Genomic DNA, 115343 nt, shown 5'->3' with positions numbered 1-115343 from the left:
AGGGAACTGACAAATCTCTACAGGCCTTTTCTGGAGGAAATGGATTTAACCTATCCACAATACCTGGTGATGTTAATCTTATGGGTGGAAAAACAGCAAACAGTTAATCAGCTAGGTGAAAAACTTTATCTGGACAGCGGTACGCTTACCCCATTACTTAAAAGAATGGAGCTAAAAGGAATGCTGATGAGAAAAAGAAGCCAGACTGATGAGCGCATGGTGATCATCTCACTGACGGATGCAGGCGAAAAAATGAAAGAAAAGGCCAGCTGCATTCCGGGTAAATTGGTGGAGACATTAGGCCTTTCAATAGATGAGCTTATTCAGTTAAAGAAAATCGTAAATAAAGCGATGAAAAGATAGGCCCATGGGATAGCAGGCAAAGCATTTATTTACCTTCATAATCATTAAATAATAGAAATGACATTAACAGATCAGCAACAGATTAACAGCATATTTCAAAACCAGAAGAGTTTTTTTGCCACCCGCAAAACACAATCTGTAAGCTTCAGGATAGAACAGCTTAAACAGTTCAGGGCAGTTTTTGTAAAACATACCGATGCCATTTGTGATGCCTTGATGGAAGACCTGGGCAAAAACAGGAAGGAAGCAGAATATGCAGAGGTGCAGCTGGTATTGGATGAACTGGATTATTGTATTGCAAATATTGAAGAATGGGCACAGCCGGTTGAAGTACCTTCAAAGCCCCGTCCCGGCGGTGAAAATGTAGTCAGTAAACTTACCCGCCAGCCATTTGGCGTAACGTATATTATTGGCCCCTTCAATTATCCGGTGCAATTAACGTTTAGTCCACTAATTGGTGCATTGATGACCGGTAATACGGTTATCCTTAAGCCCTCAGAAAATACACCGACCGTATCAAAAGTCATAGCCACGATGATTGCAGAAGCTTTTCAGCCGGAATATGTAGCGGTGGTACAGGGTGGAATCGAAGAAAATACACTGCTTTTAACTTTCCCTTTTGATTACATTTTCTTTACCGGAAGTGCAAATGTGGGTAAAATCATTATGGCTGCAGCGGCAAAACAACTGATTCCGTTAACCCTTGAACTGGGCGGGAAATCGCCTTGCATTGTTCACCGGGATGCAGACCTTGATCTGGCCGCTAAACGGATTTCCACAGGAAAGTGGGCCAATTGCGGACAAACCTGCGTTGCGCCAGATTATGTTTATGTACATGAAGAGGTGAAAGGAGCATTGATCTCCAAAATCAAATCTTATCTGAAAGAAACTTATCAGGACCAAAGCTTAGGAAAAATCGGAAAAATTGTTTCCCGGAAACAGGTGGAAAATCTGGCCGGTTATATCGCCGCCGCTCCCGAAAAATTGGTTTATGGTGGTGATTATGCGCTGGAAAGCCGATATTTTGAAGCCACCCTGATGGATGATGTCAATTGGGAAGATGCGGTGATGCAACAGGAAATATTTGGTCCGATTCTGCCTTTTCTCAGCTATTCCAACATTGATGAGGCATTAAATCAAATTAATGGCAGGCCCAAGCCACTTGCCCTATATGTTTTTTCAGAAGATCAGGCCTTTGCAGACGATGTCCTGAACCGTACCTCCAGCGGAGATGCAGAAATCAACAGTACACTCATTCATGTAGGTTCGCACTTTCTTCCATTTGGTGGCGTAGGTGCATCTGGCTTCGGCAAATATCATGGCAAATTCAGCTTTGAAACCTTCAGCCACTTAAGGGCTGTTTTACAGATAAAAAAATAAATTCACAACAATTTTATATTCAAAATGAAAGTTTTATATACAGCAGAAGCAACTGCAACAGGTGGCCGCAATGGACACATTAAAAGCGATAATGGTATTTTAGACGTTGAGGTGCGCATGCCAAAAGCACTGGGCGGTGCAGACGATAATTATACCAATCCTGAACAATTATTTGCCGGAGGTTATGCGGCGTGTTTTGATAGTGCATTGAATTTAATCATCAAACAAGGTAAAGTAGCTACTGGGGAAACCAGCGTGAAGGCAGAAGTAAGCATTGGCCAGATCGAAAACGGTGGTTTTGGCCTGGCAGTTAAGCTAGCCGTAAACATCCCGCAGGTGAGTATGGAAGAAGCGCAGGCTTTAGCAGATAAAGCACATCAGATCTGTCCGTATTCTAATGCTACACGCGGAAACATTGAAGTAAGCATTTCAGTTACCAATCATTAATCAGAATCATTATTAAATTAAAACCAATAAAAATGGGATTATTAGAATCATTACAGTGGAGATATGCCGCTAAAAAATACGACCCTTCGAAAAAAGTAAGCGAAGAAAATATAGATAAGATTGTGGAAGCCGCCAGATTGGCACCAACTTCCTCAGGACTGCAACAGTTCAGGGTTTTGGTGGTATCCAACCAGGAACTGAAAGAAAAACTAAGCCATAATGCTTTAAACCCTGAAGTGATGGTGGATTGTTCTCATGTTTTAGTATTTGCCGCATGGGATAATTATACCGAAGAACGTATTGATGCCATCTATGATCGCACCACAGATGAAAGGGGATTGCCGCGCGGAAGGTTTTCCAGTTATACAGACAAGATCAAAGGCATTTATTTAAATGATGAAGCAGCTGAAAAAAACTTCATCCATACGGCACATCAATCCTATATTGGTTTTGCCATGTCAATTGCGATGGCTGCTGAATTGCGGGTAGACAGTACACCTGCTGAAGGTTTCGACAGTGCATTGGTAGATGAAGTATTAGGCTTAAACGAAAAAGGATTGCGCAGTGTCACACTGTTGTACCTAGGTTATCGTGACCAGGAAGGCGATTGGTTAGCCGGAATGAAGAAAGTACGAAATCCGAAATCAGAATTTGTCATCGAGTACCGTTAATTATTTTTATTGGAGGGAATTTTTATTTTTCCCTCCAATTGGTATTTAAACTGCACATTCGTTAATAAACCGGTCTGATCCGGTTCAGATTTAACCTGTAAAAGGAAAGCTTTGAACATGCTGCCACGGTCCGCCCAGGTACTTCCAGAGGTCGAGACCGGTTGCCACCGCAGTAAAAGGGACAAAGTGATGCTGAATATCAGAAAGTAAGGCCCTGGCCGTTGCAGGTTGAACCTTATTCTGAATGGTCACGTGTGGCCTGAATTTTTGCCTGTCCTGCGGAATCAAATCAGCCTTAAACAGATCAGCAAGATACTGATGCAGCCGCATAATTTCATCGCTGTTAATTTCATAGGCAACGCCGTTGCCCAAATGCATTGGCTTAGTGATCTCCAGCTCAAAAGCTGAACCTTTCAATTCAGTAATTTTTCCAATGGTATTATGTTCATCAGGCAATTGATGAAAAAGTGTAAGGTGTGCATCCAGGTAATTAATCGCCGGTGGAAAATGCTTTTTGCGTTCTCGGTTAAAAAATGCCTGACTTTCAGCATCTAATTGCAGGGTTAAAGTGCATACACCTGCCATTATTTGTTTTCTCCCTGATCAGGAAGAAGATCCGGATGGCGGTATTCCATTTCATCAGCCAGCAAACCAAGCAGCGTTTCATCAAAACCTGAATCATTTTTACAGATATGAAGTACATGACAGCTATCGGGCTCGAATGAAGCGACCATTTTGCCTTCATAAAACACGGTGTACTTACAGGTTTCCCCATCGCGGAAAGGATACTGAGCCACTTCAAATTCATAGGTGTGCTGGTCGGCTTCGTGTTTTATCTTGTATTTTTCCATAATTTCAGGATGCCATAAAAAGCCCTGCATGTGGGGCAGGACTAAATATTTACGCTCTTGATGTTTTTAAAAAGGAGATTTCGGATAATGCTTTCTGGATGCCGTCTCGTTGCCTGGTTAATAAACCAATATGATCGGCATGTGTTTCCGGATGCCCGATCAAAGCATCATATTTTTCAATGGCTGCTTTTTCACCGGTTTCAACTGCGCCTAAAACAGCCACATCTTCTTTGCTGCTCAAGGCTTCCTTAATGTCGATCCAGGTTCTGTGGATCGCACCTAAAATACCACCCTCATCATTATCTGAAGATCCGCCGTGTGCGGCCAGGTGCGCCTTAAGTTCCAGTTCGTAAGCCTTACGTTCGGCAGCAAACTGAAGAAAGATGGCTTTTAAATCTGCACTTTCCGTTGTTTCAGCAGCAGATTCGTATCCTTCTTTTCCATCATTTATAATCGATACCAGGCTTTTAAGGTCACTGATGATTTCTTGATTATTTTCCATTTTTTATAATTTAGTTATAGGAGAAACTGATCTCCTCCTTAATAGTTTGCAAATTTTATAAATAGCTGCATGATAAAATATGAGGAGGGATATTTAAATTGGATGCAATTTTTGCTTTCTGATCAGATCTGTTATAAAGAGCCGGCAAAAAACATGTACCTTTCCTGTTGCGTTAAGCTTGTTTTTCATGTTCTTCAATATATTTGGCAATGGCTTGCCTGCCGCTCGTACCGGCTGCCTTAGCATATTCCTTATACTTTTCAGCGCTGATGCCGGCTTGCTGTGCCGCATATGAAATATCATTCGGATCGTTAAGATCTACTTTAGCATCATCACGACCATCGTCTTTTCTAATCTTATCCATATCAGATAAACAACATTCTGGACCATAAGGTTTAGCATTATCGCCATTGGGCAGCTATTTTCTGGCTATGTAACCGAAAAGAATCGCGCCGAATGCAAAAAATCCATTTTATCCTGAACAAATGTTAAATTTTTACTGTTGAAATAATAAGTAAGCCGCCGGAGTGCAGCATACTTTCCGGATGGATAGGCCTGGCCAGGTATCGATCCGGATGTTTAAACGGTCACAAAAATTTAACAAAATATGCTTAATCAAGATCAAAAACCATTAATAAACCCCTTAAATAGATACCCTCAACCACCCTTTGAAAAACAGCCGCAGGAAGTTCCCGGTCTGGCTTCTAAAATGAATCCTGTTCCGGATCATGGTGAAGAAAGTTATAAAGGTTCAGGAAGGCTCGCCGGCCGCAAGGCGCTGATCACCGGTGGTGATTCTGGCATAGGCCGGGCAGCAGCCATTGCCTATGCCAGAGAAGGAGCAGATGTAGTAATTAATTATCTACCCCAGGAGCAATCTGATGCAGATGAAGTACTGACATGGATAGCAAAAGCTGGCAGAAAGGGTTTTGGGATTCCTGGCGACATCACCAGTGAAGCCTTTTGTCAATCACTGGTGGCAGAAGCCGCGGAAAAATTAGGCGGAATAGATATTTTGGTGAACAATGCCGGGCACCAGCAAGCTGTAGATTCACTCCTGGATATCAGTACCGAACATTTTGATACCACCATGAAAACAAACGTGTACGCCCCGTTCTGGATTACTAAAGCGGCATTGCCGCTGCTGGCAGAAGGTGCAGTGATTATTGCCACCAGTTCGGTACAGGCCTATGATCCTTCAGAAAATTTATTCGATTATGCCCAAACCAAGGCCGCGAATGTAGCCTTTGTTAAGTCACTGGCCAAACAACTGGGGCCAAAAGGTATTCGTGTGAATGGTGTCGCACCCGGCCCCGTGTGGACGCCCTTACAAACCAGTGGCGGGCAGCCGCAGGATGCCATCGTCAATTTCGGTGAGGTGACGCCATTGGGCCGACCGGGTCAACCGGCAGAGCTGGCCGCTATCTATGTGCAACTTGCAGACAGCGATGCCAGTTATGCCACCGGACAAATTTATGGTGCAGCAGGCGGAAACGGACATCCGTAGTTGAAATTTAGTTATCTGGAAATAGGCCGTCTTATCAGTTATCATGTGATGGCCTATTTTTTTGCCCGTCACTTTTCGTGTTCAGGCAACCACCGGGCAAAAGCACTTGTCGCCCTTCGGTGCCGTTTTGACTGTGGTTGCAAATAAGTTTGCAAAACGATATGTTTTATGAATAAAACACGAGACTTAGCTAATTATTATATATCGCAGCGTATGATTTTGTTAGACTATTATTCATCACATCTGCGCCATGCTTTGTGAACAATTGCATCCAATTCCTCATTTGATATTTCTTTATTGCAACTAATGCTCTTCCAGTCTAATGAATGAAAGCCACTTTGTCGATTACTTTCTCCTCCATTTAAAGTTGGTACTAAAATTATTTTCTCATTAGTCTCCCATATCTCCGCGAGAAAAAGCATTTTCACATAGCTCATGATATGTTTGAAAGCCATGAGCAGCTAAGAATTTTTGCAAGTGTTTGCCTGCCAGTCTGTGTTTATGCTTTTTAAATAAGAAGTTATAGCGCGTTAAGTCGAGATGCAACTACCATGCCGCGACAATACATTAGTGGTGTGCTTATGGTAAAGCTGGGTTTGATAAAGTTATCACCTACAATCTTATTTCTAAGACCTAATATTGTTGGCTAAAGTTACAACACAAAACATTGACTTTTCGATTGAACCAATTATTACTATTATTTTTTTTATTATTCTGCCGCGCTGGCAGGAGGTTCTTCAGACCTAATAGTCATTTTTCTTCCCCATGTGATACTTGAAAATATCCCGTCACGATATACCCAGGCATGTAACAATGCTGCCGAAAAGTGTCCTACTACCATAAAGAAAAGTGCCCAGGCCATCACCCTGTGAGCGTCATGTAACAATGCATATAAAAGTGGGCTCTGCGGTAGGATTGGAGAAAGATTTACACCTGGAAACAATTTTACCGGAAAACCTCCGGCAGACAATTGTGCCCATCCGGTGAGGGGCAAAGCCAGCATCATACCGTAAAATAGCCAGTGCAAGGTTCCTGCTGCTTTCGATTGAAATTTGGACATGCTAACAGGCATTTTTGGTACAGGAAAACTTAACCTGTTTATAAAACGGATAATGACCAATAGCAGGATAGCTATACCTAAAGGCACATGGAGGTCAAGTAACCAGGGCCTCCAGGTTAGGGAGGTCATCATACCTAAGCCGACAAATATCATAGCCAGTATCATTGCTGCCATAAGCCAGTGCAATATTCGCGCGGTAATATTGAATTGCGTTGGAGGAGCCGATGGTCTATTTTTCTTTCCAGACATGGTTACTTGTTTTTAGGATTATCATTTTGATGTTTGACTACTGCATCCGTAGCCTTACCATAGCCGATCTCCCGTACACGATCGCTATGCGAATGAGCATAAATGCCTGCCCGGGCTCGCAGAACCGGGTCATCAGATAGGGTAATTCCTTTTGGTACACGGGTAGGATCGAAGTTAACATCCCGGCAACCACCATCCGCCTGGTCAAAAACATGGGATACTTCCAATGTGCCGGCCACTATCTGTCTGCGGCTTTCCGGCCATACCTGTGAAGGGTCATTTACCGCATCACCTGGTTCCGCTAATGTAATAACCAAATCCCAGTATAAAGGACCTTTTTGAATACGCTTTTTCAAATCTTCAAACAGGAAATCGTGGCTGGCTTGTTTACGTTGGCTTACGCTCCACGAAGTGAATGCCGCATGTGGCCGCATAGACCAGCGTATTGCCTGCTTTTTGCCATTTTTATCAATTAAAATGAACGAATTAATAACGTTGTACTGTGCTCCGGCGAAACTGCGGGTCCAGGGTGCAGTCGCATCCCATTTTACATATTTCTTTGCTTCCGGATATTCTTTCAAAAAAGCGGTCACTCGTGCCGGATCCGGAGATCCCGTAGACGGGTTGGGCTTATATGCCTCCATTTGTTTGAGAAAACCTTCTGCATCACGGGTAGCAAAAAAAGGTTCATTGTTCAATTTCATCCGCCATTGTTCTCCGTCATCAGCAGTAAGCATCAAGGCCATACTGGCCGTTCGGGTGGAATTATCAGGGGCATAGGGATCGGGACTACCTAATGAGAAACGGCCTATAACCGGAACTTTTTGCTGGGCAAACACGCTCGCAATAGAATATGGTACAGCTTCACCAGAGGCACGGAAAGTGCCCTCGAAACAAATACCTTTACCATGGGCACGACGGTAGCCTGCAGGATATGTCTTAGGCGTGTCCTTTAAAAATGTTCTGGTAGTAATACGTCCGCCAATCAGGCCTGCTGACCAGGCAAACGCCAAAACTAATGTTCCTGCAATCAGCAGAATACCACACAATATCAACGGAACACGCTTTGTTCTGAGATAGGTAACTAAAGCCTCTTTTTTCATAATAGCCCAATATGATTAGGTGCCGGTGTGCAAACTACAATAGTTTGTCTTGATGTGTATTTTTCCATTTCTATTTAATTACCGCACAAATGTAGCGTAAGGGAGAAAGAAAAAAATTACACTTTCCAGCTAAAAAAAAGGACTTTACTGCTTTAAGAATTCTTTTGGGGTCAGGCCTGTATGTTTTTTTGTAAAACGGGTAAGGTAAGCGGGTTCAGTAAACCCCAGATCATATGCTATTTCTTTCACGGTCTTTTTACCGAGATGCAATTCCTTGCGGATCTCCATAACAATGCGATCCTGAATTAGATACTTTAGATTTTTATTGGTGATGCTATCGCAGATCTGATTGAGCTTTTTTGCTGAAATATTTAACTGTTTGATATAAAAGGCCGTTCCTTTTTCTTTAATAAAATGCAGTTCTATCAAACTCATCAGTTTTCCGAAAACGGGATAATCTACATAATCTCTGGGCCCCGGGCTTCCTTCAAAAATAGATGACACCTGAAATAAAAGCGAAAAAACATAGCTTTCCATCATTAAAGCCCTGTTATCGGCACCGTACTCCGTCAGAAGTAAATCAACGATTTTCCCCATTGTTATGGCACTTTTACTGTCAAAGGATACCAGCTTGTTTATAAAATACCCATTCAGATAATCGGAACCGATTTTCTGGTTGATCCAAAAGAATACATCATTATTAATTAAGAATAAATAGCCTTCTTTATCAGTCAGGTCTATTTTAATATTCTGGTATGGGTAAATGACCACGGCCTGATGGCCATGCATTTCAAAGTCAGTAAAATCAATACTAAAAGTAATGGTTCCGTTAATCTCCGTACTCCATAGCACTTGATGGAAATTAAACCGCTGATAATAATCGAAAGTACCAGCACGTAATTCCTCCAACCTAAATACCTCTATAAATGGGGATTGTGTTACAGGCTTATTTAGGTAATTTTTCAAAAACGCGATAGATTAATGGAGATAAATATAGGTTAAAATTTTCTTTGTATAAAAAACCCTCTTTATTGACTAAGTATTACTTTGTTGATGTGCAGAACTGAATTGTTGTGACTAAGACAAATTAAAAACTTTTTCTAAATGTTCGGGATACCTTTCTAAGGTGCCTGAGATGCCGCCATCTTTGTAAATATCAAAACAGTTGTAATCCGGCACAATTTCCACCCCGCAAAAACGATAAGTCGTTGTAATATTTATTAAGGCATCAGTTGTACTTCTACCTTCATACAAAAGCTGATCGCTATTGTCAAAACTTTCCTTTGGCGCATTCCACGTACTACTAACCATAAATTTCTTTCCCATCATTTTTCCACCTGTTCCATATTGTCTGGTCGGATCCTGACGTGTTCTGCCATCGTTTTCAAAGAATGTCGATTTAATGAATCCGCCGTCAAAAACTTCATCCACGTATTTTTTATATATCCAAGGCGTACTAAACCAATTAATTGGGGTCTGTAAAACGATGATATCTGCTGCCAGATGTTTTTCTACCTCTATATCCACATGATATCCATCCTCAACTTTAGTTTCTAAAACTTCGAAACCCTTTGACAGGAAAAAGTCTTTTGCTTTTTGATGAAATGCCTGATTTAATAATCCCTCCGACCGATTAGGGTAGGTTAGATGTGCATTGATCAAGAGCACTTTTTTTGTTGTATTCATTTTAATTTTATTAAGTATTATCAGTTATTATGATTTTGTGTTTAGTTTACCATTTATCAGCAGCAATGATCTATAACTAATTTCAGTATCATAGCTATGGGAATCACTCACCAATTACATGGGGAACAGCCTTCAATTGATAAAGCAAAAATATGTATATTCGCTTGTATAAAGTTAGTTGTAACCTAAAGGTTAGTACTATCATAAAGGTTAGTTGCATAAAATAGATGGAAAGTGAAAACGATAAAAACGAATTCAAAAGTTTAATCTGTATTCAAAGTTTAAAGGCTATTGAGGATGCTCTGCATGTGCTGGGAGGTAAGTGGAAATTACGTATTGTAGTAGGAATCGCTAGTGGATATAATCGCTTTAATGAATTACAGCGGGCTGTGGAAGGTATTTCTGCCAGGGTGTTGTCAAATGAGTTGAAGGATTTGGAAACAAATGGGGTTATAGTTCGTAAAGTTGAAGCGGGAGCCACACCTGTTATTGTTAGTTATGAGCCAACTGAATATGCGAAGACAGTTATTCCCATTGTAAATACCCTGGCTGATTGGGGGAAAAATCACAGAAATAAACTACAGAATGAATGTCCTTTGTAAAGGAATCAAAATGAAAGAACTTGTATCAAGCTTTATTCCTCGCGGCTATCATATAAAGCACTTTTTTCAATATTGCATTTAGCTTATTTAGAACTGTCTTATGCGGCTAGAATTCTCCCAATTCCCAGCTACACTGTCGATCCAATAACTTCAAGAACTTTTCCTAGCTCTTTTGCATAAGCCAACTGAAGCCGATGAAGCTTCCCGGGGATAAGTTTTATAAGAGTGAATTGCTTTCGGAGTATAAGGAAAGCAGGAGAAGGGGCAGAGTGTGATATGGATTGTTCCACAGCTTTCCGGCAAGGTGCTTATTGCCGGCCTTTGGCTTCGGAGGTTGGTTGCGGTTGAATAAATGTCGTGTAAATGGTATTTCCGGTGCCAACCATAACCATTCATTTCTTTTGCTAAAAAGATAATTTTGCCATGCCACATCTGAGGGCAACATTGTTGCGTCTATTTCGTTTGTATCCATGATGTTAAAGGATGTCACTTGCATGCATCAATAGAATCTCAGTCTTCTAAAAATATATGGAAAAACACGGGAACAGTAAACATATTGACGGTAAAAGCCTTAAACCAAATCTTTCCAGGATCGTTTTGGTTATGGCGGTTGCCTTATTAATTATGGCCATGATCATTTGCTTTAGTTCCGGTTTTCGGACAGCAGTGCCGGAAATTATTGTAGCCTTTTTATTACTTGCAATTGGCTTTAGGAATTTTACCTTATTAAAGGGCTTTAGTTTTACATTGCTGATCTGTGCAGCAGTGACGACATCTTTAAGTTATCCTGACTATTTTATCTCATATCACGAGTTTAAATTTGCATTGCTCATTACTCCCTTGATCCAAATCATTATGTTTGGTATGGGGACATCTATGCATGTTAAAGATTTTGTAAACGTATTAAAAATGCCTAAAGGAGTATTCATCGGTGTTTTCAGTCATTTTTTAATCATGCCCTTACTGGGGTTGACTTTGGCCAGTATAAGCGGGTTTAAACCTGAGATTGCTGCCGGGATTATTTTAATTGGGTGTTCACCTAACGGAATGGCCTCAAATGTGATATCATACCTGGCAAAGGCCAATCTTGCCTTGTCGGTTACGATCACAGCCGTTTCAACATTACTGGCACCATTGATAACGCCATTACTGATGAAACTGCTTGCGGGAGCATTTATTGACATCAATGTTGAAAATATGATGTTCGATATTGCCAAGATGGTGATTGTACCGATTGTTTTAGGTTTAATATTTAATCGATTATTGCGGCATAAGCATCAGTGGGTTGAAAAAATTATGCCTTTAATATCTATGTCTGGGATTGCGTTTATCATCATGATTATCACAGCTGCAGGGCATAACAGTTTATTGGATATAGGGTTCAAATTAATATTACTGGTACTGATTCATAATCTGACCGGATATGTTTTAGGTTATTGGTCAGGGAGGTTATTTAAAATGGAGGAACGTGACTGCAGAACTATGGCTATTGAGGTGGGCATGCAGAACGGCGGGTTAGCATCGGCCATAGCCAAAGAGATGGGCAAAATGGCCACTGTTGGACTTGCTCCTGCGGTATTTGGTCCTTTAATGAATATCACAGGTTCCTTGCTTTCTTCTTATTGGCACAGGAAACCAACTAAAAACGAGGTTGCTTACAGGGCACCTTCACGGTAGTTTTTTAATTTCTTTGACTGGAAACCAGACAATACTTATTTACCTATAATTTTCTTAATTGCTCTGCCGTTTTTCCTGAATTTCCAGTTGCCTCACCGAGACTTATGGCTTGCCCGTAGCTATTTAATGCCAATTCGTATTACCTATTTGTATGATAGGCTTTCCCAAGACTACCGAATAGATTGGCATTATTGGCGAACTCTTTATTGCCAATACGGAGTTTGTCATTTTCAATGGTTTGACTATATTTTTAATCACAAATTCAGCAAACGGTATTCCGCTTGCCTTTTCAATTATTCTTGCTTTTCTGTTCACATATCTTCCGGGAAAGAATTTGTTGTCGTATGATCTCCCGTACTTTGGGAGCCGTAGACACTTTATTAAAAAGGATTTGATAGATGCTGAATTTAGAAGAGTTGTTGCCAACTGATGCTTCTTTTCTGACCTATCCCTTTCGTATCTATCTATGGTTGCAGTTATCGAGGTCATTCGTGCTGGTTTGCAAACAATTTTTTGATTTTTAATTGTTCCTCAAAACATTTTTTCATCTTTGAATATGCTTCCGATTATTTTTTATAAACAGCCAACTAAAATATGACCAGTGAGCAAAAGGCATGGGATGAATTTCGGTACGGTGATGAGCGTGCGTTGAAATTTATATTTGATGCTTATTACGAATTGCTCTTTAATTATGGTCATAAATTTACACCAGATGATCATCTTATAGAGGACATTATACAGGATCTGTTTGTTAAGCTTTGGATTGACAGAGAAAAAATCAATGCTACAAATTCTGTAAAAAATTATATTTATAAGGCTTTCAGAAGGCGTTTAATCCGAAAATTGGATTATTTGCCAAAGATTATGGCTTTTCCTGCGACAGAAGAAAAAATAGCCTTTAATATTGAACTGGGCCATGATCATCGCATGATCAGTGCAGAGCGAACCAGGAAGATTCAGGAAAATCTTGCGATTGCACTTGATAAAATGACGCCTCGCCAGCGGGAGGTTATTCACCTTCGTTATTTTGAGGAAATGGACTTTAATGAAATTGCGGATGTGATGCAACTTTCTACAAAAGCAACCTACAAACTACTTTACAGGGCGATTGATTCGCTAAAGCAACACCTGCCAAGGTTTGATTACTTACTGATACTTTACCTGCTGAATCTCTCCAGAAAGTAACTGCACTTACCAGCTCTTTTACTCCACTCAAAAAATTAATGAGTTGCTTGGGGTAAAATGTGAATTCTATGTGTATATAACATTAATAAATCATGAATAACTTGAAAGCAACTGATTACAGCAGCTATAGTGCGCTGGATTTCTTTGACGATGAAAACTTCATACAATACGTTTTGCATCCTGACCAAGCCAGTAAAATGCTTTGGCAAAAGGTATTATCGGCACATCCCGACAGGGAAAAAGAAATGGCAGAAGCGGAAAGTTGGATACTGATGTTACATCGTCAGCAAATATACACTGCTCAAAATAGTGCTGAATCCATCTGGGGACAAATCAGCGAAAGGATTGCAAGACACGATCATTTGGAACGTTCTTATGTGATGCCGCTTAAACGTGCAGGTAAATGGATGTCTGCCATCGCTGCAGGCTTAGCCGTTTATTTTACTATCGCTGAACTGATGCAGCAAGGAAAACAGGTGGTCCGATCGGATTACGGAGAATTGCGCAGTGCGACACTTCCCGATTCATCTGATGTGATGTTAAACGGTAATAGCCGGATTCACTATGTACGCAACTGGCGTTCTGATAAACCTAGGGAAATATGGCTGGAGGGTGAAGCTGCATTTGCAGTGAAGCACGTGGCGCTAAAAAACAGATTTCAGCAAGCCGACTCATTTAAGGTTCACGTAAACGGTTTAGAGCTGACTGTATTGGGTACTAAGTTTAACATTAAAGATAGACGAGGTCGTACGGAGATCGCTTTGCTGACTGGAGGCCTGAGAATTGAAAAGAAGGGACCATTTGCTTTCTCCAGGATCATGAAGCCGGGCGATGTATTGGTATACGATGGCAAACAGATTCTTAAAGAAACACAAAAAGTTGCGGCTGCAAGTGAGTCCTGGACGAAAAAAGAGCTCAATGTGGAAGGCTATACGATAAACGACATTGCCGAAATACTCGAAGATACCTATGGTTACGAGGTGACCATACATGCTGATGATCTCAAGGGTAAACGACTTTCGGGCGCAGTCCCTTCAGGTAGTGCAGAAGACATCCTTTTTGTAATTAAAAAAGTATTTGATGTAAAAGTTATCATCAATAAAAATCAACTCCTGATTACGCATGAGTAGACATAGACCTTACCGTATGAAATAGATTAACCTCAACAAACTAAACCAAACCAAACTAAATGAAAACAAAACTACTATTTATCCTGGGCTTTCTGCTCATTGTAACCTCCATGCGTTCTGCATTGGCGCAGGAGCAAATGACCCTGCAGAAAGCACTTTCTGAAGTTCAGAAAACTTATGGCACTAAATTTTCTTACCAGGCAGGCCTGGTGGATAACAAGATGGTAAGCTTAAAACTTCCCCTGGCAAAATCGAAAACTGTGGATAGCGTACTGAAGGCGATACTTTACCCCAATAAATTGCTTTTCCTGTATGTTCAGGAGAATTATTATACCATTGTTAGGGATTTACGGGAAGACGAAAAGCAGTTAGAAGCTGCCAGGCAAAAGATACCAGCGCCTAATTACAGAATTATAACTGGAAAAGTTACAGATCAAAATGGAAAGCCACTGATTGGGGCAACGGTGTTTCCGGAAGGAATGTCAGTAAGGGTGGGGGTAATTAGCAGCAGTGATGGAAGTTATACCTTGCGTTTACTTGAAAAAGCTGACGCCATTGTATTTACCTATGTGGGCATGCAACCTCAAAAAATGACGTTGGGGAAAGGTAATGTAGTGAACGCCGTACTTTACAGTGAAAATAATACACTGGATGAAGTGGAAGTAGTGTCTACCGGGTATACCAAATTACCTAAGGACCGTGCGACTGGTGCTTTTGAGGTGATTAAAGCTAAAGATATAAAAAAGGTGCCTTCCGTGAATATCCTTGAAAAACTGGAGGGAATGGCACCAGGCGTTCAGGTTGATCTTAGAACCAATAGCATTAGTATTCGTGGCAATAACAGCTTCGGCAATTTATCTCCAAAGAGTCCTTTAATTGTAATTGATGGATTCCCTCTAATGGAAAATGAGGACAGCCGTGGTGAGTTATCGAAGGTCTCTTCAGGAAATGGTACCAGTGCAGGGGCAGTACTGAACAGGTTCAACCCTGATGATATCGAAAGCATTACGATCCTTAAGGATGCTGCAGCCTCATCAATATGGGGTGCCAAGGCGGCTAACGGGGTAATTGTGATTGAAACTAAAAAAGGGAGAAATACACCCCCTTCAATTAATTTTAGTACCAACCTTAGTGTTTCGTCACCCGCTGATCTGAACAATATAAAGACAATGAACAGCGCGCAGTATATCGATCTGGAACGTGAACTAAAAGGGCTGGGATTTATCCTGGATCCGGCCGATAAGCCAAGCTGGATGAGTTTTAATAACAACGCACCACAAAGCGAGGCCTTAGAGTGGATGTTTAAGGTGGACCGGGGAACGGCAACGGTGGGAGAACGTGATGCTGCGCTGGCTGCGCTCGGACAGATTGATAATAAAAGCCAGATCAGGGATTTCCTGCTGCAAAGGGCGGTTTCCCAGCAATACAACCTGTCTTTATCAGGTGGAGCCAATAAAAGCAGTTATTATGTATCGACCAACTACACTAAAGATGTGCCTGTATTTAGAGGAAATCAAGCAGAGAGTTTCTTTGTGAATTCCAATCTGAGCAATAAATTGTTTAATGACAGGGTGAACCTTACTTTCGGGTTGAATTATAACTACTCCAGCACACTAAACAATCCAGCTGCGCAGAACGCAATGGGGAATGGAATGAAAGGATTAAAGCCATACCAGTTACTTCGCGACGCCAATGGAAATAACATTGCAAGATCCATCAAATATAGGGATGAAGTCATGCAGGACTTTTTAAATAAAGGTTATCTACCATGGACATATTCTGCTTTGGACGAGTTGGATAAAACGCATTACAATACGCAATCCAACCGCTTGAGGTTCAATATGGGTGTCGACACAAGAATTGTTAATGGAGTCAACTTTGCCGTATCCGGAATGTTGCAGCGTAATATCGAAGATACGGAAAATCTGGACCGGGCAGATAGTTATGACGTTCGTGATCTGTTAAATTTTGCAACAACCATCAATGATGAAGGAAAGCTTGTATACGGTATTCCTTATGGTGGAAAACTGGGTCTTATCAATTATAATTCCTGGGAATATACATTGAGGTCTCAGCTAAATGTAGACCGGAACATTGGAGACTTTTTGAACATTGCTTTCCTGGGCGGGGCAGAGATCCGGCAGAACAGCTATCAGTCTTCTGAGCAGTACCGTTACGGATTTAATGAGGATATTTATCAGGATAAGGCTTTTAACCCAACTGTGCCCTACAACACAGTTGAAGGTTACACGAACACAATTAATGCTGATAATCCGTTGAAAAAAGGTATTAAGAGGGCATTATCCTATTATTCGAACGTTGGACTGTCTTTTCTGAAAGGGAAATATGTAGCATCGGGAAGTGTTCGCTTTGATGATTTTACGATTACGGGAGCTGCACGTAATCAGCGGGCAAAGCCACTTTGGTCTACCGGTATAAAATGGAATGCCAAAATGGAGAATTTCGTTCAGGACATTGGTTGGCTGAATGCTTTGGATTTCAGGTTAACTTATGGTGTGGGCGGAACTTTACCTACCGGATCAGGTAACGTTGTGGTGATTAATACCAGCACCGACAACCAAACAAATGAGACGATTGCACAGATTTCAAGTCCTGCAAATAACCAGATCTCCTGGGAGAAAGTGAAGTCCCTGAACTTTGGGGTGGATTTTGCCCTGCTACAAAACCGCCTGTCCTTTAGCATCGACGCTTATAATAAAAACACATCAGACATTTTATATACCTTTCCTTACAACTCAACCTATGGCTGGACTTCTTTGCAATTCAACAGTGCAAGTATGAAAAGTCATGGTTTTGAATTAGGCATGCAGGTGAATGTAGTTAGCCAAAGGGATTATTCATGGAATTCGGTTTTTAATTTCTCTTATAATACAAATGAAGTTACGGACAACAGGCTAAAAAAGGCTGTAACCAGTAACCTGGTTGGTTCTTCTACGCCTACGGTTGGTTTACCTATGGATTATATGTATGCTTACAGATGGGCTGGACTGGATGACAAAGGTCAGTCACAGATCTATAATAAAAATGGAGACATCATCGGCACTGACATCGGAAACAATAAATTAACTGCGGATGACCTGGTATACATGGGCAGGACTACACCTCCTTATTTTGGCGGTTTTAATAACGACTTTAGGTATAAGCAGTTTACGTTGGGTGTCAGAATTGCTTATTCGATGGGCAACGTGGTTAGAAAACCGTCTGTAGAAGGCTATCCGGATTATTCACCTTACCAGGGATCCATAGGCATGCAGTCTGATCTGGCTTTACGCTGGCGTCAGCCTGGTGATGAAAAGCTTACCAATGTTCCGGGCTTGAAAGACATTTCATCCAATAGTATAGACAGGTATAAAAACTCAGATATTTTGACCATGAGTGGAAGCTATATTCGGCTTCAACAGGTCTCATTAGGTTATTCTTTCAGGAATGAACTGTTGAAAAAGACACCTTTTAAGTCGGCTTCAATCAATGCAAGTGTCAGAAACTTGGGGTTGATCTGGCGCAAGAACAAATACGGAGTTGATCCAAGTTATTTGGCCAGCAGCAATTACAATAACCTGGCTCCTGCGAAAGCATTTTTTATCAGTGTAAACACATCGTTTTAACAAACGTATCAAAATATTTAAAATGAAAGCATTAACTTATCAAATCTGGGTTGCATTGTTTATCCTAACAGTCAGCTCATCTTGCAGAAAGTATGTTGAGGTAGAACAATTCGGTCAGCGTACCTTAAAATACACAGATGATTTTCAATTCGTCATGAATGACAGGTCCACTATGGAGAAGTCTTATATTCTTCCATTTGTGAGCAACGATGACATGGCGACTACTGATGAAAACCATCAAAACTCTTTAAACGCTGAATTTAAGGCCGCCTATGTATGGGGATCAAATTACTATGGTGATACCCAGACAGACATTGGCTGGGGCAATTTATATAAAACCATATACACTTGTAATGAAGTTATTTACAGTGTAATGTCTAGTCTTAAAGGGACTGAAACGCAAAAGAAACAAATCTATGCAGATGCTTTAGTTCAAAGGGCGTTTGCGTATCTGATGCTGGCGAATCAATACGGCGAGGTTTATGATCCGTCGAAAGCTCAAACCCAGGTCGGGATTCCTTTATTGAAAACCCCGGATCTGTTCCTAAAGTTAGACCGGAGCAACCTGGATATTGTCTATAAGCAGATCTTATCAGACCTTCAGGAGGCCATCCCGTCATTGCCCGCTACTGCAACGAATAATGGCCACGCCGCGAAAGTTTCTGCATATGCCTTATTGTCAAGAACGTATTTGTATATGAGAAACTTCACGCTTGCAGGAGAATATGCTGATAAAGCCCTGGCGATAAACAGCTCACTCAAGACGCTGGAAAATTATATTGGTAACACAGTAAGCTTTCCAAGAAGATTGGATGATCCGGAAATTCTTTTATCGAAGATTTCTGCCGGTACGTTTATGTCTGAGCTGAACCCGGAACTCCTCAGCTTGTTTCCTTCAGGAGATGCAAGGTTGGAACTGTTTACCGGTACCAGTAATGATGTGCCGGGCATTGCATACATCCGTCCGCAATTTAACGAGTTTTCTTGCCAGACCGGTCTGTCTGTACCAGAAATGATGCTGATCAATGCAGAAGTATATGCCCGGGCGGGTAATACCTCCAAAACGCTGGAGTGGTTAAACAAACTTAGAAAAACGAGGATAAAAGCCGCAGATTACCAGGATCTGGTGATCTCAAATCCTGCTGATCTTCTTCCGGCTGTCATCAACGAACGCCGGAGGGAATTTATGGGAATGGGGTTGCGTTGGTTCGATCAGCGCAGGTTAAACCTCGACCCTGAGTTCGCAAAGCCTTATGTGCGTACCTTCCAGGGGCAGCAATATACTTTAAGTCCGGGTAGCAACAGATTTATATACCCGATTGCCCCTGCTGTGCTTAATCTCAATCCTGAAATACAACAAAGTCCCAGATAAATGAAAAAAACACTTTTTACTGCTTTATTAGCCCTGTTTGCCATATTTACTTATGCACAACAGGGTAATGGTTTAACATTAAGCCCTGCTGCACCTACTGCAGGTAAACCCCTATCTATAAATTATAGTGCCAAAGGAACCGACCTTGAATTTAGTGATGAAGTATCGGCCGTAGCACTTCTTTTTCAAAATGCTTCGCAATGGAAAGCGCAGCCGCTGACGCTTAAAAAAGTAAACGGGTCCTGGACAGGCAGTTTGCTATTGCCTGCAGACGTTTCCTTTTTCGCCTTAAGATTTTTTCAGGGAAGCGCAGACCATCCGGATGCGAAAGATAATAATAACGGAAAGGGGTTCTTTAGCCGGGTTCTGAGTCCTAAAAAGAAAGTTGTGCCAGGTAACTACCTTGGAGAGGCACTGCTCTATATGGCCGAACAGGAATTAAGCCCGTTTGCTAGTCCTCAAAATGATGCTGCAACCGTCGAGGCTTTATTGAAAAAGGAATCACAAATTCCGGGCGCAAAGCTTAAGGAGGATCAGTTGTCCAACATTCAGCGCTATTATCAGTTTATAGCAAAGGACGAATTGCGGTCTGAACAACTGAAATCGGAAATCCTAAGCCGTTTCCCGAAAGGTAAAATGGCAAGGTTTATTCGCTATCAGCAGGCTTTACAGGAACCCGATAAAGCAAAAATGACAGGGGCTTTGGAGCAATTTCTGGCAGAATTTCCTATCGTGGAATGGCGCAAAAATCCGGACGGGCAAGCTTACATTTATTATGAGGTATACCGTGGATTAGCAACTGCTTATTTTAGGCAGAAAGCATACGATAAATTTCTTGCCTTGTTTAATGATTTCGATTTTAAAACTGCAAATGAGGTTTACCGCTTCAATGTAACCAAGATGGAAATGATAGGTTCTGAGGCTGAGAAGAAAGCTGTTTTGCCTTTGAGCCGGAAGATTATGCCTGTGCTGTTTAAATTAAAAAATGATGGTTCTTATGCAGAAGATTTTAGCGGCAATGACTCCCTGATAAATAACAATGTAGCGCAGCAATTGAGCGAACGTATATTCAGCCATGTGTCCTTGTGTAAAGCTGCTGGTGCTTACGATGAAGGGTTGGAATATATTGGATATCTTTCAGATCAGAAACGTTATGCCAGTGCAGAACTAAACGAGATCCATTTGTATCTTCTTGACCAATTAAAACAGACAGGTAAAATTAAACCCTTACTGGAGGCCAGTGTGAAAAACATGGCTGTAACCCCGCTGATGTTTGATCGCCTCAAAGCAATCTATTTGGCAGAGCACAACGGGAACACTCAAGATTATGATAAATACCTTGCTTCATTAAATTCTTCAGACGCCGTGGATGCAATGCGCGTTCACGTAATGGAAAATATGGTAAAGCATCCGCTGATTCCTTTTTCCCTGGAGAATGCTGAAGGCAAAATGGTCAACTCCAGCGATTGGAAAGACAAGATCGTGGTAATCGATTTTTGGGCTACCTGGTGTCGTCCGTGTATTATGGCTTTTCCGGGAATGCAGTTGCTGATCGATAAATATGCGAAGGACCCGTCGGTTGCCGTATACATGATTGGCACCATGCAATTTGGTGACTACAAAAAGAAATCAGTTGACTTTGTTAAAAGCCAGGGTTTCCGGTTTAACTTATTACACGATGCCATTGGTGAAAATGGTGAGCAAAATAAGGTATTTAGAAGTCTGATTCCTTTGTTCCAGTCATCCGGGATTCCCCGTAAGATCATTGTGAAAAATGGTGAAGTAAGGTATAGCTCCGAAGGCTATTCGGGTAGCCCTAGTCAGCTCATGGATGAGTTATCAATGGCTATTGAAATCATAAGAAAAGAAAAATAAGCAAATGAACAAGATACATAAAATAGCACTGGCAGTAGTAGTCGCTTCGATAAGCCTGTTACAGGCGCAGGCGCAGATGAATCCAAAAGTAAAGCTTCAGGAAGCCTTAAAGCTTATTCAGGATAACTATGTGGATCCTGTTCAGGATGAGAAAATTGTAGACGTAGCAATCAAGGCCATGATCAGCGACCTTGATCCGCATTCGAGTTACATGAGTAGGGAAGAAGCAGAGGAGATGAATCAATCTATGTCGGGTAGCTTCGCTGGAATAGGGATTACTTTTGCGATGGTTAGCGACAGTACTTTTATCACTGCTGTAAACCCGGATGGGCCTGCATTTAAAGCAGGATTGCGTCAGGGTGATCAAATCATCAGTGTGGATGGTCAGCCGATCTTAGGTAAAGGTTTAAAAAATCAGCAAGTGATGCTGTTGCTCCGCGGTGAAAAAGGTAAGCAGGTGAGCCTGGGAATGATGCGTGGCAATGCTACAAAACCAATGCTGATTAAAGTCACGCGTGAGCAAATTGCAGACTTGTCTATTCGTGCCAGTTACATGGTAAGCAAGGAAATTGGTTACATTTCGCTTGCGATATTTAGTGAATCTACACGCAGGGAGATGGATGCTGCCCTTAAAGCTTTAAAAGCAAAAGGCATGAAAAAACTGGTTTTAGACCTCCAGGGTAATGGTGGAGGATATGTAGAAGCGGCAATTGGTTTAGCAGATGAATTTTTGCCGAAAGAAAGTACTGTATTTTATACCATTGGTCATGACGGCGGTAAGGATTATTTTGGCACAGGTGGCTTTGGGCAGTTTATGACCGGAGACCTGGTTGTGTTGATTGACGAATCAACGGCTTCCTCAAGTGAGATTGTAACCGGCGCATTGCAGGATTGGGATCGTGCAGTAGTTATCGGGCGCCGTAGTTTTGGTAAAGGGCTTATGCAAAAGCCATTGGTTATGACAGATGGTTCGGTGCTACGCCTAACTGGTGCCCGATACTATACACCTTCCGGAAGATCCATCCAGAAACCTTACACCAAAGGAAAAGCCGACTATTTTGAAGACTTTAACCGTAGACTGGCTTCAGGCGAGCTAAAAGAACCCGGTCATTTCAATTTTCCGGATTCATTGAAGTTTAATACCTTAAACAACAAGAGAACTGTATATGGTGGCGGGGGAATCATGCCAGACCGTTTTGTGCCGATTGATACAAATTTATACAGCAACTGGATGACCTTAATCATGAACAGTGGAATGACAACTAAGGTAGGCTTTGATTTTGTACAGCAAAACAGGACTGCCTTATTACAAAAGTATCCCGATTTTCAAGCGTTTATTAAGAATTTTAAAGTAGATGATGCAATACTTGACAAGTTTATGGAGCAAGCGAAGGAACATATTAAAAATATGCCGGGGAAATCTGATACTGCAGCCCGGGAGAGCCTTGCGGTAGAACTTAAGTCGGAAATTGCCGCCCTGCTGTATGAAGGGTCTGACTATCAGTTGCGCGTACGTAACGAAGCGAATGAAAGCCTAAATGCGGCAGTCGAAGTTTTAAAAGACCAGTCCTTATATAATCGCCTGCTAGGTAGCCATGGGAAATCTAAAAAAGAGAATAAGAAATAGTAGTACATCATTAACAAATGAAAAAATGAGAAAGATAATTTTATGTTTATTGACAGGAATGGTGCCTTTTTACCTTAAGGCGCAAACGGGATACACCATTAAGGGGCAAATAGGAAAACTAAATGCTCCGGCGAAAGCTTTTTTAATGATTAAGTATGCTGATCGTATATCAACAGATTCAACAGAAATAGTTAACGGAAAATTCGAATTTAACGGAAAAATGGAATCTCCAACGGAAGCACGTGTAAGGGTGAAACACGATGCTACACCGGATAATCCTGCAAAAAGGTCTGGTTATGACATAAAGCCTTTATTGTTGTTTAATGAATCTATTATACTTACAGCTAAAGATTCTATTTCTAAGGCTGTAATTACAGGATCGGCAATCAATGCAGAAAATGATAAGGTAACGGCTTATTTGAAACCGATATACGATAAATACAAATCGTTAGACGCAGAATATAATGCACAACCAGAAGCAAAAAAGCAGGATAAGGCATATATTCAGACCTTAGAGACACGTGCAAAAGCTGTAGAAAAGGAAATTTTTGAAGCGAAGATGTCTTATATTAGCAAGAACCCGGATAAATATATGGCCGTAATGGCACTTAATTCATTGCTTGGGCCGGATTTTGATGCTTTGGCCATGGAGAAAACGTTTTTAAGTCTTAACGAGGATTTAAGATTATCCTATCTCGGAAAAGAAGTGGCAGCAAAAATTGCAACTGTAAAGAAAACGCAGGAAGGTGTTGAGGCTACAGATTTCTCTCAACCTGACGTAGATGGAAAGATGGTAAAGCTATCTGACTACCGCGGGAAATATGTGCTTGTGGATTTTTGGGCCTCATGGTGTGCACCTTGCAGACGGGAAAATCCAAACCTGGTGAAGAACTATGAGCAATACAAATCAAAAGGTTTTGAAATTTTAGGCGTTTCAATGGATAAAGCAGCAGATAAAGCCAAATGGCTAAAGGCTATTGAAGATGATAAATTGATTTGGAAACAAGTTGGTGATTTAAAAGGCTGGGAAAATGAGGCCGGAGTACTCTATGAAGTTAAAGCCATCCCTACGAATTTTCTTGTTAACCCGGAGGGAAAGATCGTTGGAAAAGACCTGCGCGGGGAAGATCTTTCAAAGAAACTGGCTGAAATCTTTAAAAATTAATGGCAGTAGAAATTAAAGATAACAAACCGACTTCAACACCTCCAGTTAAATGGAACTTAAAATTATGAGGGTTTTTCACCCAATTGGACAGGGTGCGTTTTATTCCGAAATGCATTCCTGTCCGACTGGCTGTAAGCTACCCTGTTTTTCAGACCTCTCAAAAGTATAATTTTGTCCTCAAATTTCCTGCAATAATTGATTAGAGATTTGAAGCATATTAATCTACTTCTTCCCATTCAATTTTTTTGTTTTCTATACTCAATGGGATTAATCTTTTGCTTTTTATTTTCAAATAGTTCAGGATGATATGATCGATGTCAGTTACTGCACAGCAGGTACCTGCTGATCTCTTACGATCTTGCGAATTCCAAAAAACGAGATCAGTCCTATTGTTACGCCTACGATGATTGCTGCTTTAAATGCCATAGCTAATAAACATGATTAAAGACCAATTGTTTGTTAAATTGATAATCAGTAAGAAAAACGGGGGCATTGGGTTTCAGTTTATAGCTGCTTTCTTTTTTAGCCTATTTTTTTTTACCTTGGAATAAAAAAGAACAGTATGTCAGATCATCAACTTTCCAATAGCAGTCCAATACAGCATTTCGTTATGTTTTGGCTGAAGCCACAATTAACAAAAGCTGAAATAGAAAATTTCAAAAATTTCTTTGAGCACCTGCGTGCAAGTAAATATGTAAAAACGCTAAGTTATGGCCTGGCGGCAAATACCCCAATACGGCCTGTTACCGATAACTCCTTTACCTATTCGCTAACGGTCACTTTTAACAATATGGAGGATCATAATGCTTACCAGGAAGATCCGGTACACCTGGCCGCTATAGAAAAGTTTTCTGCAAACTGGTATAGGGTAGTGGTTCATGATACCGTGATTTCTTAGATCATTTTCTACGTCTTACAACCTGAATTCGATTCATATCTTGAGCATTTACTCCGACAAAAAAAAATGTATGAGGAGCATTGATTCACGCATGAGCAAGCTAAGTTCAATTATGAATCGAATTTTTTGTTTAATGTTTTAGTTCAGATAAAAGGCATGGATTTCATTTATTTGGCAAAATTAACTATCCAAATTATATTCTTATACAGTATATAAGTTTAAATTAATCAACCAGTTAAGTGTCATATCCTAATATCTTAAAACAGATAAAAATTCAGATTTATATTATTTTATATCGCAAAAGCCAAATTAAATTCTGAAACCAAAAATAAACTACTATAATTGAGCAAGTTAATATGGTGATTTGATTAGAATTGATATCTGTTATAAGCTGAAGTAAAATCACTTCTCATGAGCTTAAACCGGTTGATCACGGTAGTGATAAATTCTTCATCTAAAATCTCAAATACATCGTTTACGCCGCCACCGCTCAGGTCAACTTCTGCCAGTTTATAACTTTGCTCAAAGGTACCTTGTTCAAATTTTACAATATATTTCTGGTTCATTGAAAAGATGGTGATCTTACATTCAGGATGTGGTAATTCTGCAATAACTCTCATTGGATTTAATTGGTTTAATGATTTAAATGATGGAATGGCTGATATTCATATACTGATTTTCCGTTAAAAACACCTTCCATCTTCAGGATTTCGAAACGTGCAAACAAGTCTTCAGCATACCAATTTCTTTCTCTGGTAAGTTTGATGATATCAGCATGGTCAAATGATTTATAGGCATAATCTTTCATGCTTTCTGCATTTTCCCAAATAGAAAAGGTGGCCTGATCCAGGAAAGGATTTTCTCCCACACCGGCTGATAGAATAAAACCTTCTGATCTCCTCATTTGATCAGCAGCTCTTTTAATGTTTTGCCTAAACTCTTTTAATTTACTAAAACGAATCTTTGCCCTTGTAATGACGGCAATTCTACCCTGATCAATTTTATGATTCATACTAGACTTAAAAGGTTCTTTACCTGACCATAAACCATGGCTACTTAAAGGCTTTAATAAAATGGTAAATTCTTCATATCCAAAAAACCTAAACCATTTTATCGGAAAAGAACCGGCATAAAATTGATCGCAATGTTCTTCATCATCCCAGGTGGTGATGATGGCCCAGTGCCTGTAATCCGTAGCAAGATCTACCTGCGCGTTTTTGCCACTCCCCATTAACTTCCAGAACCTGCAATTTCGATTGAGCCAAAGCGGCAGCCGGAGTATAGCCATACCGAGAAATGCAAATGGAATACTAAATCCGCGGTATTTGGTAATGGTTAAAGCTGCAATCATGTGATCAGGTGTTTAAGGCATCAAAACTAATTAATTTAACAGGATCATCACCTTCAATTTAATGTCATTATCAAATTATTAAATTAAAATGAATTAAATCCTGTTTAACTTTGGTACATGGCAGAAGATTTAACGATAGACAGGGCAATTCCAAAAGAAAAGCAATACCAATCACTTATTCCTCAAATAGAAGGTTTATTGTTTGGAGAAACAGATTTTGTAGCCAATATGGCTAATGTTTCTGCAGCACTGAAAGAACAGTTTAACTGGTTTTGGGTGGGTTTTTACCTGGTGAAAGATGAAGAACTTGTATTGGGGCCATTTCAGGGACCGGTGGCCTGTACCAGAATTAAAAAAGGAAAAGGGGTTTGCGGATCAGCATGGTTGCAACAAAAAACTTTAATCGTACCAGATGTAGATGAATTTCCGGGGCATATTGCCTGTGCTTCCGCATCTAAATCAGAAATCGTATTGCCATTAATTAAAGATAACCAGGTTATTGGCGTACTGGATGTAGACAGCGAGTTTCCTGATTATTTCGATAGTATAGACCAGGCTTATTTAGAGCAGGTTATTTATGTTTTGCTAAACAGATAATTTAGATTGATATTGAAATTAACGCCAGAATATTATCAGAATGAGGACGTAATTGCTTTGGCAAAAGACTTGCTGGGTAAAGTTTTATATACCCATATTGATGATCAGATCAGTGCTGGCATTATTGTAGAAACAGAAGCGTACTATGGCATCAAAGACAAGGCGTCACATGCCTATGGCGGCAGAAGAACTAACCGTACAGAAACGATGTATAGCCAGGGTGGTGTGGCCTATGTGTATCTTTGTTATGGCATGCACCATCTTTTTAATGTCGTAAGTTCGGTGAAAGATGATCCGCATGCGGTGTTGATCCGGGCTGTTGAACCCTTGATAGGGAAAGAACTTATGGAAGAAAGAAGGGGGATGCCAGTCTCCAGGCCTGCTGTTTCATCAGGACCGGGTTCTGCTGCGAAAGCATTAGGCATCGATCGTACTTTTAACCAGAAAGACCTGTCAGGCAATGAAATATGGATCGAAGATCACCAGGTCCGCTATATGGATGAAGAGATTATTGCCTGCCCACGTGTAGGTATTGCCTATGCACAGGAACATGCCTTACTACCCTGGCGTTTTTTTGTTAAGGGTAATCCCTATGTCAGTAAGCCAAATAAGGTGTAGTTAGTCAAACATTTTAAGGGCTATCCTGTTTTTCAATAAATACCAAAGCAATGAAAAACGAGAAAAACATATCGATTTTAAAAGAAATGGCAGAAAGTGTACGTACCTGTATGTTCACTACTTTTTCTGCAAGTGACGAATTGGGCAGCAGACCAATGGGTACGGCCAAGATTGAAGAAGATGGCAGCATTTGGTTTTTCACCAATGAGTATTCGTTAAAGTCAAAAGAGATTTCGAAGGAAAATAATGTGTTACTGGCTTACAGTGACCCTTCAAAAAATACTTATTTAACGGTAAAAGGAAAAGCAGAGCTGGTGGATGACCAGGTAAGGAAAGAAGCTTACTTTTCGCCTTTTGTGAAGGCCTGGTTTCCGGATGGCGTAGAAGACCCCAGGTTAATTTTAATTAAGGTGACACCGGAGGAGGCTGAATACTGGGATGCCTCATCTTCAAAAATTGTAGTCCTGTTTAGCCTGCTCAAGGCAGTTGTTACCGGCGATACGCCGGATATGGGAAAACATGATACGATGAAATTCTAAATCATAAATAAAAAACTATTTTTAAAAAGCAGGATTGGAAACAATACCTGCTTTTTTTGTAATATTGGCTAATGAATTTTGAAAACAATTTAGCGTTTGCTCAAGCGCAGGACCAGGCTGATGTATTAAAAGGTTTCAGGCAGCAGTTCTTATTTCCTAAACATCATGATCAAGAATTTATATACCTGTGTGGAAACTCGTTAGGACTGCAACCTAAAGCAGCATTTCAGGTATTGAACAGGCAGTTATCCAACTGGGCAAATCTGGCAGTAGAGGGTTGGTTTGAAGGGGATCAGCCCTGGATGTATTACCATAAAGAATTAAAAAATCTGATGGCTCCTTTGGTTGGTGCTTTACCAGCTGAGGTTTGCCCAATGAATACGCTAACCGTAAATCTGCACTTGTTGATGGTGAGCTTTTATCAACCCAAGGGCAGACGTGTTAAGATTATTATGGAGGGTGGCGCTTTCCCTTCTGATCAGTATGCCTTGGAAAGCCAGGTCAGGTTTCATGGCCAAAATCCGGATGATGCCATCATAGAGGTTTTTCCAAGGGCAGGTGAAGATACACTCCGTACAGAAGACATCATAGCTAAGATCAATGAAAATGCTGAAGAAACGGCATTGGTATTGTTTGGTGGCATTAATTATTATACTGGTCAATGGTATGATATGGAGAAAATTACGAAGGCAGGCCATGCCGTCGGTGCAGTGGTAGGCTGGGACCTGGCACATGCCGCGGGAAATGTTCCTGTAAAACTTCATGACTGGGGCGTTGATTTTGCCTGTTGGTGTTCTTATAAATATCAAAATTCTGGTCCTGGAGGGATTGCCGGTATATTTGTTCATGAAAAGCATTTCCAAAACCAGGAACTCAATCGCTTTGCCGGCTGGTGGGGCTACCAGGAAGATAAACGTTTTAAAATGGAAAAGGGATTTATGCCTGAAGCTGGTGCTGATGGGTGGCAGGTGAGCTGTACACAGGTAATGCCTATGGCCTTGTACCACGCATCGCTGCAAATATTTGAGCAAGCTGGTTTTTTAACTCCGTTAAGAAATAAAAGTATTCATTTAACGGGTTATCTGGAATATATTGTAAATGAGGTTAATAAAAATATTGGGAGGAAGCAATTTAAGATCATTACGCCAGCGAATCCACTGGAAAGAGGTGCGCAACTTTCTATTATTGCCGCTGAAAAAGGAAAGCCCATATTTGACGGACTGGTTGCCGAACACATACTTGGCGACTGGCGTGAGCCGGATGTGATCAGGCTTAGCCCGGTGCCTTTATACAATTCCTTTGAAGACATCTATCGTGCTGGTGAGGCCTTGCTGAAGGTGTGCAAAACTGTATTATAGTTCGTTTATTATGATCAATTACAATCCAAAAGACTGGTTTACCTTTATATTTCATTTCCATAAAGGCGATACACTCATTAAGCTTTGGCCGCTGATGATTTGTGTTTCAGTGGTTTCTGCAGGTATTGCATTCCTGGAACTGAACGTTTTTAAACTGTCAAAAAGCGACTACGTGAGCAATATTGGTATGATGCATAGCCTGCTGGGCTTTGTGATTTCTATGTTGCTGGTATTTCGCACCAATACCGCTTATGATCGCTGGTGGGATGGCAGAAAACTACTTGGCACACTAACTAATGTGAGCCGGAATTTTGCCATGAAAATTAAGGCATTGAAATTACCGGATGAACATTTACGTTTCTTTGAATACGGCATCCCAAAATATGCCTTCGCCATGAAAGAACACCTCCGCGAGAAGAAGTATTTTGGAAAAAACAGTTTTCTGATAGAAGTAAAAGACGGACAGCATATTCCCAATCAAATTGCCAGCAGTTTAATCACCCGCCTTTATGATTTAGTGCGTGAAGGGCTGATCTCTCAAGAACAATTGATTGTTTTAACTCAGGATGTAAATCAGTTTACTGATATCTGCGGAGGCTGTGAAAGGATCAAAAATACACCAATTCCTTTCTCGTACAGTGCCTTCATCAAAAAATTTATCTTTATTTATGTGCTGACTATTCCCATTGGCTGGGTGTTTAGTTTGGGTTATTATCTGGTACTTATTGTTCCCTTTATCCTCTATGTATTAGCGAGTTTAGAACTCATAGCTGAAGAGATAGAAGATCCGTTTGGTTTAGATGCCAATGATTTACCCGTTGATACCATCTGCAATAACATTGAAAAACATGTAGAGGAGATTTTAAGCTGATGATCAAAATAGCTTATCATCATCTATACACACATCCCTTACCCGAAGGACACCGTTTTCCGATGTTGAAATATGAATTAATTCCGGAACAACTGTTGCATGAGGGAATTATTACCCCGGCGAATCTTTTTGAACCAGAACCTGTAAGTGAAGAGATTGTGTTATGGACCCATCATCCTGACTACTGGATGCAGCTCCGAGACCTGACGCTACCTGCAAAAGAACAGAGAAGAATAGGTTTTCCGCTAAATGCGCAATTATTGGCACGAGAACTGAGGATTACCCAAGGCACCATTGATGGTGCCAAATATGCCATGCAAAATGGAATTGCTTTTAACGTAGCAGGTGGCACTCATCATTCTGGTAGTAATTGGGGTGAAGGATTTTGCTTATTAAATGATCAGGCAATAGCAGCTAATTACCTATTGAATAATAATTTAAGTAAAAGTATCTTAATTATCGATTTAGATGTACACCAGGGAAATGGCACCGCAGAAATTTTTAACAAAGAGAGCAGGGTGTTTACTTTCTCGATGCATGGTGATAAAAATTTCCCCTTCAGGAAAGAACAGTCTGATCTGGATGTTCCGCTTGATGATGGTGTGGAAGATGATACCTATTTAAAATTATTACACCATCACCTCCAAATGGCTTTTGATCAGGCTAAGCCGGATTTTGTTTTTTATCTGTCAGGAGTAGATGTATTATCAACCGATAAGCTGGGCAAAATTTCACTGAGCAAGGCGGCTTGTAAAGAACGTGACCGGATGGTCATTCAGGCTTGTAAAACTAAGGGATTGCCTTTGCAAATCAGCATGGGCGGGGGATATTCTACCGCTATCCGGGATATTGTTGATGCACATTGCAATACATACAAAGTTGCTTTCGATCTTTACCATTAAGGAAAGCCCTAAAAATTTGTCATGTTTGGAAGATAATCTTCTTCAGGGCTGTATTATCCGCGCCAGATCATTTATCTTCGCGGCCATATGCTGGAGATTATTTACGAAGACGATCATTTAATTGCCATTAACAAGCCGCACGGTTTGCTAGTTCACCAATCATCAATTGCCAGAGATGCTACTGAATTTGCTTTACAAATGCTTCGCGACCAGGTAGGCAGGCATGTGAGTCCGGTGCATCGTTTAGACCGAAAAACCAGCGGAATCTTATTGTTTGCTTTTGATAAAGATACTGAAATTGCTATGCATCAACAGTTTATGAATACGCAAACGATTAAAAAATATCTGGCTATTCTACGGGGTTTTGCACCAGGAAGCATGGATATTGACTATCCACTTGCGAAGGAAAACGGAACGATGCAGGATGCTTTTACTTCTTTTAAAACCTTGCAGCATGCGGAAGTAAATGTTCCTTTCGGAAAACATGCCACTTCCAGGTATTCCCTGGTGGAAGCAACACCTAAAACCGGTAGAATGCATCAGTTAAGAAGGCATTTCAGTCACATATTGCACCCCATTATCGGCGACCGTACCCATGGGTGTAACAAACAAAATAAATTTTTCCTGGAGCGGTGGAATATGTCTACCATGCTTCTTCATGCATCAGAATTAACATTTACGCATCCCGTTACTTCCGAATCCATTCACTTAAAAGCAGCACTGCACGACGAATTTAAAAGGGTAATGGACTTTATGAATATTCACCTTTAACACAATTTTTGCCTGAAAAATCTGTTTATTAAAAGATCTATGCTTACATATTTACGTTTTATCCTTCCAATACTGGCGCTTTTTGCTGCTAGTTGTTCTTCTGTCTACATGCCGAATGTGCCCAATACCCCGATGTTAAGTAAACAGGGTGAATTTAGTGGCGGCGGACATATCTCCTTAAAAGGAAATGCCAGCATCAACGGGGCCTATGCAGTATCCAATCATATTGGGGTACTTTTTAGCGGTTCTGCCATGAACAACGATCGCCGGAGTAAAGATTTTGGCCATAAGCTTATTGAAATTGGCGGTGGTTATTATGATACTTTTGGGCCAGACAACAACAGGATCATTGAAATTTATGGTGGCGTAGGAAAGGGCTGGAGTGATATCACCTACAGGGATTATAAAAACGATGTACTGATTAGCAGTGAACTGCAGGAGGTTGATTACAGAAAATCCTTTTTGCAGGTCAATTATAGTTCAAAAAAGAAAAATAATCTCCGCTTATTCGGTACAGATTTCCCCATTAACTATGGAACAGCATTGCGCATAAGCCATGTGAGAATGGATCGTTTTTTTCTGAATGGTGTGGTGCAGCCTAAGGAAGATAACATTTTCTTTGAACCGATTTTCTTTACCAGGATGGCACTGAGTAAGGTGGTTCAGCTTCAATATACCACCAGCAGTAATATCGGCTTGAAAAGCCGTAAATACATGTCGGCCGGTAATTCTATCTTCACTATTGGTGTCGTGGTGAATGTAGGTGGAAAATAATACTAAACATCTTGCAGATCAGCTGCCTAACCTGAACTGGCAGCTGATCTAAATATGATCCTTATGATGAGAAAGGTTCTGGTTTCATGCTCAGGGATTTGGTTTTATTCTGAAATCTTAAGAACAATAGGATAGAAGCTGTTAATAAACCTAACGTTAATCCGTACCAGATGCCATTTACGCCTAAGCCAAAATAGAAGCCTAAGAGGTAACCCACAGGTATTCCCACTACCCAATAGGCCAGAAAAGTAATGAAGGTTGGCATATTGACGTCTCCAATTCCCCGCAGTACACCTAAGCCTACTACCTGCGTACCATCAAACAGCTGAAAAAAGCCTGCAATGATCAGTAATTGCGAGGCAATAGCCACTACTTTTAAATCACTGGTATAAATAAAAGGCATCAGGTTGTTGGCCAGCATAAAGATAATGGCAGTGCATGACATGAAAAGTAGGATTACATGATAACTGGCTATGGCTGATTTACGTAAATCAGCAAAGTTGTTTTTACCAAAGTTGTTTCCGGTTTTAATGGTGGCTGCAGAAGCTATCCCGCTGGCCATCATATAAGTCATTGCGGCCAAACCAATGGCAATCTGGTGTGCAGCCTGTTCTACGGCACCGATGGTACCAATCAGAATAGCTGCACCACTGAATGCACTGATTTCGAAAGAATATTGCATCGCCACCGGCGCACCGATTTTTATGATTTTTCCGGCTCTGATTTTATCAATGAAAGTGGCTTTGAAGCTAGCCAGGTATTTTTTAAAATGCTTTGACCTTAAAACATAAATAGCCATAACTGTAGCCATTAAACTTCTGTCAATTAAAGTACTTAAGCCAACGCCACTTACACCCATTGGTTTAATGCCGAACATGCCTTTTACAAAAATAATTCCGAGGGTAATATTTAACAGGTTTCCCCAAATGGAGACAAACATGGCCTGCTTGGTAAATCCCAAACCTTCTGCAAATTGTTTAAAGGTCTGAAAGACCAGCAAAGGTACAATAGATGCTGAAAGTAAGCCTAAATAAGGTTTAGCATAGGCCACAACGGCAGGCGTTTGGTCTAAGTGGTCAATGACCAATAACACACCAAAATGGACCAAAGCATACAGGAAAATACCTATAATAATATTAATAATTAAACTGTTGGATAATAGCTTCCCACATTCTTCATGATTTTGCCGGCCGTTTTCCTGCGCAATTAAAGGCGTTAAACCATAGGAAATCCCTAACCCAATTACCATGATCAATATAAAAATACTATTCACCAATGAAACGGATGCCAGCTGAGTGGTATCTGTAAAATGACCAACAATTACACTATCAGCCATATGAACCAAAGTATGTCCGACTTGTGAACCCACAATTGGCAGGGCTAAAAGCAGATTTTCTTTATAATATGGCTTGTATTTGGCGTAGATTTTAGAAAACATCGTTCGCAAAGGTCGGGTTTTTAAATCTCAATCAAAGCAGGTAAAATAAATTTTAATTCAGGTGAGTCGTCAAAAGCAATAGCAATTCATCGTAAACCATCATGGCGAACCGAAGTTTAGGGCTGAGCGATGGTGTGAAGCAATCTTTATCATGAAAACAGATTGCTTAGTTGGCTGAAAAAGCCACCTCAGCAATGACGGAGATAGATTAACTGTTCAAAACTACACTGATTTCACCGCCGTAAAATACTCTTCTTTTTCAGTCGTATGGATCTTAATCACGTTCGTAATAATCAGGTCGACAAGTATTTTTTGTGCCTTCCGGTAAGAACAACGCAATAATTTACTCAGTTCTTTGAGGGTAATTCTTTCTTTGCTGTCTAAGTATTCCAGCAGTTTTTTTTCATTATCTGAATAGGAGATCAGCACCCCCTTGTCTTTATGGCTATTCTTTAAAACCTCCACAATGATCTTGCTGGCGAGTACACTTTTATCATCAATGCGGATGTAGGCCCACCACTTTTTCTGGTCATCAAGAGCATAATGAGGTTTGGTATCGCTTTCGGGGATGTTTACCACCAGAACCAGCTTATCATCCACATAGATTTCTTCAAAGGAGGGCTCTATTGCCGGTTTACATAACTGGTGTGCAGCAGTTAAGATCATATATTTTTCCTCTTCTTCTGACTTTACTCCTTTAATGCGACCATCATCGGCTACACCAATAAGAAGTTGCCCCCCTCTGTTGTTTGCAAATGCAACCAGGCTTTTTGCAATTTTTTCTGTATTGGTAATGGTTTTTTTAAAGTCGAGCTGAACGCCCTCACCCTGAAAAATCAAACTTTTAATGCTCGGCATATCATCAATTAATAAGCAACGGTAGGCCATTCGCCCTGATGCAGGTTTCGGATATAAACTTCATTCATTACGGTGGCACATAACTCACCTTTTTTATTGGTAATTTCCATCGGGTAAGCTTTTATAAACTTACCTGCTGTTCTTAAAGCCTGCTCTGCTTCGGCAAGCATATCATCGGTAATTTCAATGGTGAAATATAATTGAGATCGGCCAGGTTTCAGGTAATGGATGGAGGCGCTTTTTAACCATACCCTGACTTTAAATCCTTTGCGTTGCATCAGCTGATCAAATAACAAGGCGTAAAAAGGATCTGTAGCAGCGTAAATGGTTCCGCCAAAAATAGAGCCATTATAGTTTTTATTCAGAAAACTCTTATTAATTTTTACCGTACAGCTTCTAAAGTCATCTCCGAATTTCTGAACCCAAATGCGTTGAAAGAACAATGGTGGATAAAGGCGCATTACCCATTTAAGGGTGTTTGGAGAAATTATCATATATCACTAATATCAGAAAGTTTTATCACCTTTTAAAGTTTTCAGGTGATGTTTTAGTCATATTTTATTTGCTTGATTAAACAGCTGTAATTATTTATTTTAACAGGGATTCATCAGACAGGAGGAATTTTAATATCAGTAAAATAATTATTGCCTTAGAGGTAATTTTTTAAGGTAACAATCTTGTTTTAGATACCGTTTTACGATAAAAATAAGTGTATTAGTGTATGTTTTACACTCAAAAAATCGAGATTTTAATTGATTTAAAATATTGATATACAGTTTTTTGAAAAAAAATATAACTATTTTGAGCCAAAAAATAAAACCAAATGGTAACATCATTGTTAGAGATTACAGATAACAATAAGAAACTATGAAAAAAATAATCTTAAGTCTTGCTTTTGCTGGTACGATCATGATTGCCACTTCAGCATGCAATTCGTCTAAAAACATGGCTGGTTCTTCAGACAGTACAAAGATGGATTCAACTACAACGACTCCAATGGATACAACAAAAACAACTACACCTCCGGATACTTCTAAAACAACACCACCGGATACAACAACAAAAACACCTCCAATGTAGGAGAGATAAAAGCCATCCCAAATCGGATGGCTTTTATTTTTAATTTCTGTTTTTTTTATTTGGCCTAATTTGTACTTTCAGCAATTAAACCAAATAGCTAAATGGATTCCCAAACCAAATCAAACAACCGAAATGTTATCTTCCTGGTTATAGTAGCCGCCCTGGGTTATTTTGTTGATATCTATGATCTCGTTTTATTTTCAGTAGTCAGGCTAAAAAGCTTTTCAGATATTGGTGTTTCACCAGAACACATGCGAACTGATGGCGAGTATGTCATCAATATGCAGATGTTTGGTTTGCTTCTCGGTGGATTATTATGGGGCATTATCGGAGATAAATTTGGCCGGATTAAAGTGTTATTTGGTTCCATCTTGATGTATTCTCTGGCCAACATTGCGAATGGTTTTGCCACAGATGTGGACACCTACGCCATGATCAGATTTGTTGCAGGTATTGGCCTGGCAGGTGAACTGGGTGCCGGGATTACTTTGGTTACTGAAACCATGGATAAGGAAAAGCGTGGATATGGCACCATGGTGGTTGCCGGAATTGGCTTATTAGGGGCTGCCGCTGCCGCTACTATCGGTAAGCACTTTACCTGGCAAACTTCTTATTTCGTGGGTGGTGGTATGGGTTTATTACTGCTGCTTCTTCGTGTCGGAACATTTGAATCAGGAATGTTCAAACATGCAGAGCAATCTGCACATGTTTCAAAGGGAAATTTCTTCATGTTGTTTTCAGACCGGAAAAGGTTTCTGAAATACCTGGCCTGTATCTGCCTGGGTTTACCGCTTTGGTTTATTGTGGGGATCCTTGTGACACAATCACCAGAAATTGGTAAGGCATTGGGGGCTAAAGAAGTGCTGAATGCAGGTACGGGCATTATGTATACTTATTTTGGGATTGCCATAGGGGATGTGGTGTGTGGTTTCCTGGCTCAGATGCTCAGATCACGCAAAAAAACAGTGCTTATTTTTCAAAGCTTATCTGTGGTTGCTGTTCTAATTTACCTCACCAGCAATAATCTAACAGAAAGCAGCTTCATTCTCATTTGTCTGGTTATGGGCTTTGCGGTGGGTTACTGGGCCACTTTCGTCACCATTGCTGCTGAGCAGTTTGGTACCAATATCCGTTCTACCGTAACCACTACCGCACCCAATTTTGTACGTGGTGCTTTAATACCCATTACCTTGATTTTTGAATTTTTTGTTCATCAATACAGTATCGTGACGGCAGGATTTATCGTCATGGGAATGGTTACTATTGTTGCGATGATTTCTGTCGCATCTCTGAAAGAAAGCTTTGATAAAGATTTGAATTACCTGGAAGAATAACTGTGTCAATAAAATGTACTATCTGCAGATAAATCAATATCACTGACTGAATAGCCTTAAGTTTGTAGTAAAGGTAAATACGATCATGATATTTAAAGAAGAGGTAGCATCGCGTTATAGGCAGATTCAGGATGAAATTTGCAAAGGATTAGAGATGGCAGATGGCAAAGGAAAATTTGAAGAGGAATTATGGGAGCGAAATGGTGGGGGAGGTGGCCGTACCCGGATCATGCAAAATGGCTCTATCATTGAAAAAGGTGGCGTAAACTTTTCGGCTGTTCACGGCAAATTACCTGAACCGATAAAAAAGGCTTTTAAAGTAACGGAAGATGATTTTTTTGCCACAGGAGTTTCCATTGTGATTCATCCCAATCATCCGCTGGTTCCCATTATCCACATGAATATCCGTTATTTTGAACTCAATGAAGAAACCCGCTGGTTTGGTGGCGGAATAGATTTGACACCTCATTATGTGTTCGAAAATGATGCACGGTTTTTCCATCATAAATTGAAAAATGCCTGTGATGAATTTAATCCTGAGTTTTATCCAAAATTTAAAGAACAGGCCGACAATTATTTTTTTATCAAACACCGGGAAGAAACACGCGGTATTGGTGGCATTTTTTACGATAGACTAAAGCCCGAAAATACAAACTTATCCTGGAATGGAATTTTAGATTTCTCTGCTAATATTGGTGAAACTTTTCTACCTATCTATACCGAGTTGCTGGAACGGAACCGTGATAAGGAATTTACGGATATTCAAAAGGAATGGCAGTATCAACGAAGAAGCCGGTATGTGGAATTTAACCTGGTGTATGATTCAGGAACTAAATTTGGTTTAGAAACCAATGGCAGAATTGAATCGATTTTAATGAGTTTACCACCACAGGCCAATTGGGGATATAATATTCAGCCAGAAGCTGGCTCTGAAGAGTATCAAACTTTACAGTTGCTCAAAAAAGGCATCAACTGGATTTAAAACAGGGTAAGGGGCTGGTGTTGAATATGATAGCCAGCCTTTAATTTACCTGTCCTGAAATCGTTTACAATATCATGAATCAACCGGGTTGGTTCTGGTATTCTGTAATTTCCAATACATTTTTTAATTACGGCCAAAGCCTGTTCATTGGTAATTAAATGCCCTGCAGAGATATAAACCGGTTTGTTATTGTCTTTGGTTCTTAAAGCATAGCCCAATAATTCACCATGACTTTTAATTTCTGCCGTACTGAACTTAGATCTTTCCGGTAAATGGTTGTCGCCATATAAAATACTCTTGGCACAGCCAATGGTGGGTTGACTGGTCATCACGCCAAAATGCGAGGCAACACCCATTCGCCTGGGATGCAGAATGCCATTACCATCCAGCACCACAACATCAGGTTTTACCGGAATCAAATCCCATACTTTTAAGAGCGCAGGTACTTCTTTAAAACCCAAATATCCAGGTTGATAAGGAAAGGTAGTTTCATAGGTTTCGAGTGCGTATGATTGAATCACCATTCCCGGGAAACTTAAAATGACTATTCCGGCATACATGGTTGAACTGCCTTTATCAAAAGAAATATCAGCACCGGCAATGGTATGAATGGCTTGAAGAGGTTTAAAAATAAGTTGCCTGGATAAGGCGATCTGTAAAGCATCAGCTTCAGGAAAGGTGAAATGATCATACATGTTAGCACAACAAAAAATGAAGTATTTGGTTGTACAAATCTGCTAACATTGCGTACGGAAAGTGTCGGAATGTTTATCACTGAGCAGCTTTAAATATTAAGACTGCTCAGTGATAAACTAAATCACGGAATTTTATTCTACCCAGGCAATTGGAACATAAACGGTTACATAACCATCGGCGCCAATCATTTCCGGAGATAAGGTTACAGTGACAGATCCATAACCCGTCCAGTTTCCTTGGCCACGTTCAGCTGAGAACTCATAGGTTCCCTCAGGTAAACCAGTCATTATTCCCGGCAATTGATAAGGTAAAAATGTTCCGAATGAAGAAGGTCCATTTTCACCATAATACTCATCACCACTTTCCTGGTTATAAGCAGTAAATCCTGGCGATTCTGTGGATACTGAAGTGGTTAAGCTGCCATCAAGATTTCTGTAGCCTAAACGGATGTTGTAAGTGGTTACTTTAGCTTTAGTAGTGCTAACTGGTTTTGGTACTTCTGGTGTAGCGTAAGTGGTTAAGGAAACCATACATAATACCAGCATGCAGATTGAAATGATCTTTTTCATAATAAATGGTTTTAGTTTATCATAAAGATCATAAAAAAAATCTTTTTATCTATTAATCCAGGATTATTAAAGTATTAATAAAAGACCTTGAAGTATGTTTAGTTTAAAGAAGTGATGATGTTCGAACAGACAAAGTGTATTGTTTAAAACAAATTGTGACAATTGTCTAAAACAAATTGTGGCGGCCAAAAAGTTATTTTTTTAATTAGCATTATTTGTAAGGCTATAGTTCACGATCAAATGAACTACAGTTGTCTAAAACAAAATGTGACAAATATCTAAAAAAAAGCTGCGTGTCTAAGTGCAATTAAGCACATAAAGAAGTTATTTTATGACTAAATTTTATTATCAAGCCATAAAAAAGTGTCTAAAAAAAAAATGTGATAAATTGATAATAAACAATGTTAATAAAGCAAATAATGAAAAATTATATGCCAATATTTTTGTTTGGCAATAGTTCATAATAAGGAAATAACATTTATGAATGTTTCTTTTTTTAGCAATAAATAACTATTTATCAATCAAGAGCATTATATTTTTTTGTAAAAATTATTAGGATCACAATAAATAATGTTTTATTCCAAGAAGCTAGGCATGCGCTCAAGCAACCTGAATGGTCTGATCAAAATGACCTTTGGGAAAGGCGTGTTCGGGGTGGTCATGGACAGGATGATGATGGGGGTGGAAGTATTGCTGGTGAAATCCTAGATGCATTGAAGGATGTGGCCTATAAACCGGGCTTTTCCAAGCTGAGTTATTTTTCAACCTATTTCAAAAGCGCAAGGGGCATGAGCCCTGGAAAATTTCAGGAGAATAATCGGAAGGCCCATGAGGGTAAATCTGGTGCTGCTACTCATTAATGAGTAATTTATGGCTGTCAGCGTGTAATTGTGAATATTGGTTGTCTTTTTTGATACTTTAGAATGTGCTAAGACCTAGAGTATCTATTATATAGATTTCATGGTATACGGGAAACCGTAAGAACGGCCGTTTGGATACCGATATATTCACAAACTATTTAATTAACGAACTCAACAATGGTCCTTTCCAAGACAACTCCCTGTGTATTATTCATCCTATCAAGATTGAAACTATGCAGTCCATTACCTGTGGATCAATTTAGGGGCGAACAACAGGGATATTGCATTCCAAAGATACTGGAAGGATAGGTCACAAAAGAAAAATAACAACAGCTTAAATTTAACATAACCATTATGTGGTCAGATAATGAAACTTCAGAGGATTTATTAGGGTTCAAGGTGCATGCAGATCTTTTGATCGATGTAATTAAGGATGATAGCGTACTTCCGGTGACAATAGGTGTTTTTGGTGATTGGGGTAGCGGGAAGTCCAGCATACTCAAAATTATTTCCGAGTCCCTTTCCGGGAAGGACGAAGATGACCTTTTGGATGAAACCCTAGTGCTGTACTTTAATGGCTGGATATTCGAAGGTTATGATGATGCAAAGGCTGCATTATTGCAGACCATCATTGAACGTTTTGAAAAACACAAGACCCTGGGTAACAAAATTAAGGATAAGGCCAGAGGTCTTTTGCGCTCAGTAGACTGGATGAGGGTGGCAAGCCTGGGCTTCAAGAACGTCATCGTACCGGGAGCAGCGGCCCTTCTCTCCGGCGGTACATCGCTGATTCCACACCTGGTTTCAAAACTTGCTGGTATAAATGGAACCGAACTGGCTGCAAAGCTATCAGGTGATGGTGCTGAAGATTTTATTAAAGGAATTATTAAGGAATCACCGGAAGAGGAAAGTAAACTGGTGAGGGAATTCAGGGATGAATTCGAGGATATGATTGATAAATCCGGTATCAAAAAACTGGTTGTTATCATTGATGATCTGGACCGATGCAGTCCCGAAAGGATCATAGAGAACCTGGAGGCGATCAAGCTTTTCCTTAACGTCAAGAATACGGCCTTTGTGATAGGAGCTGACCCAAGGATTGTAAGGCATGCGATAGAACACCGTTACAAAACAAATGCGATTGAAAATGCAGGCGACAAGGCCACCCAGAATAAGCGGATCGTAAATGACTATCTGGAGAAGCTGATCCAGATCCCTTACAACCTGCCAAGGCTTTCAGATAGTGAAGTCGAGACTTACATGACATTGCTTTTTTGCAAACTGTACCTGGATGTTAGCTTTGAAAATGTGCATACCAGTTTTGCTAAGCACAGGGAACAGAACCGCTACAGTGTATTTGGGTTTGCAGATATCGAGGCCATGGTTACCGATGAAGAAAAGGAGAAATTGCAGGGAAACCTATCGTTGATTGCTTCCCTCGCACCCATTATAACTGAAGGTCTTAATGGCAATCCAAGGCAGATTAAGAGGTTTCTCAATACCTATACGCTACGGAACCGGTTGGTGAAGATTGCCAAACTTGGTGATTTTAAACAGGATGTATTGGCTAAACTGATGGTTCTCGAGTATGCTGCACCTCCACTCTTTAGGCAACTTTACGAGTGGCAGGCAGGGAAGAACGGGGAACCTTCTGAGATCGTGGATTTAGAAGAACTTGCGGATGAAAAGGATCTGGAGACGATCAAGACCCGTTTTAAAGATTGGAGCGAAGAAAGTATCATTAGATGGCTCGCTGTGAGCCCAAGACTAACGGGGGTGGATCTTCGGGACTACTACTGGATTTCACGGGATAAGCTGGAATCATCGCTTAGTGGGGCGTCCTTAGTTCCCGTTCACCTCAGAAACCTCGTCAAATCGCTTTTGGAATATCCTGCTGGTAGTGTGGTGGAGAAATTGGTTAAAGATGAGGTCAAAGACCGCCTGAATGGGGCAGAAACCGAAATTGTATTGCAATTATTGGAAAAAGCGCTGATCAAACATCCTGAAAACAGCAAGATCCATAAGGTTTTTATTGAAATGATGGCAGTCTCGGTACCGCAGGCGGATCAGGTCTATAAAGCTATCCTGCCCAGGATTGACCAAAACGTAATTCCTTTTAGTTTGAGAAGTGAATTTCAAATAGCAGAGCGAAAGAATCCTGAAATAAAAAATGTAATAAAGGCCTTTAAAAAAGGTACAAGCATATACAATGCATTAAACCAAAAATAGCTATATGGGAACCACACAAAGAATTATTCCGGGCGTTCCGCATCAACCGAACTGGGGTGCGTTAAATAATGCAATTACCAGGGTGGCAAATGCAGTGGAGGAAGATCAGCGAGAAGATGAAGATGCCGATAATGTACAGGACGACGGGGAAGCCCAACGGCGTTTGATCGATAGAAGGGATAATAACCTGCGAGGGGCATTGAAGAACCTGGTCAAGACCGGAGGAGGTTCCGCGGATATCAGTAAGGGTAGGTCTACTTCCATTGGAAAAGCGGGCTTAAGGACGGCGGGAAAATTTCTTTCTGTTTTTACTGATGTAGCGGAGCGGGGCCTTGAGCAGGTACTAACAGAGCTGGAAATCGAGATCGCTGGAATGAGCGTGGAGTCTGTGATAGATTTCCTACTGATTTACTGCTCATCGGGTGATGCGGGGATGGATGAAACCGCTGCCAACAAGGCTTTTGCTGAGGTAACGGAGCATATCATCGCTCAGACTGGAAATGACCTTAAGGCCTTCGAAGATTATATCAAGCAGGCAGCGGCCGGAGAAGGGTTGACAGATCTGCTTTGTGTTTTCTGGGGCTATTATATTTATGAACATCTAGCCCAGCGTTTTCAGGAGAAAATTACCCAACTGAAAGGTGAGCAGGTAAGTTTTGAAACCTTTCAGGTGATTAAAGACGATATCCTGGGGCAGGTGAAGTTACTTGGACAAGATAAAAAATTGAGTGCTGTTGACTGGCGTGGCGAGGAAGGGAAAACATTTATTGAGCAGACATTTGAATCAATTCTAAAAATAATTGCACATGAAAATTAATATACTTGTAGGAGCGGCAGCTTATGATGCCGGCCAGTTGAAAATAAATTTAGACGGTGGCGATTATGGCAGTTCAACTGTAAAATGCAATTTCTCGGATCTGCTGCCTTTTGCAGGCAAGGCCTCCAAACAGGCCGTTGATTTCTTTATGATTTCTGCGGCAGTTTATGGTATTGACCGCTTTGTGCTGCGCAGGGCCAACTCTGTGGATGGTTGGTCTCGCGAACTAAACGTGGTTTTTCCTGTCCGGGATCCGGCGTTATGGAAACCATTCAAAGTGGAGTTATCTTCACTGCTGTCATTTTTAACCGGAGACTATTGGGAAGTCGATTTTCAACAAGGTGAGATTACCCTGCCTGCCGCTGATCTCGAGGATAGGTTTAATGATGGGCTGGGGCAGGTTAATCTGTTTTCGGGAGGACTTGATTCTCTTATCGGTGCGATAAAATATTTGGAGGAAAATGCTGGACATAAACTCGTAGTCGTGTCCCACTATGATCCCCAAATGAAGGGGCCAAAGGGGGATCAGAAGGAGCTGCTTGATGATTTGAACAGCAAATATGCAGGAAGGCTTTTATCGGTGCCATCTGTCAAGGTGGAGCTTGAAAAACAGAACAAAAAACGGGAAACTACGTTCAGGTCCCGGTCTATCCTGTTTATTGGCTTGGGCGGTATGGTTTCAGATGCATTGGGCAAGAGCCTGATAGTTCCGGAAAATGGGAGCGTTTCTTTGAACTATCCTTTGAGCCCTTCAAGGCGAAGTGCCTGTAGCACCCGCACGACGCACCCAAAGGTGATCGACGGTGTGAATGTACTCTTTCAGGGGTTAGGGATTCAGACCCAGCTTAGTAATCCTTTTGAGTTCAGCACGAAAGGAGAAATGGTTAGCTCGCTTGCTCCGTATAACCCGGAAATCAATACGCTTTTAAAGTCAAATTCTTGCGGAAAACGCCGGCACGATATGAGGAAGTGGAACCCTGATGCCAAACATTGTGGCGCATGCATGCCCTGTATCTACAGAAGGGCTGCCCTGATACAGATAAGTGCCGATAAGGATGCAGACTATGGAGACCGGATCAGTGACCTTAACTTCTACGTAAAGAAAGGTCAGGATATTGCAGCCTGCCTTGCCTTTCTCAAACATGACTTAAGCCCGAAAGAAATTAAACAGGAGCTGATCATCAACGGAGTATCTGACATTTTGAAACTTGGGCCCTATGTAGCGTTGGTCGAGCGCACAAGATCTGAATTAAAAGCTTTATTTTCGCAGATCGGAAGTCCCGATGCGAAAACCAGAGCTGGAATTTAATGATTGATACACACTGCCATATTGATATGTATGCCGATCCAAATGCGGTACTGAAACGATGTGAGGGTGAAGGTATCACGGTGATTGCGATGAGCAGTTTGCCCAGTCACTTTGAACTGGGGTATCCTCACGTGCAGCCTTTTAAAAAGATCCGGCTATCGCTCGGAATGCATCCCCTCTATGCTGAACATCATAATAGGGAGATGGATCTTTTCTTTCGTAACCTTGACCGTACCTCCTACATCGGGGAAATCGGGCTTGATTTCTCACGGCAGGGCTATGCCTCGAAAGACTTGCAACTGGAGAGCTTTGAGCAGATATTGATGGCGGTATCTGGAAAAAAGAAAATCCTGAGTATACATTCGCGTAGGGCAGAAAAGGAGGTACTTGACAGGCTAAAAGCTAACAATATCGAGTCTGCAATATTTCATTGGTATTCAGGACCTACATCGCTGATAGAACAGATTGTAAATGCCGGATATTTTTTTTCGGTTAATGTGGCGATGACGAATTCAGAAAGCGGACGTAAAATCATATCAAAAATTCCGCGGTCTGCTTTACTTACAGAATCTGATGGACCCTTTATTCCTGTCAATGGGAATGAAGGAGGGCCGTGGGATATTGAGATTGTAGAGCAGTTCTTGTCCGGAATATGGGGTATGCCGGTAGAAGAGATATCTAGAAGCATTAAGGGGAATTTTCGTAGACTATTGTCTATTCTTGGCTAAATGAACAATAGCACAACAATGAGTATGTAACTGGTGAATATTATAGCCAAGACAATCTAAGTTTAAAAAACATCACTAAAAACTGATTATATAAAGGTCAATTGTCACTTCAAAAAATAAATTAATGATTATACGCTCACCATCAACAAGATATACTGATGATGCAATAGGCTTGGTTTTTGCTTACGTTCACCAGTACAGGAACATCCGGCAACAGTCGTTCAACCTAAGCTCGGTAGTAAATATCGATTTCACTGCGAAGATTGAATCAGATAAGATAACTGACCGGCCACTTCTTTCCATTTCGCCCATCACAGACAGGATCGAAGATTTGTTTCACCGAAACATCATTGACGTAAAAGCTATCCTTGGGGAAAATGGTGCAGGAAAGAGTACATTGCTGAATTACCTGGCCTTCTATGCTAGTGGGCATCCCAATTTTATGGAATACGGGCAGAACAACTGCTGGGACATTCTTATTTTTTTACGCAAACGGGTTGGACATGAGTCGGAGTTTATCGTGTATGCCAGTGAGCAGTGGAGATTAGTGGAAGAGGATATTGAGAACAGTTTCGATGGTTCAAGGGTATCCCTGCATGAAATCAAGGAATTTTCATGGGATGAAATTCACCTGCCTTTGGATGTGGTCTATTATTCGAATGTCTTTGACAATGAACACGAGGAAAGCTATTCCATCAGTAACATCAGCACAAATTATCTGATCAGGAAAGACCTGCAGACCATTGTGAATGATCCCCATGGCACCCACGGCCGGGATTTTATGATGCACAGGCTTTCAGAGGTTGGTGCACATTCCATCATGGAGGATTCACGACGGATTTCCTTCTTTCTCTCTTATAAGGATCTATTACCATTTACACGAAGGGATCACCGGATTATGGTATATTTCAGTGATGCGCCAAGAAGGGGGCTGATCAGGATAGATGACAATCCTACATCGGTCAAGGGCATTGTTTCTGCCGCTCAGATTTTTAAAGTACTGAGGCGATGGTTGGAATTACTTGATAGTCAGGAAATAAAGGCAGAAAAAGATCCTCGCAGAATTTTTTACAGGCATTACTTCAACTATTTAATCTACACGCACATCTTACAGACCTCCGACATCATGCAGCGCACTTACATCGGGTTGGATGATTATAAGGAGCAGGTTTTTAACACGTTGTTGGATTTAATGAAATCAGCTGATCTGCGTGCGGGATTAGACGGCCTGATTGATTATGCTTCAGGTCTTGAATTGGCTGTGAATAAAAAGGCTGGAGGTGGGCTCGGTGACTCTGCACTTTCATATCACTTGAAGGCATTCAAAGTATTGGATGGGCTGATGGAACCTGTTTATCGGGAGGGGTTTTTCGGTACGGGGTTTTACGCGCTTGCCGATCAGCATTTGAAGGATATACATGATCAATACTGCAATACGGTGTGGATGGATGAGTACATGAACTTTACCTTCCAGGACCTGAGTTCGGGGGAACTGGGCATGCTCACCCTGTTTTCACGTTTTTATGCGCTCGTCGATTCCAATTCACGGGGGATCAGCAAAGCGGAACAGAACAAATTACTTGTGCTTATCGACGAGGGTGATCTGTATTTTCATCCGAAATGGCAGGTGCAGTTTCTTGATTTTATTGACCGATTTTTGCCTACGATCTTACCTGGAAAGCTGATCCAGCTGATCATCACCAGTCATTCCCCTTTTATCGCTAGCGACATGCCTTCCAATCACCTTTTATCCATCAGAAAGGGGCGGCGGGATGAACGGTCACCGGTTACTGGTGCTGAAGCCGAGCACAAGACTTTTGTGATACCCACCTTGAATAAGAGTTTCGGCGCCAACATACATGAACTGCTTTCGGATAATTTTTTTCTGGAGGGTGCACATATCGGCCTGCTGGCAAAAAAGGTCATCTACAAATTGCTCGATCAGTTGGAAGGGGAAAAGGTGAATGATCCGATCTCAGAGCAGCAGATCCCCGTTGTGATCGACCAGATCGGAGAAGGATGGATCAGGAGCAGACTACAGGAAAAATATGAGATTTATTTGAACAATAACCATACGGAAATATGATCGACTTATCCTTTTTACCATTAAAAGAGCTGGCAAAAGAGCATTATAATGGTTTGAATGTAAAGGTTTACGATAGATTCAAGCAGGTGGTATCTTATTTTGAAGGGGCACGGGCGCTGGCTTTAAGGAGTCCATATCTGGAAGCTGCTTTTGATGTGCTGCTTACCGGGTTTTCAGAGAAAGTCGCCAAAGCGCTGAAATTTAATAATGTAAGTTATGCGGACATGGCTATGCATACTGATATCCAATACATATTGGATGTATTGGATAAACTTTTCAAGATAACCTTGAGTGGCGATCTGAAGAGTGTTAAGAGACTCATTACACTTGTTTACCCACGATTTAAGCTATATATCGATTTGGGTAACAAGAAGAAACTAGCTTACCTAAAATCTTTTCAACCATTTATTGCCGGACTAAAATATGTCTGGGATTATGATAAGTTTATAGGCAAAAGCGGAGCAGAAGACAGGTGGGATGGCTATCAGCTGGCCAGGAAACTGGGCGTGAGCTGTTGCCCTTATTGTAACAGGATGTACACTATTACTGTCTTTCAGCCGCCTATACCCACAGTGCTCCGCAAAGATGATCCTATAGACACAAGAAAGGTAATCCGGCCTGAATTCGATCATTTTTACTCCAAAGCAAGATATCCCTTTCTCGCGCTCAGTTTTTTTAATCTTGTTCCCAGTTGTACTGTCTGCAATTCAACACTTAAAGTGGAGCAGGAAATGGACATAGATGAACATTGCCATCCCTATGTGGAAGGATACGAGGATGTTTTTGAATTTACGACGGGAGTAAGTGTCAGGGACTTTCTTTCAAAGGGTGTCACGGATGTTCCGGTATCTTTCACCCTTAAAAAAGGAGTGGAAAAAGGCCTGGGCGAGCGTGCAACCGCAACGCAGAAGCTCTTCAGGATAGCAGATATTTATCCCGGGCATGCTGATATTGCGGCAGAAATGTTGATGAAATCGACCGGTCATTCCAAATCGATGATCAAGGCTTACTGGCAGGGAAAAAGTGAGCACGGCCATTATCTTTACCCGACCAAGGATGATCTTTACCGGCATTTTGTCGGTAATTTCATGGTGAAAAAGGATTTCCACAAAAGACCGATGGCCAAATTCCACGCTGATCTTTTAAAGGAAACTGAACTGCTGAAATTTATTCAGGATCTGCCAGCCCGCCCCGGCAAGTAATAGCGAAAAATAGTGTTGCGATATCAAAGCATCTTTTTAAAAAAGAATTATGAAATTAAGCATACTTACCCAAGAGGCGATAAGCGGGGCAGCAAAAGCAATTGACCGGGATGGAATCCCAAAGGACAGTGTCTGGAGCCAATATTACGTAGTGGTGGATGGTAAAGAGTACCCCTTCAAGCACCTGGTTTACGAAGCTTTTAAAGTATTGGGCGTAACGGACGTAAAGTTTGAATCGAATGACGGTTACCGGAATTATATGGTAGGGACAATGGGCTACCAAATGGAATATTACCTGGGCGGTTATAATTTCTTTACCAGAGATGAACTGGATTATTATGCATCGATCGCCAGAAAACCATACCGGAAGGATAATCCAGCCCATCAGGTATATCCCCAGCGGTTGAATGCGCTGATTGCAAAGGTCAACTATTGGGGGAGGCAGGTTACTTCAGTGGCGTATACATTCAGGGCCGATAGACACTGGCTGACCGGTAACACGGCCAATATCAAACCCTATTTCTGGCCAAGGATGTACAAGGGCAGGGATGAGGATATTTTCTTCAACGTGGAGGTCAATGGCGACAAACGCACGCTTTCCTATAAAATGGATGAATACCGAAATAATGTAGAGGCAGTATCGCTTGAAGAGGTCAGACTGGAAGCTAATAAACTGTTGGAAGAGAGTGGCACCAGGTTGTACTTGTTTGAGTTTAAAGATGGGATGCCTGATCGCTTGATTAGGGAAGACATAAAGTTTTTTTTTCCTAGCAATATGCTGACTGAGGTACTGAGGGTAATCAAAGACACTGAGACTGGCCATTTAAGGGAAAAGGAATTAAAAGAAATTAAGTTTTTTGCCTATCTCATGAGTCAATAGACGCTGTATAAAAACAAATCCGTTACCGAAGCTAGACTGCAAATCATAGGTGCAATAAACTTAAATATTGATTATTTCAATAATGCTGAATGAATATTGTTATTTTCAATAAAAGTATCTAAAACTTCCTTTATGACTTTCAAGCGTGATTTTGGCAATGACATAGCTTTTTGGATAGTAATAATAAGTAATAATATTAGTCTCATAATTTATATTATGTTAAGTTAGTATTTAAAGGCTTCCCCCTTGTTGCGGTTTGAGTCCTATTATAATTCCTGAAGTTTGCGGTTTAGTTCCTGTACTTTGTCCGTATCTTTTTTCCGGGAATAGATATCTGCCAATAGCTGAACCGTTTTTTTATCGTTGGGATTAATTTCATTTGCCCGCTGCAAAGCAAACTGTGCACGGTTAATTAATGAATTATATTTAGCTGCCTTTTCAGGGTCGCTTTTTTTCAAAGTTTCATTTGCCGTATTGATATATGCCAGGCTCAACTGATACAAAGCATCAAAGTAATTTTGATCTGTAGCCAGCGCTTTGTCATAAGCCAGGATTGCAGTCGAATTATTTCCACCGGCCTGTTGTAGATATCCATATAAGAAATAAAGCAGTTTGTTCGCCTTTTCAACTTTAAGGTTGCCTTCAATCAAACTGGTTGCTTTGGCGTAATTTTCTGTATCTAAAAGCAAATTGATATACTCATTGGTCAGATTATGATGAAACGGATTTTTCAATAACCCCTCTTCAAGGGTTTTAATGGCTGTTTCATTGTCGTATTTTGATGCATATAACTGAGCCAGCTTTTGAAACATTGATGCATTGCGAATGCCGTTATCTTTAGCCCTTTTAAAATAATTAATGGCCTCATCATAATTTTGAATATTCAGTGCACAAATGGCTGTATTTAAGGCCAAGGTAGTATCCGCAGGAAAACTGTCGCTAACCTCTTTTAAATCATCATAAGCTTCCTTAAAATCATTATTAAAATAAGAAGCATTGCCCAGCTCCTGTTTTTTGATCAGGATATTGTGGTTGGAAGCCTTAATCAGACCAGAATTATCTTCATATTTATCTAAACCTCTGGCCTGTTTAATGGCAGCATTTGCGGCTTCGTAAAATTTATCTGAATTGGCAGCATCGGTATCAATAATTGCGGCATAAGATGTCAGGTATGATTTCAGTGACCAGGTTTCTGCCCAGTTTTTTGTTTTATTATCCTTTTCTGCAGATTCAATAGCTTTTAAGCCTTCCGCAACAATGGAAAGTTGTTTCTTCTCATCATCCTTATTGGCTATGGAAGCCTGAAGTTTCCCAACCGAATTTCGGGCAATGAGAATCTGACTTTTCTGGGCAAAAGAATGTAGTGAGGCGGAAACTAGAATTGCTGTGAATAGCTTAAAACCATTATGCATAGTAAATCAAATATTGATAGGTATAAAAAATGCTAGTTCGGTAAAATTAAGCAAAAAAAAAGAGTCCTGACTTAAATCAGGACTCTTTTTTAAATTTTAGCTTTCAACTATTGCTTTGGCAAGGCATCTAATTTTGCCTTTACATCATTATAGTTTTTAGTATCGTTTCTAAACGCATAAATGGTTTTTAACGTTTCTAAAGCACCAGCATTTTTCGGATCGATTTCCAATGCTTTTTTATAAAATGGCAATGATTTATCCAGTAAGCCATTCATTTTGGTGGTGATTTCATTAAATTCTTTCACCTTCTTCTGGTCAATTTTATTCCGGTCTGCCTGAAGTTTCAATGCTTGAGAGAAATAAATATTTCCCAATAACACCTGATAGCTGGCATTATTTGGTTCTTTTGTGGCTAAAGTATTTAACATCTGCTCAGATTTCGCTACATCTCCCCTGTCGATATAAATCTGTGTTTCGGTTTTGATCAAATCAGCATTATCAGGATATTTGGCTACTGCTTCAGCAATTAAAGCCAGCGCAGCGGTAGTATCCTTTTGTTTTCTTAACGTGACATCAACCAATTCATTGTACAAATCTTTAGATTGTGGAGAGTTTAAAGAGATCACCTTTTTAAACTGTTGAATCATGCCTGGATAATCTTCCACATTTCTTGCAGCAATTCCCGCATTCAGGTACATAGAAGTATCTGCAGGATTGATTACAGTAGCCTGAACAAATTTAGCATAAGCCGTTTTATAATCTTTTTTATTATATGCCAATACACCGGCATTTCTTACCGCATTGGACACATTGGTTTCTGCCAGTGTAATGTTTTCTTTTTCTGAGCCTTTGGTATCCAGCTTTTTAGCTTCTACCAATGCATCCTGAGCGATTTTTAAATTCGCGTCTGCATTAGCTGCATTCACGGTATCTAAAATGGCAGCTGAAGAAGCAAATAATGCACGATATGTCCAGGCTTCAGGCATTACTTTAGACTTTTCATCTGCAATGGCTTTATCTGTATGGGCTAGACCGGTTTTAATTGATTCTAGTTTTTTATCTAAAGGTGTTGCACCTTGTGTTGTTAACTGAAAAATTCCCCATGCTTTTTTAGCTTCATTAACCTCACTTTTCTGAGCAAATGCAGCGCTTACCGCTCCTGCTAAAATTATACCTAGAAATACTCTTTTCATAATTTTTATTCTAATTTTTATTTTAGTTAAACTTATTCTTCTGTTGTTTCATCGGCATCATCTTCGTCCTCTTCCGTTTCTTCAGCTTCAGCAGCAGGGTCAGCTTCCAGTTCTTCACCATCAACAACCAGTACGCTGTCTAAATCAACTGTTTCTTCCTCATCCTCTTCATGATCGATCTTTGTTACTGATGCAATCTCATCATCACCCTTCAGCGAGATTAAACGTACCCCTTGCGTGGCACGTCCCATTACCCTTAATGCTGAAACAGGGATTCTGATTACAATACCTGAACGATTAATGATCATCAGATCTTCGCTATCTGTAACGTCTTTAATGGATACTAATTGCCCGGTTTTTTCGGTAACATTGATTGTTTTTACACCTTTACCACCACGATTGGTTACGCGGTAATCTTCAATGTCCGTCCGTTTTCCATATCCCTTTTCTGATACTACTAACACCGTAACTTCCGGATTGTTTACAGCAATCATGCCAACAACCTCATCTTTATCATGCGCAAGCCTTACACCACGCACACCAGTTGCTGTTCTGCCCATCGGACGAACTGTACTTTCATTAAAACGAATGGCTCTGCCAGAGCGTAAAGCCATGACAATTTCACTCTGTCCGTTAGTTAAACAAGCTTCTAATAATACATCTCCGTCATTAATATTGATGGCATTAATACCATTTACACGCGGACGTGAATAAGCTTCAAGAGAAGTTTTTTTAATGGTACCTTTTTTAGTACACATAATAATGAAATTGTTCTCCAGGTATTCCTGATCCTTCAGATTTTTCACCTTAATGTAAGCCTTGATTTTCTCGTCTTTCGGAATGTTGATGATATTCTGTATCGCCCTTCCCTTACTGGTTCTGGAACCTTCCGGAATTTCGTAAACCCTCAGCCAGAAACATCTACCTGCTTCGGTAAAGAACAACATGTAATTGTGGTTGGTGGCCACCAGCATATGTTCAATAAAATCTTCATTTCTGGATGTGCTTCCTTTCGATCCTTTTCCACCTCTACCCTGTGCCCTGAATTCAGTTGCAGGCGTACGTTTTACATAACCTTCATGAGATATGGTAATAACTACCTCTTCATCATCAATGAAATCCTCCATGCTCATATCTTCGGCAGAGTGAACAATCGTTGTTCTACGCTCATCGCCAAATTTCTGTTGAATTTCTGCCAGCTCATCTTTGATAATCTGCATCCGTAAACCTTCATCAGCCAGAATAGATTTCAAGTATTCGATGGTTTTCATCAATTCTGCATATTCTTCCTTGATTTTATCACGCTCTAGTCCTGTTAAACGACGAAGCGTCATATCCAGAATGGCACGTGCCTGAAGATCACTTAAACCAAATTTCTCCATCAAGCCCAAACGAGCCTCTTCCGGAGTTTCTGATGCACGGATTAATTTAATTACTTCATCTAAATGATCTAAAGCAATTAAATAACCTTCTAAAATATGTGCCCGTTTTTCTGCCTCAGATAATTCATATTTGGTACGGCGAATAATCACATCGTGTCTGTGATCCACAAAATGTACGATTAAATCTTTCAGATTTAACATTTGCGGACGCCCTTTCACCAATGCAATGTTGTTTACACTGAAAGAAGTTTGTAGTGCAGTATACTTATATAAGTTATTTAAAACGATTGAAGCATTGGCATCACGTTTAATTTCGTAAACGATCCGGATACCATCTTTATTGGATTCATCTTTAATGTTCGAAATACCTTCCAGTTTTTTCTCGCCAACCAATTCAGCCGTACGCTCAATCATCTGTGCTTTGTTTACCTGGTAAGGAATCTCAGTTACGATGATCACCTCACGGTCTTTAATGCTTTCAATTTCGGCTTTTGCACGCATCACGATACGTCCACGACCTGTTTCGAAAGCTTCCTTTACCCCGGTATAGCCGTAAATGATCCCGCCTGTAGGAAAATCAGGAGCTTTAACAAACTTCATCAACTCCTCAATCGTGATATCATGATTGTCAATATAGCCTACAACGCCATCTATTACTTCAGTTAAGTTATGCGGTGCCATGTTCGTGGCCATACCTACTGCAATACCTGAAGATCCGTTTACCAGTAAATTAGGGATTTTTGCGGGTAATACTGTTGGCTCCTGTAAGGTATCATCAAAGTTCAGCTGGAAATCTACTGTATCTTTATTGATGTCAGCCAGCATTTCCTCTGCAATTTTAGAGAAACGGGCCTCTGTATAACGCATTGCGGCTGGTGAGTCACCATCAATGTGACCAAAGTTTCCCTGTCCGTCAACCATCGGGTAACGCAAACTCCAGTCCTGAGCCATACGAACCATGGTGAAATATACGGATGCATCACCATGTGGGTGATACTTACCTAACACTTCACCAACAATACGGGCAGATTTTTTATGTGGTTTATTACTGGTAACGCCCAGATCAAGCATGCCATATAAAACACGGCGGTGTACCGGTTTCAATCCATCACGTACATCAGGCAAAGCCCTTGATACGATTACCGACATTGAATAGTCAATGTAGGCCGATTTCATCTGCTCCTCTATATTAATCTGGATGATTTTGTCGTTTTGTTGATTTTCTAAATCTTCTGCCATAAATTATTATTCTCGTTATCAAAAACGATGTTTCAAAAAGCTATTGTTATAACCTTGCGAATTTAGCAAAAATATGCCGAAATAAGGCATTGTGGAAAAGTTTTGGCTGTAGCTAAAGGTTTTTAGATGAAAGTTTTTTTTGGTGTTCTTACAGTCGTATTTAAATAAGTTTTTTTTTTATACAAGCCATTTAATTTATTTTTCCTCATTAAAATGATAACACTTAAAAGATTAACTTCAAAATTCTATTTTTGTATATAACGCAAACTTATGGCTAAGCAGAAACAATCGGCGATGATCTTCATCATGATTACGCTTTTGATTGATTGTACAGGATTCGGAATTATTATTCCGGTGCTGCCAAATTTAATAAAGGAATTTACCGGCGGAAGTACAAGTGTTGCTGCAGATTATGGCGGCTATTTAATGGTGGCTTTTGCACTGCCTCAATTCATCTTTTCTCCCATATTGGGCGGCTTGAGTGATCAGTATGGCAGGCGGCCTGTATTGCTTTTTTCTTTGTTTGGTTTAGGAATCGATTATTTATTCCTCTCTTTCGCCCCATCTATTTTTTGGTTTTTTATTGGACGAATTATAGCCGGAATTACCGGAGCGAGTTTTACAACCGGAATGGCCTACATTGCCGATATCTCTACGCCTGAAAAAAAGGCACAGAATTTTGGTTTAGTTGGTGCGGCATTTGGCCTGGGTTTTATTTTGGGATCAGTAGGCGGCGGTTTGCTTAGTCAGTTTGGTTTACGCGTGCCTTTCATGGTTGCAGCAGGCTTGTCATTGATCAACTGGTTATATGGTTATTTCATCTTGCCTGAATCTTTATCAAAAGACAAAAGAAGAAAATTTTCTTGGAAACGTGCCAATCCTATAGGCTCATTTATCAATGCATCAAAATATCCTGCCATTTTAGGCCTGCTTGCTACGCTGTTACTTCTTTATATCGCCAGTCATTCCGTACAATCAAACTGGTCATATTATGTGATTGAAAAATTTCAATGGACACCAACCATGATTGGTTATTCGCTGGCAGTGGTTGGAATAATGGTTGCGCTGGTTCAGGGTGGATTGATCCGGATTATCATTCCAAAAATCGGGAACAGAAAAGCCATCTATTTTGGGTTGATGCTTTATGTAGTGGGGTTCGTATGTTTTGCTTTTGCCAAAAATGGAACCATGATGATGTTATTTATTATTCCATATTGCCTCGCCGGAATCGGCGGACCAGCGATGCAAAGTATTATTTCTAACCAGGTGCCTGAAAATGCGCAGGGCGAAATTCAGGGAATCACCACCAGTTTGCAAAGCCTGGCAGCGATTATCGGTCCTTGGCTGGCCAGCCATATCTTTGTCTATTTTATTCAGGACGGGACTCCCCTCTATTTTCCAGGAGCACCTTTTATCTTAAGTGCATTTTTAACTATGATCGGACTCTTCATTGCGATTCGTGCCTTGCGGAAATATCATTAATAAATTATTCCGGTAGTTCATTCAGGGGCCGTCATGGCAAAGAGAAACAACGAATTAATTTTCTCTTAAGTAAGATCAGACACAAAATTGCCTCAATCGATTTTATCGGTTAAGGCAATTTCAGCAAATGGATTTATTAAAAATTTATACTTCGTTCATCAGGCAAATTAACCTTGCGGGATGAAACTTTCTGCTTTCTCCAGTACCGAGGCTAAGCCTGCAGGGTTTTTACCACCGGCAGTAGCATAAAACGGCTGACCACCGCCCCCTCCCTGAATTTCCTTTCCTAATTCACGAACGATATTGGATGCATTCATGCCTTGTTTTACCAGTCCATCAGATAACATCACCGTAATACCTGGCTTACCGTCAATTTCGGTCGTAAATACCAAATAAAGATTATCAACCATATCCTTTAGTGAGAAGGCGAGATTTTTAACCGCATCAGCACTCTGTAAATCCAGGTGCCGGGCAATCAGGTTTACCCCGTTTATGCCCCTCACATGATGCACAATTTCGTTCTTTAAATTGCCAACGCGCTCTAAAGTGGTTTTTTCTATTTCCTTTTTTAGCTTAGCATTTTCATCCAGCAAAGCCTGAACAGCGGCAGATAAATCCTTTGAACCATTTAATAAGGCCTTTAAATGGCCAAGTTCTTTACGCTGATCTAAAAAATATTGTTCGGCTTTGTCGGCAGTAATGGCCTCAATCCGGCGTACACCTGCTGCAACTGCACTTTCAGAAACAATTTTAAATGAACCGATTTGCCCGGTTGCTTTTACGTGGGTACCACCACAAAGTTCTTTGGAGAAATGGTCATCAAACGTAATCATCCGAACAAAATCACCATATTTTTCACCAAATAATGCTGTAACGCCACTTTCAATGGCATCTTGGTAAGGTACGTTTCTTTGTTCTTTTAGTTTGATGTTGGCCCGGATCTTCTGGTTCACAATGACTTCAATCTGCGCCAGTTCTTCATCGGTTACTTTAGCAAAATGAGAAAAATCGAAACGTAAGTAATCGGCATTCACCAATGAACCTTTCTGGTTCACATGCTGACCTAAAACCTGCTTTAAAGCCGCATGCAACAAATGGGTTGCGGAGTGATTATCTTCAGTGAGCACACGTTTATCTTCATCTACCACTGCCCAGAATTTCCCTTCCAGGTTATCGGGCAGGATATCTGCAAAATGTACCGTTAACCCATTTTCTTTTTTAGTATTTGTAATGTCTACCCAAAATTGGCGGCTGTGATCCTCTAAGCGGCCTGTATCGCCTACCTGACCGCCACTTTCAGCATAAAAAGGTGTCTGGCGCAGTACAATCTGGTATTGCTCCTTCCCTTTTGCTTTAACCTTGCGGTATTTTAAAATTTCCGTTTCAATTTCCAGATCATCATAACCCACAAATTCACTTTGATCATCGGTATTCACAATTATCCAGTCACCAGTATCAATGGCTGTGGCTGCACGAGAACGATTTTTTTGTTCACCAAGGTACTTATTAAAGCCTTCCATATCGACACTCCAATTTATTTCTCTAGCCATCAACTCTGTTAAATCTATTGGAAACCCGTAAGTATCATTAAGTTCAAATGCAAATAATCCAGAAATAACCTTCGATTCATGATTTTTTACTTTTGTTTCATCTACAGGATATTTTTCAGTGTTTGGACCAAGAAAACTTACGATACCCATTTTTTGTATGGGATTAATATATTCAATAAATCTTTTTATACCTGCTGATAAGGTTCTCAAAAAGGAAACTTCTTCTTCCAAAACCACTTTTTGCACAAAATCCTGTTGTGCAACCAATTCATCAAAAACACCTTTAAACTGTTCAGCCAGCAGAGGTACCAGTTGATTCAAAAATGGTTCTTTGAAATTTAAAAAGGTGTAGGCATAACGAACTGCACGACGTAAAATCCTGCGGATCACATAACCCGCTTTGTTATTGGATGGCAACTGACCATCGGCAATCACAAATGAGATCGCACGAATATGATCGGCCATTACACGCATGGCGATATCCGTTTTTTCATCAGCACCGTATGGAATACCTGATTTCTCCGCAATAAACTGAATCATTGGCTGGAAAACATCCGTATCGTAATTGGAAGTTTTTTGTTGTAAAACGCGTACCAAACGTTCGAAACCCATTCCGGTATCAACATGTTTTGCGGGTAAGCTTTGCAACGAACCGTCTTTCAGGCGGTTAAACTGCATGAATACATTGTTCCAGATTTCTATGACCTGCGGATGATCGGCATTGACCAAAGTAGCGCCACTAACCAATGCTTTTTCTTCATCCGTACGGCAGTCTACATGAATTTCAGAACATGGTCCGCAGGGACCTGTTTCACCCATTTCCCAGAAATTGTCTTTCTTATTCCCGGGTAAAATATGGCTTTCATCCACGTATTGTTTCCAAAGGTCGTAAGCTTCCTGATCTTTTGCTAAACCCTCCTTTTCATCACCTTCAAAATAGGTCACATATAATTGTGCTTTAGGTATTTTATAAACTTCAGTTAATAATTCCCAGCTCCAGGCAATGGCTTCCTTTTTAAAATAATCGCCAAAACTCCAGTTGCCCAGCATTTCGAACATAGTGTGGTGATAGGTATCAATCCCTACTTCTTCCAGATCATTATGTTTTCCTGATACCCTTAAACAACGTTGTGTATCTGTAACTCTTGCATATTTAATGGCAGCCTCACCCAAAAACAAATCCTTAAACTGGTTCATCCCGGCGTTGGTAAACATTAAGGTAGGATCGTTTTTAACCACTATGGGTGCCGACGGAACAATATGATGTTGTTTCTGTTCGAAAAAATGAAGGAAGGCTTGTCTTATTTCTTTAGCTGTCATTATTTTAAATGTTGGAGGAACAAAATTAAAATTTTATTGCGTTAATCAGGAAAAATCGAGCTACATTTGAAAGCTTTAATTAATCGATGTAAACCCTTAACAATCAAGCACAAGTTATGCCGTACAAAGAAAGAGACATTAATAAAATGTATTATACGATGGGCGAAGTGACTGAAATGTTTAATGTTAACGCCTCTCAAATCCGCTTTTACGAGAAGGAATTTGATATCCTTCAGCCCAAGAAAAATAAGAAAGGCAACCGGCTTTTTACGCCGGAAGACATTGAAAACCTTAAAATCATCTTCAATTTAGTGGATGAAAAAGGCTTTACCTTAAAGGGCGCTAAGGAACATTTAAAGCACAATAAATCAGATGTGAAGGAAAATCAAAAGATTATTGATTCTTTAGAAAAACTAAAGGGCTTCCTGGTGAATTTGGCAAAAGAACTTTAGCCATACGTTAAGATTTTAATTTTCTCCTGTTTAAGTTTTTGGGTAGTATTTTGATAAAAGCCGTTTTATATCGTGCAAGCAGATCCCAAACCCAGCGATTACTGTCTACACTCCGTTCCCCGCAGTCTACTACCTCGGCACGTTCCAATAACTTATTGACCAGATTTTGAATGTATTTAATTTTCACAACACGATTAAATCTTAAACCGATATAATCACAATACACGTGAACCAGAATCTCTACAATCAGAGAATCGTTGCTGATCTTTAATGCTGCCCCGTAATGAGTCAGGTAATCTGCTTTAATGGTTTTTACTAAAATCTCAAATCGTGTACCAGTATCATTTTCCAGGAATGCCCAAAGTGCAGCATCACTAAATACCCTGACTAACCTTGGTTCAAAATGGACCTGAATTTCATGATTAAATAGGTTATACTGTTTTTCCATTCATATGCTAAGATTAATAAGGCTCACAATTGTTACTAAAAATATATGGGCCTAACACGCAAAGCAGCAAAATGTTTAGTGCACAAGACTTTACAGTGTGAGTAAAAAATTAAGCTGCTGATGACTTATTTTAGCGATATTTGGGGTTTGAAAAATAAGCCCCATTCATGAAGATTGTAATTGCAGAAAAGCCCTCTGTTGGTCGTGAACTTGCTAAAGTTTTCGGGGCCACTACCAGAAAAGATGGATACATTGAAGGTAAAGGATATTCTTTTACCTGGGCTTTTGGGCATTTATTACAACTGGCCCCACCGCAGGATTATGGCTTTATTGGCTGGAGAAGGCAGCATTTGCCTATGTTACCGGCAAAATTTAAACTGGCTATTCGCAAAATCAAAACCAAAGATGGTTTTGTAGAAGATCCGGCGGTAAGAAAACAGCTGGATACCATTAAAAAACTTTTTGATGAGGCCACTGAGATCATTGTGGCAACGGATGCCGGACGCGAAGGCGAATTGATTTTCCGTTACATTTACTATTACCTGAAATGTAAAAAGCCCTTTAAAAGGCTTTGGATTTCCTCACAAACTGATGAAGCCATTAAAGATGGATTCAGGAATTTAAAGCCCGGAACGGATTATGACACATTGTTTAATTCTGCACACTGTCGTTCCGAATCAGATTGGCTGGTGGGCATGAACGCCACACAGGCGCTCAGTATTTCGGCCGGGAACAGAACGGTTTTATCTTTAGGAAGGGTACAAACACCCACTCTGGCCATGATTTGTGCCCGCTTTCTGGAAATTAAAAACTTTATACCGCAAACCTACTATCAAATCAGTATTCTGCTTGTGAAGGATGAACAGGTTTTTAAAGCGGTTTCAACCACCAATTATAAAGAGAAAGAAGAAGCTGAAAAATTATTTTCGCTTGTGGAAGATGTTCCCTCAGGCTTTCCTGCTGGTGGGAAAATTACGGCTGTGGAGGCTAAACCCAGAAAAGAACCGCCCCCGTTGCTGCACGACCTCAGCAGTTTACAACAGGAAGCCAATAAAAAGAAAGGTTATACTGCCGATCAGACACTGGGCATATTACAAAATTTATATGAAAGCAAACTGGTTTCTTATCCGCGTACTGGTTCCAGATATATTGGAGATGACGTATTTGCAGGCGTACCAGATTTGATTGATAAATTCACCAATCATCCGGATTTTGGCAAACAGGCGCAGTTTTTACAAACCATTAAACTCAATAAACGAAGTGTAAATGCAAAGAAAGTGACTGATCACCATGCGGTTTTACCTACTGGTGTAGAAGCTTATGGATTAAGTAGCGACAGGCAGGCCGTTTATGATATGGTGGTAGGCAGAATGATTGAGGCCTTTCACCAGGAGTGTCTGAAAGAAATTACTAAAATTACCATTCAGTCTGGATTAACTTTTCTGGCCAACGGAACAGTTATACGTTCAGCAGGATGGCGTGCTGTTTTTAATGAAGCAGACGATGATAAAAAGGATGAGGATAATGCGGCCCTGCCGAAGGTAGCTGTAGGTGAAGAATTGCCCATCACTGAAAAATCTTTACTGGAAAAACAGACTAAACCAAAGTCTATGTACAATGAGGCATCTCTGCTTAAAGCGCTGGAGACCTGTGGTAAAGAAATTGAGGATGAAGAGCTGCGTTATGCGATGAAAGATAGTGGGTTAGGTACGCCGGCAACACGGGCATCCATTATTGAAACGCTCATTACCCGAACCTATATTACACGTGAAAAAAGAAACCTGGTCCCTACTACCAAAGGATTAGCCGTTTACGAGGTAGTAAAAGACAAGCAGATTGCACAGGCAGAACTTACCGGTCAGTGGGAAAAAAGACTGGAGGAAATCAGGTCCGGCTCATCTGTCAAAGATTTTAAAACTGAAATTACGGAATATACCAAAATGATTACCAATGAACTGCTGATTGCCGGTGCTTCCATTTCAGGAAAACTGGAAGATCAAAAGTTAGAAGTTGTTGGTTAACACTTCATTCAGTGATGTCGCTATATTGTTGTCTTTTTGGATATAACCGATAGCACCGGCATTGCGATAAGCCTGTTCGAGTGTGCTTTTATCATTGCCTGAAAACATGCAGACTTTAATATTCTGCTGTATGGACAGAATTTCTCTTACAGTATCCGGATTACTATCTCCTTTGGGCATGTTGATATCTAATAGAACAAAATCGAAATCCTTTTTGGCAAGGAGGTTAAAAGTTTCTGATAAATCAGGCGTTTCAGAAATTTCGAATCCAGAAAGAAACTTCTTTAAAAAACCTTTGATAACCATTCGCATTAATTCGCTGTCATCCACAATTAAAATTTTCAGGCCTTGATTCATTGAAACAGATTATTTAGATGCTGTGATATTTAAATCCCCGAACGCGGATTCAAATGGATTACAATCAACTTTACTTTGCCTCAATGTATAAAATCCTAATGAATTGAAATCCAGCTTAATCAGCTCAAAAATAATAATTTACGACTATAAAAATGACATTATGCATAAATCTTCTTATAGGTCCATAAGTTCCCATGCACTGGAATAAGCATTGCGTTTTTCGGTATAATTTATAAAATCTGCATAAAATTTAGCCTTAGATAGTGTAGAGCTGTCGCCAATCACGATTAATTTCTTTTTGGCCCTCGTCATGGCTACATTCATTCTTCTGGTATCAGCTAAAAAGCCGATACTTCCTGCTGTATTGCTCCTGGTTAAACTAATATATACCACATCACGCTCCTGCCCCTGAAAACTATCAATGGTGTTCACCGCAATCTTATGCTGGTATTTCAAAAATAATGTTTCTGTTGATAGTAATTCTTTCAAAACCTGGATCTGCTGTTTATATGGAGAAATGACCGCAATGCTTGGAAAATCTGCGATAGTGTAATCAGTTTCCAATCGGCTGAGCAGATGAATCAGTTGTCTGACCAAAAATGCAGCCTCATCCGGATTGATGGTGCTGGTGCCTTCCAGCTTTTCGTCATAGCTGCAACCCGCAGTATCAATAAATTTTATCGGCTCGTCACCATCAAAAAGCAATTGGCCAGAAACGGACGAATGTGCAGTTAAACGGTCCTCGTAAAATACTTTTGATGAATAACCCATAATGCTGTTATTCATTCGGTATTGTTCATTTAAAAGCACAACAGATTCAGGGTGAAGACTTACCAGCTTCTCCAGCAAAGTATTACTTAATCCTTTTCTTGCTGCCGCTGTAGATTTTATGGTTGGCGGTAATTGAAAATGATCTCCTGCTAAAATTAATTTTTTGGCTTTTAAAATCGGAATCCAGCAGGCAGGTTCTAGTGCTTGTCCTGCTTCGTCAATCACCACAGTACCATACTTAAGGTGTCGAACTGTATGGTGATGGGCACCTACTAATGTAGCTGTAATGACTTGTGCTTTATTAAACAGCTGATCCATCATGTAGGCTTCGGTCTTTTCTACCTCTCTGCCAATTTTATGCGCTTCATCAAAAAGTGCCTTTCGTTGGTCACGCTCAGCCTTTCCAAAACTGCGCTTGTACTTATGTGCCATGTTCTTATATTCATTAGCCTGTTTTTTCAGCGCTTTGATCATTTTCATTTCCGGATGATCCGCCATTTGATGATCTAAAGTTGCTGATAGCAGTTTTTCTGAAACCCGTGCCGGATTTCCTATGCGGATTACATGTAAACCCTCTAGTACTAATTTTTCCGTCAGTAAATCTACTGCCGTATTACTAGGGGCCACGACCAGAATTTTTTGATTATGGTGTTTGAAGAGTGACTTTATCGCCTGAACTATGGTAGTGGTTTTGCCTGTTCCTGGCGGACCATGAACAATAGCAAGGTGATCTGCAGCTATAATCTGATGTACAGCACGTTGCTGCGAGGCGTTAAGCAAGTTCGGAATGGTGAATTTTACTTCCTGTTCAAATGAAGGTTTTTCACCAAGCGTGATGATTTTAATGAGCTTATTTTCAGCAGTTTCATCTGTAAGGTTTGTAGCCTGCTTCAATGCATATTGCATTTCATCATAGCTATTATTATCAAAAAGTAAGTCAACACCCAGTTTACCATCCCTCGTCCAGTCTGGCAGTTCATCTATCCGAAAACTAACTTTCATCCTGTTCCCGCTTTGATGGGTGACGATGCCTTCCACCTGGTCTGCTTTCGGATCATGATTGGAAAATATAACCACGGCAGCACCAAACCGGAACTGATGAGACAGCTCCTGATGCGTGGTACGTTCCAGTTCTACTGATAAATAATCACCTTTTCCAATTTCTGTATTCCTGATGGCTATGGGGTACCAGGTTAATCCGAGGGCTCTCCGGTCTGCAGCTGAGGTATTTTGAGTAAGTTTTAAATACGATTGTAAATCTTCTTCACGCTCCATATGAAGCAAATCCTGAAGGTTTTTGAAATATTCTTTTGACAAGGGAATGTGCTTAGGTATAATAGATTTATTAATGCGGAAATTAAAGTACCAGCTCCTGATGTAACCTGATCATGGTTTCTTCCGCATCCATACAAAAGCCAGGATGAACTTTTGAACATTGAACCACTGTACTTCTGGTGGCTGTTAACCAGCGAAACCTGGAAGCCTGATCATATTCACCGATTGGACCTGATCCTTTTGCGCCCACGCTGATTCTTTCGAAAGCTGTTAAGTTCGCAGATAATTCTTCAAAGTCAATTTTTGTGCAAAATGTCCTGACCTTAAGTTCGTCCAGAAAAAAGATGCTTTTTAAAAACTTTTTCTTTGCGCAGAACAAAATGATGCCCACATTCAAAAATTCTTCGCGTTCTACCCTTGGCATCACACGGATCACAGCATACTCAAATAAGAATCTCTCTGGCATGCTGTGCTTCTTTTAAAAAGATTTGCGAATTATTCAGACGGGTTTGCAGAAAATAAGCATAGGCTTTTCTATGGGCCTCTTTAGTCGGGAAATTGCTTTCCCCCTCCAGCCACTCATCAGGAATTAAATCTATGATGGCGGCAATTTTTTCTGCGTTAAGAATAGCGTGAAATTCCTGGTCAACCAGTTCCAGTTCGGATGCCCCTGGAAGCAACACGTGATCCTTTATTAAGAAAAACGGCCGAATGGCCTGCTCCTCCCAGTTTTGCCAGGAATGGTGAAAATATAGAGATGCACCATGATCAATTAACCAGAGTTCTTTGTGCCACATCAACATATTGGTATTGCGGCAAGTACGGTCCATGTTCGTAAGAAAACAATCCAGCCACACAATTTGCGAAGCCAGCTTAGCATCAACAACAGTTACCGTTGGATCAAAAGTAATGGCACCTGAAAGGTAATGTAAGGCCAGATTTAAACCTACACTGGCCTTCAGTAAATCCTGAATTTCTTCATCTGGTTCTGTGCGGCCAAAGGCCTCATCCAGCTGAGCAAAAACCAGTTCTGGTATCCGAAAGCCAAGTATTCTGGCTATTTCACCACCAATCAGTTCTGCAATCAGCGCACGTGGCCCTTGTCCGGCACCACGAAATTTCAATACATATAAAAAACCGTCATCTGCCTCAGCAATGGCCGGCATAGAGCCACCTTCGCGCAGAGGCGTAACGTATCTGGTTACATTAACCGTTCGGAGTTGAAAATCGTTCATAAGTGTAAGCAGAATCGGCATCTATCAATATGCCTGATTTCTAAACTTAGCACAAATCTAAAAGATTTAATCTATAAATCGGTTTAATTTCATACACCCGCATCCAGTTAATCGTGTCCCAGATAAGCAATTCCTGCAGGTGTTATGGTCGCTGCCCATTGTGCGGCATCCCTGTTAATGGTAATTAATCCCATACTTTCTAGTTCCTGATAATCGTCCTCCCGGCCACCCAAAACTGAAGAACTCACCTGTTGATTGATTACTTCCAGCAGGTCTAATATTTCTGATCTTTCCATTATATTTTAATATTGATTAGCTGATTAACAATGGAGGGATAAAAATGTTTAATACACGCATTAAACATTTAATCCATTTTCAGGTTATTATTATTGAAATCGTTTACAGCGAAACTATTTACCCCTTATGGAATCACCTATTTATTACCTTTTCGTACTGGCTTTACCTGTTGCCTGTATTGCCTGGACCGTTACCAAAGAAGAAATATTCCGGGAGGCCAGAGAATTTTGCGTTGACCGTTCTAAAAACTGTAATCGCCTGGTGAAAAGAAAGTTTTTCTATGTATTTACCTGCGAATATTGTTTTAGTCATTACGTTACCCTGATCATCCTCTTTATCACCAAGTATACCTTAATTTATCCAGACTGGCGTGGTTATATCGTTTCTTTTTTCGCTATTGTATGGATCGCTAATGTGTATATGAGTTTATATAACATCATCAGGATAGACCTGAAGAAAGAAAAGATAAGGGCAGCTAAAGAGGAATCTGAGCTTCACGCGAACGATTAATTAAAAGGTTAATAATGCCATCGTCCGTAATCAAATATTTTAGCTACCAGCCAGCATTAAAATTACTCACCATCACATTTATAACAGGATTGGTTTATCAGTACCTGGATGTTCCGGAAAGAACTTTTAAATTATTTAAGGCAGCCACATCTAAGGGGCGATATTTCAACTATCACATTAAGAAAAGATTTAAGTTTGAAAAAGTTGAGAATTGATCTCATTTCTCCAATCTCATTTAGCTTTAGAGATTATTTAATCATAGACCATTTATACCTATAATGAAAAAATTGGTAGGATTTATTTTGAGTAAGATAAAAAAAATGAAGCTTAAGCTAAAAAAATATGAATATTATTTATTTAATAACTCACTAATTAATAAATGGTTACATCATATTAACTTGATCTTAATATTTTTTTATATAATCTTAAAGTAAAAGAAATATTAAATCATTTGGAATTATACAGATTCTGAACGTATATTTGCTGCCGAGAGCGTTAATTTAGATACGGGTATATGGCTTAGGCTGTATGCCCGTTTTTATTTATATTCTATTGCTACATGCTCAATGACCTTATCCAGGCATATTTTTAACCAGGGTGTATAAGCGTCTGGATGATGAACCAATTCTTCTTTGAGCAGTTCTAAATTAATATACCTGAAGTTTTCCACCTCATCCTGATTTATAACCGGAAGCAGGTCAGATTGTCCAAAAAAAACATGATCCAGCTCATACTCTGTTAAGCCACTTTCAAATTCGGCACGGTAAATAAAATTAAACCCATAATTTAAACTGGCTTTCATGCCCATTTCTTCCATAAGTCGGCGGTTGGCAGCATCAAGATTATCTTCACCCGGCCGTGGATGACTGCAGCAGGTATTGGTCCATAAACCTCCGGAATGGTACTTCTCTATGGCACGTTGCTGTAAAAGCAATTCTCCTTTTGTATTAAATATAAATACAGAAAAAGCACGATGAAGTACTCCTTTCTGATGGGCTTCCAGTTTTTCCATTTCACCTAACGGAAAATCATTTACATCGATAAGAATAACCTGTTCTTTCATGAATTTTAAATCACATTTAATTTATGTCTGATCATGGAATCAAACATTAAACCGATTTTAAGATGGTTCGAAATTCTGATCCGTTCCATCATGATTTTCTCTGCACTTAAAGCTTTAATTTTAGAAAATAGCTTTTTGTAGTAGACGTAGGAAAGATAAACGCCATTTCTGGAATTTGCAGGCAGCATCTTAATTCCAATCAGCGCATTGGCAAATTCTGCTTCTATTTCTTTTTCAATGGCCCTTTTATCAATATCACAGAACTTGTTGAGGTTTACATCCGGGAAATAGCATCTGTTTAAACTTTGATAATCAGCTTTCACATCCCGCAGGAAATTAACTTTCTGAAATGCAGAGCCTAATTTCATTGCATAAGGTTTTAGCTGCTGATATTCTATTTCATCACCACCTGTAAAAACCTTTAAGCACATCAGGCCTACCACTTCAGCAGAGCCTAAAATGTATGTTCCATATAACTCTGGTGTATAGGTTTTTTCCAGAAGATCCATTTCCATGCTGTTTAAAAAGAGTGAAATCAGTTTATGATCAATCTGATACTGATTCACCACTTTCTGAAAGGCATTTAAAATGGGATTTAAACTGATTCCCAGCTCGATAGCTTCAAAAGTGTCCTGTTTAAATTTATCCAACAAATATTTTTTATCAAAATCATGAAAGCTGTCTACTATTTCATCGGCCAGGCGCACAAAACCATAAATGGAGTAAATGGGCTGACGTAATTCCTTACCCAGGAAATAAATGCCTAATGAAAAACTGGTACTGTAACGTTGAGTAGTGAGTTTACTAAAGTCGTCAGATAGCCGGTCAAATATTTCTTTCATGTAATGATGCTGCGCTTTGGATGTGTTATTAAAATACACCAAGAGGTTTAACACAATTGATGCGGCTGATGTTTTTTTATACTGAGATAATGCGATTATTCCTGATCAGAAAATAAGTAGAATTAACTACTCACCTTTTGCAATAAAAGTATACTTCATTTTTGCTTAAATATATTTAATAAAACTTAAACATGAAATAAAATCAGGTTCTAAAGAGGTGCTGAATTGTTTAAATATTGTGACAATAGGATAAAGTAACTCTATATCAGCTGAAAAGCTAAAATAATCTTACCAGAATAAACAGATATAAAATTTAACCTACAAAATAAATCCCTATCTATCAAAACTTACAGGAATGTTTATCTGTTTTTATCATTAAATGATTAGAACCAGAATGATCTGATGTAAGAAATAATGACAGGTGATATCATAACTGTTTATAAGATCGTTTCCGTAAGCAATACGCCACGTTCACCGTTTCCGGTTTCAATTGAATGTACATTTTTATAACATTGTCCAAAGAAGTCGAAGCCATGTTCCAGCATTCGGATAGATACACTGTTAATGGTATGATGGGTATTGGTTTGCATGCAGAGTAAGCTTCCGTTTGCAAGTAAGAGGAAATCACAGTCATATCCGCGCTCCTGAAGTTCGATTACCTTATTGGTAATGGAAATATTTAAAAGATTAATTTTGTTTTTCATGGGATTAGGTAATTGATTAAAGCCTGTTGATTATATAGGTTATTTTAAAGGTAAAATATTGTATTTCAATCTTTTAAAGATAGTTATTTTATTTATTTTCGTATAGGATTATTTAATCTGCTTATCATTCCGAATGTTGTGTGTTATTCATCCACCCAATATGGAATAGTCCTGGCTGTTATTTTCTTTTCCTGCCAAAACATTCTTAGCGAAAAATTGTATTAGCATAGTCCAGTTACTTATTAATCCGATTACCCATTTTGAAAAGAATTTTAGTTGTAGATGATGATCCTGATATTTTGGAAGTCTTTCAACTTGCATTAGAGGCAGAACAATATGATGTTTACCCTTTATTATCACCCAGGTATATATTTAAAACGATTAAAGAATACCAGCCCGATCTGATTATATTAGATATCATGTTAAACGGAATGGATGGCCGTGCGGTATTTAAAGAGCTCCGCTTAAATATGGAAACTGAAAACATACCAGTCATATTAGCATCAGCACGATATGATGAAAATTATATCACTTCGCAACAGTATCACCCGGATGATTATCTGGAAAAACCGTTTAACATGACAGACATGTTGCAAAAAGTAAATAAACTAACAAATAACTAATATATGAAAATCAGATTTTTAACACCGATCATAATGCTGTGTGCCGCATTATCTATGAATGCGAGTGCACAAACGGGCAGACCAGACAAGCTTTACAGCATGAGTGGTATTGGCTTTGCCTTTCCAATGGGACAGACCTCAGATTATTTTAAGCCTAAATTTTCCACCTCACTGGGGATCAATCTGGGTTTGGGTGATAGCGGGCTCTTTCTTTACCCTAAAGTGAGTTTGCATGCTTTTACCTTTAATCAGATTACACCAGACCCCGGATATACCTATACCATCCAGAAAGGCCGGTCGACTACTTATTTGTTAAACATAGCCCTAGGTTATCGTAAAATTGTAGATAAGTGGGCTTTTTATGGTTTTGCAGGTGCCGGCGGAGGTTTTATTCTTACCCCACAGGCTGCGGTGAATGCGGGAACATTGCAGGTAGAAATGAATAACAGATCAAATAGTTTAGGGATTGCCGAAGGTGGTGCAGGAATTGAATATAATATTGGCGGGGCAAATTTATTTGTTGAGGCAGGTTATATGTATGGATTCAAAAAGATTCAGGACAGAACTTTCAATACTGTTCCCATTTCCATTGGTATTAAGCCCAATCTGAGTAAATTATTAAATAAACTTTAACAGTCAGAAAATAAAATACGGGCGGCTATACAGTGTGTAGCCGCTTTTTTTATGCGCAATAAAAAGCCTAAACATTGGAATACTAATTATTTTAGTATAAATTTGTATTTCAATCAAGCCTAAATGTTATACGCAGTTGTAGATATTGAAACCACTGGTGGCCATGCGTCAGCAAATGGGATTACAGAAGTTGCCATTAATATTCATGATGGCAATCAGGTGGTGGAATCATTCAGCACACTGATTAATCCTGGCATTCCTATCCCCGATTATATTACAGCATTAACGGGAATAGATGCTGAAATGCTGGCTGATGCACCTGCTTTTGAAGATGTTGCCTTGCAAATTTATCAGTTGTTGCAGGATAAGGTTTTTGTTGCCCATAATGTGAATTTCGATTACTCTTTTCTTAAACATCATTTAGATAAAGCAGGTTTTGATTTGCAGTGCCGAAAATTATGTACGGTAAGGTTAAGCCGGAAACTAATACCCGGAAAACCATCTTATAGCTTAGGTAAACTGTGCAGCAGCCTGAATATTCCCATTCAAAACCGCCACCGTGCTGCGGGTGATGCCGATGCCACGAGCATTCTTTTTAACCTGCTTCTGGATCACGATCAGGAAGGCGTGATTGGTGAGATGCTTAAAAAAACATCTAAGGAACAGATTTTACCACCAAACCTTAATAAAGCCTCTTTTTTACGTTTGCCCAATCAGCCAGGTGTGTATTATTTTAAGGATGCTAAAGGAAAAATTGTATATGTAGGAAAAGCCAAAGACCTTAAAAAACGGGTGGCCAGTCATTTTTCAGGAAATAAGGCCAATAAGCAAAGGCAGGATTTTCTGAAGAATATTCACCACATTGATTATGTACGTTGTGGTACCGAATTAATGGCTTTAATCCTGGAGGCTAACGAAATCAAACGGCTCTGGCCAGAAAATAACAGGGCCATGAAACGTTATGAGCATAAATTTGATTTATGTGTTTTCGAAGATCAGAATGGTTACCTGCGCCTGGGAATTGACAAACATCAGCCAAACCGCAAAGCCATACAGAGTTTTAACAGTTTATTGGATGGCTATAATTTTTTGAACCTGATGATCGAAAAATATCAGCTTTGCGACCGGCTTTGTTACCTGCAGAAAACAGCTAGCAGGTGTAAGGCTCATGAAAATGGTCAGTGTTTTGGTGCTTGTAGCAGCATAGAAACTGTATCTGTTTATAATAAGAAGTTAAATACTGCACTGGAAGAAATTCAACAGCTGCAGCCCAGTTTTGTTTTGGTAGATGAAGGCAGAGAAGAAGATGAAATGAGTTGTTTACTCATTGAAAAAGGAAAATTTTATGGCATGGGCTATTTCAGAAATAAAAATTTCCTTTCAGATGGTATCGATCCGCTTAAAAATGACCTGGCTGTTTACCAGTCAAATAGTTACATTTTAAACCTGATCCTGAATCATGCCGAACAATTTCCGCAAAAGTTATATCAATTATAATTTAGATTTGCCTTTTAAGTTTTGTATAATGTAAAAAGTTGATTTAAACAGATTAAAAGCAGATCATTCTGCTATACATGAATTTTATATACCATGAAAATATCAAAATTGATGTAAGTTTGCCTAATCAAATCCGAATACCATTCTATTGATCGATTAAATTAAACCTAATAATATGACACCAGATTCCTTCAGAGATCTTGCGCTATCATTTGAAAATGTTGCTGAAGCACCTAACGCAAATAAAAACTCATTCAAAGTAGACGATAAAATTTTTATCACCATTGATAATTTAAACTTAAAGGCAGTATTCAGGTTAACGCCTAAAGACCAGAATAAATTTTCTGATTTAGATCCTTCAGCCATTTATCCGGCCCAGGCTGGATGGGGTAAACAAGGTTGGACCATTTTTGAAATTAAATTTATTGAACCGGAAACGTTAAAAGATGCTTTAACCAAATCATATTGCACGGTAGCTCCGGAAGAATTGAGCAAAAAATATAAAAAGAAAGCGACCAAGAAATAAATATAATAAAGCTGTATCATAATCTTTAATTTAGATTAAGATTTATCATGTTGATCTTGTCGAAACATCGTTAATGGTAATTTTTCACAAATCCTTCCATAAGCTCATGATGATATTTTAAATTTATGATACAGCTTCCTCCATCTCAGTTAGATTATTTATTAAAGCCTAAATACCATGATCAGATCAATCTGGATTAATTTGCCCGTTAAAGATGTGCATAAATCAAAAGCTTTTTTCACGCATATTGGCTTTACACCCAATTCCAGTTATGGTGTCCGCGATGATTCCGCTTCTTTCCTGGTAGGTGATGGTCAACTGGTAGTTATGCTTTTTGAAAGGTCTTCTTATGAGGGTTTTGCAGGGGTGGATCTTCCAGCCCACCTGAATGGTGCAGAAGTTTTATTTTCAATCGATGCCGAAAGTCCTGAAGAAGTAGATGAACTCGCCAGAAAGGTAATTGAAGCCGGAGGTTCCGTTTATGGCGAACCCGCTTATAAAGATGGCTGGATGTACGGCTGCGGGTTTATTGATTTAGATGGCCAGCGCTGGAGTGTGCTCTATATGGATACCAGTAATATGCCTTTGGGTTAAGTGTAAGCAATTGAATGTCTGGATTATTTTGCAAATTGATCTTTAAGCATCCGGGCAACTACCTGGTCTGTTTTAAAAGTAATGTCATCTATTATCAGATCTGCAATGTTTACCCAGCGAAAAGCCTGTAGAATTTCACCTTCCGAATCAAAATCAAAAACTTTAGTTTTAAAAGCCAGCTGCAATGGTGCTTTTTCCTGAACAAGGTAATAAATGCTGATTAGCTGACTATCATTAAAAGAAGATTTTTCATAAAAGTCGGTGGTGTAAAAATGACGGATAATATCAATTTCTGCCTGACATTCTTCCATAAATTCCCGTTTAAGTCCGTCTAATAAACCCTCACCCAATTCCAGTCCACCGCCCGGGAATTTGCTGAAACGAACACCATACTCCTCTTCATCACTCACGAGGACTTCGTTTTGCGGATTGATCAGTAAACCATATACCCTGACGTTAAAGTAACTCATTTTCGAAGTGTTTTTTATTTTTAATTACAATTTCAGGTGTCCATACAATTTCGTGCTTAAAAGCCTCTGCCCTCACCTTACACTCGCTCATATGGCAATAGTGGCAACATTCGGGTAAACAAGGGTCTGCATGAATAAATAATTCAGCCTTTCTGAATCCGTTTTTATTGATTAGTTCATCTATTTGTGAGATCTCACGATGAACCTGGTTTAAGTCGAAATAGTAAGGCAAAGTAACGTGGCAATCGATATGAAACTCAGGACCATATTGCTGGGTGCGGAGGTTATGGACGTCAATCCACGGATTGTGCCTGTTTTTCTGCAAAACATCAACAACCTCTTCCACCAAAGTAAAATCACTTTCATCCATCAGTCCACCAACTGAGCCGCGGGTAAGCTGATAGCCCGAATAGATAATATAAAAGCCAACCATTACCGAAAGCAAGCTATCCAGCCAGATAATATGGGTCAGCTGAATCAAAATCAGGCCGGCTACAATGGCCGCACTGGTATAGGTATCGGTTAATAAATGTTTACCATCCGCTTTAAGCGTTACAGAGTGCTCTTTTTCACCAATACTGATCAGTTTTAAGCCTACAATCATATTAATTAAACCCGTAATACCGATGATAAGCGTACCCTCTAGGAGTTTGCCAACTGCGTGGGGATAAATCAGGTTATAAGAAGATTTAAAGATAATGATTACTCCTGCAATCAGGATTAAGATTCCTTCTACAAAGGCTGAAAAGAACTCTACCTTACCGTGACCATATGGATGATTTTCATCCCGGGGCTGGGTGCTCAAATAAATACTATAAAATGCAAAGCTACCTGCTATTACATTCACAATACTCTCGGCTGCATCTGTTAAAATAGCGTTAGAGCCTGTAATGAAATAGGCTACAAATTTAGCCAACATTAATAATACACTCATTGCAAGTGAAATGGCTATTGCTTTTTTCTTAATGGTCACAATTTTTTTTGACAAAAATACGTTTATCACTTAAATTAAATGATAAAAAGATGTGATTTTTAGTGCAGAATAATATTTGGTTTATATATTTGCCTGTAAAGTAATTAACCATGAGCACCTTATCCAGAAGAATCAACAATCTGTCAGAATCTGCAACCCTTAAAATGACGAAACTTGGTCGCGAATTAGCATCCAAAGGCATTAACATCATTAGTTTAAGTGTTGGTGAACCCGATTTTAATACGCCAGATCATGTAAAGAATGCCGCTAAACAAGCATTAGACGAAAACTACACCCGCTACTCCCCTGTTCCAGGTTACCCTGACCTGCGCCAGGCAATTGTTAAGAAGCTGAAGACAGAAAATAATCTGGATTATGATATCTCACAGATTGTAGTTTCGACGGGTGCAAAACAGTCCCTTTCAAACGTGATCCTCACATTGATTGATCCTGAAGATGAAGTGATTATCCCTACCCCTTACTGGGTTTCTTATTCAGAAATGGTAACACTTGCTGAAGGAAAATCGGTTTTTATTGATACAGATATTGAAAGTAATTTTAAAATAACCCCTGAACAATTAGAAGCAGCCATTACGCCCAAATCTAAATTGTTTATGTTTTCATCACCCTGCAATCCAACCGGTTCAGTATACAGTAAAGATGAACTGGCCGCATTGGTGAAGGTTTTTGAGCAGCATCCTGAAATCTATATTTTATCAGATGAGATTTATGAACACATTAATTTTGTAGATAAACATGAGTCAATTGCCCAGTTTGAAAGCATTAAAGACCGCGTGATTGTGGTAAATGGTTTCTCTAAGGCTTTTGCCATGACGGGCTGGAGATTGGGTTATATTGCTGCAAATAAAGAAATTGCAGCAGCCAATGATAAATTACAGGGACAAACTACCTCGGGTACTTGTTCCATTGCGCAACGTGCAGGCATCGTAGCTTATGATCAGGGTTTGGAAAGTGTAATGCAAATGAAAGAAGCTTTCCTGCGCAGAAGAGAATTGGTATACAACCTGTTAAAAGAGATTCCCGGCGTAAAAACCAATCTTCCTGATGGCGCATTTTACTTTTTTCCGGAAATCAGTGCTTTTTTTGGAAAGAAAGATGCTGATGGAAATGTAATTAAGGATTCTTCAGACCTGGCCTTATATTTACTAAACGTTGGTCATGTGGCAACAGTGGGCGGCGATTCATTTGGCAATAATAATTATATCCGCTTATCATATGCCGCATCTGATGAAAGCCTCGTTGAAGCTTTAAGAAGAATTAAAGAAGCATTGGGTAAATTGGCCTAAGCCATCTTAGTTGATTGCAAATTATATCAAAACCCTGATTAATTCATTTTAGTCAGGGTTTTTGTTTTATATCGAAAAAGCATCATTAATAATAAACAGCAAAAAATCATGAGGTACAGCATAGCTTTTTGAAAATGGAAGCCGGTATTTCATCGAATCTTGCAGTCCTTCTTTCCGTTACAAGTCCGCACCTGATGAAAGATCAGGCTTGCGGGCTTTCCACTTCAATAAGGTTTATGAACGAAGATAAGTGCGGTATAAAAACAGTAAACTAACTTCTGATCGCTTCAACCGGGTCCAGCCTGGATGCTGAATAAGCCGGCCAGAATCCGGATATGGTACCAATGATGATGGAGATTCCGATACCCAGAATAATATTGTTTAATCCTAAAATGATATTAAAGCCTGTAGCCAAACCAATTAATAAGGCCAGCAGATATACCAGTATCAAGCCTAATAAACCTCCGAGAATACAAAGTGATATCGACTCAAAAATAAATTGCAGTAAGATAAAATAATTCTTAGCGCCTAAAGACTTCTGGATGCCGATGATATTTGTTCTTTCTTTTACCGATACAAACATGATGTTCGCGATACTAAATCCGCCAACGAGAATAGAAAAACCACCAATGATCCATCCTGCCCAGTTCACCATGGTAAACATGGAATCTAATTGATTGGAAATAATAGTCGTCTTATTTAGCGCAAAATCATCTTGCTGGCCAGGTCTGATCCGGTGGATTGACCGCATTAAGCCCTGAAGCTCGCTTTCAATTTCTTCAAGCGATACCTGGTCATTTCCACGAACGGTAATCTGCGGACTATAACGTTCATTCTGAATGTCTAAGATCCCCTTGGCAAAGTTTACCGGAACATTCACATTTTTATCCAGGGTCGTTCCAAACATATCTTCCCCCTCTTTTTTAAATACCCCGATAACGGTTAGCCGACGGCCTAAAATCTGCACTTGTTTCCCAATCGGATCTTCTGATCCAAATAAGCCTTCGGCAATATCCGCGCCCATTAATAAAACCGGGGAACCATTATTGCTCTCACTTTCGGTAAAATAGCGACCAGCCTGCAGTTCAAAATTCCAGGTCTTGTCAAAATCGTGAGAAGCGGCTGATACCGTAATGCCTTCCACAGAGCTGCTCCTGTATTTGATGGTTCTATCGCTTGTTGATATTTCAAAGGTAATTCCCTGGGCGTTTTCCATGCGTGTTCTTAACATTTCAAAATCACGTAATGAAGGCTGAGGGCGATTCATATACTTCCACCATGGGTAATTGTCGCCAAAACTCCATGGCCATTTTTGTATGAAGATGGTATTGGAGCCTAGTTTATCTACGCTTGACTGAAGTTTGCCGCGAAAAGTATCTACTGCAGAAAAAACAGTGATGATGGTAAAAATACCAATGGTTATCGCTAACAGGGATAACATGGTACGCAACTTGTTCTGGCGCAATGCATCAAATGCAAAACGGAAACTTTCACCTATTAGCCTAAAAATAATCATAATTGTTAATTAGATGCTATAGACTATAAAAGGTTACAGCAGAATATCAAATCTAATGAATTTTGTTTAAAAGGATTTCCAAATCAGTGCTGAAAGTAAATAATAGCTGCTCAAAACATAATATACTTAATTGCGTTTGATAAAATACGGAAAAGAAAAATTAAATTCGTATTTTTGCACCTCAAAAAATTCATCAAGAATGAAATTATCACAATTCAAATTCAACTTACCAGAATCATTAGTGGCCAACAATCCGGCTGAACAACGCGATGAAGCCCGCTTAATGGTCTTACATAAAGACAGTGGTAAAATTGAACATAAAATTTTCAAAGACGTACTCGGTTATTTCGATGACAAAGACGTTATGATATTAAATAACACCAAAGTTTTCCCTGCCCGTTTATACGGAAACAAAGAGAAAACCGGTGCTACAATCGAGGTTTTTTTACTACGTGAATTGAACAAAGAATTACGTTTGTGGGATGTATTGGTTGATCCTGCACGTAAAATCCGTGTAGGTAATAAACTTTATTTTGGCGATGACGACTTATTAGTAGCTGAAGTAGTAGACAATACTACATCACGCGGACGTACCATTCGTTTCTTGTTTGAAGGAACAGATGAAGAATTCAGAAGAAACGTAGAAATTTTAGGTGAAACCCCACTACCTAAATACATTAAACGTAAAGCAACTGCTGAAGACAAAGAACGTTATCAAACCATCTTCGCGAAACATGAAGGTGCTGTAGCAGCGCCAACCGCTGGTTTACACTTTAGCCGCGAGTTGATGAAACGCCTTGAACTTAAGGGTGTTGAGTTTGCAGAAGTTACTTTGCATGTTGGCCTTGGTACATTCAGAACGGTTGAGGTGGAAGATTTAACGAAGCACAAAATGGATTCTGAACAGTTTATCATTGAGCCAAAAGATGCAAACATCGTAAATAAAGCCCTGGAAGAAAAAAGGAAAATCTGTGCGGTGGGGACCACTTCCATGCGTGCCATTGAATCAGCTGTTTCAGCTAACCGGACTTTAAAATCAGCTAATGACTGGACCAGTAAGTTTATTTTTCCGCCTTATGATTTCAGCATTGCCAATTCAATGATTACCAATTTCCACACCCCGGAATCTACTTTGTTAATGATGGTTAGTGCATTTGGTGGTTATGAAAATGTAATGAATGCCTATGAGGTGGCCGTAAAAGAAAAATATAAATTTTACAGCTACGGCGATGCCATGCTAATTATCTAGATTTGAGTAATGAGATATGAGATTTGAGTTAATCAGGTCTCCTATCTCATATCTATAATCTCATATCTTAAAAGATGAAATACTACGCTATTATTGTAGCAGGCGGTTCTGGCAATCGGATGCAGACGGAAACCCCGAAACAATTTTTACTGCTAAAGAACCTCCCGGTTCTGATGCATACCATTAAAGCTTTTGCACAGAGCGATACACAACCTAAAATATTACTGGTTTTAAACAAAGAACAACAGGCATACTGGAGGAGGCTTTGTGAAGAATTCAACTTTCGTATTCCACACGAGATCATCGATGGCGGCACTGAACGTTTCTATTCTGTTAAAAATGCAGTTGATTACATTAAGGAGGAAAGCTTTGTTGCCATTCACGACGCTGTACGTCCTTTAGTTACAAAAACATTAATAGATCACTGTTTTAGACAAGCTGAAGAAAATGGAAATGCTATCGCATCCGTGAAATCAAGCGACAGTGTGAGGATGCTCAGGAACAATCAATCATCTGCTTTAAATCGAGATGAAATCTATCTGGTACAAACACCACAAACCTTTAGTTTAAGAACACTGAAGACTGCTTATGAGCAGGAATTTTCTACGCGTTTTACTGATGATGCCAGTGTGGTCGAATCGCTTCATGAAGAAATTCATATTGTAGAGGGCGAACGAAACAATATTAAAATCACCTACCCTATTGATCTGGAATTAGCGGAACTGTTACTGAAAAAATAAAGTTACAAGAAAGGCATTCCATAAAAATGAAATGCCTTTCTTTAATTTATCCTATCTAACTGATTAGAAAAAGGTAAATATTTCTTCATGTATCTTAGGTTGCTCTGCCGATAACTTTTAGCAAGATTGCAATTACTGCGATGACTAATAAAACGTGGATGATGTTACCTACATCTCCGAAGCCGTGGAATAAAAATCCGATGACCCATAATATAACCAAAACGACTGCGACTAAATACAATAAATTTCCCATAGTGTTAATTTTTTAAGTAAATGTTGATGTATTAACACGGTGGCTATAATTTTGTTTAAAAAATGTAAATAATTTTTAAAATCACAACCCTAATACTTGCTTTTCAATAGTATAAGCATTCTTAATCTTTTGAATAAGGAGACTAAAATCTGGTCAGATTTGATAGGAAGACATAGGTCGTAAAAAACTAACCTACAAAAAAAGCCGCTTCGTATGAGGAAGCGGCTTATATTCTTTTAATCCTAGTATTCGTCTTCGTTAAAGAAGAAGTCTTCTTTAGTCGGATAATCCGGCCAGATCTCTTCTATCGTTTCATAAGGCTCACCATCATCTTCCAGTGCCTGTAAATTCTCAATCACTTCTACAGGGGCACCAGAACGGATACCATAATCAATTAATTCATCTTTAGTTGCAGGCCATGGTGCGTCTTCCAAGTGCGATGCTAATTCTAATGTCCAATACATATCTTCAATTCAATTAAATTCTTATTCTTTATAATGCGCAAAGTATATTAAAATTTTTGAGCAAAACAAACTTATTTTTCCACTTTTAAACACGGGGAATCCAAATATTTTCTTCCGCTGCAAAATCCATATTCAGTTTTCGTGCCAAAACAAACAAATAGTCACTTAAACGGTTTAAATATACGGTAACACGCTCTTCTACAAAGCTGTCTGCTGCCAGTGCTACTGTTAACCTTTCTGCTCTCCGGCATACACACCTAGCAATATGGCAGTAAGAAACGACAGTATTTCCACCTGGCAGCACAAAATGTTTCAGGGAGGGTAAGATTTCGTTCATCGCATCCATCTCATTTTCCAACAATACAATGTCGGCGTCATGCAAATCAGGAATTTTCATTTTTGATTTTTCAGGATCTGCAGCCAGTGAGGATCCAATGGTAAACAAGCGATCCTGGATTTCTTTTAACAAAAATTTATGTTGCGGATCAATATCCTGGCACATGATTAATCCCACGTAAGAATTCAATTCATCCACGGTGCCATAACTTTCAATGCGCAAATGGAACTTTGGCACCCGGGTACCACCTATTAATGAGGTTTGCCCCTTGTCGCCGGTTTTAGTGTAGATTTTCATACCACTGCTCCCCTTTGAGGGGAAATTATTTTGTGAGTCCTAAGTCCTCTTCAGGGGATTTAGGGGTTTAATTAATTTTTTCCCAGTCGCTGCCGCTGTCTTTTAGGGCTTGTAAACGAGGTGAAACATTTTTAACGTCAGTATTCAGGTAATCATTTTCAATTAAACCATCACGCATACGCACTATTCTATGCGCATGTTGCGCAATATCTTCTTCGTGGGTAACTAAAATAATAGTATTTCCTTTACTGTGAATTTCCTCCAGCAGGCCCATAATTTCAATAGAGGTTTTGGTATCCAGGTTACCAGTAGGCTCATCCGCAAGAATAATGGATGGATCATTAATCAGTGCCCTGGCTACGGCTACACGCTGGCGCTGACCGCCTGATAACTCATTGGGTTTATGGTCCATCCGGTTGCCCAGGTTTACATTTTCAAGCGCTTTGGCTGCCCTTTTTTGGCGGTCTTTCTTGCTGGTGCCGGCATAAATGAGTGGCAGGGCCACATTGTCTAACGCAGTAGAACGGGGAAGTAAATTAAAGGTTTGAAACACAAACCCTATTTCTTTATTTCTGACTTCTGCCAATGCATCATCAGTCATCTGACTTACATTGGTTCCATTCAAAATATAAGTGCCGCTTGAAGGTGTATCCAGACAGCCCAGAATATTCATTAAGGTAGATTTACCGGAACCGGATGGACCCATTAAAGCTACGAATTCCCCTTTATTGATATCCAGAGAAACCGATTTCAGGGCATGGATAACTTCAGATCCGATGACATACTTACGCCCGATTTCTTTAATGGTAATGAGTGGTTTCTCCATGTTTTTTCTTTTTTAGACAGGATTTAGGGCTAAGATGTTACAGGATGCATTAAAAAATACGAAGCACCTGCAAGAAACGAACTTCCATAAATGACTTTAAACCTTATTTTTCTATAATTTTCGGAACCATAAAAAACTGATCAGTATGCTTGGCCGCATTCTTTAATCCGTCAGCAGTAGAAACTTCCTGTTTAACAGTATCTTCCCGCCAAACATTGGTAGATTCATTCAGGTATACCAATGGTTTTACGTTAGTGGTATCCAGCTCATTTAATTTTTCCATGAAAGATAAAATCTTATTCATTTCCGGAATAAGGGTATCCACTGATTTTTCATCAATATGGATCCTGGCCAGATCTGCAATCTTGTGTATGGTTTGGGCGTCTAAATTCATTTTACTAATTTACTATCTATTAAATGAAAAACCTGCTCTTTTAAAACATCAGCATCATCTATCACAAGAGCAGCGGTGTTAATGGGTTTATGGACGTAAATATCGCAAATTCCGGGCTTACTTCCATACTGCGAACCATCATCCCAGTTAATTTTCCATACATTGGTAATGCTCACCGGAACCAATGGGATATTTTGGTCAATGGCCAGACGAAAGGGACCGTTTTTAAATTCGCCCAGTTTAGGCGGATAATGCACATCTATTTTGCCTTCCGGGAAGATCACCAGGCTCATTCCTTTTTCTAAATTTTCACCAGCCTTTTTAAATGCCCGGAAAGCTGAAATTTTACTGTCGCGGTTCACGGAGATATCAATTGTTTTAAAAAAGATGCCCAGTACCGGGTTTTTGAGCAATTCATCTTTTCCCATAAAATGATATTTCCCCTGCCCCATGATACAGAAAATCATGATATCAAGGTTGGAACTGTGGTTGGCGCAGTAAATATAGGTTTGGTTTTTATCAAGCTTTTCTTCGTAGGTAAAAGAAAAAAATATGCCTGACAGGCAACTGGATAAAAAACTATTGATCTTCCGGCAAAAATTAAGTATTCCATAATACTTTTCATTTCTGGAAGTCAGGTAATAAAGTGGATAAAACAAGGCAAAGAAAAACACAATCCAGAAAAGATACCATATTCTGTGAAATTGCCTTAAAAGTTTAATCATAAGCATCAAAAATATAAAATAGCCAGATAATTACTATTGCAGAAGCTAATTTTTAATCATGCCGGTAAGATTTAATGGCATATAGCGCATTTGAAATAATTAAACCCTGTGGATATAAAATTGACCCGATGTTGTACATTGCTTGGTTTTTATTTTTAATTTCGTGCCATTATGAAAGAAACCGTGGTGAGTGGCATCAGGCCAACAGGAAAGCTACATTTAGGAAATTATTTTGGTGCGGTAACCAATTTTGTAAAAATGCAGTATGATTATAACTGCTATTTTTTTATTGCCGATCTTCACTCTTTAACCACGCATCCCACTCCTGGCGATTTACATGGTTATGTACGCCACGTTTTGGTAGAATACCTGGCCTGTGGCATTAATCCGGAGGAAACAACCATTTATGTGCAAAGTGATGTACCTGAAGTTTCAGAACTTTATTTATACCTGAATATGAATGCCTACCTGGGCGAACTGGAACGCAGTGCATCTTTCAAAGAAAAAATCAGATCGAACCCGGATAATGTAAATGCTGGTTTATTAACCTATCCCACCTTAATGGCAGCTGATATTTTAATTCACCGCGCAACCAAGGTTCCGGTAGGTAAAGATCAGGAACAGCATCTGGAAATGACCCGTAACTTCGGCAACCGTTTCAACAGAATGTACCAGTCGGATTTTTTTCCTGAATCTTTTGCCTTCAACTATGCCGAAAACCTGGTCAAAGTACCAGGCCTGGAAGGAAAAGGGAAAATGAGTAAATCAGATGGTGATGGAAATTGCATTTATCTGTCAGACAGTCCGGAGGTTATCCGTAAAAAAGTTGCCAGAGCGGTGAGCGATAGTGGGCCGACAGAGGAAAACCAGGAAAAGCCGGAAGCCATTCAGAATTTATTTGATTTAATGAAGATTGTTTCTACAGCTGATACACTGGAGCATTTTGATGGTTTATATAATAAAATGCAGATCCGTTATGGCGACATGAAAAAGCAATTGGCCGAAGATATGATTGTTTTTAATTCACCCATCAGAGAACGCATTGAGGCACTATCCAAAGATGATCTTTACCTTAGGCAGGTAGCCAAACATGGTGCGTTAAAAGCACGTGAAAGCGCACAGCATACCATCAGGGAAGTTCGTAAATTAATTGGTTTTAAAAGTTTTTAACTGGCGTTAGGTGCCATGCGGTTAGCGTACATAACGCTCGTCACATCGCGTTCACCGCAAAACATAATAAAAAATGCACATTGCAATTGTAGGAAATATCGGTGCCGGAAAAACAACTCTCACAGGTTTACTGGCCAAAAATTATGGATGGGAGGCGCTGTATGAAGCCGTAGATAACAATCCTTATCTGGAAGATTTTTACAGCGACATGAAGCGCTGGAGTTTTAACCTTCAGATTTATTTTCTGAACAGTCGTTTTCAGCAGATTACCGATATCGAGGTAAATAAGCGCAATGTAATCCAGGACAGGACCATTTATGAGGATGCGCATATTTTTGCAGAAAACCTGCATGATATGGCATTAATGACCACCCGCGACCACGATAATTACAGGGCCATTTTTGATAACATCACTTCCTTTATTAAACCACCTGATTTATTGGTTTATTTAAGGGCTTCCGTTCCTACTTTGGTTAATAACATCCAACGCCGCGGCCGTGAATATGAAGCAGGCATCCGGATTGATTACCTATCCAAGCTGAATGAAAAATATGAAGCCTGGATTAAAGGTTACAACTTAGGTAAACTTTTAATTTTAGACAAAGACAAATTAGATTTCACCAATAATCCTGAAGATCTGGGTACGGTAATCCAGTCGATAGAAGCAGAAATAAACGGCCTGTTTTAACCCGCCCCCTGAACGGAGGCTAAAGGCAAGAGGGAAAAGCAAAGTTGTATAAGAATGTTTTAATGTGCTGAGATTTTAATTAAATCCTGGTGTGAAGGCAAAGATTCTTTAACACTGTTTCAATTTTTTAAAAACGATATATGAACAATGGAAAGGAAAAGTCTCCTTTAGTGGATTTGAGGGTAATAGGCATCATTCCTGCACGTTATGCTTCTACCCGGTTCCCGGGGAAGCCATTGGTTGATATTGCAGGTAAAACAATGATTCAGCGGGTGTATGAACAGGCTTTAAAAGCAAAAAGCTTATCGAAGGTGGTTATCGCTACTGATGATGAGCGGATTGCGGATGAAGTAAAAAAGTTTGGCGGTGAATTTGTTTTTACATCGCCACAACACCAGAGCGGAACAGATCGCTGTGCAGAAGTGAGTGAGCAATACCCCCATTTTGATATCGTGATTAACATTCAGGGTGATGAACCTTTCATCGAGCCTGATCAAATCGATTTATTGGCGAGTTGTTTTCAGGAGGAAAAAGTTCAATTGGCTACCCTGATCAAATCCATTCAAAGCCAGGAAAGTATTTATAACCCGAACAGCCCCAAAGTGGTGATTGATGTAAAAGGCAGGGCCATGTATTTTAGCCGCAGTCCGATTCCTTTTATCAGAAACGGCGAACCCGGTGTTTGGGCAGAAAAGCATCAGTTTTATAAGCACATTGGCATTTATGGTTACCGGAAAGAAGCTTTATCGGCCATTACCAAATTACCACCATCATCTCTGGAAATTGCAGAAAGCCTGGAGCAATTGCGCTGGATTGAAAATGGTTTTTATATTCAGACAAAAGTAACTGATTTTGAAACTGTTGCGATAGATACACCAGACGACTTATTGAAATTAAATCATCTGCTTGAAGCCTTAAAGTTAAAATAATTAATCCACTGGTTTATTAGTGGTTTCATGATTTAAAAGGACAATCTTATTCCGATTATTTTAACACCAGTTCCATCTGAATATTACACCGGGCATAAGGTGTGGGTTTGCCAGCTACTTTTTTGAAACCGAGTTTATGGTAAAGATTTATTGCTGGTTTCAAAACCGTATTGCTTTCCAGGTAAATTTTTGATGCATGCAAAGATTTTGCCCGTTCTATGATGGCAGTAGCCAGAAGGAACCCGATGTTTTTGCCTTGAACTGCGGGTGCAACCGCTATTTTAGCCAGTTCGAAATCATATTCCCCGTCGCTCATTTTAATTAAAGCGCAAACACCTGAGGGCACACCGTTGTAAACGGCCACCAAAATACAACCACCCTTATCTAAAATATAACTTTGTGGATGATCAAGCACTTTGTAGTCAGAATCTTCCATTGTAAAATGAGTCGAAATCCATTCCTCATTTAATGATTTGAATGCTTCCTGATGGGCTGGTTTATAATCTACAATTTCAACCTGTAAATTATTGTATTTTTTGTGTGCTGTCATAACTTGTTTGAATCTGATTTCGATGTAACTTCCCATATGGACCAATGTTCATTGGGAAAAGACCGCATAAATGTAATGTGCTAATGTTTAATTTCATAAACCATGCAAATATTTGTATCATTCAACGGCAATATTAAATCATATCAATTTAAATAAATAAAATAAGTAGCTAATCAGGATTTAAGTATTTAACAGAAGCTTAAAATTTGTATTTTCGGAAATGAGAAAATTATTGCTCCTGATAATCATAAGTACCTTGTTTTTGGCTTGCCAACCGGGCAACAAAGCTAAAGACGATGCTGTTAATTTTAAGAATGTGAATCAGCAAATGACCAAATCATTCTCTGATTTAAATGCACAAGATACCTTCAAAATTGAATTAAACGGAAGAAAGCCTGAAAACATGGTTTTGGTGTTTAACATTAAGAAAGCAGGTGGGAAGGAAATTTATCATGTTCAATTGAAGGGAAGTGATCTAATTGGAGATACTGATCCCAATCTGGATCTTTCTAAAGAAAAAGATCAGATGACTTTTTTAAAAACGATTGCTGATAACTTTTTTGCGGAGGACAATTTTCTGGAACCTGCCGTATTACCTGAAGATAAGGCAGATAACTATGTGCCAGATAAGGTTTTATATGAGGAACTCAAAAAATCCCGGTTAAATGGTTTCAAGTATCGCTTAGGCAAAGAAAACAACGTGTATATTGCCTGGAGCGAAAAGGAGCAGAAAGTGAAGATCTATTATAAATGTTGTTAATCGACTTTCTTAAAACCCACTTATATTAAAGTGATCAGACATCTTACCAACGGTATTTCTATTGTATTTATTTCATGGATTGTGGGAATGATAATCAATGCCTTTCTGATCAAAACAACACGCTATCAAGAAAAATTAACAAATTTAAATTTTATTAAGAGCAAAAAAATCAACAAACTCATCGGAATTGGTTTGATTAAATGGACTGTAAAAAATACTTTCTTCAAATTCTTCAATCCTAAGCTTAGGATAAATAATAAAGTTGAGCAAAATGATTTGAATATTTTGCGTAACGAAATGACACTTGCAGAAATCAATCATTTAATTGCATTTATTGCTGTGGCTATTTTTGCTTTATCTATGGTTTTTAAGGGGAAGTACTTACCGGCATTCATCATGATGATGTTGAATACATTGATGAATTTATATCCCTCATTATTACAGCAAGAAAATAAAAGACGGATTGATAAATTAAAGAAAGTATTTACCAGGAATCATGTTAGTGTTACCGCAACTGATGTATAAAGCTTATAAATGAGTTAGCGAAACCTGGTTGGAGCGATATACTTTTTTGTTGCAGTATTTATCATTCAGTGCAACTGATCGCAAAAAAGATTTAGCGGAAAAGGACTAACATTCAACCTTTACACTGGTTTTGCTTTTCACAAAACAATAAATAAATCTTAAATAGCAGCTAATTTTCTGATAAACATTGCTTTATCATTTTTAAAATATCTAAACATTAAAACAGTAAAAACGAGGAATTTTCATACCTTTGTATCCCGTACAAAAAGCGGCAATATTTACCATTTGCCGTAAAAAATCACAAACATGACTAAGTATATTTTTGTTACGGGCGGTGTTACTTCCTCATTGGGTAAGGGCATCATTTCCGCATCTTTAGCTAAACTTTTACAGGCACGTGGCTACCGTGTAACCATTCAAAAATTCGATCCGTACATTAATATCGATCCGGGAACATTAAATCCTTATGAGCATGGCGAATGCTTTGTTACTGAAGATGGTGCCGAAACCGATCTGGATCTTGGTCATTACGAACGTTTCTTAAATGTTCCAACTTCTCAAGCCAATAACATTACAACTGGTCGTATTTATCAAAATGTGATCAGCAAAGAGCGAAAAGGTGAATATCTAGGTAAAACGGTTCAGGTGGTACCGCATATCACTGATGAAATTAAACGCAATATGCGTATTTTAGGAGATAGCGGCGACTATGATATCGTAATTACCGAGCTTGGTGGTACCGTTGGTGATATTGAATCACTTCCTTTTATTGAAGCTGTACGTCAGTTTAAGTGGGAAGAAGGAAGCTCAAATGCCATTGTGATCCACTTAACCTTAGTGCCATACCTGGCCGCTGCAGGTGAATTAAAAACGAAACCTACTCAACACTCGGTTAAAGCTTTATTAGAGTACGGTATCCAGCCTGATATCCTCGTTTGCAGAACTGAGCATCACCTGGGTCAGGATCTGAGAAAAAAAATCGCCTTGTTTTGTAACGTTAACATCAATGCCGTAGTCGAATCGATGGATGCATCCACTATTTATGATGTGCCATTGCTGATGTTAAAGGAACAGTTAGACAAAACGGTTTTAGCCAAATTAAAATTACCAACCAAGAATGATCCGGATATGGAAAGCTGGAAAGATTTCCTGGGACGATTAAAAAATCCAACCGCCGAAGTTAAAATCGGTTTGGTGGGTAAATATGTGGAATTACCTGATGCCTATAAATCAATTATCGAATCTTTCGTACATGCAGGCTCTAAGAACGAATGTAAAGTACGGGTAGAATATATTCATTCAGAAAGCATTTTCCCTGATAATGTACAGGAAAAGTTAGGTCACTTACAAGGTGTTTTGGTGGCACCTGGTTTTGGAAGCCGCGGTATTGAAGGTAAAATTGATACCATTAAGTATGTCCGTGAACATCAGGTGCCCTTCTTTGGCATTTGCTTGGGCATGCAATGTGCAGTGATTGAGTATGGCCGTAATGTTTTAGGACTGAAGGGTGCACATACCACAGAAATTGATCCTGAAGCTGAAAACCCGGTGATCAATATGATGGAAGAGCAGAAAAGCATCGTAAACATGGGGGGTACCATGCGTTTAGGCTCTTACCCATGCGATATTAAAAAGGGTACCAAAGCTTTTGGCATTTATGGTAAGGCACATATTAATGAGCGCCACCGCCACCGTTATGAGTTTAATAACGACTATTTAAAGCAATATGAAGATGCCGGTATGATGGCTTCAGGAATTAATCCTCAAACCAATTTAGTCGAAATAGTGGAACTTAAAAATCATCCGTTTTTTGTGGGCGGACAATTTCACCCAGAATTAAAATCAACAGTTGCTAATCCTCACCCACTTTTTGTTAAATTTGTCGCCGCTGCGATGGAGTTTGCGAAAAAGAAAACGAATTAAAAGCAGTACAAACACGTATAATGGATAGAAATACCTTCACAGGATTGTTCCTGATCATGATCATTTTGGCAGGATCATTTTATTTTTTAAGGCCCAGCGAGGCTGAAATTAAAAAAAACAAAGAAATCGAACGTTTAGATTCTTTGAAAAAAGCCGGTGTTGCGCCTGCTGTTAAAGATACTGTCGCCAAAACTGCAGTTACCAATAGTCCCGTTGTAGATTCGCTTGCGTTAAAAGGTCCGTTTGGTACTGCATTAACCGGAACGGCATCCACTACTACATTGGAAAATGAAAATCTATTGATCACTTTAAGTAATAAAGGCGGCCGGATTTCTTCCGTTCAGGTGAAAGGGCAGAAAACTTATACCGGAAAACCCCTTATTTTATTTGATGGCAACCAGAATAAGTTTGGTTTAAATCTGAATGCTGCCGGAAAAATCATCAATACCAATGATTTATATTTTACCGCCAATAAAACTGGAAATACGGTAACTATGCGTGCCGATTATGGTTCTGATGCATATATAGAATATGTATATAACCTGAAGGGCTTAAGCAATAAGGTCGATTTTAAAATTAACCTGGTGGGTTTACAACAAGTAATTGCAGGCAATACCATCGGTTTGAACTGGCAGACGACCCTGTTACAGCAGGAAAAATCAATAGAAAGCGAACACCGCTATTCTGCTCCATACTACAAATATGTTGATGGTGATGTTGACCACCTCAGCGTATCGAAGGAAGAGAAAGAAGAATTAACCAAAGGTAAAATCCAGTGGTTCTCTTTTAAACAACACTTTTTCTCTGCTTCGCTGATTGCCAAGCAACCTTTTGAAAAAGGCAGTTTGGAAGTAAAGATTCCAACGGAACCTGGTTTGGTGAAGTTTTATGATGCCAATATGCAATTGCCATATGCCCATACGGCAAATCAGGCATATGATATGGAATTTTATTTCGGTACAAATAAATTCTCTGCTTTAAAAGATCAGGGTTACGATCTGGAAAAACAAGTGGATTTAGGTTACTGGCCTTTAAAATACATCAACCGTTTTATTGTATTGCCGGTATTTAATTTCCTGAATAATTTTGGCTGGAACTTTGGTTTAATCATCCTGGTATTAACCATCTTGTTAAAAGTGGCCTTATCTCCGCTTACCTACAAGTCATATCTTTCGATGGCTAAAATGAGGGTTTTAAAACCTGAAATGGATGAAATTAAAGCAAAGGTTGGTGAAGATAATCCTACCCTGGTACAACAGGAATATTTAAAACTATATAAAAAGGCAGGCGTAAATCCTTTGGGTGGATGTTTACCTATGGTTTTACAATTACCACTGGTGATGGCTTTCTTCTTCTTCTTCCCGAATTTATTTGAATTGCGTGGAGAGAGCTTTCTCTGGATGAAAGATTTATCTACTTATGATGAGTTTATCAAATTTGGTGTAAAATTACCTTTTATTGGTGATCACTTAAGTTTGATGTGTGTATTGATGACCATCTCTACGCTGATTATGACTTATTTTAATAACCAGACCTCGGGTGCTACCGGCCAGATGAAATACATTGGTTATGTCATGCCGGTAATCTTCCTGGGTGTTTTGAATAGTTATCCGGCGGGTTTAAATTATTATTATTTCCTGGCTAACTTAATGACTTTCGGTCAGCAGATCTTAATCCGTAAAATGGTTGATGATGATAAAATTCATGCTTTAATTCAGCAGAATAAAGCAAGGCCGGCAGACGAGAAAAAGAAAAAATCTAAATTTCAGCAGCGCCTGGATGACTATATGCGCCAGCAGCAGCAAGCTAAAAAATAAAAAAAAAGGCACCTGAAAAATGGTGCTTTTTTTTGACTTCAATTTTAACATAACATTTTCGTTACGTATATTCATCCCATTAAAAAAATACTGCAATCAAAATGAAATTGCCTAAATTTATTGTGCTACTGCTATTCAGTCCTCTTATAGGCTTCGCGCAAAACCAAATGATCGATACTTCGAAATTTACCTATTCACCGGCATTTGAACTTTTAAGGTCTACACATGGCAATCTGTTTTATGCCTCATCATTAAAAGTGAATTATTTACTGGAAAATGGCTTGGAGCCAGGTTTTGGTGTAGAATATTCCGCTACCCGCATACATCATGATAACGGATATACCTTACATAAGCTCTGGTTTATACCTGTTTATGCAAATCTGAAATATCAATTTAGCCCTTCTAAGAAAATAAAACCATTTGCAGAAACTTCTGTTGGTGTATCCTTTAACAAATACCATATTGCACATGATGAAAGACCAGACAAAATTTCACGTAACCGAGAGCGGGGAGTATATGTTTACCTGGGCTTTGGGGCAAAATATGCGCTGAGTTCCAGCACCAGTACTTTTGTAGGTATCGGCTTTAAGGGTTATAAAATGAGTACCAATGCCATGGATATTAATCCCCATGGCTTATCCTTCATGTTTGGTTTTACTTTTATTTAATAGGATGAAAAATAAGCTGCTTCTTTTAATCGTATGTGTAATCTTAAGCAGCTGTGCTCTATTTAAGCGCAATAGAATCAGTGAAAATAAGGGAATTGAAACCATAGAATTTAACCTGCCTGTTTTTCTGTATCCCGCTCAAAAATTACCTACAAAAAGACTGCTAATATTTTTTTCGGGAGATGGTGGCTGGATGAAATTTGAAGATAGCTTATCCTTAAAGTTTGCAGAAAATGGTTTTCAAACCATTGGCATTAATTCACGCAGTTATTTCTGGAAACAGAAAACACCTGAACAGACTAAACAGGATGTGCTTCAACTCATCAGAAAATATGCCTTTAAATATCATGCCCACCAGGTTTACCTATGTGGTTATTCTTTTGGGGCAGATGTGATTCCCTTCATTTATAACCGACTGCCTTACCGCGCCAAAAAGCATATTAAGGCTTTAGAAATGCTCTCGCCTTATACCACAACGGATTTTGCAGTTCATCTTTTTGACCTCACCAATATTTCATCAGATCATTATCGTTATAAGGTTGATCTGGAAGTACAAGAAATCACCATTCCGGTATATTGTTTTTATGGTAAAGCTGAAAATGAAAAGCACCTGAAAAATATTTCCCTTCCTAATTTTCAGCTGGACAGCCTGGAAGGCAATCACCATTATGAAGAAAGCAGTTATGATAAAATTATTTCTGCGCTTCCCATTTAAAAGTAATCAACAAGCCATGCGCCATTTTTCATTATTGATCCTGCTGCTTATGCCTGCATTTATTTTCGCTCAGGATATATCTCAATACCCATTAAGCGGCTCTGGTAAAGGCAATGCCAAAACATTGATTTTCTACATTAGCGGAGATGGTGGCATGAACAGTTTCTCTCAAAAAATCGTAGATGAAATGGTGCAGAAAAATTATTCAGTGGTAAGCCTGGATAGCCGGAAATATTTCTGGGCGCAGAAAAGTCCTGATCAAACGGCTCATGATTTTTCAGAAATTATTCAGCACTACCTAAAAGCCTATGGTAAGGAAGAATTTAGTTTGGTAGGTTATTCCTTTGGTGCGGATGCGGTTGCTTTCAGCATTCCCAGATTGCCGAAAGAGTTGTTTAAAAAGCTCAGGTCATCTGTTTTGCTGTCGCCCTCATCTTCTACTGATTTTGTGGTGAGGGTAAGTGATTTAATAGGATTTGGAAGCAAAGAGGCCAAATACAAAACCCTGCCTGAGTTGTATAAACATACTTCTACAACGTACTGCATTTTTGGTAAGGAGGAAGACAGCGAATTTTATAAACTGCTGAAAGACCGTAAAAACCTGAATAAAACCTTAATACCCGGGTCGCACAAATATGATAATGATATCCACAAGGTAGTAGCTACCATTTTAACCGGAATCTAAATTTAGCTACCTTCTGAAATTCTTTTTAATGCACGCGGAACCTGTAATAAATGATAATGGTGACTGTAAATCAAATATTTCTTTTTCCAGGTAGGATAAAATTTTTCTTTATAACGGCGCAAACCTTTAAACTGGGCAAATATCTTTAAATGATCATAAGCGTATTTAATGGTTTTTTGTGTTACATCAACCCCGTCAATGCCTGATAATGGTGCCAGTCCCATGTTTACACTGGAATAACCTTGCTCCTTAAGATATAAAAAAGTTTTAGCCAGCAGCATATCCAGAATGCCGTTCGGGGCATCTGTTTCTTTCCTGATCATATCATAAGTGGCTTCTCCCGGGGCATAATCAGGAACCAGGTTCAAGAAGGCGTAAATTTTTTCTTCCTGATCCTCGATGGTTAAAATGGTTTGATTTTTTAAAATGTTCCTATCAAATATGCCCTGTGTAAAGGCTACCTCTTTCTGATTCAGTTCCCGGAGCCAGTGATCAGATACAGTTTGTAATTTTTGTAACAGCCCCTCCTTTTGCGGTCCGTGATAAACCTTAAAGATAAAACCCTCTCCACCCAAGCGGTTAATGGCACTTCGGGTGGTTTTCATTTTGCCTCCATCAATAGTAAAGGTTTCCAGGTTTAAAATGGCCTCCTCGCCCACCGGGATAGATTTCTTTCCTATGGATTTATAGAAAGGCAGCGACTCTTCCGGAACACGATAATAAGCAGCAATAAGACCATTTTCTTCACAACGCGCCTCAAATTTCTTAATCATCTCTAGTTTCTGTTCTACTGATTCAGCAACCGGATCTTCCAGTACCATAGCAAAATGACGGGTAATTTTAAAACTGATAAAGGCCGTCCGGTCTTCATTGAAATAAATAAACTTATCCGGATAAGTTTTAAAGTAATCCAGGGCCGATATACCTTTCTGCTGCAACAAGCTTTCGGCATCTGCAAAATCCGCTTCAGAATTATATGGCTTAAAGAAATAAGGTTTAAACAAATCGAACACAATAAATAAGATTACGAGCCCGCTTGCACAGTAAATGGATTGTTCAAAATGTGATCCGAACCTGGTTAAAGGATGCAGCGCTTTATCATCTATAAAAAATATGACTTTCAACACGGCTTTAACCGAATCTATAAATTGAAATTCCACACCAAAATGACGCTTATCAATAAAATAAAAGCCGATGACACCGTAGGCAAAAACAGCTAAAATGGCAAATAGGAATATTGGATAACCTACCTTTATCAATTTGGAATGTGTTTTAAGCTTGTAATTGGCGCGGGTGTAAAAAAGGGATAAAAAAGCCACTAAAGCTAAAATGGCTTCTTCATAATCTGCAGCTTTAAATAAATGTCCTAAAACAGAAACCAATGTTAATGACACGGCTACGTACCAGGCACGTTTAGAACCCTGGAGTAAGAAAATGCTGATCATGACCAGGATAAGCCCGAATATTAAAACAATGGCATTACTGGTAACAATCAGGTCTTCCGGAAAAATATTCTTCACTAAACGAAGTCGGGCTGGTATCGCCGGACTGATAGATGATATAATATTAACCACGCCCAAGATCAGGATAATAAATGCAGGCATGATTCTTAAAACAATACTGTCTTTTCTGGTAATGAAGCTGATGATACCTCCGATCAGCGGAAGCCAGAATTCGAAGAACCTGAACATTAAGGTAATGGTAGCAGCAGCAATTACCGGAAAGCCAAACTGACTCAGGATAAATGTTAATGAAACTTCTATGGTACCCAGGCCACGTAGAAAGGGAGAAGCAATCAGCAAAATAACCATTACAATATACCCGATGATGGCCGCAGGTATACTGGCATGAAAGCCCAAAGCAAGCATGCAGATATAAAGATGTATAATGCCAATAAATTCTATTCCGATGGAGGTGAACAAGGTTAGCCAGAAATGTTTCCGGCTGATCCGTTCATCGATCATATCATCCAGTACAGTTGATAAAGATGGTCTTAACTTCGAAAGCCATTGATATGCCCAGCCTTTTTTAGATATGGAGTATATCACAACAAATAAAAATACCGTCAGTAAAAGCAGAAAGGTAAAACTTAAAATTTCTACCAAACCAAGTTTGGTGCTTAAAAGTGCGATCCCCAATACAGGTATAGCTACGATAACTACTGAAAGAATGCCGCAGAAGGCGAAAAGCGTTGAAGAAAGGTGGATTTTGGATTTAGAGATGCCCTCTTCTTCTATTCCTTTGGTAAAAAATACCAATGATGAAAACCCTCCTGCCGGGAGAAAAATGCTGATCAGGTTCCGCTTCAGAAACAGTATAATGGCATTTTGCAAACGGATAGGCACGTTCAATGCTTTAAAACTATACACGTACATTTGTCCTTGTGCGAGGACGTATAAAATAGTAAGTAGTATGCCAATAGCAATATAAACCGGCACGGCTGTATTTAACTGCGCCCTGATTTGTAAAACTTCCACATGTTGTGCACGGATAAAAAAAATAGCGGTACCCAGCATAAAAATAGCCAGGAAAAACTGCCAGAAAAACTTATTGTAAACTAACCGGGATAAAAACGACTTCGCTTTATACATAACAGGTACGGGATCTGAAAATAACTATAACACAGAAAAGTTGCGTTTTAATCATTTTATATTTTGCCGGATTAAACCGTGCAAATCATCAGGTAAATAATAATTAATTAAATATTACACTTCATTTTGAAGCCTCTAATGTAATGAGTTTTTTACAAAAGAAAATATTAAACCTCATTCTTTTTATTTCACCAAATTGAGATAATGTAATATTTGGCATACATGTTTCATAATGAGGCAGAATTTTCCAATTTTAGATGCTTGAATTCAAAACCAACAAATTAATCTATTAAAAAAAATGCAAAAAAGACTATCTATTATACTTTTTTTAGTTGTCAATTTTGCTTACGCGCAAAAGAAACCTTTAGATCATACGGTGTATGATACCTGGGAATCAATTGGAAGTAAGCAATTATCAAATAATGGCACGTGGGCAATGTATGGGGTTTTACAGCAGGAAGGTGATGCAAAATTGTTCATCAATAATCTTAAAACCAATGCTAAACTTGGGATACCAAGGGGAATGAATGCACAGTTTAGCAATGATTCCAAATTTGCGGCATTTAGCATCCGCCCTTTTAATAAAGATCTCCGTCAGGCCAAGATCAAAAAGAAAAAACCAGAAGATATGCCAAAAGATTCTCTGGGGATCGCCAATCTGACCACCAATGTAATCACCAAAATTGCCCGTGTCAAATCTTTTAAATTTCCTGAAGAAGGTTCAGGAGTGATGGCTTATCTGACAGAGAAGCCTGATACCGCTAAAAAAGTTAACAAACCAGCAGAAAACAAAGATGCCGCAATAGATTTTGTTGCCGATGAACCCGCAGGTAAGGGCAAAACGGAAGAAGGAACCGATCTGGTAATTAAAAATCTGGGCACAGGAACTGATCAGACCTATAAATTTGTAACCGATTATGCCTTTAGTAAAGATGGCAAGCAACTGGTTTTCAGCTGCAGCGGATCTAAAAAGGATAAAACTGCTCCACAGGGTGTTTATTTATGGAATACCGAAAAAGGAACCTTAAAAACCTTGATCAAAGGCAAAGGAAGCTTTAAAAATTTCATTTTTGATGAGGAAAGTGAGCACCTGGCATTTGTGGGTGAACAAAGTCCGGAAAAACAGGAAATTAAAAATTACAATGTTTATTATAATTCCCTGAGCCTGGATACCGCGCAGATCATCGTGGATTACGATATGCCGGGCATCCCTTCCAAATGGACGGTTAACGGCGATGGAAAAGTAACCTTTAGCAAGGACGGGAAAAAATTGTTTTTCGGTATTGCTCCGGTTAAAAGTCCGAAAGATACCAGTATTGTTGATTTTGAAGTAGCTAAGGTAGATGTATGGAATTATAAGGATGACTACCTGCAGCCCATGCAGCTTAAAAATGCAGATCGCGATAGCAAAAAGAGTTATTTATCCGTTATTGATGTGTTTAGCAGCGATCCTAAAGTGATTCCCTTAACTGACCTGACAGTACCCGATGCGAACCTGATGGCCGAAGGAAATGCCAATGCTGTGCTGGCCTATACAGATTATGGCCATAGAATTGAATCGCAATGGAGTGGATCAACTTCAAAAGATTATTACCTTGTTGATACGAAAACAGGTCAGCGTAAAAAAATAATTACCGAACTGAATGGTTATGCCATGGCTTCTCCGGGTGGAAATTATGTATTGTATTTCGATAGGAAAAGTGGCAACTGGTACACTTACAGCATCTTAACTTCAAAAACCACCGCACTTACTGAACGTTTAAATGTGAAATTTGTAGATGAGGATAATGATGTGCCTGATCTGCCTTCTGCTTACGGCGTAGCTACCTGGACCGCAGATGACAAGGCTGTTATCTTAAATGACCGGTACGACCTATGGTCGTTTTCACCTGATGGAAAATCGGAACCTAAAAACATTACCGCAGGCTTCGGCAGGGCCAATCAGATTACTTTCCGTTATGAAAAGGTATTACCAGAAAGCAGGCAGGAAAGAAATACAGATAATAAATTTATAAAATCTAATGAAGTGATCTGGTTAAACGCCTTTAATAATGTAACCAAAGAAAATGGTTTTTACCGTACCAATGTGGGTACAGTGAAGGCACCTGAACCAGTTGTAATGGATAAATTCAAATATTCTAACTTGGCTAAAGCTAAGGATGCTGAAATTTACATTTATGATAAGGCCAGTTATGTAGCATCGCCAAATGTTTATGTAACTACTGATTTTAAAACCGAAACAAAATTGACCAATACTAATCCTCAACAGCAAAACTACAATTGGGGTACAGCGGAACTAGTTAAATGGACAACGCCTAAAGGGTTTAAGGCAGAAGGTATTTTATATAAACCGGAAAATTTTGATCCGAATAAAAAGTATCCGATGATTGCTTATTTTTATGAAAAGCTAACAGATGGTTTATACAATTATCAGGCACCTGCTCCTACACCTTCCCGATTGAATATCTCCTTTTTTGTAAGCAACGGCTACCTGGTTTTTGCACCGGATATCAATTACGATAATGGACATCCTGGCCAATCAGCTGTAGAATACATTAACTCCGGTGTAGAAAGCCTGAAGAAAAACAGCTGGGTTGATGGTACAAAAATTGGTATCCAGGGACAAAGCTGGGGTGGTTACCAGGTGGCTTACCTGATTACGCAAAATAACATGTATGCAGCGGCATGGGCAGGTGCTCCGGTAGTGAATATGACTTCAGCCTATGGTGGAATCCGTTGGGAAACCGGGATGAACCGCCAGTTTCAGTACGAGAAAACGCAAAGCCGTATCGGGGCAACACTTTGGGAAAAACCTGAATTATACATCGAAAATTCACCTCTTTTTATGTTTCCAAAGGTAAATACACCCGTAGTCGTCATGGCGAATGATGCGGATGGAGCCGTGCCCTGGTACCAGGGAATTGAGATGTTTACAGGTTTACGCCGCCTGGGCAAGCCTGTTTGGATGTTAAATTACAATGGCGAAGCGCATAACCTGGTTCAGCGTCAAAACCGTAAAGATATTCAGATCCGCGAGCAGCAATTCTTTGATCATTATCTAAAAGGTGCGAAAGCGCCGGTATGGATGACCAGCGGAATCCCTGCTACAGAAAAAGGCAAAACCTGGGGCTTTGAGTTAACAGACAATAAACCGTAAGTTAGTTCAGGGTTGAAAGTATCAGTACCGAATATAAGTCCATCATCCTTGCTTGAAAAATTAAAGATGATGGGCTTTTTGATTTTTATGCACCTGGAACTCACTACTCCCGACTAAAAACTCTAAACTCCCTTTTATACTTTCATTTAAAAAAGTTATTTTCATCCCGTTAAAATAAACTAAACAAACCCAATGGCATTAAGTAGGATCTGGTCTGCATTCATTATCGTTGCCATTGTAGTGGCTGGTATAAAGTGTTTCTTTTTAGGGCAAACTGACATTTTCAGCTGGATGGTGATTGGGAAAGCGGATGATGCTGCCAATCCACTCAAATTGGATGGCATCATTCAAACCTGTTGGGTTGCGGTAGAACTTTGTCTTAAATTAATTGGTATTCTGGCATTGTTTATGGGTTTGATGAGTATTGCCGAAAAGGCAGGCGGCATCAGGTTGCTCTCCAGAATTGTTGGGCCATTTTTCTCTAAGCTATTTCCGGATATTCCAAAAGGACATCCTTCCATGGGCCACATGATCATGAACTTTTCTGCCAATTTACTGGGACTTGATAATGCCGCAACACCTTTCGGATTGAAGGCGATGGAAAGTTTGCAGGAACTGAATCCGCAAAAGGATACGGCTTCCAACGCACAGATTATGTTTTTATGCCTGCATGCAGCTGGTTTAAGTTTAATTCCGGTAAGTGTAATTGCCATCAGGGCTTCACAAAATGCCTCTAATCCTACTGATGTTTTTATTCCCTGCCTCATTGTAACTTTTGTAGGTACCATGGCGGCTATGCTTATTGTTTCATTTAAACAGAAAATTAACCTCCTGCAACCGGTGGTTATCGGCTGGATTTTCGGATTATCTGCCGTTATCGCCAGCCTGGTACTTTACATCAGGTCACTGGATGCCGCTGGTATTCAGTCTTTCTCCGGTATATTAAGCAACGGCTTAATCTTATTGATTTTCCTGGTTATTGTATTGGGAGCCTTATATAAAAAAATAGATGTATTTGATGCTTTTATTGAGGGAGCGAAAGATGGATTTAAAACGGCAATCAATATTATTCCTTATTTAGTGGGCATGCTGGTGGCCATCAGTTTACTGCGTACCAGTGGTACTTTCGATGTGGTGATCAATGCCATTAAAAGTGTTTTTGTTTATTTTGGAACGGATACACGTTTTGTAGAGGGACTTCCTACGGCATTAATCAGGCCTTTGAGTGGCGGTGCTGCCAGGGGCATGATGGTGAGTACCATGGAAACCTATGGTGCTGATTCTTTTGCAAGCCGGTTATCCGGTATTTTCCAGGGTGCATCTGATACTACTTTTTATGTTGTTGCGGTTTATTTTGGATCCGTGCAGATTAAAAATACGCGCTACGCCATCGGATCAATGTTACTTGCTGACTTGGTTGGAGTATGTACAGCGATTGGCATTTGTTACCTGTTTTTTGGTTAAGTAACAGTATGATTTACATATGAATGCTAAATTGTTTTTTGATCAGTTCAGCTCGTAGCACTCTATTTTAATAAGGTGTTAAATAAAAAATCCCTGATCCGGTATGGGTCAGAGATTTTTTATGTGATGAGCACTTCGGGTCAGGATTTAAGAAACTTGCGGCGGAACTGAAATTCTGTTGATAATTTCATCAATCGCATCGGGCTCAATTGCTATATGTTTAGAAGCACACCATTTTTCTGTTTTATGGTCTAACCAGATACAAAAAGAATGGTAACCGTCTAAAACAACAGCATAAGTTTCATGAAAATCGTCTTGAATGCGCATGCAAAATCCTTTAAAAATCTTGCCTCTCACAATGAATTGCAGGGATGAATAATTTTCTAACATGGCTCATTATATTTCTGGTTAAGATACAACAAGAAATCACAATGAATGTTTCATCAGTTTTAAGGAATTAATAAATAATCACAAAGCCTGCAGGAATAAGTTAACCTATGTTTAACATATTGGAATAGCCTTTAGCAATCAGCCGTTTTCTTGAAGGTAAAAACACTTCACATTGTAAATTTAAAATGGTTCTCCCCCGTTTAACAACTGCTGTTTCGGCCACAATCTCATCGCCTTCTGCTGCCGGGGCAAAGTAATCTATATAGTTATTTACTGTGGTATACCGATCATTCATGCCCATGGTGTACACTGTTGCACCAATTAAATCGTCAATAATTCCGGCAGTTACACCGCCATGTAAAATCTGGTACGGATTTGTCATTTCCTTTCGAATGGTATACCTGCAAACCAATACACCACTTTCTGCTTTAACCAATACGGGAGCCAGCCAGTTCATATAGTTTGATGGTGAATTGGTCATGACTTTTCCAACAGATTGCCTTAAAAAAGCCAGTCTCTGTTCACTTAATGATTCTTCCATAAGGTATAAATATAGAAAAATCGGCAACATATTCACCCTGCTGATTTCAAGTTCAGTTAAAACGGAACAATCATTTTAAAGCTGATGTTTCTACCCATATTATAAATGCCTGATCTTCCACCTGGCGTGGCGTTATAATATTCAAAATATTTAAGGCGGTTCAGGTGTGACTGATAAGCCACATTGAATATGTTATCCACTTGTATAAAAATATCCATCAGTGTTTTTTCCTTTTTGGATTTGATGGTAGAGCCGATCCCCAGATTAATCAGGGTATAGCCTTTGGTAAAGGTTTCGGTATTATCCAATGCATAAAACCTGTTTTGATCAGCAAAAATAGCCGCATCTATCTTAACATAAGGCTGGTTTAAAAAACCGATGGGATGCTGAGCAGTTGCTTTCAGTTCAGAACGGATTTGCAGGGGTGGAATAAAAGGTAAATACTTCGCATCCTGACCGTGAAGATCTAGCAAGGTTTTATTTTTATTCAAACCAACCACATAAGCCAGGCTATTATTAAAATTTAACCATTTAAACTGTGAAGGGTGAAGATTGATGCTGAACTCAGCACCATAAAGCCTGGCCTTTGATTGCTGGTACTGGTACGTTAAATTACCGGGCACAATCACCACCGGGTTGCCATTATCATCTGTTAAGCGCGACTGATAAATGTAATTCTGAATATCATTATTGAATACTTCCAGGCTCAGATCAGCATCTTTCAGGTAGGCAATGATACCCAGATCCTGTTGCAGGTTAAATTCTGGTTTAAATGTTCTGTTGCCCAGGTAAACAATGTGTGCGCCAGGATCAAGTCCGTTTGAGCCGATTTCGGTAATATTCGGCGCGCGGTAACCACGGGCAATATTGGCTTTGATTAATAGTTTTTCTGATACATTGTAGGTAAGTCCAAGGCTTCCGGACAGGCCATAATAATTCTTACTGAATGCAGGGAATTGTAAATCGCCATGGGGATCAGTGTCGGTAACTTTTTTACCAAAACCAGTCTGCGGATCCGTACCCACATAAAAATTATTCCAGCTGATGTGTCGCCGATCTACCCTTAAGCCACCTGAGATATCTATTTTTCCAAATGATTTACGGGCAAAATAAAAGGCACCGATATCAAACAGGTCATAATCCGGAATGGGAAAATCGGTCGCCGCCTTACTCCTGTTGCCCTGGAGCATTCCATTTATGCCTAAAGTGCTTTGAATGCCTGAAAAATCCGGCAGGTTATATTTAAGATCATAATTAAAGGTATTCAGCACCACATATAAACCAGCCTGGCCAGGCATTGTTGGATGATTATATTCACGGCGAATACTTTGCTGGCCACCAATAAGCACATTTAAATCACCGTTACCAAGCTTGAACTGACTGGTGTTGTACAATCTGAAATGCTGGATATGCTGGTGCAAAGGGTTGATCCTGTAACTATTTAATGCGCTTTCAGGTACTATCGGGCGGTTCTTGATGTCATCGCCATCATCAAGTATCTGTGTGGTAAATTTTCTACTGAGTGAATCCCTGCTCCCATCCGGAATTTCCATCAGGTTATCATAATATGTAACTGCCGTTTTGGAATAGCCCCAGTTTTTATCTACCCTTGCACCTGCTGATAAATTATATTCTCTAAAAGCTGTTCCGTAAACCAGTCCGTCAACCTTGTTCTGGTAATTATGTGCGGTTTTTCCACTGGCCCTGAAGGTATATTTCCAGTCTTCTTTTCGATAAGCCAGGCCCAGCGAGGCGGCAACCAGCCCATTATTGCTTTGGTAGTTAGTGGTGAAATCACCCACCAATTTTTTATTTTCCAATGCAGGGTTCAATGGAATCATATTGATCACCCCAGCCAGGGCATCAGATCCATAAGTTAAACTGGCCGGACCTTTTACCACTTCTGCTCTCGAAATCCCATATTCGTCCACCTCTATACCATGCTCGTCTCCCCATTGCTGGCCTTCCTGCCTCAGTCCGTCATACAAGGTAAGTACACGATTGTAACCCAATCCGCGAATGAATGGCTTGGAAACATTTGGCCCGGTGGTTACTGCCGTAACGCCGGGAATTCCTTTAACAATGGCATCTATTAAATTGGTATTTACCTGCTGATCCATGTTTTTTTTGGATAAAACAGCAATCGGTACCGGGCTTTTCCGCAATGCTGTCGCCCTATTCACGCCGGTAATGACCACATCGTTTAAATCAGCCGCCTGGGCTTTCAGGTTGATGTCGTACTGAAAGCTGTTTCCGCTGACTGATAGTCTCACCATTTCAGACTGAAATCCAACACCAGAAAACTGAACCAATACCGCTTCGTTTCCTTTATAATTAAGTGTGTACTGACCCAAATGATTTGATGTTGTAGACTGACCGGTACCCTGTATTTTAACGGTTATGTTTTCCAATGGTATCTTTTCGCTGGTAATGCGGCCACTAATGGTTCTGGTTTGCCCAAAGACCAATGTAGAAAAAAGGGTAAAGAGCAGCGACAGTATACATTTCATAATTCAGTTTATCTAAAATTAAATTTAGACAAATCTAAATTTAATTTTAAACTAAGCAAATTTTATTTTTAGAATTTAGTCGATATGTCAGATTACCTGCTTAAAAGGATTTTCAAAAAGCAAATTATTTCGGTAGGCCCCGATTTCTGAATCGGTAATTAAACATTTCTCCAGCTCATTTTTTAAAGCCTCGATATCAAGTTCCTGTCCGATAAAAACCAGTTCTGTTTGCCTGTCGCCAAAAATCGGATCCCAGTTGCTAATAATCATTTCTTTATTTTCAAGGTAATCATCATGACTATTTCTTTCGGCTTCATTCATGCTTGCCCACCAGGCACCTGCATATTCTATTCTTAACGAACCGCCGGCCTGCGAGAAATTGATGGCCACATTGCGCATGGCAGCTATCCAGAAAATACCTTTTGAACGGATAATATTTGTCGGAAACTCCTGGTTGAGGTAATTCCAGAATCGTTCCGGATGGAAAGGCCTTTTTGCTGTAAAAACAGTGGAACTGATGCCATATTCTTCTGTTTCAGGCACATGAACTTGATCCAGTTCATTTTTCCAGGCTGTACCTGCAGAAGCCTCTTCGAAATTAAACAGATTGGTATTTAAAACGCATGCCGGATCCAGTTCACTAAAAACTGTCCGGTGAATTTTGGCCTTTGGGTTTAATTTTTTAATTAAAGCTTCAATTAAATTGGCGTCATGAGTCGTTACCAGATCCAGTTTGTTGATCAGGATGACATCTGCAAATTCAATCTGATCCGTTAACAGGTTAACAATGGTTCTTTTATCTGCCGAATCATCGGCCCAGTTTCTGTCCAGCAATATTTCGGCGGTACCAAAATCCCGGTAGAAATTAGATGCATCAACCACCGTAACCATGGTGTCCAGATAGCTGAACCTGCCCAAATCGATATTTGATGCTTCATCCACAAAAGAGAAAGTTTGTGCAACCGGAATCGGTTCGGATATGCCACTGCTTTCAATCAGTAAATAATCAAATCTGTTTTCTCTGGCCAGTTTTTCCACCTCCAGCATCAGGTCTTCCCTTAGGGTACAGCAGATGCAGCCATTGCTCATTTCCACCAGTTTTTCTTCTGTTTTAGATAAACTTCCTTCACGATTAACCAGTTGCGCGTCGATGTTGATTTCGCTCATGTCATTTACAATCACCGCGACTTTCAAACCTTGTTTATTTTTTAAAATGGCGTTAAGTAAGGTGGTTTTACCACTTCCCAAAAAACCGCTTAATACGGTTACAGGCAATCTCTTTATCATAATAATGCAATTAAGTTGCAAATATAACTACAATTTTAATAATGCAACAATATTGCTTTTATATTTGTATCAGTAATCACTTATGAAAATGATCAAAGCTATAAACCTCGATAAGCTCGGGATTACCGCATCTACTGCCTGTGCCATACATTGTGCACTGCTTCCTTTTATTTTAACCTTATTGCCGTTATGGGGACTGGAATTTCTGGCGCATCCCATTATTGAAATCTCCATGATTTTATTTTCGATGGTTTTAGGCATATGGTCTTTAAGTAAATCATACAGGAATACGCATCGCCGGAAACTACCCATTATGATCCTGATTATGGGTTTTATATTCATCTTTACCGGGCATTTTGCGGGAATAGATGTGCTGGAACCCATACTGATTCCGGCCGGAGGTTTCGCCATTGCCTTTGCGCATTTTCTGAACATCAGACTGAGCAAGAGTTGTACACATTAATTTTTTGTATCAATTTCGATTTAACATCCTTCTAAAAAGAAAACAAAATATATTTGCAGCCATGAACAGAAAGATTAAAGTTTTATTTATCACTGCCCTGAGCGCAATCTGCATGATGAACCCCGCCTGCCGGCACGCAACCAACGACGGGCAGGAAATTTATCGCCGTTATGCCATTAAAAATATCCGTTTAATCTCACGTCACAAATTATGATCAGCATCCAATCTCTAGTTCATCAATATCACCAGGCACCATCGATGCAGTTTCCCGACTGGGAAATTAAAGATCAGGAACAATGGTTGTTACTTGGATCGTCTGGTAGCGGAAAAACAACTTTACTTCATATCCTGGCTGGTTTATTGAAACCAAAGAGCGGACATGTACAAATTGATGGTACCAATCTGTATGCTTTGTCTCCTAAAAAAACCGATCAGTTCAGGGGGCAGAAAATAGGTGTTGTTTTCCAGCGGCCACACCTGATCAAGACTTTAAACATCTATGATAATATTGCTATTGCTTCTTCCTTTGCAGGTTTACCTGTGGACGGAAAGCGGATTCTGATGTTGCTGGATACGCTGGGGCTAGCTGGCAAAGCCAAAAATTTTGCAAGTGAGTTAAGCCAGGGGCAGCTGCAGCGGGTTTCTATCGCAAGGGCATTGGTTAATCATCCCTCGGTGCTGATTGCTGATGAACCAACCTCCAGCCTGGATGACGAAAATGCTGAAAATGTGATATCATTGTTAACAGAACAGGCTGCATCAAGCCGCGCGGCTTTAATTGTGGCTACACATGATAACAGAGTGAGAAACCGCCTAAGTCAAGAATATCTATTATCATGAACATATTAAAACTAAGTACAAAAAACTTATCCGGAAATGCGCTCACTACCATTTTAAATATCATCCTGGTGGCGTTTGGAGTAGGTATTTTGTCGATACTTTTTCTGGCCTCCACACAAATCGGCAATAAACTGGAAAGCAATTCTAAAGATATTGATCTGGTGGTAGGCGCGAAAGGCAGTCCGCTGCAGCTCATTTTAAGCAGCATTTATCATATTGATTTTCCGACAGGCAATATTCCGGCTAAAGATGCGCAGGAGCTGATGCAGAATCCGATGGTAAAACGTGCCGTTCCGCTGGCACTTGGTGATAATTATCAGGGTTACCGGATCGTGGGCACAGATTCTACGTTTACAGGCTTATATGGTTTAAAAATAGCTGAAGGGACTTTCTGGAATAAAGATCTTGATGCCACTATTGGCAGTGCGGTAGCACAGGAATCAAAATTAAAGGTTGGTGATAAATTTTTCGGGGCGCACGGTTTATCTAATTCCGACGATGAGCATAAACAACATGCCTATAAAGTTACCGGCATCTTGGCACCCCAGGGTAACGTAACGGATAATCTTATCCTGACCAATATTGGCAGTGTTTATAAAATGCACGAACCCAGTCATGAAGAAGAAAAAGCGCATCATGGCGAAGAGGAAAAGGAAATTAACAACCGGGAAATTACTTCCTTGCTGATCCAGTACCGTTCGCCCATGTCGGTAGTGGTATTTCCGAGAATGGTAAACCAGAGTACAAATATGCAGGCGGCTTCTCCGGCTATGGAAAGCGCCAGGTTATTTTCATTGATTGGTGTGGGTATTGATACCTTGAAATGGTTTGCCATTCTGATTATGGCCATATCTGCATTGAGTGTTTTCATCAGCTTATTTAATTCCATGAAAGAGAAAAAATACGACCTGGCCATTATGCGTTGCCTTGGTGCTTCCAGAACCAAAATCTTTTTTCTGGTAATGCTGGAAGGCTTACTGATTACCTTAACAGGAGCTATAGTGGGTTTAGTCATCGGCCATGTGGCTCTAAGTATGATTGGTCATTTCCAGGAATCTGCCCAGGCACGGCTTACTGGTGTCTATTTTGTGGCTGATGAATTATACCTCATAGGCGCAGGTATGGCTATAGGCATTATTGCAGCGATTATTCCGGCGATACAAACCTACAGGGTTGATATTGCCAGTACCCTTTCAAAAGATAAATAATGAAATACGTTTTGTTGATTGCCTTCTTTTTTTTCAGCTGCGCTGGACTTCGTGCCCAGGTAAAAGTACATAAAGATATGCGTACACCCACCTGGAATTTAATCGGTTTGCGTTATGACAAGCAGGTAGAGCACTTAAAATGGGTAAGTATCTTCCCTCCTGAACTGATGGCCTTAAATAACAAAGTGATTGAACTGCCGGGCTACATCTACCCTACTAAAGTGGGCGCAAAATTTTCAGAGTTTATGCTGTCTATTGTACCTATAGAATCTTGCCCGTTCTGCGGCAGTGGAGATATTCCCTCCATGATTGAGGTGAAAATGGTATCAGCCATCCCTTTTACAGATAGGCCGATTAAAATAAAAGGGAAATTTGTGATCAATAATTCTGGAGATGACCGTTCTGAATTCTTTTTATTAGGTGCTAAACAAATCCCATGAGAAAGCTGACTGTAATCATTTTATTTTTTTATGTAAATTTTTGCTCGGCACAACAGAAACCGCACCGGCCGGGTGATGAACTGCGGTCGCTAAACTGGGATGTGATTGGTAGCGTTAAATTTGAACTGAACGATAAAAATGAGCTCCTCCCGATTTACGGACCAACCATCAATCGTTTTAAGGATGCCGAGTTTGATTTGACTGGTTACCTGATTCCTGTCAAAAGCGGTAAAAAACAACAAAGGTTTTTATTGGCTACCCTACCCATCAATCAGTGCTTTTTTTGCGGGCAGAATGGTGTGCCCATCATGATTATGGTGGAACTCAGTGATCCGGTTGATTTTACCGATAAACCCATCCGGGTAAAAGGAATTTTAAAGCTGGCCAATACCAACGCCACTTATGAACCGCCTGTATCCATTAAGAATGCCAAAGTAATTCGTTAATTTTACATTATGAACCAGAAGGAAACACAGCAATATGAAGATCTTTTAGTTAAAAACGGACTGAAAAGGACAGGCGCACGCTTACAGGTTTTAGATATTTTATCTCACCGTGATTCTGCCACCTCTCAGCCTTATCTGGAAAATGTGGTGGGCAAGGAAATTGACCGGGTAACCCTTTACCGGATTTTAAAAACTTTTGAAGAGAAAGGCATTATCCACCGGGTTTTAGATAATCAGGGTACGGCTAATTATGCCATCTGCTCCAATTCCTGTTCGGAACATGACCACCATGATGAGCATGTGCATTTCAACTGCAGTAAGTGTTTACAGGTTTATTGCCTGGATGAGGTGAAGATTCCGTCATTAAAAATTGAAAAAGGCTTTAAAATTGAAGATATGAATCTGGTTGTTTCGGGAATTTGTAAGGCCTGCAATAAGGCTAATTAATTCGCTATGAATTGGTTATTCCTGCGAATTTAAAATCATTGAAAATTCTTTAAAATATATTTTTGCTTTATAGATAGAACTTCTATATTTGCAGCTCATTAAAAAATGAGCCTCGGTAGCTCAGCTGGATAGAGCGTCGGTTTTCTAAACCGAGGGTCAGGGGTTCGAGTCCCTTCCGGGGTACGTTTAAAGGTCTTTAGTTATGCTAAAGGCCTTTTTTTATACCAGAACTTTTCAGGTTTTCTCTGGCTCCGTTATTATGTCCAATACGATATTTTCGCCAACGCTTTTATAGAACACAAAAAAGCCGCTTCGAAATAATTCGAAGCGGCTTAATTACCTAACCTAATTATACCTTACATTTTCGCAGCAGCTTTTTTAGCTTTGTGGTGATGTTTGGTATGCGCTTTTTTTACATGTGTTTTTTCTGTTTTTGCTTTAACAGGTTCTTTGGTTTGAGCATTTGCTGCATTTACAGCGAAAGTAGCTACCAGGGCGATCATTAAAACTTTAATTGCTTTCATTTTGATATGATTTAGGGGTTAATAAACCTTGTTAATTGTTTAATAAATTTCTACATATCAAATGAAGAATTGATGAATTTATCCCTTCTTTTAAATTAATTATTGTTGGTGCTAATCTATGGCAATCAACTGGTTAAATACGGCCATGGTAGCTACCGGAGCATCCGCCGGGTAAGTGGTATAATGAATGGTCAGCTTATGCTGATCAATGGAAAACTTTCCGCTATCAAATAAAATATAATTTACCGGGGTATTCGTGATGATTTTGCCCGTAGCAGATTTCTCAAGGTTACTCGCAGTATTCACAATTAAACGATCTCCGGAAATCGTATATTTGCCAATCACTTCCATTTGCCAATATTGATTATTCTGATCTCTGATTTGCATGGAGAATTGCCCTCCGGTTGCGAAAAGCAATCTCCTGCTATATGCTTTTTGAGGTGTTTCTTCCCATGCCCCGGTTAAGACATCCTTTGGTACAGCAGGTATTTTGTCTTTCCTACAAGAAACGATGACCAAAGAAAGTAAAAGTAGCAACCCGCTAATTGATCGTAATTTATGCTTCATATTTTTATTAGTTTACATGATAAACGGTTAGAAGATCATAAAACGCTACAAAACAGAAGTATATTTGTTTAAAATTAATCAGGAATAAGCGGAAGTTTGAATTTATCGCTAAATGCTAAGCATCTTCACCATTCCATACATCATCATCAGCTTGTTTAATTTCATCATGACTGGATGTGGCCGATTTAAATTCTTCATGGTGATAATTGCGTTCGGGATTTTCAGGCAGCATATCCTCGTGGTTCGGAATCGTTTTCCTTAAATGTTCTGGTTTTTTCACCTCTGGCAAGTCATCATGAATAACGGAAGGCGTTAAAATCTTTTTTTCGGGATGCAGGTTATTTTCCATAATGATTAAAGGGCAAATTTCAAGCCACAAGCAAAGATGCATTTAAAATAGGATCAAATAACAAAAAAGTTAGAGGTACTGATAGCGTTTGTGGAATGAGATTTTATGATACTCCTAAATAAAAATGAGGCCTTTTGAGCCTCATTTTACACGACCAATGTTTAATAGTTACCGGTCACCCCTACTTCCAGTCCGCGCAATTCTGCAAGTCCCCTTAACCGGCCTATGGCTGAATAACCAGGATTGCTTTGCTTGGCCAGATCATCCAGCATCTGGTGGCCATGATCCGGACGAAATGGAATTGACCGGTCTCTCAAAGCATTTTCTGCCGAAAGGGCTTTCATGATTTCATACATATTTACATCACCGCCCAGGTGGTCCGCTTCGTAAAAACTACCATCTTCATCTTTACTCACGTTGCGTAAATGCGCAAAATATATTCTGTCTTTTACGAGGTTAAAAATTTCCAGGGCATTGTTTTTCATCCCTGCACCTAATGATCCCGTGCAGAAACATACGCCATTAAATGCTTGGTTAACTTCTTCTATGATATATTTAAAATCTTCCAGCGTGCTGGCGATGCGTGGCAGTCCTAAAATCGGATAAGGCGGATCATCAGGATGAATGGTCATTTTGATGCCTTCTGCTGTACATACATTGGCAATAGCATTTAAAAAATATTTCAGGTTTTCTTTTAAACCCTGCGTTCCGATGGCAGCATATTCATCAATACTGGTCCTCAAGGTTTCCAGTTCAATTTCTTTTTCATTTGGGATGCCCATTAAAACGTTAATCCGCAAATCAGTTAGTTCATGTGCACCCATTGTGGCATATTTATCTGCTGCACGTTTTAAAATCGATTCGGAATAGTCCTCTCTGGCACCTGCCCTTTTTAAAATATACAGGTCAAATATGGCGAGGTCAATCCAGTTGAAATATAAAGCTTTTGATCCATCTGTCATTTCCAGATCAAGCTGTGTACGGGTCCAGTCTAACACTGGCATGAAATTGTAACACACAATTTTTATTCCACAGGCCGAGAGGTTTTGAAGGGAAATTTTATAATTCTCCAGGTAGTGATCTGCATCTGCCCTTCGGGTTTTAATGGCCTCATGTACCGGTACACTTTCTACTACAGACCATGTTAAACCGGCTGCTTCAATAATGGCTTTCCTTTCTTCAATGTCTTCCAATGGCCAGATTTCACCATGGGGAATATGATGAAGTGCTGTTACAATCCCCGTTGCGGCTGCCTGCTTCACATCTTGCAAACTTACCGGATCAGCAGGACCATACCAGCGCCAGGTTTGTTCTAATTTTTTATAATTCATGTTATATTTGGTTAATCTATCCGATCCTTTAAGAGCCTTGCGTTAAATCTGAAATTTTTAATTAAACACCAGAAAATGCGCAGAAACCACCATCTACGGTAATGTTTTCTCCGTTGACAAACTTCGATGCATCACTTAAAAGATAAACCAGCGCCCCAATTAATTCTTCAGGTGCACCAAAACGTTTAAACGGCGTTTTAGTAATAATGGCATTACCTCTGGCAGTTAATGAGCCATCCGGATTGGTGAGCAATGCCCGGTTTTGGTTGGTAATGAAAAATCCGGGTACGATGCCATTGATTCTGATTTTATCCTGATAACGGTTAGCGAGTTCTACCGACATCCATTTGGTATAACTGTCAACAGCAGATTTAGCCATGGAATACCCCAATACCCTGGTGATGGCCTGTGTGGCAGAAACCGAAGATATATTGACGATACTGCCACCATTTTTAGCAATCTCCTGACCAAAAATTTGAGTTGGGATAATGGTTCCGAACAAGTTTAAATCGAAAACCTGTTTCAAGGCTGAAATGTTAAGGTCAAATATGTCGCTTCCCGGCTGGATTACGGCCTCGGCTACGTTGCCTCCCGCTGCATTCACCAAAGCATCTATTTTGCCATAGGTTTCCATAATTCGTGTTTTGGCTGCCAGGAGCGCCTGCTCATCCAGCACATTTGCGATAATATAGATGGCTTTGCCACCGGCATCGGTTACTTCTTTTGCACGGAGTTTCGCTACCTCCTCATTTCGGCCAATAACCACAAGACTTGCTTCCGCGGCATGCAGGCCCTGAAGAAATGCTTCACCCAATACGCCTGTTGCGCCGGTTACCACCACTACTTTATCTTTTAAAGAGAAAAGATTTTCGATTTTTTTGATCATGTTTAGGTTTTTATCTGGTTTATTCTACCACTAATGTGGTAATGGAATGTGGCAGGCTGGTGGTATTCGCAGCCTCTCCCTTAATCCACAAACTATATTTTAATTTCTCATCTGACTGATTCATCACCACCACCACTAATTTGCCATCGGTATTCAGGAAAGCAGTCGATTGCAATAAATCTCTGCTGGAAGCTACGCCTACTCTTTTAGCACCCGGACGGATAAATTTGGAAAAATGGCCCATATAATAATAAGCATTGGTATAGATAAGCTTATTTTTTTTAAGATCTGCATGCACAGGTGCAAAACAAAAATTTCCCACATGGTTTGGTCCGCCCTTTTCGTCTAAAAGAATATTCCAATCGGTCCAGGCTGCAGTCCCGGCATTAAAATCATTGATCATGGAATAGCCATAACGCTCTCCCAAAGTCCAGTCATCCAATTTATTTACATCAAATTTTTCTTTGCAACCTTCAGTAAAAATCAATGCCTTATCCGGATAAGCCTCATGTGTTTGGCGTACGTTGCCAAACTGCATGCCGCTGCCTGTCCAGGTTTCATACCAGTGGAAACCGATGCCCCAAACGTATTTAGCAGCATCTTTATCGTTTAGAATGGTACTTGCCCTCTGGAAAATCTGATCACGGTTATGATCCCAGGCGATTAACTTTTTAGATGCTAGGCCTGATTTTTGCAAAGTTGGGCCTAAGAAATTCTTGATAAAATCACGTTCTTCTTCAGCTGTATATACACATGATTCCCAGATCTGTTTAGCCATGGGTTCATTCTGAACAGATAAACCCCAGATCGGAATGCCCATTGCTTCATAAGTTTTAATGAACTTTACATAATGGTTAGCCCAGCTCTGGTGAAATTCAGGAAGCAGGTGTCCGCCTTTAATTAAGCTGTTGTTATCCTTCATCCAGGCGGGTGGCGACCAAGGGCTTACAAATAAAGTTAATTTACCGCCAGCGGCAGCAGTGGCCTGTTTGATTAACGGAATTTTAAACTGCTCATCATGTGCTACACTAAAGGTTTTTAAATCTTTATCTCCATCTTTCACATAAGTATAACTGTCGCTGGAGAAATCGCAGCTGGCAATATTGGTCCGGGCCAGTGTATAGCCGATTCCCTTATCTTTATTATAATAGGCTTCCAGTAATTCCTGCTGGTTCTTTTTAGATAGCCTGGCAAACGTTTCAGCCGAGGCATCAGTTAAGGCACCGCCGATCCCCACCATGGTTTGATACTTTACCGTGGGGTCTACAAAAATGCAGGGTTCTGTTTCAAAAGGTTGCTTATTTTCTATGAAATTTAATGTTTCTGTTTTACTGATCCGGTATTCAGACTTTTCAGCTGTGGTGTAAACCGTTACTTTTTTATTTCCGATGCTATAGTTTGCGGCGGGCCTGGTTATCTGTTTCTTTTGCTGTGCCGATGTACTAAAAGCTGTTGCCAGAAGCAGTAAAACACTTAAATGTTGTTTCATTATTATTTCTTTAATTTACGTTTAGATCTTCAAAGAGATCTCAGTTGAATGATTGCCGAATTTCAGGATAAAACCATTGATTCTACCCAGACAAACATCATTTTAACGTATCTTTTTTATGGATGATGTCTGTTAACCGCCTAACAGGCTATCCCTTAAAAAGATAAATTTTAATTATTTATATTTCGCTTGCATTTGATCATAAAAATCTTTCACAACAAAAAAAGCTTTCTTTTTCTTCCCGGTTTCACTGATCAGCCCTTTGCGGTTCCAGAAATTCTGATAAACAGGGTGCTGTCTTCTCGGCGACCTGAAATCAGCCAGAATCCATGGTGTTACCCCGCGTAATGCATTGATTTTACTTAACATGCTAAACTGATTTTTATAAAGTGCTTCCTGGTATTCTTCACTCCAGCGGGTACTTTCATCACCGTGAAATCCACCCAAGGCATCTCCGCCAAATTCGCTGATAACTACTGGTTTTTTATATTTGATATCAAAAGTATATTTAGACAGTTCTGCCGGTGTGCCGCCCCAGTACCAGCCTGCATATTCATTAAAGCTCACCAAATCGATGACTTCACCCAAAGGATCATTTAAAACCATGGTATTGCCCTCACGGTGAACTTCCAATGCTGCAGCCACCAGTCGACTGTCGTCAAGCATACGTGCTGTTTCGGCCAGATTTCTCATGAAACTCAGGCGGGCTTCGCTCAGTGGTGTTTCATTTCCAATTGACCAGATGATTACACTTGCACGGTTTTTGTCCCTTACAATTAAATCGGTCAGCTGTTGTTTCGCATTCGCATAGGTGGAAGGATTGGTCCAGCTAATGGTCCAGTACACCGGCACTTCGGCCCACACCATTAATCCCATTTCATCGGCTAAGCGCAGCATTTCTTCGTTATGAGGATAATGTGCCAGGCGAACATAGTTGCAGTTCATGTCTTTTGCCCATTGCAACATCATCCTCATATCACCTTCCGAGCGCAAACGGCCTGCCAGCAACGGATTTTCATCATGAATGGAAACACCACGCAGGAAAGTACTTTTACCATTCAGAAGAATAGAATCACCCTTTACCTGAATGGTTCTGAACCCAATTTTATCGTTGATGTCTTCCTTATCGCTTTTAATATTCACGCCATACAACTTCGGACTTTCAGGCGTCCAAAGGGATA

At 39.7% G+C, this 115343-nt stretch carries 115 protein-coding genes and 1 tRNA gene (2 of these 116 running past the window's edge); 66 read left to right on the top strand and 50 right to left on the bottom strand.

Translation table 11 applies throughout. The features are described 5' to 3' along the window. The 4 genes in view from CBW18_RS12990 to CBW18_RS12975 are tightly spaced (at most 57 nt apart) and all read left to right on the top strand, a layout consistent with a single transcriptional unit that may run on beyond the window. Positions 1-363: the 3' portion of a MarR family winged helix-turn-helix transcriptional regulator gene (locus tag CBW18_RS12990; RefSeq protein ID WP_088301765.1), read on the top strand. Its footprint begins 57 nt before the window's first position; 363 of the gene's 420 nt are visible here — the last part of the coding sequence; its start codon lies off the left edge, out of view; its stop codon occupies positions 361-363. Between the two features lie 57 nt (positions 364-420). Then, positions 421-1743 carry an aldehyde dehydrogenase family protein gene (locus CBW18_RS12985; protein WP_088301764.1) on the top strand — a complete coding sequence of 441 codons (1323 nt, stop codon included), beginning with the start codon at positions 421-423 and terminating at the stop codon, positions 1741-1743. Between the two features lie 24 nt (positions 1744-1767). Further along, complete coding sequence (locus CBW18_RS12980) at positions 1768-2190, top strand: organic hydroperoxide resistance protein (protein WP_088301763.1); 423 nt, start codon at positions 1768-1770, stop codon at positions 2188-2190. A gap of 32 nt (positions 2191-2222) precedes the next feature. Next, the gene (locus CBW18_RS12975) at positions 2223-2861 is read left to right on the top strand and encodes a nitroreductase family protein (RefSeq protein ID WP_088301762.1); all 639 of its coding nucleotides are present in this window, start codon (positions 2223-2225) and stop codon (positions 2859-2861) included. A 90-nt stretch (positions 2862-2951) separates the two neighbouring features. Here CBW18_RS12975 and CBW18_RS12970 read toward each other — a convergent pair whose 3' ends face one another. The 4 genes from CBW18_RS12970 to CBW18_RS12955 form a co-directional block, all read right to left on the bottom strand. After that, the gene (locus CBW18_RS12970; protein WP_088301761.1) at positions 2952-3446 is read right to left on the bottom strand and encodes a 2'-5' RNA ligase family protein; all 495 of its coding nucleotides are present in this window, start codon (positions 3444-3446) and stop codon (positions 2952-2954) included. Continuing rightward, on the bottom strand, positions 3446-3712 hold the full coding sequence (locus tag CBW18_RS12965; protein WP_140418677.1) for a hypothetical protein: 267 nt from the start codon (positions 3710-3712) through the stop codon (positions 3446-3448). Before CBW18_RS12965 ends, CBW18_RS12970 begins: the two co-directional genes overlap by 1 nt. Positions 3713-3761: 49 nt before the next feature. After that, a complete protein-coding gene (locus CBW18_RS12960) occupies positions 3762-4214 on the bottom strand; it encodes a PA2169 family four-helix-bundle protein (protein ID WP_088301759.1) in 453 nt (150 codons plus the stop codon). A gap of 172 nt (positions 4215-4386) precedes the next feature. After that, positions 4387-4578 (bottom strand): hypothetical protein, encoded by a 192-nt coding sequence (locus tag CBW18_RS12955; protein WP_088301758.1) that lies wholly within the window; start codon positions 4576-4578, stop codon positions 4387-4389. Between the two features lie 243 nt (positions 4579-4821). On the opposite strand from CBW18_RS12955, the gene CBW18_RS12950 reads away from it, so the two are divergent. Next, positions 4822-5721, top strand: coding sequence for an SDR family oxidoreductase (locus tag CBW18_RS12950; protein WP_088301757.1), 900 nt, complete (start codon positions 4822-4824; stop codon positions 5719-5721). 709 nt (positions 5722-6430) lie between these two features. Here CBW18_RS12950 and CBW18_RS12940 read toward each other — a convergent pair. The 4 genes from CBW18_RS12940 to CBW18_RS12925 all read right to left on the bottom strand — a co-directional run bounded on the left by CBW18_RS12940 (position 6431) and on the right by CBW18_RS12925 (position 9819). Next, positions 6431-7030 (bottom strand): cytochrome b, encoded by a 600-nt coding sequence (locus tag CBW18_RS12940; RefSeq protein ID WP_088301755.1) that lies wholly within the window; start codon positions 7028-7030, stop codon positions 6431-6433. A 2-nt stretch (positions 7031-7032) separates the two neighbouring features. Next, on the bottom strand, positions 7033-8133 hold the full coding sequence (locus CBW18_RS12935; protein ID WP_088301754.1) for a catalase family peroxidase: 1101 nt from the start codon (positions 8131-8133) through the stop codon (positions 7033-7035). Positions 8134-8277: 144 nt separating this feature from the next. Continuing rightward, positions 8278-9099: an AraC family transcriptional regulator gene (locus CBW18_RS12930; protein ID WP_088301753.1), complete on the bottom strand. Its 822-nt coding sequence runs from the start codon at positions 9097-9099 to the stop codon at positions 8278-8280. 111 nt (positions 9100-9210) lie between these two features. Beyond that, on the bottom strand, positions 9211-9819 hold the full coding sequence (locus CBW18_RS12925; protein ID WP_088301752.1) for an NAD(P)H-dependent oxidoreductase: 609 nt from the start codon (positions 9817-9819) through the stop codon (positions 9211-9213). A gap of 227 nt (positions 9820-10046) precedes the next feature. Between CBW18_RS12925 and CBW18_RS12920 the strand changes: the two genes are divergently transcribed. The 10 genes from CBW18_RS12920 (at position 10047) to CBW18_RS12865 (ending at position 24976) form a co-directional block, all read left to right on the top strand. Beyond that, positions 10047-10421 carry a helix-turn-helix domain-containing protein gene (locus CBW18_RS12920; protein WP_088301751.1) on the top strand — a complete coding sequence of 125 codons (375 nt, stop codon included), beginning with the start codon at positions 10047-10049 and terminating at the stop codon, positions 10419-10421. A gap of 528 nt (positions 10422-10949) precedes the next feature. Then, a complete protein-coding gene (locus CBW18_RS12910) occupies positions 10950-12098 on the top strand; it encodes a bile acid:sodium symporter family protein (protein WP_088301749.1) in 1149 nt (382 codons plus the stop codon). Between the two features lie 594 nt (positions 12099-12692). After that, positions 12693-13283 carry an RNA polymerase sigma factor gene (locus tag CBW18_RS12900; protein WP_088301747.1) on the top strand — a complete coding sequence of 197 codons (591 nt, stop codon included), beginning with the start codon at positions 12693-12695 and terminating at the stop codon, positions 13281-13283. A 92-nt stretch (positions 13284-13375) separates the two neighbouring features. Beyond that, on the top strand, positions 13376-14413 hold the full coding sequence (locus tag CBW18_RS12895; RefSeq protein ID WP_088301746.1) for a FecR family protein: 1038 nt from the start codon (positions 13376-13378) through the stop codon (positions 14411-14413). 59 nt (positions 14414-14472) lie between these two features. Next, entirely contained in the window at positions 14473-18039 is a 3567-nt protein-coding gene (locus CBW18_RS12890) for a SusC/RagA family TonB-linked outer membrane protein (protein ID WP_088301745.1), read from the top strand. A gap of 22 nt (positions 18040-18061) precedes the next feature. Then, positions 18062-19411 (top strand): RagB/SusD family nutrient uptake outer membrane protein, encoded by a 1350-nt coding sequence (locus CBW18_RS12885; protein WP_088301744.1) that lies wholly within the window; start codon positions 18062-18064, stop codon positions 19409-19411. Continuing rightward, the gene (locus CBW18_RS12880; RefSeq protein ID WP_088301743.1) at positions 19412-21286 is read left to right on the top strand and encodes a TlpA disulfide reductase family protein; all 1875 of its coding nucleotides are present in this window, start codon (positions 19412-19414) and stop codon (positions 21284-21286) included. It begins immediately after the preceding gene. 4 nt (positions 21287-21290) lie between these two features. Continuing rightward, the gene (locus CBW18_RS12875; protein ID WP_088301742.1) at positions 21291-22913 is read left to right on the top strand and encodes a S41 family peptidase; all 1623 of its coding nucleotides are present in this window, start codon (positions 21291-21293) and stop codon (positions 22911-22913) included. Between the two features lie 25 nt (positions 22914-22938). Then, complete coding sequence (locus tag CBW18_RS12870) at positions 22939-24078, top strand: TlpA disulfide reductase family protein (RefSeq protein ID WP_172406520.1); 1140 nt, start codon at positions 22939-22941, stop codon at positions 24076-24078. Between the two features lie 562 nt (positions 24079-24640). Then, a complete protein-coding gene (locus CBW18_RS12865) occupies positions 24641-24976 on the top strand; it encodes a Dabb family protein (RefSeq protein WP_088301740.1) in 336 nt (111 codons plus the stop codon). A 368-nt stretch (positions 24977-25344) separates the two neighbouring features. Here CBW18_RS12865 and CBW18_RS12860 read toward each other — a convergent pair whose 3' ends face one another. Both CBW18_RS12860 and CBW18_RS12855 read right to left on the bottom strand, forming a co-directional pair. Further along, positions 25345-25596 carry a hypothetical protein gene (locus CBW18_RS12860; RefSeq protein ID WP_088301739.1) on the bottom strand — a complete coding sequence of 84 codons (252 nt, stop codon included), beginning with the start codon at positions 25594-25596 and terminating at the stop codon, positions 25345-25347. 14 nt (positions 25597-25610) lie between these two features. Next, the gene (locus CBW18_RS12855) at positions 25611-26327 is read right to left on the bottom strand and encodes a DUF3291 domain-containing protein (RefSeq protein ID WP_088301738.1); all 717 of its coding nucleotides are present in this window, start codon (positions 26325-26327) and stop codon (positions 25611-25613) included. Positions 26328-26444: 117 nt separating this feature from the next. Here CBW18_RS12855 and CBW18_RS12850 point away from each other — a divergent pair, with 117 nt between their 5' ends. The 8 genes from CBW18_RS12850 (at position 26445) to CBW18_RS12815 (ending at position 32757) form a co-directional block, all read left to right on the top strand. Then, positions 26445-26924 (top strand): GAF domain-containing protein, encoded by a 480-nt coding sequence (locus CBW18_RS12850; RefSeq protein ID WP_088301737.1) that lies wholly within the window; start codon positions 26445-26447, stop codon positions 26922-26924. 6 nt (positions 26925-26930) lie between these two features. Beyond that, the gene (locus CBW18_RS12845) at positions 26931-27542 is read left to right on the top strand and encodes a DNA-3-methyladenine glycosylase (protein WP_371566813.1); all 612 of its coding nucleotides are present in this window, start codon (positions 26931-26933) and stop codon (positions 27540-27542) included. Between the two features lie 50 nt (positions 27543-27592). Continuing rightward, the gene (locus CBW18_RS12840) at positions 27593-28081 is read left to right on the top strand and encodes a pyridoxamine 5'-phosphate oxidase family protein (RefSeq protein WP_088301735.1); all 489 of its coding nucleotides are present in this window, start codon (positions 27593-27595) and stop codon (positions 28079-28081) included. A 71-nt stretch (positions 28082-28152) separates the two neighbouring features. Then, entirely contained in the window at positions 28153-29439 is a 1287-nt protein-coding gene (gene kynU / locus CBW18_RS12835) for a kynureninase (protein WP_088301734.1), read from the top strand. A 10-nt stretch (positions 29440-29449) separates the two neighbouring features. Next, entirely contained in the window at positions 29450-30310 is an 861-nt protein-coding gene (locus CBW18_RS12830) for a bestrophin family protein (protein ID WP_088301733.1), read from the top strand. Beyond that, positions 30310-31212 (top strand): histone deacetylase, encoded by a 903-nt coding sequence (locus CBW18_RS12825; RefSeq protein WP_088301732.1) that lies wholly within the window; start codon positions 30310-30312, stop codon positions 31210-31212. Before CBW18_RS12830 ends, CBW18_RS12825 begins: the two co-directional genes overlap by 1 nt. A gap of 87 nt (positions 31213-31299) precedes the next feature. After that, a complete protein-coding gene (locus tag CBW18_RS12820; RefSeq protein ID WP_088301731.1) occupies positions 31300-31983 on the top strand; it encodes a pseudouridine synthase in 684 nt (227 codons plus the stop codon). Between the two features lie 39 nt (positions 31984-32022). Beyond that, on the top strand, positions 32023-32757 hold the full coding sequence (locus CBW18_RS12815; RefSeq protein ID WP_088301730.1) for a hypothetical protein: 735 nt from the start codon (positions 32023-32025) through the stop codon (positions 32755-32757). Positions 32758-32818: 61 nt separating this feature from the next. On the opposite strand, the gene CBW18_RS12810 is transcribed toward CBW18_RS12815, so the two are convergent. The 3 genes from CBW18_RS12810 to CBW18_RS12800 all read right to left on the bottom strand — a co-directional run bounded on the left by CBW18_RS12810 (position 32819) and on the right by CBW18_RS12800 (position 35547). Then, positions 32819-34195: an MATE family efflux transporter gene (locus tag CBW18_RS12810; protein WP_088301729.1), complete on the bottom strand. Its 1377-nt coding sequence runs from the start codon at positions 34193-34195 to the stop codon at positions 32819-32821. A 222-nt stretch (positions 34196-34417) separates the two neighbouring features. Further along, positions 34418-35053, bottom strand: a complete 636-nt coding sequence (locus tag CBW18_RS12805; RefSeq protein ID WP_088301834.1) for a helix-turn-helix domain-containing protein — start codon at positions 35051-35053, stop codon at positions 34418-34420. Between the two features lie 8 nt (positions 35054-35061). Next, positions 35062-35547, bottom strand: coding sequence for a PaaI family thioesterase (locus CBW18_RS12800; protein WP_088301728.1), 486 nt, complete (start codon positions 35545-35547; stop codon positions 35062-35064). Positions 35548-35920: 373 nt separating this feature from the next. On the opposite strand from CBW18_RS12800, the gene CBW18_RS12790 reads away from it, so the two are divergent. The 3 genes from CBW18_RS12790 (at position 35921) to hemF (ending at position 38449) form a co-directional block, all read left to right on the top strand. After that, entirely contained in the window at positions 35921-36133 is a 213-nt protein-coding gene (locus tag CBW18_RS12790; RefSeq protein ID WP_088301726.1) for a coproporphyrinogen III oxidase, read from the top strand. 101 nt (positions 36134-36234) lie between these two features. Then, entirely contained in the window at positions 36235-37467 is a 1233-nt protein-coding gene (locus tag CBW18_RS12785) for an MFS transporter (RefSeq protein WP_088301725.1), read from the top strand. An 85-nt stretch (positions 37468-37552) separates the two neighbouring features. Then, positions 37553-38449, top strand: coding sequence for an oxygen-dependent coproporphyrinogen oxidase (gene hemF, locus CBW18_RS12780; protein ID WP_088301724.1), 897 nt, complete (start codon positions 37553-37555; stop codon positions 38447-38449). Here the strand turns inward: hemF and CBW18_RS12775 are convergent. Next, positions 38446-39144 carry an endonuclease V gene (locus CBW18_RS12775; protein ID WP_088301723.1) on the bottom strand — a complete coding sequence of 233 codons (699 nt, stop codon included), beginning with the start codon at positions 39142-39144 and terminating at the stop codon, positions 38446-38448. The two genes, hemF and CBW18_RS12775, sit on opposite strands and share 4 nt — an antisense overlap. A 132-nt stretch (positions 39145-39276) precedes the next feature. Next, on the bottom strand, positions 39277-39714 hold the full coding sequence (locus CBW18_RS12770; RefSeq protein ID WP_088301722.1) for a hypothetical protein: 438 nt from the start codon (positions 39712-39714) through the stop codon (positions 39277-39279). A 1214-nt stretch (positions 39715-40928) separates the two neighbouring features. On the opposite strand from CBW18_RS12770, the gene CBW18_RS12765 reads away from it, so the two are divergent. The 7 genes from CBW18_RS12765 (at position 40929) to CBW18_RS12735 (ending at position 49825) form a co-directional block, all read left to right on the top strand. Next, positions 40929-42803, top strand: coding sequence for a P-loop NTPase fold protein (locus tag CBW18_RS12765; protein ID WP_088301721.1), 1875 nt, complete (start codon positions 40929-40931; stop codon positions 42801-42803). A 4-nt stretch (positions 42804-42807) separates the two neighbouring features. After that, the gene (locus CBW18_RS12760; protein WP_088301720.1) at positions 42808-43620 is read left to right on the top strand and encodes a hypothetical protein; all 813 of its coding nucleotides are present in this window, start codon (positions 42808-42810) and stop codon (positions 43618-43620) included. Continuing rightward, a complete protein-coding gene (gene qatC / locus CBW18_RS12755; RefSeq protein WP_088301719.1) occupies positions 43610-44929 on the top strand; it encodes a Qat anti-phage system QueC-like protein QatC in 1320 nt (439 codons plus the stop codon). The genes CBW18_RS12760 and qatC overlap by 11 nt, the downstream gene beginning before the upstream one ends. Beyond that, complete coding sequence (gene qatD, locus CBW18_RS12750; RefSeq protein ID WP_088301718.1) at positions 44929-45657, top strand: Qat anti-phage system TatD family nuclease QatD; 729 nt, start codon at positions 44929-44931, stop codon at positions 45655-45657. Before qatC ends, qatD begins: the two co-directional genes overlap by 1 nt. A gap of 124 nt (positions 45658-45781) precedes the next feature. Further along, the gene (locus tag CBW18_RS12745) at positions 45782-47743 is read left to right on the top strand and encodes an AAA family ATPase (RefSeq protein ID WP_088301717.1); all 1962 of its coding nucleotides are present in this window, start codon (positions 45782-45784) and stop codon (positions 47741-47743) included. Next, on the top strand, positions 47740-48945 hold the full coding sequence (locus tag CBW18_RS12740) for a hypothetical protein (RefSeq protein ID WP_088301716.1): 1206 nt from the start codon (positions 47740-47742) through the stop codon (positions 48943-48945). Before CBW18_RS12745 ends, CBW18_RS12740 begins: the two co-directional genes overlap by 4 nt. A gap of 49 nt (positions 48946-48994) precedes the next feature. Continuing rightward, positions 48995-49825 carry a hypothetical protein gene (locus tag CBW18_RS12735; RefSeq protein WP_088301715.1) on the top strand — a complete coding sequence of 277 codons (831 nt, stop codon included), beginning with the start codon at positions 48995-48997 and terminating at the stop codon, positions 49823-49825. 266 nt (positions 49826-50091) lie between these two features. Here CBW18_RS12735 and CBW18_RS12730 read toward each other — a convergent pair whose 3' ends face one another. The 3 genes from CBW18_RS12730 to gyrA form a co-directional block, all read right to left on the bottom strand. Beyond that, entirely contained in the window at positions 50092-51237 is a 1146-nt protein-coding gene (locus CBW18_RS12730; protein WP_088301714.1) for a lipopolysaccharide assembly protein LapB, read from the bottom strand. A 107-nt stretch (positions 51238-51344) separates the two neighbouring features. Then, positions 51345-52430 (bottom strand): lipopolysaccharide assembly protein LapB, encoded by a 1086-nt coding sequence (locus tag CBW18_RS12725; protein WP_088301713.1) that lies wholly within the window; start codon positions 52428-52430, stop codon positions 51345-51347. A gap of 32 nt (positions 52431-52462) precedes the next feature. Next, positions 52463-55051 carry a DNA gyrase subunit A gene (gyrA, locus tag CBW18_RS12720; protein WP_088301712.1) on the bottom strand — a complete coding sequence of 863 codons (2589 nt, stop codon included), beginning with the start codon at positions 55049-55051 and terminating at the stop codon, positions 52463-52465. 270 nt (positions 55052-55321) lie between these two features. Between gyrA and CBW18_RS12715 the strand changes: the two genes are divergently transcribed. Further along, positions 55322-56533, top strand: a complete 1212-nt coding sequence (locus CBW18_RS12715) for a TCR/Tet family MFS transporter (RefSeq protein ID WP_088301711.1) — start codon at positions 55322-55324, stop codon at positions 56531-56533. 167 nt (positions 56534-56700) lie between these two features. On the opposite strand, the gene alaS is transcribed toward CBW18_RS12715, so the two are convergent. After that, positions 56701-59403, bottom strand: coding sequence for an alanine--tRNA ligase (gene alaS / locus CBW18_RS12710; RefSeq protein WP_088301710.1), 2703 nt, complete (start codon positions 59401-59403; stop codon positions 56701-56703). Between the two features lie 116 nt (positions 59404-59519). On the opposite strand from alaS, the gene CBW18_RS12705 reads away from it, so the two are divergent. Beyond that, on the top strand, positions 59520-59855 hold the full coding sequence (locus tag CBW18_RS12705) for a MerR family transcriptional regulator (RefSeq protein WP_088301709.1): 336 nt from the start codon (positions 59520-59522) through the stop codon (positions 59853-59855). A gap of 7 nt (positions 59856-59862) precedes the next feature. Here the strand turns inward: CBW18_RS12705 and CBW18_RS21405 are convergent, their stop codons facing one another. Next, positions 59863-60303, bottom strand: a complete 441-nt coding sequence (locus tag CBW18_RS21405; protein WP_088301708.1) for a hypothetical protein — start codon at positions 60301-60303, stop codon at positions 59863-59865. Positions 60304-60470: 167 nt separating this feature from the next. On the opposite strand from CBW18_RS21405, the gene topB reads away from it, so the two are divergent. Beyond that, positions 60471-62324 (top strand): DNA topoisomerase III, encoded by a 1854-nt coding sequence (topB, locus tag CBW18_RS12695; protein ID WP_088301707.1) that lies wholly within the window; start codon positions 60471-60473, stop codon positions 62322-62324. On the opposite strand, the gene CBW18_RS12690 is transcribed toward topB, so the two are convergent. The 5 genes from CBW18_RS12690 to CBW18_RS12670 all read right to left on the bottom strand — a co-directional run bounded on the left by CBW18_RS12690 (position 62307) and on the right by CBW18_RS12670 (position 66258). Continuing rightward, positions 62307-62681 carry a response regulator gene (locus CBW18_RS12690; protein WP_088301706.1) on the bottom strand — a complete coding sequence of 125 codons (375 nt, stop codon included), beginning with the start codon at positions 62679-62681 and terminating at the stop codon, positions 62307-62309. The two genes, topB and CBW18_RS12690, sit on opposite strands and share 18 nt — an antisense overlap. A 174-nt stretch (positions 62682-62855) precedes the next feature. After that, positions 62856-64769 (bottom strand): AAA domain-containing protein, encoded by a 1914-nt coding sequence (locus tag CBW18_RS12685; protein ID WP_371566807.1) that lies wholly within the window; start codon positions 64767-64769, stop codon positions 62856-62858. Positions 64770-64809: 40 nt separating this feature from the next. Further along, positions 64810-65193, bottom strand: coding sequence for a DUF3037 domain-containing protein (locus CBW18_RS12680; protein WP_088301704.1), 384 nt, complete (start codon positions 65191-65193; stop codon positions 64810-64812). Further along, on the bottom strand, positions 65171-65962 hold the full coding sequence (locus tag CBW18_RS12675; protein ID WP_088301833.1) for a HipA family kinase: 792 nt from the start codon (positions 65960-65962) through the stop codon (positions 65171-65173). Before CBW18_RS12675 ends, CBW18_RS12680 begins: the two co-directional genes overlap by 23 nt. 107 nt (positions 65963-66069) lie before the next feature. Further along, the gene (locus CBW18_RS12670; RefSeq protein ID WP_088301703.1) at positions 66070-66258 is read right to left on the bottom strand and encodes a hypothetical protein; all 189 of its coding nucleotides are present in this window, start codon (positions 66256-66258) and stop codon (positions 66070-66072) included. Positions 66259-66385: 127 nt separating this feature from the next. On the opposite strand from CBW18_RS12670, the gene CBW18_RS12665 reads away from it, so the two are divergent. Both CBW18_RS12665 and CBW18_RS12660 read left to right on the top strand, forming a co-directional pair. Further along, positions 66386-66769 carry a hypothetical protein gene (locus CBW18_RS12665; RefSeq protein WP_088301702.1) on the top strand — a complete coding sequence of 128 codons (384 nt, stop codon included), beginning with the start codon at positions 66386-66388 and terminating at the stop codon, positions 66767-66769. Between the two features lie 14 nt (positions 66770-66783). Further along, positions 66784-66984, top strand: coding sequence for a KTSC domain-containing protein (locus tag CBW18_RS12660; protein ID WP_088301701.1), 201 nt, complete (start codon positions 66784-66786; stop codon positions 66982-66984). Positions 66985-67307: 323 nt separating this feature from the next. Here CBW18_RS12660 and idi read toward each other — a convergent pair whose 3' ends face one another. The 3 genes from idi to CBW18_RS12645 form a co-directional block, all read right to left on the bottom strand. Beyond that, positions 67308-67832 (bottom strand): isopentenyl-diphosphate Delta-isomerase, encoded by a 525-nt coding sequence (gene idi / locus CBW18_RS12655; RefSeq protein ID WP_088301700.1) that lies wholly within the window; start codon positions 67830-67832, stop codon positions 67308-67310. Positions 67833-67837: 5 nt separating this feature from the next. Further along, on the bottom strand, positions 67838-68674 hold the full coding sequence (locus CBW18_RS12650; RefSeq protein WP_088301699.1) for a phytoene/squalene synthase family protein: 837 nt from the start codon (positions 68672-68674) through the stop codon (positions 67838-67840). A 437-nt stretch (positions 68675-69111) separates the two neighbouring features. Then, on the bottom strand, positions 69112-69378 hold the full coding sequence (locus tag CBW18_RS12645) for a hypothetical protein (RefSeq protein WP_088301698.1): 267 nt from the start codon (positions 69376-69378) through the stop codon (positions 69112-69114). A 260-nt stretch (positions 69379-69638) separates the two neighbouring features. Here CBW18_RS12645 and CBW18_RS12640 point away from each other — a divergent pair, with 260 nt between their 5' ends. The 5 genes from CBW18_RS12640 to CBW18_RS12620 all read left to right on the top strand — a co-directional run bounded on the left by CBW18_RS12640 (position 69639) and on the right by CBW18_RS12620 (position 73251). Beyond that, the gene (locus CBW18_RS12640) at positions 69639-70001 is read left to right on the top strand and encodes a PleD family two-component system response regulator (RefSeq protein WP_172406519.1); all 363 of its coding nucleotides are present in this window, start codon (positions 69639-69641) and stop codon (positions 69999-70001) included. 3 nt (positions 70002-70004) lie between these two features. Then, positions 70005-70634, top strand: coding sequence for an autotransporter outer membrane beta-barrel domain-containing protein (locus tag CBW18_RS12635; protein WP_088301696.1), 630 nt, complete (start codon positions 70005-70007; stop codon positions 70632-70634). A 123-nt stretch (positions 70635-70757) separates the two neighbouring features. Next, positions 70758-72131, top strand: coding sequence for an exonuclease domain-containing protein (locus CBW18_RS12630; RefSeq protein ID WP_088301695.1), 1374 nt, complete (start codon positions 70758-70760; stop codon positions 72129-72131). Between the two features lie 175 nt (positions 72132-72306). Next, positions 72307-72657 (top strand): MmcQ/YjbR family DNA-binding protein, encoded by a 351-nt coding sequence (locus CBW18_RS12625; protein WP_088301694.1) that lies wholly within the window; start codon positions 72307-72309, stop codon positions 72655-72657. Positions 72658-72834: 177 nt separating this feature from the next. Next, a complete protein-coding gene (locus CBW18_RS12620) occupies positions 72835-73251 on the top strand; it encodes a VOC family protein (RefSeq protein WP_088301693.1) in 417 nt (138 codons plus the stop codon). Between the two features lie 23 nt (positions 73252-73274). Here CBW18_RS12620 and CBW18_RS12615 read toward each other — a convergent pair whose 3' ends face one another. Then, positions 73275-73721 carry an NUDIX domain-containing protein gene (locus tag CBW18_RS12615; protein WP_088301692.1) on the bottom strand — a complete coding sequence of 149 codons (447 nt, stop codon included), beginning with the start codon at positions 73719-73721 and terminating at the stop codon, positions 73275-73277. Beyond that, positions 73708-74694 carry a cation diffusion facilitator family transporter gene (locus CBW18_RS12610; RefSeq protein ID WP_088301832.1) on the bottom strand — a complete coding sequence of 329 codons (987 nt, stop codon included), beginning with the start codon at positions 74692-74694 and terminating at the stop codon, positions 73708-73710. Before CBW18_RS12610 ends, CBW18_RS12615 begins: the two co-directional genes overlap by 14 nt. 110 nt (positions 74695-74804) lie before the next feature. Between CBW18_RS12610 and CBW18_RS12605 the strand changes: the two genes are divergently transcribed. Beyond that, on the top strand, positions 74805-76001 hold the full coding sequence (locus CBW18_RS12605; protein WP_172406518.1) for a pyridoxal phosphate-dependent aminotransferase: 1197 nt from the start codon (positions 74805-74807) through the stop codon (positions 75999-76001). 271 nt (positions 76002-76272) lie between these two features. Here the strand turns inward: CBW18_RS12605 and CBW18_RS12600 are convergent, their stop codons facing one another. After that, positions 76273-77517: an ABC transporter permease gene (locus CBW18_RS12600; RefSeq protein ID WP_088301691.1), complete on the bottom strand. Its 1245-nt coding sequence runs from the start codon at positions 77515-77517 to the stop codon at positions 76273-76275. A gap of 199 nt (positions 77518-77716) precedes the next feature. Here CBW18_RS12600 and queA point away from each other — a divergent pair, with 199 nt between their 5' ends. Continuing rightward, positions 77717-78766, top strand: a complete 1050-nt coding sequence (gene queA, locus CBW18_RS12595; protein ID WP_088301690.1) for a tRNA preQ1(34) S-adenosylmethionine ribosyltransferase-isomerase QueA — start codon at positions 77717-77719, stop codon at positions 78764-78766. A 74-nt stretch (positions 78767-78840) separates the two neighbouring features. Next, positions 78841-79506, top strand: coding sequence for a 2-C-methyl-D-erythritol 4-phosphate cytidylyltransferase (locus CBW18_RS12590; RefSeq protein ID WP_088301689.1), 666 nt, complete (start codon positions 78841-78843; stop codon positions 79504-79506). Positions 79507-79600: 94 nt separating this feature from the next. Here the strand turns inward: CBW18_RS12590 and CBW18_RS21255 are convergent, their stop codons facing one another. The 6 genes from CBW18_RS21255 to CBW18_RS12565 form a co-directional block, all read right to left on the bottom strand. Next, on the bottom strand, positions 79601-79759 hold the full coding sequence (locus CBW18_RS21255) for a lmo0937 family membrane protein (protein ID WP_010603502.1): 159 nt from the start codon (positions 79757-79759) through the stop codon (positions 79601-79603). A 242-nt stretch (positions 79760-80001) separates the two neighbouring features. Next, positions 80002-80223, bottom strand: coding sequence for a DUF2795 domain-containing protein (locus CBW18_RS12585; protein WP_010603503.1), 222 nt, complete (start codon positions 80221-80223; stop codon positions 80002-80004). Between the two features lie 85 nt (positions 80224-80308). Continuing rightward, positions 80309-80857 (bottom strand): cob(I)yrinic acid a,c-diamide adenosyltransferase, encoded by a 549-nt coding sequence (locus CBW18_RS12580; RefSeq protein WP_088301688.1) that lies wholly within the window; start codon positions 80855-80857, stop codon positions 80309-80311. Positions 80858-80924: 67 nt separating this feature from the next. Beyond that, positions 80925-81683: an ABC transporter ATP-binding protein gene (locus CBW18_RS12575; protein ID WP_088301687.1), complete on the bottom strand. Its 759-nt coding sequence runs from the start codon at positions 81681-81683 to the stop codon at positions 80925-80927. Positions 81684-81786: 103 nt separating this feature from the next. Next, a complete protein-coding gene (gene gatC, locus CBW18_RS12570) occupies positions 81787-82077 on the bottom strand; it encodes an Asp-tRNA(Asn)/Glu-tRNA(Gln) amidotransferase subunit GatC (RefSeq protein WP_088301686.1) in 291 nt (96 codons plus the stop codon). After that, entirely contained in the window at positions 82074-82802 is a 729-nt protein-coding gene (locus CBW18_RS12565) for a 1-acyl-sn-glycerol-3-phosphate acyltransferase (protein ID WP_088301685.1), read from the bottom strand. The genes gatC and CBW18_RS12565 overlap by 4 nt, the downstream gene beginning before the upstream one ends. A 171-nt stretch (positions 82803-82973) precedes the next feature. On the opposite strand from CBW18_RS12565, the gene trpS reads away from it, so the two are divergent. The 3 genes from trpS to kdsB all read left to right on the top strand — a co-directional run bounded on the left by trpS (position 82974) and on the right by kdsB (position 85589). After that, a complete protein-coding gene (trpS, locus tag CBW18_RS12560; RefSeq protein ID WP_088301684.1) occupies positions 82974-83972 on the top strand; it encodes a tryptophan--tRNA ligase in 999 nt (332 codons plus the stop codon). 73 nt (positions 83973-84045) lie between these two features. After that, complete coding sequence (locus CBW18_RS12555) at positions 84046-84660, top strand: deoxynucleoside kinase (RefSeq protein ID WP_025144984.1); 615 nt, start codon at positions 84046-84048, stop codon at positions 84658-84660. A 176-nt stretch (positions 84661-84836) separates the two neighbouring features. Next, the gene (gene kdsB, locus CBW18_RS12550; RefSeq protein WP_088301830.1) at positions 84837-85589 is read left to right on the top strand and encodes a 3-deoxy-manno-octulosonate cytidylyltransferase; all 753 of its coding nucleotides are present in this window, start codon (positions 84837-84839) and stop codon (positions 85587-85589) included. A gap of 55 nt (positions 85590-85644) precedes the next feature. Here kdsB and CBW18_RS12545 read toward each other — a convergent pair whose 3' ends face one another. Then, a complete protein-coding gene (locus CBW18_RS12545; RefSeq protein WP_253249028.1) occupies positions 85645-86139 on the bottom strand; it encodes a GNAT family N-acetyltransferase in 495 nt (164 codons plus the stop codon). 220 nt (positions 86140-86359) lie between these two features. Here CBW18_RS12545 and CBW18_RS12540 point away from each other — a divergent pair, with 220 nt between their 5' ends. From CBW18_RS12540 to CBW18_RS12510, 7 genes are all read left to right on the top strand, one after another. Beyond that, positions 86360-86899, top strand: coding sequence for a hypothetical protein (locus CBW18_RS12540; RefSeq protein ID WP_088301682.1), 540 nt, complete (start codon positions 86360-86362; stop codon positions 86897-86899). A 30-nt stretch (positions 86900-86929) separates the two neighbouring features. Then, positions 86930-87424 (top strand): hypothetical protein, encoded by a 495-nt coding sequence (locus CBW18_RS12535; protein WP_253249027.1) that lies wholly within the window; start codon positions 86930-86932, stop codon positions 87422-87424. A gap of 306 nt (positions 87425-87730) precedes the next feature. Then, positions 87731-89347, top strand: a complete 1617-nt coding sequence (locus CBW18_RS12530) for a CTP synthase (protein ID WP_088301680.1) — start codon at positions 87731-87733, stop codon at positions 89345-89347. Positions 89348-89367: 20 nt separating this feature from the next. Next, entirely contained in the window at positions 89368-91164 is a 1797-nt protein-coding gene (gene yidC, locus CBW18_RS12525; protein WP_088301679.1) for a membrane protein insertase YidC, read from the top strand. A gap of 167 nt (positions 91165-91331) precedes the next feature. Continuing rightward, positions 91332-91832 (top strand): outer membrane beta-barrel protein, encoded by a 501-nt coding sequence (locus CBW18_RS12520; protein ID WP_172406517.1) that lies wholly within the window; start codon positions 91332-91334, stop codon positions 91830-91832. 4 nt (positions 91833-91836) lie between these two features. Then, positions 91837-92547, top strand: a complete 711-nt coding sequence (locus CBW18_RS12515) for an AcvB/VirJ family lysyl-phosphatidylglycerol hydrolase (protein WP_172406516.1) — start codon at positions 91837-91839, stop codon at positions 92545-92547. Then, entirely contained in the window at positions 92516-93232 is a 717-nt protein-coding gene (locus tag CBW18_RS12510) for an AcvB/VirJ family lysyl-phosphatidylglycerol hydrolase (RefSeq protein WP_172406515.1), read from the top strand. The genes CBW18_RS12515 and CBW18_RS12510 overlap by 32 nt, the downstream gene beginning before the upstream one ends. A gap of 2 nt (positions 93233-93234) precedes the next feature. Here the strand turns inward: CBW18_RS12510 and CBW18_RS12505 are convergent, their stop codons facing one another. Next, positions 93235-95823 carry a phosphatidylglycerol lysyltransferase domain-containing protein gene (locus CBW18_RS12505; RefSeq protein ID WP_088301675.1) on the bottom strand — a complete coding sequence of 863 codons (2589 nt, stop codon included), beginning with the start codon at positions 95821-95823 and terminating at the stop codon, positions 93235-93237. 298 nt (positions 95824-96121) lie between these two features. On the opposite strand from CBW18_RS12505, the gene CBW18_RS12500 reads away from it, so the two are divergent. Together CBW18_RS12500 and CBW18_RS12495 are read left to right on the top strand one after the other, a co-directional pair. Continuing rightward, on the top strand, positions 96122-98980 hold the full coding sequence (locus CBW18_RS12500) for a prolyl oligopeptidase family serine peptidase (protein ID WP_088301674.1): 2859 nt from the start codon (positions 96122-96124) through the stop codon (positions 98978-98980). 192 nt (positions 98981-99172) lie between these two features. After that, positions 99173-100444, top strand: a complete 1272-nt coding sequence (locus CBW18_RS12495) for a nucleoside recognition domain-containing protein (protein WP_088301673.1) — start codon at positions 99173-99175, stop codon at positions 100442-100444. A 147-nt stretch (positions 100445-100591) separates the two neighbouring features. On the opposite strand, the gene CBW18_RS12490 is transcribed toward CBW18_RS12495, so the two are convergent. The 4 genes from CBW18_RS12490 to CBW18_RS12475 form a co-directional block, all read right to left on the bottom strand. Further along, a complete protein-coding gene (locus CBW18_RS12490) occupies positions 100592-100834 on the bottom strand; it encodes a hypothetical protein (RefSeq protein WP_088301672.1) in 243 nt (80 codons plus the stop codon). A 100-nt stretch (positions 100835-100934) separates the two neighbouring features. Then, complete coding sequence (locus tag CBW18_RS12485; RefSeq protein ID WP_088301829.1) at positions 100935-101375, bottom strand: PaaI family thioesterase; 441 nt, start codon at positions 101373-101375, stop codon at positions 100935-100937. A 56-nt stretch (positions 101376-101431) separates the two neighbouring features. Continuing rightward, on the bottom strand, positions 101432-103885 hold the full coding sequence (locus CBW18_RS12480) for a TonB-dependent receptor domain-containing protein (RefSeq protein WP_088301671.1): 2454 nt from the start codon (positions 103883-103885) through the stop codon (positions 101432-101434). A gap of 87 nt (positions 103886-103972) precedes the next feature. Next, complete coding sequence (locus CBW18_RS12475) at positions 103973-105172, bottom strand: GTP-binding protein (protein ID WP_088301670.1); 1200 nt, start codon at positions 105170-105172, stop codon at positions 103973-103975. An 88-nt stretch (positions 105173-105260) separates the two neighbouring features. Here CBW18_RS12475 and CBW18_RS12470 point away from each other — a divergent pair, with 88 nt between their 5' ends. The 8 genes from CBW18_RS12470 to CBW18_RS12440 all read left to right on the top strand — a co-directional run bounded on the left by CBW18_RS12470 (position 105261) and on the right by CBW18_RS12440 (position 109199). Then, positions 105261-105635 carry a MerC domain-containing protein gene (locus CBW18_RS12470; protein ID WP_253249026.1) on the top strand — a complete coding sequence of 125 codons (375 nt, stop codon included), beginning with the start codon at positions 105261-105263 and terminating at the stop codon, positions 105633-105635. A gap of 61 nt (positions 105636-105696) precedes the next feature. Further along, positions 105697-105849 (top strand): hypothetical protein, encoded by a 153-nt coding sequence (locus tag CBW18_RS21400; protein ID WP_172406514.1) that lies wholly within the window; start codon positions 105697-105699, stop codon positions 105847-105849. After that, positions 105846-106475 (top strand): ABC transporter ATP-binding protein, encoded by a 630-nt coding sequence (locus tag CBW18_RS12465; RefSeq protein WP_088301668.1) that lies wholly within the window; start codon positions 105846-105848, stop codon positions 106473-106475. Before CBW18_RS21400 ends, CBW18_RS12465 begins: the two co-directional genes overlap by 4 nt. Next, positions 106472-107683 (top strand): FtsX-like permease family protein, encoded by a 1212-nt coding sequence (locus CBW18_RS12460; protein WP_088301667.1) that lies wholly within the window; start codon positions 106472-106474, stop codon positions 107681-107683. The genes CBW18_RS12465 and CBW18_RS12460 overlap by 4 nt, the downstream gene beginning before the upstream one ends. Further along, positions 107683-108123 carry a hypothetical protein gene (locus CBW18_RS12455; protein WP_088301666.1) on the top strand — a complete coding sequence of 147 codons (441 nt, stop codon included), beginning with the start codon at positions 107683-107685 and terminating at the stop codon, positions 108121-108123. The genes CBW18_RS12460 and CBW18_RS12455 overlap by 1 nt, the downstream gene beginning before the upstream one ends. After that, the gene (locus CBW18_RS12450) at positions 108120-108569 is read left to right on the top strand and encodes a hypothetical protein (protein ID WP_253249025.1); all 450 of its coding nucleotides are present in this window, start codon (positions 108120-108122) and stop codon (positions 108567-108569) included. The genes CBW18_RS12455 and CBW18_RS12450 overlap by 4 nt, the downstream gene beginning before the upstream one ends. Positions 108570-108578: 9 nt before the next feature. Continuing rightward, positions 108579-109016 (top strand): Fur family transcriptional regulator, encoded by a 438-nt coding sequence (locus CBW18_RS12445; RefSeq protein ID WP_088301665.1) that lies wholly within the window; start codon positions 108579-108581, stop codon positions 109014-109016. Between the two features lie 109 nt (positions 109017-109125). Continuing rightward, a tRNA-Arg gene (locus tag CBW18_RS12440) sits at positions 109126-109199 on the top strand. 173 nt (positions 109200-109372) lie between these two features. On the opposite strand, the gene CBW18_RS21395 is transcribed toward CBW18_RS12440, so the two are convergent. From CBW18_RS21395 to CBW18_RS12410, 7 genes are all read right to left on the bottom strand, one after another. Further along, the gene (locus CBW18_RS21395; RefSeq protein ID WP_172406513.1) at positions 109373-109540 is read right to left on the bottom strand and encodes a hypothetical protein; all 168 of its coding nucleotides are present in this window, start codon (positions 109538-109540) and stop codon (positions 109373-109375) included. A gap of 111 nt (positions 109541-109651) precedes the next feature. Next, complete coding sequence (locus CBW18_RS21250) at positions 109652-110107, bottom strand: hypothetical protein (protein WP_140418675.1); 456 nt, start codon at positions 110105-110107, stop codon at positions 109652-109654. Between the two features lie 115 nt (positions 110108-110222). Then, complete coding sequence (locus tag CBW18_RS12430) at positions 110223-110456, bottom strand: hypothetical protein (protein ID WP_088301663.1); 234 nt, start codon at positions 110454-110456, stop codon at positions 110223-110225. Between the two features lie 161 nt (positions 110457-110617). Then, entirely contained in the window at positions 110618-111787 is a 1170-nt protein-coding gene (gene uxuA, locus CBW18_RS12425) for a mannonate dehydratase (protein WP_088301662.1), read from the bottom strand. A gap of 61 nt (positions 111788-111848) precedes the next feature. Beyond that, positions 111849-112673, bottom strand: a complete 825-nt coding sequence (locus tag CBW18_RS12420) for an SDR family oxidoreductase (RefSeq protein ID WP_088301661.1) — start codon at positions 112671-112673, stop codon at positions 111849-111851. 19 nt (positions 112674-112692) lie between these two features. Further along, positions 112693-114162, bottom strand: coding sequence for a glycoside hydrolase family 30 beta sandwich domain-containing protein (locus CBW18_RS12415; RefSeq protein ID WP_088301660.1), 1470 nt, complete (start codon positions 114160-114162; stop codon positions 112693-112695). A gap of 174 nt (positions 114163-114336) precedes the next feature. Then, positions 114337-115343, bottom strand: the 3' portion of a protein-coding gene (locus tag CBW18_RS12410) for a glycoside hydrolase family 2 protein (RefSeq protein WP_088301659.1). It continues 814 nt past the right edge of the window; only the last 1007 of its 1821 coding nucleotides appear in the window; the start codon falls outside the window, past its right edge; the stop codon is at positions 114337-114339.

The sequence above is a fragment of the Pedobacter sp. AJM genome (assembly GCF_002197755.1).
In the GTDB taxonomy this organism is placed as follows: Bacteria; Bacteroidota; Bacteroidia; order Sphingobacteriales; family Sphingobacteriaceae; genus Pedobacter.
The sequence above is the reverse complement of the archived record's forward strand: the minus strand, read 5'-3'. Positions and strand labels throughout refer to the sequence as shown.

Coding starts and splice junctions, on each gene's coding strand:
- CBW18_RS12690 (WP_088301706.1), bottom strand. CDS start 62,681: ATGAATCAAGGCCTGAAAATTTTAATTGTGGATGACAGCGAATTAATG.
- CBW18_RS12895 (WP_088301746.1), top strand. CDS start 13,376: ATGAATAACTTGAAAGCAACTGATTACAGCAGCTATAGTGCGCTGGAT.
- CBW18_RS12585 (WP_010603503.1), bottom strand. CDS start 80,223: ATGTATTGGACATTAGAATTAGCATCGCACTTGGAAGACGCACCATGG.
- CBW18_RS12500 (WP_088301674.1), top strand. CDS start 96,122: ATGCAAAAAAGACTATCTATTATACTTTTTTTAGTTGTCAATTTTGCT.
- CBW18_RS12715 (WP_088301711.1), top strand. CDS start 55,322: ATGGCTAAGCAGAAACAATCGGCGATGATCTTCATCATGATTACGCTT.
- CBW18_RS12645 (WP_088301698.1), bottom strand. CDS start 69,378: ATGAAAAACAAAATTAATCTTTTAAATATTTCCATTACCAATAAGGTA.
- CBW18_RS12890 (WP_088301745.1), top strand. CDS start 14,473: ATGAAAACAAAACTACTATTTATCCTGGGCTTTCTGCTCATTGTAACC.
- CBW18_RS12965 (WP_140418677.1), bottom strand. CDS start 3,712: ATGGAAAAATACAAGATAAAACACGAAGCCGACCAGCACACCTATGAA.
- CBW18_RS12840 (WP_088301735.1), top strand. CDS start 27,593: ATGAAAAACGAGAAAAACATATCGATTTTAAAAGAAATGGCAGAAAGT.
- CBW18_RS12420 (WP_088301661.1), bottom strand. CDS start 112,673: ATGATCAAAAAAATCGAAAATCTTTTCTCTTTAAAAGATAAAGTAGTG.
- CBW18_RS12850 (WP_088301737.1), top strand. CDS start 26,445: ATGGCAGAAGATTTAACGATAGACAGGGCAATTCCAAAAGAAAAGCAA.
- CBW18_RS12650 (WP_088301699.1), bottom strand. CDS start 68,674: ATGAAAGAAATATTTGACCGGCTATCTGACGACTTTAGTAAACTCACT.
- CBW18_RS12580 (WP_088301688.1), bottom strand. CDS start 80,857: ATGAAAATCTACACTAAAACCGGCGACAAGGGGCAAACCTCATTAATA.
- CBW18_RS12735 (WP_088301715.1), top strand. CDS start 48,995: ATGAAATTAAGCATACTTACCCAAGAGGCGATAAGCGGGGCAGCAAAA.
- CBW18_RS12870 (WP_172406520.1), top strand. CDS start 22,939: ATGAGAAAGATAATTTTATGTTTATTGACAGGAATGGTGCCTTTTTAC.
- CBW18_RS12485 (WP_088301829.1), bottom strand. CDS start 101,375: ATGGAAGAATCATTAAGTGAACAGAGACTGGCTTTTTTAAGGCAATCT.
- CBW18_RS12520 (WP_172406517.1), top strand. CDS start 91,332: ATGATCGATACTTCGAAATTTACCTATTCACCGGCATTTGAACTTTTA.
- CBW18_RS12855 (WP_088301738.1), bottom strand. CDS start 26,327: ATGATTGCAGCTTTAACCATTACCAAATACCGCGGATTTAGTATTCCA.
- CBW18_RS21395 (WP_172406513.1), bottom strand. CDS start 109,540: ATGAAAGCAATTAAAGTTTTAATGATCGCCCTGGTAGCTACTTTCGCT.
- CBW18_RS12985 (WP_088301764.1), top strand. CDS start 421: ATGACATTAACAGATCAGCAACAGATTAACAGCATATTTCAAAACCAG.
- CBW18_RS12615 (WP_088301692.1), bottom strand. CDS start 73,721: ATGAGTTACTTTAACGTCAGGGTATATGGTTTACTGATCAATCCGCAA.
- CBW18_RS12555 (WP_025144984.1), top strand. CDS start 84,046: ATGCACATTGCAATTGTAGGAAATATCGGTGCCGGAAAAACAACTCTC.
- CBW18_RS12635 (WP_088301696.1), top strand. CDS start 70,005: ATGAAAATCAGATTTTTAACACCGATCATAATGCTGTGTGCCGCATTA.
- CBW18_RS12830 (WP_088301733.1), top strand. CDS start 29,450: ATGATCAATTACAATCCAAAAGACTGGTTTACCTTTATATTTCATTTC.
- CBW18_RS12590 (WP_088301689.1), top strand. CDS start 78,841: ATGAAATACTACGCTATTATTGTAGCAGGCGGTTCTGGCAATCGGATG.
- CBW18_RS12470 (WP_253249026.1), top strand. CDS start 105,261: ATGATCAAAGCTATAAACCTCGATAAGCTCGGGATTACCGCATCTACT.
- CBW18_RS12465 (WP_088301668.1), top strand. CDS start 105,846: ATGATCAGCATCCAATCTCTAGTTCATCAATATCACCAGGCACCATCG.
- qatD (WP_088301718.1), top strand. CDS start 44,929: ATGATTGATACACACTGCCATATTGATATGTATGCCGATCCAAATGCG.
- queA (WP_088301690.1), top strand. CDS start 77,717: ATGAAATTATCACAATTCAAATTCAACTTACCAGAATCATTAGTGGCC.
- CBW18_RS12790 (WP_088301726.1), top strand. CDS start 35,921: ATGAAAAAAATAATCTTAAGTCTTGCTTTTGCTGGTACGATCATGATT.
- CBW18_RS12530 (WP_088301680.1), top strand. CDS start 87,731: ATGACTAAGTATATTTTTGTTACGGGCGGTGTTACTTCCTCATTGGGT.
- CBW18_RS12970 (WP_088301761.1), bottom strand. CDS start 3,446: ATGGCAGGTGTATGCACTTTAACCCTGCAATTAGATGCTGAAAGTCAG.
- CBW18_RS12620 (WP_088301693.1), top strand. CDS start 72,835: ATGATCAGATCAATCTGGATTAATTTGCCCGTTAAAGATGTGCATAAA.
- CBW18_RS12575 (WP_088301687.1), bottom strand. CDS start 81,683: ATGGAGAAACCACTCATTACCATTAAAGAAATCGGGCGTAAGTATGTC.
- CBW18_RS12770 (WP_088301722.1), bottom strand. CDS start 39,714: ATGAAAAAGATCATTTCAATCTGCATGCTGGTATTATGTATGGTTTCC.
- CBW18_RS12920 (WP_088301751.1), top strand. CDS start 10,047: ATGGAAAGTGAAAACGATAAAAACGAATTCAAAAGTTTAATCTGTATT.
- CBW18_RS21400 (WP_172406514.1), top strand. CDS start 105,697: ATGAACAGAAAGATTAAAGTTTTATTTATCACTGCCCTGAGCGCAATC.
- CBW18_RS12660 (WP_088301701.1), top strand. CDS start 66,784: ATGCCATCGTCCGTAATCAAATATTTTAGCTACCAGCCAGCATTAAAA.
- yidC (WP_088301679.1), top strand. CDS start 89,368: ATGGATAGAAATACCTTCACAGGATTGTTCCTGATCATGATCATTTTG.
- CBW18_RS12820 (WP_088301731.1), top strand. CDS start 31,300: ATGCTGGAGATTATTTACGAAGACGATCATTTAATTGCCATTAACAAG.
- CBW18_RS12730 (WP_088301714.1), bottom strand. CDS start 51,237: ATGCATAATGGTTTTAAGCTATTCACAGCAATTCTAGTTTCCGCCTCA.
- CBW18_RS21255 (WP_010603502.1), bottom strand. CDS start 79,759: ATGGGAAATTTATTGTATTTAGTCGCAGTCGTTTTGGTTATATTATGG.
- CBW18_RS12935 (WP_088301754.1), bottom strand. CDS start 8,133: ATGAAAAAAGAGGCTTTAGTTACCTATCTCAGAACAAAGCGTGTTCCG.
- CBW18_RS12675 (WP_088301833.1), bottom strand. CDS start 65,962: ATGAACGATTTTCAACTCCGAACGGTTAATGTAACCAGATACGTTACG.
- CBW18_RS12495 (WP_088301673.1), top strand. CDS start 99,173: ATGGCATTAAGTAGGATCTGGTCTGCATTCATTATCGTTGCCATTGTA.
- CBW18_RS12490 (WP_088301672.1), bottom strand. CDS start 100,834: ATGTTAGAAAATTATTCATCCCTGCAATTCATTGTGAGAGGCAAGATT.
- CBW18_RS12875 (WP_088301742.1), top strand. CDS start 21,291: ATGAACAAGATACATAAAATAGCACTGGCAGTAGTAGTCGCTTCGATA.
- topB (WP_088301707.1), top strand. CDS start 60,471: ATGAAGATTGTAATTGCAGAAAAGCCCTCTGTTGGTCGTGAACTTGCT.
- CBW18_RS12665 (WP_088301702.1), top strand. CDS start 66,386: ATGGAATCACCTATTTATTACCTTTTCGTACTGGCTTTACCTGTTGCC.
- CBW18_RS12885 (WP_088301744.1), top strand. CDS start 18,062: ATGAAAGCATTAACTTATCAAATCTGGGTTGCATTGTTTATCCTAACA.
- CBW18_RS12960 (WP_088301759.1), bottom strand. CDS start 4,214: ATGGAAAATAATCAAGAAATCATCAGTGACCTTAAAAGCCTGGTATCG.
- CBW18_RS12910 (WP_088301749.1), top strand. CDS start 10,950: ATGGAAAAACACGGGAACAGTAAACATATTGACGGTAAAAGCCTTAAA.
- CBW18_RS12900 (WP_088301747.1), top strand. CDS start 12,693: ATGACCAGTGAGCAAAAGGCATGGGATGAATTTCGGTACGGTGATGAG.
- CBW18_RS12950 (WP_088301757.1), top strand. CDS start 4,822: ATGCTTAATCAAGATCAAAAACCATTAATAAACCCCTTAAATAGATAC.
- CBW18_RS12725 (WP_088301713.1), bottom strand. CDS start 52,430: ATGAAAAGAGTATTTCTAGGTATAATTTTAGCAGGAGCGGTAAGCGCT.
- CBW18_RS12760 (WP_088301720.1), top strand. CDS start 42,808: ATGGGAACCACACAAAGAATTATTCCGGGCGTTCCGCATCAACCGAAC.
- CBW18_RS12625 (WP_088301694.1), top strand. CDS start 72,307: ATGACACCAGATTCCTTCAGAGATCTTGCGCTATCATTTGAAAATGTT.
- CBW18_RS12540 (WP_088301682.1), top strand. CDS start 86,360: ATGAGAAAATTATTGCTCCTGATAATCATAAGTACCTTGTTTTTGGCT.
- CBW18_RS12480 (WP_088301671.1), bottom strand. CDS start 103,885: ATGAAATGTATACTGTCGCTGCTCTTTACCCTTTTTTCTACATTGGTC.
- CBW18_RS12705 (WP_088301709.1), top strand. CDS start 59,520: ATGCCGTACAAAGAAAGAGACATTAATAAAATGTATTATACGATGGGC.
- CBW18_RS12810 (WP_088301729.1), bottom strand. CDS start 34,195: ATGTTTTCTAAAATCTACGCCAAATACAAGCCATATTATAAAGAAAAT.
- CBW18_RS12925 (WP_088301752.1), bottom strand. CDS start 9,819: ATGAATACAACAAAAAAAGTGCTCTTGATCAATGCACATCTAACCTAC.
- CBW18_RS12565 (WP_088301685.1), bottom strand. CDS start 82,802: ATGATTAAACTTTTAAGGCAATTTCACAGAATATGGTATCTTTTCTGG.
- CBW18_RS12860 (WP_088301739.1), bottom strand. CDS start 25,596: ATGAGAGTTATTGCAGAATTACCACATCCTGAATGTAAGATCACCATC.
- CBW18_RS12940 (WP_088301755.1), bottom strand. CDS start 7,030: ATGTCTGGAAAGAAAAATAGACCATCGGCTCCTCCAACGCAATTCAAT.
- CBW18_RS12630 (WP_088301695.1), top strand. CDS start 70,758: ATGTTATACGCAGTTGTAGATATTGAAACCACTGGTGGCCATGCGTCA.
- CBW18_RS12740 (WP_088301716.1), top strand. CDS start 47,740: ATGATCGACTTATCCTTTTTACCATTAAAAGAGCTGGCAAAAGAGCAT.
- qatC (WP_088301719.1), top strand. CDS start 43,610: ATGAAAATTAATATACTTGTAGGAGCGGCAGCTTATGATGCCGGCCAG.
- CBW18_RS12680 (WP_088301704.1), bottom strand. CDS start 65,193: ATGCCAGAGAGATTCTTATTTGAGTATGCTGTGATCCGTGTGATGCCA.
- idi (WP_088301700.1), bottom strand. CDS start 67,832: ATGAAAGAACAGGTTATTCTTATCGATGTAAATGATTTTCCGTTAGGT.
- CBW18_RS12785 (WP_088301725.1), top strand. CDS start 36,235: ATGGATTCCCAAACCAAATCAAACAACCGAAATGTTATCTTCCTGGTT.
- CBW18_RS12975 (WP_088301762.1), top strand. CDS start 2,223: ATGGGATTATTAGAATCATTACAGTGGAGATATGCCGCTAAAAAATAC.
- hemF (WP_088301724.1), top strand. CDS start 37,553: ATGATATTTAAAGAAGAGGTAGCATCGCGTTATAGGCAGATTCAGGAT.
- CBW18_RS12600 (WP_088301691.1), bottom strand. CDS start 77,517: ATGATTATTTTTAGGCTAATAGGTGAAAGTTTCCGTTTTGCATTTGAT.
- CBW18_RS12880 (WP_088301743.1), top strand. CDS start 19,412: ATGAAAAAAACACTTTTTACTGCTTTATTAGCCCTGTTTGCCATATTT.
- CBW18_RS12415 (WP_088301660.1), bottom strand. CDS start 114,162: ATGAAACAACATTTAAGTGTTTTACTGCTTCTGGCAACAGCTTTTAGT.
- CBW18_RS12545 (WP_253249028.1), bottom strand. CDS start 86,139: ATGACAGCACACAAAAAATACAATAATTTACAGGTTGAAATTGTAGAT.
- CBW18_RS12980 (WP_088301763.1), top strand. CDS start 1,768: ATGAAAGTTTTATATACAGCAGAAGCAACTGCAACAGGTGGCCGCAAT.
- CBW18_RS12670 (WP_088301703.1), bottom strand. CDS start 66,258: ATGGAAAGATCAGAAATATTAGACCTGCTGGAAGTAATCAATCAACAG.
- CBW18_RS12815 (WP_088301730.1), top strand. CDS start 32,023: ATGCTTACATATTTACGTTTTATCCTTCCAATACTGGCGCTTTTTGCT.
- CBW18_RS12605 (WP_172406518.1), top strand. CDS start 74,805: ATGAGCACCTTATCCAGAAGAATCAACAATCTGTCAGAATCTGCAACC.
- gyrA (WP_088301712.1), bottom strand. CDS start 55,051: ATGGCAGAAGATTTAGAAAATCAACAAAACGACAAAATCATCCAGATT.
- CBW18_RS21250 (WP_140418675.1), bottom strand. CDS start 110,107: ATGAAGCATAAATTACGATCAATTAGCGGGTTGCTACTTTTACTTTCT.
- kynU (WP_088301734.1), top strand. CDS start 28,153: ATGAATTTTGAAAACAATTTAGCGTTTGCTCAAGCGCAGGACCAGGCT.
- CBW18_RS12865 (WP_088301740.1), top strand. CDS start 24,641: ATGTCAGATCATCAACTTTCCAATAGCAGTCCAATACAGCATTTCGTT.
- trpS (WP_088301684.1), top strand. CDS start 82,974: ATGAAAGAAACCGTGGTGAGTGGCATCAGGCCAACAGGAAAGCTACAT.
- CBW18_RS12765 (WP_088301721.1), top strand. CDS start 40,929: ATGTGGTCAGATAATGAAACTTCAGAGGATTTATTAGGGTTCAAGGTG.
- CBW18_RS12445 (WP_088301665.1), top strand. CDS start 108,579: ATGAACCAGAAGGAAACACAGCAATATGAAGATCTTTTAGTTAAAAAC.
- CBW18_RS12775 (WP_088301723.1), bottom strand. CDS start 39,144: ATGTATGATCATTTCACCTTTCCTGAAGCTGATGCTTTACAGATCGCC.
- CBW18_RS12515 (WP_172406516.1), top strand. CDS start 91,837: ATGAAAAATAAGCTGCTTCTTTTAATCGTATGTGTAATCTTAAGCAGC.
- CBW18_RS12450 (WP_253249025.1), top strand. CDS start 108,120: ATGAGAAAGCTGACTGTAATCATTTTATTTTTTTATGTAAATTTTTGC.
- CBW18_RS12805 (WP_088301834.1), bottom strand. CDS start 35,053: ATGCCGAGCATTAAAAGTTTGATTTTTCAGGGTGAGGGCGTTCAGCTC.
- CBW18_RS12510 (WP_172406515.1), top strand. CDS start 92,516: ATGATAAAATTATTTCTGCGCTTCCCATTTAAAAGTAATCAACAAGCC.
- uxuA (WP_088301662.1), bottom strand. CDS start 111,787: ATGAATTATAAAAAATTAGAACAAACCTGGCGCTGGTATGGTCCTGCT.
- CBW18_RS12800 (WP_088301728.1), bottom strand. CDS start 35,547: ATGATAATTTCTCCAAACACCCTTAAATGGGTAATGCGCCTTTATCCA.
- alaS (WP_088301710.1), bottom strand. CDS start 59,403: ATGACAGCTAAAGAAATAAGACAAGCCTTCCTTCATTTTTTCGAACAG.
- CBW18_RS12475 (WP_088301670.1), bottom strand. CDS start 105,172: ATGATAAAGAGATTGCCTGTAACCGTATTAAGCGGTTTTTTGGGAAGT.
- CBW18_RS12460 (WP_088301667.1), top strand. CDS start 106,472: ATGAACATATTAAAACTAAGTACAAAAAACTTATCCGGAAATGCGCTC.
- CBW18_RS12455 (WP_088301666.1), top strand. CDS start 107,683: ATGAAATACGTTTTGTTGATTGCCTTCTTTTTTTTCAGCTGCGCTGGA.
- CBW18_RS12745 (WP_088301717.1), top strand. CDS start 45,782: ATGATTATACGCTCACCATCAACAAGATATACTGATGATGCAATAGGC.
- gatC (WP_088301686.1), bottom strand. CDS start 82,077: ATGAATTTAGACGCCCAAACCATACACAAGATTGCAGATCTGGCCAGG.
- CBW18_RS12430 (WP_088301663.1), bottom strand. CDS start 110,456: ATGGAAAATAACCTGCATCCCGAAAAAAAGATTTTAACGCCTTCCGTT.
- CBW18_RS12505 (WP_088301675.1), bottom strand. CDS start 95,823: ATGTATAAAGCGAAGTCGTTTTTATCCCGGTTAGTTTACAATAAGTTT.
- CBW18_RS12825 (WP_088301732.1), top strand. CDS start 30,310: ATGATCAAAATAGCTTATCATCATCTATACACACATCCCTTACCCGAA.
- CBW18_RS12955 (WP_088301758.1), bottom strand. CDS start 4,578: ATGGATAAGATTAGAAAAGACGATGGTCGTGATGATGCTAAAGTAGAT.
- CBW18_RS21405 (WP_088301708.1), bottom strand. CDS start 60,303: ATGGAAAAACAGTATAACCTATTTAATCATGAAATTCAGGTCCATTTT.